The following is a 113,332-nucleotide window of genomic DNA, read 5'->3' as shown; positions in this document are numbered from 1 at the left end:
GCGCCGCAACGCCTTCGGCAACCAACGCTTCTCCGAGGAGCGCATCGTTCCCGTCGCGCTGCAAGGTCAGCGACCCGATGCAGAGACCTCAGAGGTTGGGGCGCGGCGCCGGGACGCCGAGGCTCATGACGACGCCGAGGCTCATGACACAGGGGCCCGAAGCATCACGCTCGACATTGAGGCGAGCTTCATTCGCGCGCCCATCGTTACCCGCGTGGGCGAAGGTGTCGAGGTCATTGCCACCGTGCCTGCCCCTGCACCCGACAGCGTAGCCAGTGGTGCGGCTGGCGAAGATAGCGCGGCGTGCAAAGATAGCGCCGAATATGACGGGAAGCTAACTCATCCCGCCGCGGGGCACGAAGCAATTGTGGGCGTGCGCCAGGGCCGGGTCACAGCGCTGAGCTTCCATCCGGAAGAAAACGGTGACTCGCGCCTCCACGCCGCGTGGCTCGCTTCTTTTGCTAAATAACTATCGCCCGATAGTGCTCTGGGATACATTGAGATGTGCTAGCTGAACACATCACTCCCAGAAAGGCTCCTCGCCGTGAGCACACCTGCCCCAGAACAAGTCCGCGAAGACATCCGTTTCCTCGGCCGGGTGCTCGGCCGGGTCATCGCGCAGCAGGAAGGCGAGGACGTTTTTGAGCTCGTCGAATCCACCCGCCGCATGGCCTTCGACATCGCCCACGGCGATGCCAAGCCGGAAGACCTCGTCGCTATCTTCCGCGACCTCGACATCACCAAAGTCAACCTCGTGGCGCGAGCGTTCAGCTATTTCGCGCTCATCGCGAATCTAGCGGAGGACTTGGATGACGAGTCCGTCGAGGCGCCGGTTTCCCTGCGCAAGACATTCGCCAAGCTCAAAGAAGAAGGCGTCGCGCCCGCCGACGCCGCCTCCGTCATCCGAGGCGCTCACGTCGCCCCCGTTCTCACCGCGCACCCCACCGAAACCCGCCGCCGTACCGTCTTCGACACCCAGACCCGCATCAAGACTCTCCTCAAGGAAGCTCACCGCGGCGGCGACATGGCGGCGATCGAGAAGGAAATGTACCTGCGCATGACTCTGTTGTGGCAGACCGCGCTGATTCGTATCGCCCGCCCCACCCTCGAAGACGAGATTGACGTCGGCCTGCGCTACTACAAGCTTTCGCTGCTCGACCAGGTTCCCGCCCTCAACCGCGCCATTCGCCACGCCATGCGTGAGACCTTTGGCCAGCAGCTTCCCGATTCCCCCGTCGTCCGCCCCGGCTCCTGGATTGGCGGCGACCATGACGGCAACCCCTTTGTTAACGAGCACACCCTGACCTACGCCACCCGCAAGGCCGCAGCGACGGTGCTGCAGTACTACGCCGACGAGCTCGGCGAGTTGGAGCGCGAGCTCTCCCTGTCGGATCGATATTCCTCCAGTTCCAAGGAACTGGGCGCGCTTGCCGACGCCGCCCACAACGACGAAAAATCCCGCGTCGACGAGCCCTACCGCCGGGCCATCTTCGGCATCCGGAAGAAGGTGCTGGCGAGGTTGGAGGGGGAGGCGTCGCCAAGCGCGTATGCGTCTCCGGAGGAACTCAAGCGGGACCTGGACGTGATCGACCGTTCGCTGCGCCAGTTCAACGATGACATCATCGCCGATGACCGCCTTGCCCGATTGCGCTCGGCGGTGACGACGTTCGGGTTCCACCTTTCGACGCTGGATATGCGCCAGAACTCCGAGTCCTTTGAGAACGTTCTCACCGAGATTTTCGCCGCGGCCACCATCACCCCGGACTACAGCGCGCTGGGGGAGGAGGAGAAGGTCACCCTGCTCGTGCGCGAGCTGCAGACCAACCGTCCGCTGCTCTTCCCCGGCTCCGAGCGGGAGTTCAGCGAGGATACCTCGAAGGAGCTGGGGATTTTCCGTGCGGCGGCGCGCGCCGTGCAGGACTTTGGGCCGAAGTCGGTGTCGCACTGCATTATCTCCATGACCGGCACCGTCTCCGATATCTTGGAGCCGATGGTGCTGCTCAAGGAGGTGGGACTGAGCGAGGTCGATGTGGTGCCGCTGTTTGAGACCATCGAGGACTTGAAGGCCGGCGCCGGCATTCTGGAGAAGCTGTGGCAGGTGCCCGTGTACCGTGAGCATCTGCGCTCGCGCGGGGATATCCAAGAAGTCATGTTGGGGTACTCGGATTCCAACAAGGATGGCGGCTACCTGCAGGCAAACTGGGCGCTGTACGACGCCGAACTGGCCCTGGTTGAGTTGTGTTCGCGTCATGGCGTAGAGCTGCGCTTGGCACATGGCCGCGGTGGCGCGGTGGGCCGCGGCGGTGGTCCGACCTATGACGCGATTTTGGCGCAGCCGAAGGGTGCGGTGTCGGGTTCGGTGCGCATTACCGAGCAGGGTGAGGTGATTTCTGCGAAGTATGGAGCTCCGGAGACCGCGCGCCGCCACTTGGAGGCGTTTGTTTCCGGAGCGCTGGAGGCATCGTTGTTGGATACCGAGCCCATTACGGATCCGGAGCGCGCCTACGAGATCATGCGCGAGCTGGCGGCGTTGAGTGGCGTGGCCTACCGCCAGCTTGTCGACGACCCCGGGTTCATCACCTACTTCACCCAGTCCACCCCGCTGCACGAGATTGGTGATCTCAACCTGGGTTCGCGCCCGACCTCGCGTAAGCAGACCACCGCGATTACGGATTTGCGAGCGATTCCCTGGGTGCTGTCGTGGTCGCAGTCCCGCACCAACATCCCGGGCTGGTTCGGCGTGGGCAGTGCGGTGACGGCGTGGGTGAAGCAAGCCTCCGGAGGATCGACAGCTGTCAACGGCGCAGTAAACACCGACGGAATAAACACTGCCCCAGCAGACGAAGAGAAGCGCTGGGAAGAGCTGCGCGAGCTGTACCGCACGTGGCCCTTCTTCCGTTCTGTGTTCGCGAACATGGCGCAGGTCATGGCTAAGGCGGAGATGCAGCTGGCGCGCCTGTATGCCAACTTGGTCGACGACAAAGAAATCGCGGACCGTATCTTCGGCCTGATTTCCGAGGAGTTTGAGCGCACCCGCGAGGTCTACCTTAAGGTCACCGGCAACGCGGAGTTGGTTAGTGAGAACCAACGCCAGGCGCGGTCGCTCAAGCGTCGCTACCCGTACCTGCTTCCGCTTAACGCCATCCAGTTAGAGTTGCTGCGTCGCTACCGTAAGGGCGACGACCAATTCCTGGTGTCCAAGACCATCCAGGTCACGATGAACGGGTTAGCCACCGCGCTGCGCAACGCCGGCTAATCCGCCCGCCCGTCAACCCCCACGTCCGTTCAACCCGCACGGCCCACATTCCTGCGGGACAGGCTTGAGCGCATGACCAGTTCCGTGAGTTAAGCCGGCACGCCGAATGCCCCGCGAGGAAGTGATTTCCTGCGGGGTACGACCAAACAGTGCTGGAAGAGTGCCCTGGCGGAGCGGGGCACACTGGTGCGCAAGATGACCTTGAGGTTTGTTGAAGCGTTAGTTGAAGGCGCTGGTGAAGACCGGCGCGGCGTCGTATGGCGGGATCCATGCCACCCGCCCGCCGATGCGATCCATGTGGCCGCGTGAGGGCGGGGCATCGGGGTCATCGTCGTTGACGCCATTATGGTAGGGGCACAGTGGCACCAGGTTGAGGATGTTGGTGGGCCCGCCGCGGGCCCAGGCCTTGATGTGGTGGATCTGGCACTTCTCAAAGGGAACCTTGCAGCCTTCCCAGGCGCAGCAAGGATTCTCTGCTGCCAAGGCGAGGCGCTGCTTGGCGGTGGCGAAGCGCTGGAAGCGGAACACATCGAGCGGGCCATGCTCGCGGCTGACCGCCACGATGACTCCCTTGTCTAGCAAAGCGCGCTCCACCAGCTGCGAGCCGGTCATGGTCGCGCCACTGGTGGTGCGGACGATGAACTCTTCGCCGTCCTTGTCGGTATTGCCCTTGAGCAGCTCGGCGTAGTCATCAAGCTGCAGGACCGCCATGGTGGCAACCTCAGTCTTGACACCGCCACCGTCTAGATTCTCCAGGAAGCTTTCACCGGGGCGTTCCTGGTCGATACCCTCAAATACGCCCGTCAGCTGGAGCGAGTCCGCCGTCACGGTGAGCGTGGCAAGGCCGTTGCCATGCTGGGTGAGCTTGGCGCGCTCGGCATACGTGCGGGGTTTGCGCATTTGACGCAGGCGCTTGCGCGCTACCTTTTCCACCAGCTCCGCGCTGGTCTGGCACAGCTCCACGCGCAAATCCCAGGCCTTGTTATGGTCCCGGACTTTGGCCACGAAGTGCTCGATGAGCTGCAAGGTCACCAGCCCGTGCCCGCGCTGGCGCGCGGCTGCAACCGCCGTGCGCTGTTTCTTCGAAGAAGAGGTGTGCCCGAAGTAGGTGTGGTGGAGGGAGAGGAACACGGTGGCGTCGGCAGGCGTGGCGCCGAGGGCCACCAAATCAGATTCAGACAGGCCCGCGCACTCGGCCACCAGGTCAATGGCGCGGCCGAGGGCGGCGAAGAACGTCTGTAATCTCATACCCCGCAGCCTAAAAGCACTCCCCCCCACCTCCAAGCCCCGAACTAGCCATCCGATGAAATCTGTGGATAACTAGTCGGCACTAGGCGCCGGCGAGGCCGCGGCGCTTAAGCAGCGGCGCGACGTCCTTGTCGCGGCCGCGGAACTCGCGGTAGGCCTCCGTGAAGTCGCGAGACGCGCCCTTGGACAGGATGACATCGCGGAACTTCTGACCGGCCTCGCGCAGGTCGGTTTGCTCTTTGAACCACTCGAAACCATCGGCGTCGAGCGCTTCGGCCCACAGGTAGGAGTAGTAGCCCGCCGAGTAGCCGCCGGCGAAGATGTGGTTGAAGTAGGTCGAGCGGTAGCGAGGCGCGATGAGCTCGTTATCCAGCCCGGCCGCGCGCAGGGCTTCGGCCTCAAATTCGGCGACGGCCTCCGGGGTAGCCTCCAACTTGGCGGCCTCGGCAGCACTTAGGGAATGCCACGCGAGGTCGATGATCGACGCTCCCAGATACTCCGAGGTAGCGAAACCCTGGCCGAACTCGGAGGCGGCGGAGATAGCGTCGAGAAGCTCGTCCGGAATAGGTTCGCCCGTCTCGACGTGGCGGGCGTACTCCTTGACCAAGTTCTTATCGAGCGCCCAGTTCTCGTTGATCTGCGAGGGGAACTCCACCCAGTCGCGCGGGACGTTGGTGCCGGCGAAGGTGGGGTAGCGGACGTCGGAAAGCAGGCCGTGCAGGGCGTGGCCGAATTCGTGGAAGACGGTGCGGACCTCGTCCATGCTCAGCAGCGGCTGGGAGCCGTCGGCGGGCTTGGTGATGCCCATAACGTTGACGATGACCGGCTTCCGCTCCAGCAGCCTAGACTGCCCCACGAACTCGCTCATCCATGCGCCGCCGCGCTTGGTGGGGCGCCCGAAGTAGTCGGTGAGCAGAAGGCCGATTCCTTTATCCTCGTGCGAGTCGATATCTACGTGCGGGTCCTTATTCACGTGATTGACGTCTCCGTCAATCCCCTCCCACACGCGAACCCCCTCCGCGTAGCCCTCGAGGTCATCGCGGGGGATAACGGTGATGCCGTAGAGGCGCTCGGCGGCGGCGAAGACGCCCTTCTCCAGGACCTGGTCCAGCGGGAAGTACTTGCGCAGCTCCTCCTCATCGAGAGAGAAGTCGCGGGCGCGGACCTTGGATTCCCAATAAGGCCAGTCCGCGGCGCTGAAACCCTGGCCGTTGAGCGTTGCTTCCTCCGTGAGGAGCTTCTGCTCGCCTTCGGCGTTGGCCGCGGCGGCGGGGGCGAGGTCGAAGAGCATGGTGCGGGCGGCGTCGGCAGTCGCGGCGGTTTCTTCGGCGATGACGTAGTCGGCATGCGTGGCAAAGCCCAGCAGCTCGGCTCGCTCGGCGCGCAGCTGCACGGCCTCGATGAGCCCCGGGATGTTGTTCTCGGAGCCCCTGCTTGTCGACGCCCCATACAGCCTCCCCCTCGCATCCTCCCGCGCCAGACGGCTCAGCTCGGACTGCACGGTCGGCAACTCCAGCGGGATGACGAAGCCCTCGCGGCCTAGTGCTTCGGCATCGGCCTTGGCGGAGGCGATGCGTTCGGCGGGCAGGCCCTCGAGTTCTTCCTCGGTGAAGGAGACCGCGCGCTCGCGGGTAGACGCCATGAGGTTGCGGCCAAATTCTTCAGAGAGCGCGGAGAGGCGCTGGTTGATCTCGGACAGGCGGGCCTTGCCGGCCGCGTCGAGGTCGGCACCCTTGCGGGCAAAGGTGCGCAGGAGGTGGTCGTGGAGGCGCTGGCCTTCTGCGTCATCGGCAGGCGGCGTGGCTTCCTTGATGCGCGCGTAGAGCACCTCGTTCTGATACATCGCGTCATAGTGCGCGGACAAGCGCGGGTAGATGTCGGCGGCGATCTCCTCCATCTCCTCGGTGACGTCGGTGCCGGAGAGGTTGCCAAAGACCGCCATGACGCGGTCGAGGTCCTGCCCGGAGCGCTCGAGCGCCTCCACGGTGTTTTCCCACGTGGGCGCGGCGGGGGTGTCGGTGATGGAGGCGATCTCGGCGTCGTGAAGCGAGAGTGCCTCGTCGAAGGCGGGGCGGTAGTGCTCGACCTTGATCTCCGCAAACGGTGGGAGCTGGTAGGGCAGCGTGGAAGGTGTCAGTAGTGGGTTAGTCATAAGAAACTACCGTACCTAATAAGCTCCGCCCTATGTGATGGCTTTCACTAAATTATCCGACCGGGATTGGCGTGCGTTCCCTGCGCGGGGCGGTGGCACGGTTCACAAGGATGACATCGAGAACCAAGAACGCCGCCAAGGTGATTCCTAAGAGCGGCAGGAAGACGCCGACGGTGGCCGCGAAAAGCGCGCCCAGTCCTGTGGTGGCCCAAGAGAAATGAGTGGTGGGGAGGAAGCGAGGGCGGCGTTTCCACCACATGTAGTAGCCCAGCACCACCAGCGCGGCGGTGGCGAGGCCCAGTGCGAGCAGCGCAATCTGCAGTGGAAGGCCGAACATGATGCCCATGTGCAGGTAGATGCCCCAACTGCTGAGCTTGCTAAACAGCGGCAGGCTGGAGAAAGGCTGGCGGTCGATGACCTCTCCGGTAGCGCCGTCGACGGAGACCGCGTCGGAGGTGGTGCGCCATTCCACCCACCGTTCGCTGACCTGCCAGGCGGAGTGGGCGTCCTCCGGCGGGTAGAGGCGCAGCGGTCCGGTCAGACCCTCGGCGCGGCCGGTGGCGAGGACGCGCTCGGCGTCGGCAGCCACGCTCGCGCTTGACGACGCCCCTCCAACCCCATGACCTTCATGTCCTTCATGGCCAGTGTGCTCATGTGTTTCGGCGGTGGTACCGGGGAGGGCAGTCTCGATCGGGGTGGCCTTCCAGTCCATGCGCTCGACGAGGGAATCGACGTTGTCGCCGGCCAGTCCCGACCACGTGATACCGGTGGCAGAGAGGCCAAGCAGGCCGATGAAGATCCAGGCGCCAACAGTGGAATGCAGGCGGGTGGCCTTCCAGCGGGCAGAGCGCTTGGGCTGCTGCTGCGCTGCGTTCGCGGTTGCCTTGTTCTTCGGGCGGCGGCGAATCCACCACATATAAAGACCGCCGCAGGCCATGACCCACAGCCAGGAGGCGGCTAGCTCCGAGTAGAGTTCGCCGACCTTGCCCAGGTGGAAGCTTTCGTGCAGGGAGGAAATCCAGCGGCGCAGCGGCATCTCACCTAGGCCGGAGTAGGTGGGGTAGTCCCCGATGACCTCGGCGTTGGCGGGGTCGATGAAGACGGTGCGCTGCAGGCTTTCGTCGATGCTGTCATCGGAGACCAGCACGCGCGTCGAATCCGTGGGGCTGGTTGCCGGCCAGACTTGGGACACGGGCATGTCGGGGTGCCCCTGCTGTGCGGCCTGGATTTGTTCTTCCAAGCTTACGGGGTGCTCGACCGCCGGAACGGTCATGACGTCGCGGTACACCACCTTCTCCAGGGTGGGCGCCATGGCATAGAGACAGCCAGTCAATGCCGCAACGAGGATGAAGGGGCCGACGAACATGCCGCCATAAAAGTGGATGCGTTGAATGAAGGATCGCAGAGCCGTCCGACTCATATGTAGTGCTCTTTTCAGTGTGTACAGGTAGGGCCCGTAGTGGGTGCCTGAGGGTGAATGCTTTCGGGCACTCAAGACGGGCGATGGACAGGCGCTGATATCAACTGCACTACTAGTCGGAGGCGGTGGTTGCTTGGTTCCCGTGGATTGAAAAACTCTCTCTTTTGCTGTGCGGTGTAGCTTTTACAACCTTTGATGAGGTTAGGGGTTTGCATAAGCCGTTGTCGGACTTCAATTGATGGTCGGCTACAGAGATCTGCCAATAGGGATAGCGAGGCTAATCTCATATTGATAGCCTGAGCACATGAGCATTATGAAGATCTGCCCCCCCCTGCACGACAACATAAGACTACCGCGGTAGTCATTGCTGGCGTAATGCTGGCAGGCTTTGTGAAGATTCCAACTGCGCATGCGCAAAACTACAACAATCCGTTTCCCACTGAACCCTCCGACTCTTACATCCAAGACTGTGCGAACAATCCGGCTACGTGCAAATTGCCAGAAGGAGTGGCAACTGGTGCATCTCCCGAGAAGCAGGAGGCATGGAACAGATGCTTAGTGGCGATGACCGTTGCTGGTGTTCCTGCGGGCCGGGCGGTGCAAGGAATGCTTAAGGCAATTGCGACCGGAGTTGTAGCGGGTGGCCTAAACGGTTACGCCAGTTGCGACTGGGATGCAATTCTCGCTAAGTAGAGGTGTTGAGAGCATGAAATCATTTTTGGCTGGTTGGATTTTGTCGATAGGCGCGGTACTTATGGTGGGGTATTCCTCTGCTGACTTGATGTGGGTAGTCCGGACGGCCCTACTTACGACGATTCTCTGGGTATCAGCCTATTTCATTTCTAAGAAGCGCCAGATTCAAAAAGTGGATGGCATCGACCGTAGCTGATGCTCCCATGGTTGTACGGGACGCTAGTCACCTGATTTTAGGCAGCGGAGAAATTGCCCAATGGCATCGGAGGAGGAGGGGGTGTTACACCGCCGGTAGAGCGTGAGGTGGGACCATGTCTCGCGTCACGCAGCGGCATCGAAGGTGACCTCATGGTTGAGTACATCCTCGTAGGAAAACGACGGCGCCGCGCGCTCCACTACTGAGAGGATACGCGCGGCGGTCGGAAACATGATGCTACGAAGAATTACTTCTTCAGGCCATCAATGATCTCGTTGAAGGCAGCGACCGGGCGCATGGTCTGGTTGAGCTTCTCCTCGTTCGGGGCGTAGTAGCCGCCGAGGTCGACGGGGGAGCCCTGGACGTCGAGAAGCGCCTGCTCAATCTCGCCTGCCTTGGCCTCGAGGGCCTCAGCAACCGGCTTGAAGGCCTCGGCCAGCTCGGCGTCGTCAGTCTGCGCAGCCAGCTCCTTGGCCCAGTTGAGGGTCAGGAAGAAGTGGGAGCCGCGGTTGTCGTTCTCGCCCACCTTGCGGGACGGGGACTTGCCCTCATCCAGCAGGGTCTCGGTGGCCTTGTCCAGTGCAGCGGCCAGCACGCCAGCCTTGGCGTTGCCGTTGGTGTTGTGCTCGTGGCGGAAGGACTCAGCCAGGGCCAGGAACTCACCGAGGGAATCCCAGCGCAGGTGGTTCTCCTCCTGGACCTGCTGGACGTGCTTCGGAGCGGAGCCGCCGGCACCGGTCTCGAACAGGCCGCCGCCAGCCATGAGCGGAACCACGGACAGCATCTTGGCGGAGGTGCCGAGCTCGAGGATGGGGAAGAGGTCGGTGTTGTAGTCACGCAGGACGTTACCGGTCACGGAGATGGTGTCCTCGCCCTTGCGGATGCGCTCGACGGAGATCTTGGTCGCGGTGACCGGATCCTCGATGGAGATGTCGAGGCCCTCGGTGTCGTGATCCTGCAGGTACTTCTTGACCAGCTCGATGAGGTTGGCGTCGTGGCCGCGCTCCGGGTCGAGCCAGAAGATAGCCTTCATGCCGGACAGGCGAGCACGGTTGACAGCCAGCTTGACCCAGTCCTGGATCGGGGCGTCCTTGGTCTGGCAGGCGCGCCAGATGTCGCCGGCCTCGACGTCGTGGGAGATGAGGGCCTCGCCCTTGGAGTTGCGGACCTCGACGGTGCCCGCAGCCGGGACCTTGAAGGTCTTGTTGTGGGAGCCGTACTCCTCAGCCTTCTGTGCCATGAGGCCGACGTTCGGGACGGTACCCATGGTGGTCGGGTCGTAAGCGCCGTTAGCCTTGCAGTCCTCGATCACGGCCTGGTAGACACCGGCGTAGGAGGAATCCGGGATGACGGCGAGGGTGTCCTGCTCCTCGTCGTTCTTGTTCCACATGTGGCCGGAGGTGCGGATCATGGCCGGCATGGAGGCGTCGATAATGACGTCGGACGGAACGTGCAGGTTGGTAATGCCCTTGTGGGAGTTGACCATGGCGAGGTCCGGACCCGCGGCCAGCGCGGCGTCGAAAGCGGCCTTGATCTCAGCGCCGTTCTCCAGCTTGTCCAGGCCCTCGTAGATAGCGCCCAGGCCGTTCTCGCCGTTGAGGCCAGCGGCCTCGAGCTCCTCGCCGTACTTCTCAAAGACGTCAGCGAAGAAAGCACGGACGACGTGGCCGAAGATGATCGGGTCAGAAACCTTCATCATGGTGGCCTTGAGGTGAGCGGAGAAGAGCACGCCCTCTTCCTTGGCGCGGGCAACCTGTGCCTTGAGGAACTCGTCGAGTGCCTTGGCGGACATGAAGGTGCCGTCGATGACCTCACCCTTGAGGACCGGCAGCTTCTCCAGCAGGGTCTGCTCGCCCTCGGCGGTCTTCAGAACGATGGAGAGGGTGTCCTCCTCCGGCATGATGACGGACTTCTCGTTGTGGCGGAAGTCGTTAGCGTCCATGGTGGCCACGTTGGTCTTGGAATCAGCGGACCACGCACCCATCTTGTGCGGGTTCTTCTTAGCGAAGTTCTTGACCGCAATCGGAGCACGGCGGTCGGAGTTGCCCTCACGCAGAACCGGGTTCACGGCGGAGCCCTTGACGGCGTCGTACTTCTCCTGAGCCTCTTCGTACTCCGGAAGGTCGTAGCCGTCTGCCTGCAGCTCAGCGATGGCCTTCTTCAGCTGCACCAGGGAAGCGGAGATGTTCGGCAGCTTAATGATGTTAGCTTCCGGGGTCTTGGCCAGCTCGCCGAGCTCAGCCAGGGCATCGGAGACCTTCTTGTCACCAAGGCGCTCCGGGAACTGGGCCAGGATGCGGCCGGCCAGGGAAATGTCGCGGGTTTCCACCTCGATGCCTGCGGTGGACGCGAAGGCCTCCACGACGGGCTTGAAGGAGTAGGTCGCCAGCAACGGCGCCTCGTCGGTACGGGTCCAGATAATCTTTGCCATGGTTCTCCTAAAGAAGTTGAAAACTGTTCAACCTCACAGGATACCTGTCTTATTTTCTCGCGGTGCCGGTCCCCCTGTGACTCGCACCACCAGCGGGGGAAGTCTGTGTACTTGGCACAACCTTTCCGGCTGGACTTACGAGCTCGGCAGGGAAAGTACTAAGGTCTGCCCACGTGAAACCGATGAATACCCGTATCCAACGCCGCCCCGTCCCACGCCAGACGGAAATCTCCGCGACGCGCCGCACCATCGTCATGATTGCCATGGCGCTGGGTGCTTTCGCCATCGGTACCACGGAGTTCACCTCCATGGGCCTGCTGCCGCTCATCGCGGATGATTTCGGCATTACGGAAGACACGGCGTCGGTAGTCATCTCCGTCTACGCACTCGGTGTCGTCGTGGGCGCCCCAGTCATCGCCGCACTTACAGGCAAGCTCCCACGCCGCCGCCTCATCATCCTGCTCATCGCCTTCTTGCTCGTGGGTAACCTGCTGACAGCCCTGGCCCCGAACTACGGCGTCCTGCTGGTGGCGCGCTTCATCGCGGGTCTGCCGCATGGCGCATACTTTTCCGTAGCTAATCTGGCTGCGGCATCGATGGCGCCACCGGGCAAGCAAGGGTTTGCCATGTCGATGGTGGGCATGGGTCTGTCCATCGCCACCGTGATCGGCGTGCCCGCGGCCCAGGCCCTAGGCCAAGGATTGGGCTGGCATGCGGCGTACTTTTTGGTCGTGGCCATTGCGGGGCTCACGATGGTCCTGCTCTTTTTCCTCTTCCCGCACATGACGCGCATGCCGGAAACGGATATGTTTACTGAGCTCGGCGCGCTGAAAAACAGCCAGGTTCTGCTCACCGTATTCCTCGGCACCGTCGGCTTCGGTGGCATGTTCGCCGTCTACACCTACATCACGTGGACCATGACGGAGGTCGCCGGCATGGACCCGAGCCACACGTGGATTGTGCTCATGGCCTATGGCATCGGTATGACTGTTGGCAATGTCGCCGGTGGTGCGCTGGCGGACCGAAACCTGGAATTCGGCATCATCTTTGCTCTCATCTGCATGGTCGGTGTGTCCGTGGCCTTCTACTTCCTGGCTCACAACGCATGGGCGGGCACGATTGCCTTTGGTGTCTTGGCCTTCTTCGGCTCCATTCTCGTGCCTTCCTTGCAGCTGCGCCTGGTCAACGTGGCGGGGGATGCGCAGAGCCTCGCGGCGGCCTTGAACCAGTCGGCCCTTAATATCGCCAATGCGGCGGGCGCGGCCATCGGCGGCGCAGTCGTGGGCGCGGGCTACTCCTATAATTCCACCGCGCTGGCAGGTGCAGGCCTGGCGGTGGCCGGCTGCATCACCTGGGTCGTCACCATGTGGGACAAGCGCCGCCGGGGCCCTTCCGTGAAGATTATTGAACAGAGTTAGACTGACCGGCATGAGTTTCACCATCGCCTCCGTCAACGTCAACGGCATCCGCGCGGCCTGCAAACAGCGCAATGAGAACAACCCGGGGATGAACGCGTGGTTGGATACCACGCCGGCCGATGTCGTCCTCATGCAGGAGGTGCGCGCCAATCCCGAGCAGACCCAGAAGGCCCTGGCCCCGGCTCTGGAGGCCGGATGGAACCTGGTGCAGGCCGAATCCGCCGCCAAGGGCCGCGCGGGCGTGGGCATCTTATCGAAGCATGCGCTTGGCGACGTCTCCGTGGGCTTCGGCTCCTTCGCCGAATCCGGCCGCTTCATTGCCGCCACCGTGGAAGGCGTGCGCGTGGCCTCTTTGTATCTGCCCTCCGGCGACGTGGATTCGCCGAAGCAGGATGAGAAGTACCTCTTCTTGGATGAATTCTCTGAAGTTTTAGATGAGATGGCTGCGTCCTACCCGGAGGCCGTTATCGGCGGCGACTGGAATATTTGCCACCGCGCCCAGGACTTGAAGAACAACAAGCCCAACGAGAAGAAGTCCGGCCACCTGCCGGAGGAGCGCGCTTTCATGGATCGCGTCTTTGGCTCCTTCCCGGATGCGCAGCCGCAGGAGAAGAAGGGGCTCGGGGATTGGCTCGGCGTGGTGGATTATGAGACCAAGACCGCCTGGGAGGCGGCCGCGGACCCGCAGTGGTTTGACGTCGCCAGGCGCCTGCACCCGGAGGCTGAGGGGCCCTATACCTGGTGGACCTACCGCGGCCAGGCTTTCAATAACGACGCTGGGTGGCGCATCGATTATCAAGCGGCCACGAAGTCTATGCTGGAGCGCGCGCAGCGCACGTGGGTGGAGAAGGCGCCGACGGTGGAGGAGCGCTGGTCCGATCACTCTCCTCTTCTGGTGGAGTACAAGTAGCCGAATCCAAGTAGTGGTACGATAATCCCGTCTTAACGTCCTTTTCTATTTCGCAGGAGATGCTCATGACCCGCGCAATCATCTACTTTGTCCTCGGCGCTATTCTGCTTGCCCTGGGTATCTGGTGGTGGACCATCGTCGGACCGTCCTTTGCCTTCCTTGGCCCGATCGTCCTCCAGGGTGTTGGCGGCGCGTTCATGGTGGCCGGTTTCGCCGTCATGATGGACGTTATTAGCCCGACCTCCCGCAAGATTTAACCGACGCAGCGCCGCCCCAGCGGAGGCGGCAGAGTAGAGTAGTCAACCATGACTGACTCCACTTCTGCATCGACCTCCGCTTCTCGAGTCCTCTCTGGTATTCAGCCCACGGCGGACTCCTACCACCTCGGTAACTACCTCGGTGCGCTCAAGCAGTGGATTGACCTGCAAGACTCGCACGAGGCCTTTTACTTCATCCCGGACCTGCACGCCATCACGGTGGAGCAGAACCCGGAGGAGCTGCGCCACCGCACCGTGGCGGGCGCCGCGCAGCTCATCGCATTGGGCATCGATCCGGCGAAATCGACCCTCTTCGTACAATCCCACGTCCCCGCGCACGCGGAGCTGACGTGGGTTTTGCAGTGCCTGACCGGCTTCGGTGAGGCCTCCCGCATGACCCAGTTCAAGGACAAGTCCCTCAAGCAAGGCCAGGACCGCACGTCCGTGGGACTGTTTACCTACCCCGTCCTGATGGCCGCGGACATCCTCCTGTATTCCCCGCACTATGTGCCGGTGGGGGAGGACCAGCGCCAGCACCTCGAGCTCACTCGCAACCTGGCGGAGCGCTTCAACAACAAATACGGCGAGGTCTTCCGCGTGCCAGAGGCCTTCATTCCGGAGGGCTCAGCCAAGATTTATGACCTGCAGGAGCCGACGTCCAAGATGTCGAAGTCGGGCGCTAACCCGAAGGGCATCGTGAACCTGCTCGATGCTCCTAAGACCTCCGCTAAGCGCATTAAGTCCGCGGTGACCGATGACCTCGGCGTGGTGGCCTTCGACCGCGAGAAGCAGCCCGGCGTGTCCAACCTGCTGGCTATCCAGTCTGCGCTGACCGGTGAGAGCATCCCGAACCTCGTGGACAAGTACGCGGGCCAGGGCTATGGCCACCTGAAGGTGGACACAGCAGAAGCGCTGGAGGCCTTCACCACTCCGCTGAAGGCACGCTACGACGAGCTCATGGAAGACCGCGGCGAGCTCGAGCGCATCTTGGCCCAGGGTGCCGAGCGCGCCACGGAAATCGCCTCCCCGCTCGTGGACAAGGTCTACGAGGCGGTGGGCTTCCTCCCCGCGCGCCGCGGCTGAGTTGGTTAGCATGATGAAGACTGTGTAGAGGACTCTGTAACTTATTTCTGTAATTCATAAAAAGGGGAAAGCCTGTGGCGCCAACGACTCAACCCGATGAGAAGAAGACCGATGACTACGGCATCGAGCGTGCTAATGCCGATGAGCCGGGCGCGGTAGATAAAGTCCGCGAGAAGTCCGGTTTTATCGACCACATCATGAAGATGCTGGACCGCTACGGCAGCCAGGGCGGAAACCAGTTCGCGGCCGGCATTACGTATTTCTCGGTTCTGGCTATCTTCCCCATCTTCATGCTCACGGTGGCAGCCATCGCCACCGTGTTGGCCAATCGCCCCGATCTCATGCAGCAACTGGAGGAGCAGATCGCGAACTCCGTGTCTGGCGATCTGGGGGATTCGATTACGCAGATTCTGCATACCGCGATTGAACAGCGTGGCGCGATGTACGGCATCGGTGGCCTGACTACCCTGTGGTCCGGGCTGGGCTGGATGAACAACCTGCGCATTGGTATTTCGGCGATGTGGATGCAGGATCCGACTGACGCCCCGGGCAACTTTGTGACCAAGAAGCTCAGCGACCTGCTGGGCCTTATTGGCCTGCTCGTGGCCATGGTTATCGCCTTCGGTGTGACGGCGGCGGGTTCCTCGGGCCTGACCCAGAAGATCTTCGAGTGGGTTGGCATCGAGTCCTTCCCCGGCATGGGCGCAGTGCTGGTTGTTGCCGGCATCGTGATCGGTCTTATCGCCAACTTCCTCGTCTTCTGGTGGATGGTGGCCTTCCTGCCGCGCACCAAGGTGCCCACCAAGTCGGGACTGATGGGCGCGGCCATTGGTGCGGTGCTCTTTGAGGTAATCAAGCAGCTGTCCACCGTCATCATGTCCTCCGCGGCGGGCAACCCGGCAGGCGCCGTGTTCGGCCCCGTCATTGTTCTCATGGTGGTCATGTACTTGGTCTGGCGCGTCGTGCTGTACGTCTCCGCATGGACGGCCACCACTGAAGAGTCCCTCGAGCTGCTGGTACCGCCCGTCCCAGACCAGGCTGTCATCCGCGTCCGCAACGAGATCCGCCAGGGCCCGAACCCGGGCGTGACCCTGGGCGCCGGTGCCGCCCTTGGTGCGGCCGCTGCGGGTGCGTGGGCCCTGCTGCGCCGAAAGTAGGCCGATGCTACCAGCGTCTTTTGCCCCGAACCTGTACGAGCACTTCAGACTCGATTCGCGCGCGACCTCACGAGAACTGGGCGTGCAGCTGGCGGCTGCCGACGCTCACCTCGAAGGCCTCGGCTACCTCCCCGAAGCCCCAGAGCGCGAGGAGCTTGCCGTTGCCTCCCGCATTCTGTGCGAGCCCGCTTCCCGCGCAAGCTATGACCAAAAGGTCGAGTCCGGCGCCCAGCTCACGTGGGCGCAGCTGGAGGATTACGCGACTACCGGCCGGTGGGGTGAGAGCGCGCACGCCCCAACGTCAACTCCGCCCCGCGATGATGCGCGGCGCGCCTCTCCCGGCAACCGCGTGCTCATGGCCATCATTGACTACTTCCTCGCGGCCCTCGTGGTGTCCTTCATCGTCGGCTTTGGCTTTACCAACCCGGATGATAATTCGGTGTGGATCGTCAGCATCTCCAGCATCTTCACGGTGGCCTATTACATTTGCTTCGAGGTCCTTGCTGGCGCAACACCCGCGAAGCTCATCGGCGGGTATACCGTGCGTGATGTCACGACGCACGAGAAGCTCACCTGGCAGCAGAGCATTAGGCGCAACTGGTGGCGCGTGGCCTCCCTCGTGCCGCTCATCGGGCCGCTGATCGCCTTTTTTGGTGCCCTCTACGTGGTGACCACGATTGGCTCGAAGAACAACCTACGCGGCCAGCACGACATCATGGCTAACGCCGAAGTAGTGAAAAAGTAGCAACTACTACCACGAGGAGCGCGACGAGCCCCGCCACCATCCAGCCAATCCAGCCCTGCGAGCCTTCGAAGGACGAAGACTCCGCAGCCGCCTCCGCGGTGGCGGGCGCAGCCGGGGTGGTGGGAGCCGGGCTCGTAACCGCAGACTCCGCGGGCTCTTCCTTTCCGGCTGCGAAGTCATCTAGGTGCCCGACGCCATCGCCGGCGCGGACGTCGGAGGCTTCGTCGAGAAGCATCTGCGCCTGCTCCCAGGCGCGGAACCCATGCTCGACGGTCGTATCGAGGAGAACCGCCTGGAGGCGGCGCCCATCGCGGTCGATAGCGCCGACGAAGGTATGGTGTGCGTCCTCGGTATAGCCCGTCTTGCCGCCGATGCCATCCGGGTCGTTGAGGAACAGCCCATTGTCGTTCCACAGCTCATAGCCGGGCATGTCACCCCAGCCGGGAAACTCCACGTGCTCGGTGTCGACGATGCGCGCGAAGGTGTCGTTGGCAAAAGCCGTGCGGTAAATCAGCGAGATATCCGCCGCGGACGTCGACATGCCTGCCGCGTCCAGCCCCGAGTAGCTCGCCGCTACCGTCGAGCGCGTGCCAATCTCCTGTGCCTTCGCATTGACCTTTGCCAATGCTTCATCGTCCCCGCCAACAGCCTGCGCGAGAGCGTGCGCGGCGTCGTTGCCGGAAGCCATGAGCAAACCCTGCAAAAGCTGCTCCACGGTGTAGACCCCATCGGGGCCGAGGCCGACAGCGGAGCCCTCGATGGAGGCGTCGTCAAGCGTGGCGGTGATGCGCTGGTCGAGGGGAAGCTCCTCGATGACCACGAGCGCTAACAGTGCTTTGATGATGGAGGCCGGGCGGTAGCGCCCATTGGGATCCTTCATGGCGATGATTTCGCCGGTGTCCAGGTCACTGACCATCCACGCCGACGCCACCACGTCCTTATTGACCCGAAAACCGCGCGGAGCGGTCACGCCGCACGCAGCACCCTCAACAGCGGGCAGGGGAGTGGGCGCGACTTGGCCGGGGGAGAGTCGCTCGGAGGTGGTGGTTGGTTCCTCGGGAACGAGGGAGTGCGGGCAAGAGTCGGTATCCGGCGCGGTGGTGCGCGTGGGCGACGTTGACTCTTCCTCCTCTGCAAACGCCGGTGGCGTCGCGGCTAAGGCGAGGGCAGTCAGGATCGCGGGGACATGTTTCATAGCGTGCTTAATCCTAGACCCCGTCCTAGGATGAACCTCATGCATGACGCACCTCTGATTAGCCCCGAAAACAAAGACTCCGGCGCCGAGATTTTCGCCGGCCTGCCCAAGGTGACGCTCTTCGCGCCGCTGCCCACGGATGCTTCGACCCCGGACGAGCTCCGCGCGGCCACGCACGCTGTTGTGCAGGCGCTTGCCGACGACCACGTGGTTTACGCCGAGCTCCGCCTGCGCCCCAGCGCCTTCCCCTTCGACGCGGCCGACGCCCTCGCCGCCGCGCAGGAAGGACTGGACGTTCCTGGAATCGATGCCCGGCTCATCGCTGAGGGTGATGCCAGCGAGGCCGCGGTGGGCGTGGCGCTGACCGAGCTGTCCGCGGCTGAGAAACTCCGCGCGGATTTCATCCCGTGGGAGCGCGATGTCGATTCTTATGAGGATGCCGTGGCCGCAGTGCAGGCGGGTGTGACGCGCCTTGTTCATGCCACTGATCTTGTCGATGACTTCAGCGCGGATCTCGACGGCGTTCGCCCAGGCAAGGCATCCGCGTGGGTGCGGGATCGCCGCATCGCGCTGACCTTCGCGCCGCTGGAGGAGCTGCCCGCAGAGGAGTTGGCTGATCACCCTCTGCCGCTGCTGCAGCAGCTCGGCTTTACCTGCACGGTGGCGGGGGAGAAGCTCAGCGACGTCTTCTTGGCCCTGAGCGAGACCTTTGGCTATGGGCTGGAGGAGTTCTTCGACCTCACCATCAAGGCGATTGAGAACTCTTTTGCCAGCGAAGAGGACCGCCAGCGCCTCATCGAGCAGAAGATTCTGCCCGCGTACGAGGAGCTGGCGGATCCGGAATTCGCGGAGGACGCTTCCGAGACAGAAGAAGAAACGGAAGAAGAGACTGAGTCCTCCGACTAGAAACTAAAAGCGGGAGAAGCGCTTCGTCAGCATCTCCTCTAGGCCCTTCCAGGACTCCGCGTGCTCGGTGTAGGGCTTGGAGGGAACGTAGCCTGCGTGCTCGGTGGAGCCGAGCATGTAGCCCAGGTAGTCCTGGAATCGCGGGTTCTGCAGCATGTAGGAGTTGATGGAGTCATCCCCGGACCAGTCGGCGGCATCAGCGCAGACCTCGTAGCAGCGACCCATCTGATCCGTATCGACCGCCTCCGGGCCCTTTTCAATGTCACGCACGATGCCGTTGAAGTTGTACTGGTTATCCGGGTGGACCGTGACCTCCAGCTCACCAGCGTTCGCTGCGGCAACGACCTCCTCCCAGGTGGAGACCTTGGCCAAGTCGTGGTCGTCATTTTCCATGATCCAGCGCACGAGCACCTTGGAGCTGGGGAAGGTAAAAATCTCGCCCCACTTGCCCAGGAACACCGGCTTGCCGTCGAGGTAGGTGCGCAGGGTGTAGACAGTCCTTTGGTCGGCGGTGATCTTTACCGGGTCGATGCCTGCGGCTGCCCACGGGGAGCTGTCATAAGGATCTGCCGATTGTGCGGCGGCCTTGCGCTCTTCTTCGGCCTTTTTGCGTGCTTCCTCCGCCGCTTCGGTGGCGGAGGAAATGCGGGTGGCGGCGCTCGTGGTTGCATCCTGGGTGAAATCAGAAGAAGGAACGACCTTGACCACCTTGTCGAGGTCTTCGATCACTGCGCGCCAGTTGCTGTGGATAACGCGGCCCACGCCGGACCACTCGCTCATGCCCTGGTCGCCGGCGTAGTGATCGGCACCGCGGGCAGGGTTGCGCAGGATGGAGTGCGAAGCGAAGAAGATGACGGTGTGCTCGGCGCCGCTGACCTCTGCCAGCGAGTGCGCAATCTCCAAGCAACGCGCGACCGTGGAGACGTTCTCGTGGCTCGGGCGGCCGGCGAGGTACTTCGGCATGCCGACGAGGTCGTACACGTGCTTCTTTTCAGGAACCACGCGGTCCGCCGCTTGGGAGTTGAACACTTCCCACTTGGGGTGATCGAGCAAGTCATGCTTCGTCCTCGACTCGAGGAAGCACAGCATCTCGGCTTCCGTTTTAAAGAGCAGGACAGACTCGTCATCACCAAGAAAGGCCTGCCACTCGGAGCCGTTCTGGCGCCACTTTGGCGCCCATAGGGTATAAAAATCGCCCTCGGAAAGGGAGAGTTGGATAGGGACAATAGCGCGGGTGTTCATGGGGAAACAGTCTACCCTGTGGGCCTCCAGAAGCCTTTGAAAGCCATCCCCATGTTGTTGGTGCGCAATGGATTGGTTTGTACGGGGCTTCCGGCCTCCACCATCTGCCCGTCGCCGGAGTACATAGCCACGTGCCCATCCCACACGATGAGGTCACCGGGTTGCAGCTCCTCCGCGCTGACCTGTCGGCCCACGGTCTGGCTTTCAGCGGTGCGTGGCAGTTCCACGCCGGCCTGTCTCCAGGCCCATTGGGTGAGTCCTGAGCAGTCGAAACTACCGTTGCCGGTTCCGCCCCAGCCATAAGGAGTCCCCACTTGGGATAGTGCTGCTTGTGCTGCGGCCTGTCCCTGCGTGGTTGCCCCGTTCTCCGCCGCCGGGGCGACGAGCGCGTGGCGCGCCGTGTTTTCTTCTTGGGGGCCGCGCACCGAAGGTTGGACCGCGCGCTGACCGATGGGAACGAGGGGAGCCGCCGCCTGCAGGAGCTCGCCGGCTAAGTGCTTCAAGCGCTGCAGTGCCTTGCCGACGTACTCCATAGCGAGAGCCTGCAAAGCTGAGCGCGCGGCGGCCTGTGCCGCCGGGTTCGGAATGAGCAGCCCCAGAGCTATAGGTAACCCGCGCTGGAGTAGCTCGAAGCCCAGTCCGATGAGTTCCCTGACGGCCGCTGAAATCAGCCCGCGCGCGGAATTCAGAGCGGAGCGGGCCGTGGAAAGATCCTCCGTGGCTTGGCGGGCGGTGTCCAACAGCGTTCGCGGATCACCGTGCGCTATCTCCGCGAGGGGTCCCGCGGCAGTGAGATCGGGCACAGTGGGCAGGGAGACGTCGGGAAGCTGCGCCGGCTGCATCCGCGCAATCTGAGCTATCGCTGATTCCAACATCACAGACCTCCACACGCGCTCGCGAGGGCACTATCGGTCTCCTCGGCTTCCCGCGCCATGCGGAAGCTGGACTCTGCCACCGCCCCGGCATCGGCCCTGACCTGGGCAAGGCGTGCTGTGAGATTCTCCATGGCGGCGTTGAACGCACTGCTAAAGCCGTCCACGACCGGCTCTATCGGTAGCTCGGGAGAAGGAGCGGGAGAGGCCTGAGAGACAGTGGCAAGTTCGTGGGCTAAGCGGCGAGTGTGTTCAGTATCAATGGTGAAAGTATCGAAGCTAGTCATGCCTTATTAGACTTCACCGCCCGCTGATCGGTTCCCGACCAATTCTTATACAGTGAAGGACATGGATATCCACGTAGTAGACCACCCCCTCGCCACATCCCGGCTGACCCTCATGCGCGATGCCCGCAGCGACAACGCCGCCTTCCGTGCTGCCTTGCGAGATCTGGGCACCATGCTTGTTTATGAGGCGGCGCGCGACCTGCCCGTTGAGCACTTTGAGTGCGTCACACCCGTCGCCACGGCCGACGGTACCCGCCTGCAGGACCCTCCGATCATCGTGCCCATTATCCGCGCTGGCCTGGGCATGATTGATCCGGCACTGTCCATGATCCCGGATGCCCAGGTGGGCTTCATTGGCATGGCGCGCGATGAAGAAACCCACGAGCCGGTGCCTTACCTGGAAGCCCTGCCGGAGGATCTCAGCGGTCGGAGTGTCTTCGTGGTTGATCCAATGCTGGCCACGGGTGGTTCCCTCCTGCACTCCCTGAAGCTCCTGGCAGATCGCGGCGCTACCGACATCACGGCAATCTGCATGGTCTCCGCGCAGCCGGGCGTTGATGCGCTGGCCAACTCGGGGCTGCCAGTCCGCTTGGTCACCGCAGCGATTGATCCCTCCCTCAACGAGGACGCCTACATCGTCCCGGGCCTTGGCGATGCCGGCGATCGCCTTTACGGTCCCCGCAATATCGACCTGTAGCGAAACCGTCGGACAGGGCAGACCGCTCAGTATATCTGGCGCGTGACCTGCCCGACTAACTGAACCGCATGGTCTAGTTGTAGACTCTTCCCAGTAGGAAACCACGGAGGAGGAAGCAGTGATCTCGGACTACGTCAGTGAGTGGTTCAGCAACCACCGCGCGGAGGTCATCGCGTGGCGCCGCCATATCCACCGCCACCCGGAGACCTCCAATAACGAGGTGGAAACCACCCGCTTCCTGTCCCGCACCCTGCGCGAGTACGGTTTGGAGCCGCAGCTTTTCCCCGAAACCGGCCTCATGGTGGACATCGGTCCCGATACGGAACTCGGGCGCCTGGCCTTCCGCGCCGACATCGACGCGCTTCCTGTCACCGAGGTCACCGGCCTCGAATACACCTCCGAGGTGCCCGGCGTCATGCATGCGTGTGGGCACGACATGCACACCACCATCGCCCTTGCTACGGCCTGCGCCTTGGCGGACCTCAACCGCGAGCACCCACTGGACTTCGGCGTCCGCGTCATCTTCCAGCCCGCTGAAGAGGTGTGGGTGGGCGGTGCCACCGACGTCATTGAATGGGGTGCGCTCGACGGGGTGAACTCTATCTTTGCCGTCCACGTGGAACCGAAGCTGCGCGTCGGGCGCATCGGCGTTCGCGCCGGGGCGATCACCTCGGCCACCGATGTCGTGGAAATCAACGTCTCCGGCCCGGGCGGGCACACGTCACGCCCGCACTTGTCGGCAGACGTCGTCTATGCCCTGGGCAAGCTGCTGACGGACCTGCCGGGCTTGCTCTCGCGCCGCGTCGATCCGCGCACCGGCACCGTTTTGGTGTTTGGCCAGGTGAATTCGGGTTATGCCCCGAACGCGATACCCGAGACCGGTTCTGTATCCGGCACGATGCGCACGGCGGACATTGGCATTTGGCGCGACATGCAGCAGCTCTTCTCCGAGCTCGTCGAGCAGGTGCTAGCGCCCTTGGGCGTGGAACATGAGTTGGTCTATCACCGTGGGGTTCCGCCCGTGCTTAACGACGACGTCTCTACCGCCCTCCTCGCCAGCGCTGCCCAGGCAATCGACCCGCAAGCCGTGGTCCAGGCGCCGCAGTCCTCGGGCGGCGAGGATTTCTCCTGGTACCTAGAGAAGGTTCCCGGCTCCATGGCCCGTTTGGGCTGCTGGTCTGGTGAAGGAGAGCAGCATGATCTCCACATGGGGGATTTGGCGCCTGATGAGCGGGCCATCGGCGTGGGAGTCAAACTCTTTGGTTCCGTAGCAGAACAGTTCGCCAACGTGGAGGATTAAGCGCCTAAGCACTACACTGTGACAAGGATTTCCCAGAGTTCTTATAGGCAGAATTTTAAAAAAGGAGCGACAGTGTCACAGGAAGCCCCCCGCATCGTAATTATCGGCGGTGGCCCCGCAGGCTACGAGGCTGCGACCGCCGGCGCCAAGTACGGCGCGCACATTACGTTGGTTGAGGAACAGGGCCCGGGTGGCTCCTCCGTTCTCTTGGACTGCGTGCCCTCGAAGTCTTTCATCGCTGGCGCCAACATTCGCACCGACTTCCGCCGCGCGGATGATATGGGCCTGAACCACCAGCTCGGCTCGCTGCAGCTGAGCCTGGAGGCCCTCAACGGCCGCGTGCAGGCGCTGGCTGCTAACCAGTCCCGTGACGTCCGTGCGGGCCTAGAGAAGATCGGCGTCAAGGTCATCGATGGGCGCGCTGCCTTCTCCGAGGATCAGCACGGTGTGAAGGGGGCAGCGCACAAGATCGACGTCACCCACAAAGATGGCACCACTGAGATCCTCGACGCGGACCTCGTCCTCGTTGCTACCGGTGCCACCCCGCGCATCCTGCCGGGCGCGCAGCCGGACGGCGAGCGCATCCTCACCTGGCAGCAGGTGTATGACCTCAAGGAGGAGCCGGAGCACCTCATCGTGGTGGGCTCCGGTGTGACCGGTGCGGAGTTCGTTTCTGCTTTCGCGGAGATGGGAGTGCGCGTGACCATGGTGGCGTCCCGCGACCGCATTCTGCCGCACGATGACGCCGACGCTGCCGACGTCCTCGAGACCGTCCTGGCTGAGCGCGGCGTGGAGCTGGAGAAGAACTGCCGCGTGGAGACCGTCTCCCGCACAGAAGATGGCAACGTCGTGGTCAAGACTCAGGATGGCCGCGAGATCCACGGTTCCCACGTCATCATGTCCATTGGTTCCATCCCGAACACCAAAAACCTCGGCTTGGAGCACGTTGGTGTGGCCACCACGCCGTCCGGCCACATTGAGGTTGACCGCGTCTCCCGCACCAACGTCGCCGGCATCTATGCCGCCGGTGATTGCTCCGATCTGTTCCCGCTGGCTTCCGTTGCGGCAATGCAGGGCCGCATCGCCATGTACCACTCCCTGGGTGAGGGTGTGTCCCCGCTGCGCTTGAAGACCGTGGCAACCGCCGTGTTTACCCGCCCAGAGATCGCTGCCGTGGGCTTCACCCAGGCAGAGATTGAGGCCGGTGAGGTCGCTGCCCGCACCGTCATGATGCCGCTGAACACCAACCCACGTGCCAAGATGCGCTCCCTGCAGCATGGCTTCGTCAAGCTCTTCTGCCGCGCTACCTCCGGCCGTGTCATCGGCGGCGTTATCGTCGCGCCGACCGCCTCCGAGCTCATCCTGCCCATCGCCGTGGCGGTGACCAACCAGCTCACGGTGAACCAGCTGGCGGATTCCTTCGCGGTCTACCCGTCGCTGTCCGGCACGATCACGGAGGCGGCCCGCCGCCTTGTCGCCCACGACGACCTTGAATAACGACCGCGAGTAAATCAGACCCGGGTCTGATTTAGCTTCGGCTCGGATTTATAAGCCCAGTGTGCTCACCGCATGCTGGGCTTCTTCCATGGTGAACTTCTCGCCGTACTCGCTGGTGAGCTGATCGAGCAGCGCCGGGCCGGACATCGGCATCATCTCCTGGTAGTTTTCCGCTGCCTCGACGGCTTCGGCCATCCAATCAGCATTCACCGTGTCGACGGCGTACTGCGCCTGTTCCGGTGTGAACTTCTCTCCGTACTCGGAGGTCAGCTGGTCATAGAGCTTGGCCTTGGAAAAAGCGGCGAAATCCACGTAGTGTTCGGCGGACTCGAGAGCCTCGGCATTCCAATCCACATCGAGCTGATCCATGGCGTACTGCGCCGCCTCCGGGGAGAATTGCGAGCCGTATTCGCTCGTGAGCTGGTCATAGAGCTTAGCCTCGGAGAAGGCAGAAAAGTCCACATAGCGCTTCGCCGCGCGCAGAGCATTCTTGTGTTCCGTGGGCACGGCGTTGTCATCGCTGCCAGTATCGCCTGCGGCGGACTCCACGTCAGCTGCGGCGTTGTTGATATCGACGGCCGTGATGCTTGTGCTTGGCTCCGATGCGGCGGTGTTGGCTGGGTCATCGCCGTCAGAACCCGCATTGAGTGCGGCGCTGCCGAGCACCAATACCGCGATTGCACCCGCGCCCCACTTGAGGCAGCCGCCTTTCTTCTTTTTCTTCGGCGCTGCCTGCTCTGGGGTTGGCTCCGGGGAGAACTGGGGAGCTGCATAAGGGTTGGACATGAGAGAGAACCTCCTGCGTAGGTGAGTGAAGAGAACTCGGCGTGGTGCCGAACACGTCCTATAGTGGCAAGCCCACCGGACATCGCCGCAAGAGATTCGAAAGCCTAGGCGAAAATGAGAGAACTACGAGGTGGCGTATGCCGTCACCGGCGTGGCATTGAGGTCGAGGCTGACGGGCCGGCCCGCCTGTGGGAAAGCACGCTGTGGGCACGCCGGGCGCGGGCACGCAGCGCAGCCGGGGCCGATGGGGGTCGCCTCGGAAGGGGAGAGGTTGAGCGCGTCCGCGTAGACCACGCGATCCGCTTGTGCGATATCGCAGCCTAGGCCCACGACGAATTCCTTGCGCGGCGTGCCCCAGGCCTGGGCCTGGCCTTGGACGAAGCGCGCGATCCATAAGTAGGTGTGGTCATCGGGCATCGAGGCCACCTGGCGCGTGATGCGGTTGGGCGTTTCAAACGCGCGGTGCACCACCCACAATGGGCAGGAGCCGCCGCTGCGGGCGAAGTGGAAAGCGGTGGAGGACTGGCGCTTGGAGATATTGCCCGCGCGGTCGGTGCGGATGAAGGAGAAGGGAACACCTTGGTGGCCGGGTCGCTGTAGCGTCGCCAAGCGCTGCGCGGTGGTTTCGAAACCAGTGCCAAAGGCCGTCGCGATGACGTCGATGTCATAGCGCGTTTCCTCCGCGGTGGCGAGGAACTGGGTATAAGGCATGGTCACGGCGGCGGCAAAGTACTGCGCGAGGCCCAGCGTGCCAATGGTCTGCGCTTCCTCGCCGGGTAATTCGGCGACGAGTTCCGCGCAGTGCTCCGGGTAGGCCAGCAGGCAGTACTGGAGCGCCATCTCAAAAACCAGCTGGGATTCCGTAAGGCCCGCGCGCAGGTGCAGCTCCCGGTTGTGGAAGGTGCGTCGGCGCGGGGACGAGGAGGAAAATCGCGTCGTAACGCCGAACTCATCTTGCAGGACGGAAGCCAAGCGCCCGCGGCGCAGAACTCGGTCCCCGAGCGAATCGGAAAGCTCCTCGGCAGCGATGTCGAGACTGTGGACGTAGTTGTGCGCGTCGTAAAAGAAGTCGCGGACCGCTTCGAAGGGGCCGGGTTCGGCGGGGGTGTGCGCGGCGGCGTCGACAAGCCGGGGCAGAAGTTCGGGGAAGCGCCCGCTGAGGTCGGTGAGGGTGGCTTCGGAGGCCTCAGGGAAGAGTTGGCGCAGCTCGGCGAGCGCACGCAGGTCACGGTCCCCGGCGAAGTAGGTGGCATCAACGCCGAAGCGTTGGGTCAGCTGCATGAGGACGGTGACGGTGAGCGGGCGCTGGTCATTTTCCAACTGATTGAGATAGCTGGTGGATAGCCCCAGCTGCTTCGCCATGGCGGCTTGCGTGAGGTGGCGTTCCTTGCGTAATGCGTGGATTCTCGCCCCCGCGTAGTGCTTGGTCACCGTCTGTTTCCTCCTAAAAAGCCGCCCTGCCTGGGGATTCCACAAGTTTTGCAAGTAACGCAAATCCCTGCAACAGATAGTCACAGTTTACACATGTGGCAGGGCGCACGGGCTGGGGTTAGTGTGATGCCTATCGCAATCGTTGTTCTTGTTCAGGAGGAGAACCCCTTTGATTAACCACGAAGTACGTACACACAAGTCCGCCGAGAACTTTCCCATCGAAGAGCACCTCGCCTACAAGATCGCCAAGGTAGCCGCCGATCCCGTCGAGGTTCCGGCCGAGACCACCGAGATGATCATCAACCGCATCATCGATAACGCTTCCGTGGCCGTCGCTTCCGCAACGCGCCGCCCGGTTACCTCCGCCCGCGTTATTGCGCAGGCCCACCCGGTGCAGGAAGGCGGCGCCACCATCTTCGGCGTGGACGGCGCATACTCCGCCGAGTGGGCAGCCCTAGCCAACGGCACTGCCGTGCGCGAGCTGGACTACCACGACACCTTCCTCGCCGCCGATTACTCCCACCCGGGCGATAACATCCCGCCGATTCTGGCCGTGGCACAGCACAAGGGCCTGACCGGCAAGGACCTCATCCGCGGCCTGGCTACCGGCTATGAAATCCAGGTCAACCTGGTTAAGGGCATCTGCCTCCACGAGTGGAAGATCGACCATGTGGCGCACCTCGGCCCCTCCGTCGCCGCGGGCCTCGGCACCATGCTGAAACTCGACGTCGAGACCATCTACCAGGCCATCGGCCAGGCGCTACACACCACCACCGCTACCCGCCAGTCCCGCAAGGGTCTCATTTCCTCTTGGAAGGCTTATGCACCGGCCTTTGCCGGCAAGATGGGCATCGAGGCAGTGGATCGCTCCATGCGTGGCGAGGGCGCCCCAGCCCCGATTTGGGAAGGTGAGGACGGCTTTATCGCCTGGATGCTCCACTCCCCGGAGCGCACCTACACCGTCCCCCTTCCGGGGGACGGGGAGCCCAAGCGCGCCATCCTGGACACCTACACCAAGGAGCACTCCGCGGAGTACCAGGCGCAGGCCCCGATCGATATGGCCTTTGCACTTAAGAAGACGCTCGCGGAGAAGGGACTGAAGACCGAGGACATCGAGTCCATCGTCCTGCACACCTCGCACCACACCCACTACGTCATCGGTACCGGCGCCAACGACCCACAGAAGATGGACCCGAACGCCTCCCGCGAGACCCTGGATCACTCCATCATGTACATCTTCGCCGTGGCCCTCCAAGACGGCGAGTGGGACTACGAGACCTCCTACGCCGACGAGCGCAAGCACCGCCAGGACACCATCGACCTGTGGCACAAGATCTCCACCGTCGAGGACCCGGAGTGGACTCGCCGCTACCACTCCAACGACCTGGATGAGAAGGCTTTCGGCGGCAAGGCCGTCATCACCTTCAAGGACGGCACCGTGATTGAGGATGAGCGCGCGGTGGCCGACGCCCACCCGCTCGGCGCCCGCCCCTTTGGCCGCGAGGAATACATCAACAAGTTCAAGAAGCTCGCCGCCGGCAAGGTCTCGGAGGAGGAGCAGGAGCGCTTCCTCGCTGCCGCCCAGAACCTGGAGAACCTCACCGACCTCAACGAGCTCAACGTTCGCCTCACCGACGAGGCCATCGCTACCGCACCCGAGACCCCGAAGGGACTGTTCTAAATGGCTGGCCTATTTGGCTCCACTATCAGCAATGCCGACAAGCGCAAGAGCTTCCGCGAGGCGCTGAACGCACCGGAAATCACCACGCTGCCGGGCGCTTTCAATCCTTTGACCGCGCGGCTCATCCAGGACATCGGCGGCTTCGGCGGCGTCTACGTCTCCGGCGCGGTGCTGGCCAATGACTTGGGCCTGCCGGATATTGGCCTGACCACGCTCACGGAGGTAGCGCAGCGCGCCGGGCACATCGCCCGCGCCACGGACCTGCCGGTGCTTGTCGACGCCGACACCGGCTTCGGCGAACCGATGTCCGCCGCCCGTACCGTCGCCGCGCTGGAGGACGCCGGCTTGGCTGGCTGCCACCTGGAAGACCAGGTCAACCCGAAGCGCTGCGGCCATCTCGATGGCAAGGAAGTGGTGCCGACGGATCTCATGGTTCGCCGCATCACCGCTGCCGTCAACGAGCGCCGCGATGAGAATTTCATCATCTGTGCGCGTACCGATGCCGCCGGCATCCACGGCATCGATGAGGCCATCGAGCGCGCCAAGGCCTACGCCGACGCCGGCGCGGACCTCATCTTCACCGAGGCCCTCTACTCGCCGGAGGACTTCGAAAAGTTCCGTGCCGCCGTGGACACCCCGCTGCTGGCCAACATGACGGAGTTCGGCAAGACCGAGCTGCTTTCCGCCAAGCGCATCGAAGACTTGGGTTATAACGCCGTCATCTGGCCGGTATCCACCCTGCGCGTGGCCATGGGTGCTACCGAAGAATTCCTCCGCGACATGCAGGAAACCGGCCTGCAATCCGAGGAATGGCTCGACCGCATGCAGCACCGCTCCCGCCTGTATGAGCTGGTGCGCTACGACGAGTACAACGCCTTCGACCAGAGCGTGTTCACGTACTCCAAGGACAGCTACAAGCCCACCTTCGACTAGGGCACACGGCCTGAAACTCACACTAGAACCCAATAAAAAGGAGAAAACACCATGTCTGAAACCCCAGAAATCCGCAAGGGCCTGTACGGCGTCGTCGTCGATGAGACCGCCGTGTCCAAGGTTGTCCCGGAGACCAACTCCCTGACCTACCGCGGCTACCCGGTCCAGGAGCTGGCACGCTACTGCTCCTTCGAGGAGGTTGCCTACCTGCTGTGGAACGGTGAGCTGCCGACCCAGGATGAGCTGGTCCGCTTCTCCGCTCGTGAGAAGGCGCTGCGCCACCTGGACCGCCACCTCATCGATCTGATCACCTCCATGCCGAAGTCCTGCCACCCGATGGACGTTCTGCGTACCGCGGTCTCCTTCATCGGTTCCCAGGACCCGGAGGAGTACACCAAGGATTCTGAGCACATCCGCCGCACCGCGCTGGAGCTCATGGCGAAGCTGCCGACCATCGTCGCGCTCGATATCCGCCGTCGCCGCGGTGAGGGCTACATTGAGCCTTCCCGCAAGAAGGGCTTTGCGGAGAACTTCCTGTGGATGGTCTTCGGTGAGGAGGAAGGCTCGCCGGCCCTCTCGCGCTCCGATATCGAGGCCTTTGATAAGTCCCTCATCCTCTACGCGGAGCACTCCTTCAACGCTTCCACCTTCGCGGCCCGCGTGGTGACCTCGACGATGTCCGATACCTACTCCGCTGTTACCGCCGCCATCGGCGCCCTGAAGGGCCCGCTGCACGGTGGCGCTAACGAGGCCGTGATGAAGAACTTCCTCGAGGTTGGTGACCCCGCCAAGGTAGAGGAGTGGACGCTGAACAAGCTCAAGAACAAGGAGCTCGTCATGGGCTTCGGCCACCGCGTGTACAAGAACGGTGACTCCCGTGTTCCGACCATGGAGGCCGCCTTCCGCGAGCTGGCCAAGGACCACGGCCAGGAGCAGTGGGTGGAGATGTACGAAAACATGGCGAAGACCATGTACGAGAACACCTCCATTAAGATTCAGCCGAACCTGGACTTCCCGGCTGGTCCCGCGTACCACATCCTGGGCTTCGACATCGAGTTCTTCACCCCGATCTTCGTGATGGCCCGCATCACCGGCTGGACCGCACACATCGTGGAGCAGAACGAGAGCAACTCCCTGATCCGCCCGCTGTCTGCCTACAACGGCAAGGAGCAGCGCTCCGTTCCGCCGAAGCAGATCTAAGAGAAGCGGAACTAATCAGAGCACAACCAGCGCACGAAACTTTCTTCCTGTGCGCTGGTTTCTTCTTTGTCCGACTTATGTGCAGCGTGTGGATTTCTGTTGACCTATATGTCGATTCTCGCCCGCGCTGTCGCCTCGGACACTATCCTTGTCTTCGTATTGTTCCTATCTGAAAGGACCACTCCTAGTGTCTGATACCGCCCACAAGTCCTTCTCCAAGATCTTGGTGGCCAACCGCGGTGAGATTGCCGTGCGTGCCTTCCGCGCCGCCTTTGAGGTCGGTTCCAAGACCGTTGCAATTTACCCCAAGGAAGACCGCAACTCCTTCCACCGCGCCTTCGCGGACGAGGCCGTGCGTATCGGTACTGAGGGCCAGCCGGTTAAGGCTTATCTCGATATCGACGAGGTTATTCGCGCCGCCAAGAAGTCCGGTGCGGATGCCATTTACCCGGGTTATGGCTTCCTTTCGGAGCGTGCTGATTTGGCCCGCGCGTGCCGCGACAACGGCATTAAATTCATCGGCCCCACCGCCGAGACCTTGGACCTGACCGGCGATAAGGCCGCTGCCGTCGCCGCTGCAGAGGAAGCAGGGCTACCTACTTTGAAGGACTCGAAGCCTTCGACGGACGTCGACAAGCTGGCGGAGTACGCCAAGGACTTTGAGTTCCCCGTCTTCGTGAAGGCGGTTGCCGGTGGTGGTGGCCGCGGCATGCGCTTCATTGAGAATGAAGCGGAGCTGAAGACCAAGTGCGCGGAGGCATCGCGCGAGGCAGAGGCCGCCTTCGGCGATGGCAACGTCTACCTCGAGACCGCGGTGATTCGCCCGCAGCACATTGAGGTGCAGATCCTGGCGGACTCGCAGGGCAACGTCATGCACCTGTATGAGCGCGATTGCTCCGTGCAGCGCCGCCACCAGAAGGTCGTGGAGATTGCCCCGGCGCCGACGCTGGATCCGCAGCTGCGTGACCGCATCTGCGCGGACGCCGTAAAGTTCTGCGAGCACATCAACTACGAAGGCGCCGGTACCGTTGAGTTCCTCGTTGATGAGAAGGGCAACCACGTCTTCATCGAGATGAACCCGCGCGTGCAGGTCGAGCACACCGTGACCGAGGAGGTCACGGGCGTGGACATCGTGAAGTCCCAGATGCAGATTGCCGCGGGCCTCTCCCTGGAGGAGCTGGGCCTCAAGCAGGAAGACATCCACATCAACGGCGCGGCCCTGCAGTGCCGTATCACTACTGAGGATCCTTCCAACGGTTTCCGTCCGGATACCGGTACGCTGACCCAGTACCGTTCGCCGGGCGGTGCGGGCGTGCGTCTCGACGGTGCAACGGCCGTCGGCGCGGAGATTTCCCCGAACTTCGACTCCCTGCTGGTGAAGATGACCTGCCGCGGTGTCAATTTTGAACAAGCCGTGGCACGTGCGCAGCGCGCGCTCAATGAGTTCACCGTGGCCGGCGTGGCCACCAACATCGGCTTCCTGCGCGCTCTTTTGCGCGAGCCGGACTTCGTCAACACCCGCGTGGACACCAGCTTCATTCCGGAGCACCCGGACCTGCTGAAGGCCCCGCCGGCCGTCGATGAGTCTGGTCGCATCATCGACTACATCGCTGACGTGACCGTCAACAAGCCGAATGGCGAGCGCCCGACCACCCTGCGTCCCTTCGATAAGCTGCCGGATCTGGACTTTAACTCCGAGCTGCCGCGCGGTTCCCGTGACGACTTGCTGGAGCTGGGCCCGAAGAAGTGGGCGGAGAAGATCCGCAAGCAGGACGCCTTGGCCGTCACCGATACCACCTTCCGCGATGCTCACCAGTCCCTGCTGGCCACCCGCGTACGCGGCACTGCTCTGGTCACCGCGGCGGAAGCCGTGGCCCGCATGACCCCGGAACTCTACTCCGTGGAGGCATGGGGTGGCGCCACCTACGACGTGGCCATGCGCTTCCTCAAGGAGGACCCGTGGGTCCGCCTGGACCTGCTGCGCGAGGCTATGCCAAACCAGAACATCCAGATGCTGCTGCGCGGCCGCAATACCGTGGGTTATTCGCCGTACTCCAACGATGTGTGCACCGGCTTCGTGCAGGAGGCTGCCAAGTCCGGCGTGGATGTCTTCCGCATCTTTGATGCGCTGAACGACGTCACCCAGATGCGCCCGGCTATCGACGCCGTCCTGGAGACCAACACCACCGTGGCCGAGGTTGCCATGGCCTACTCCGGTGACATGTGCTCCCCGGATGAGAAGCTCTACACGCTGGATTACTACCTCAAGCTGGCCGAAGAGATCGTCAACACCGGTGCCCACGTCCTGGCTATCAAGGACATGGCGGGCCTGCTGCGTCCGGAGTCCGCATCCAAGCTGGTTATGGCTCTGCGCAAGGAATTCGACCTGCCGGTTCACGTGCACACGCACGACACCGCCGGTGGCCAGTTGGCTACCTACTACGCGGCAGCGCTTTCTGGTGCCGACATCGTCGACGGCGCCTCCGCACCGCTGGCGGGAACCACCTCTCAGCCTTCGCTGTCCGCCATCATCGCGGCGTTCTCGAACTCTTCGCGTGACACCGGTATCTCCCTCAAGGCAGTCTCCGACTTGGAGCCCTACTGGGAGGCAGTGCGTCAGCTCTACCATCCGTTCGAGAAGGGAATTCCTGGCCCGACCGGCCGCGTGTACCGCCACGAGATTCCGGGTGGACAGCTGTCCAACCTGCGCGCACAGGCTACCGCGCTGGGCTTGGAGGACCGCTTCGAAATCATCGAGGACACCTACGCTGCGGTGAATGAGATGCTCGGCCGCCCGACCAAGGTGACCCCGTCCTCCAAGGTGGTTGGTGACCTCGCCCTGCACCTCGTGGGTGCTGGCGTGGACCCAGCTGACTTCGAGGCCAACCCCACCAAGTACGACATCCCGGATTCCGTCATCGCCTTCCTGCGCGGTGAGCTCGGTACGCCTCCGGGTGGCTGGCCGCCGCTGCGCGACAAGGTCCTGGAGGGCCGCGCGCCTGGCGACGTCACCGTCAAGCCCGTCCCTGAAGAGGAGAAGGCACACCTGACTTCGGATGATTCCACCGAGCGCCGTGCTTCCCTCAACCGCCTGCTCTTCCCGAAGCAGTTCGAAGAGTTCAACGAGTTCCGCCGCACCTACGGCAACACCGAGGCGCTGACGGACACCGTCTTCTTCTACGGTCTGGAAGAAGGTAAGGACTACATTGTTCACCACTTCCCGGAGGGCTCCAACGACCGTGCAGATCTCAAGCCCATTACCTTGCGTCTTGACGCGATGGGCGAGCCGGACGAGAAAGGCATCCGCAACGTCGTGCTCAACGTCAACGGCCAGATCCGCCCGCTCAAGGTGCGCGACAACAACGTCGAGTCTACCGTCGCCACCGTGGAGAAGGCTGACCCGTCTAACGAAGGCCACGTGGCCGCACCGTTTGCCGGCGTGGTGAACCCGACCGCCAAGCCTGGCGACGAGGTCAAGGCCGGCGACCAGATCGCCGTCATCGAGGCCATGAAGATGGAAGCCTCCATCTCCGCCACCAAGGATGGCACCATCGAGCGAGTCGCCATTGGCGCCGCCACCAAGGTGGAGGGCGGCGACCTCATCGCCGTTATCAACTAAAAGTCGACTTAGGTCGTGGATGGGTGAGCAGCGTCATTCTTGGCGCTGCTCACCGGTGGTTTCTGCGGTGGGGTGGGATTTTTCCGCACTGCATTGGCCTAAGTCAGGAGGGCGTCCCTCTTAAAAGGCATCTGGCAGAAGGCATCTTTGGGTCCAAAAACGCCATCTGCAATGAGTAAAAGGCGTTTTTAGCCGTGAAAACGCCTTTTGGCAGATGCCTTTTACCAGACGCCTTTTGGCAGATGTCTCCAGCACGTCGATGGAGGCATGCAGACGTTGTGCGTTGCGAGGGGTGCGAAGAAGGTAATCCGTTTGGCGAAGATACGTGCAGCGTTCTACGGAAACGGTCGTTGTGACCCGACCTAGGTTATAGGCGGGTGAGCAACGTCGCTCTTGGCGCTGCCGTCGGCGCGCCGACGAAGGTGTCGAGTATAGTTGACACCTTTTGTTGGCTTGCGGTGCTAGAAGCGCTTGAGCATCACGTGAGCATCCGGGCGGCCCGGGACGTCGATGTCGACAAAGCCCTCGGATTCATACAGCTTGCGGGCGCCGGTGTTCTCCGGCTCAATCCACAGCGAAATCGCCGGGGCTTGCTGCGCCTCGGCGAGGTCGCAGGCGTTGCGCAGGAGACGTCGCCCAGCGCCGAGGCCCCTGTAGCGGGACTCCACAGCAATGAAGAGCTCGGGGATATCCTCCGGGTCGAGGTCGGTGGCCCATTGGGACTCATCGAAAGGATCGGCCTCGGGGTTGCCGGTGTAGGCTGCGCCCTTCGCTTCGGTGGTGTAGTAGCGCAGCCACGCACCACCGACGGGAACGCGGTGGCTGGAGACTGCGATGACGCCGCCGTCGACGTGCGGGGACCATTCATCGACGTACATTCCCACGTCAGGTGTGTGGAAATCCCCGATATGGGCGTCCTCGTCACCGAGGACATCGGCGAGGAAAAGGAGACGGGAGAGGTAGGTACGGTCGTGCTCCTTGGCCAACCGTACGCCGAACTCGGAATCGTTAACGCTCATGCCTTTCGAGGCTACTTGATCTCTGAATTTAGCTACTCACAGAGTGAGCTCGAGGGGCGTTGGTGGATTCTCTATGGTCCAGAGAAGAGTACTCGTGGCGGTGGTGTGGCGTGTAACTCGCGGGTTCAGTAACTCCTCGACTTTCAAGATCGAGCGGAAGGCGTGAATAGCCTCCCTGCGACGTCGTGAGCTTATGAATGGCTCATTGTGGGCCGCGCGGTTTCTGACGCGATTGATTCGCGCTAGATGTTGTTCGACTTCCTTGCGGCGTGTGTGCGGCTCAAATGCCTTGTGCAGCGCAGGAATCCACAACAATTGCTCATGAGCTGCGTCTGTTAAGTGGCGCCAGAATCCAAAGGGGAGCTCGGCGACTAAAGCTCCTGGACTGACATGCTTCGTATGATTGCGTCGCAGAGCTTCCGCTATTGATTGCCGGTTCTTATCGTTCGAATCTATTTGTACTCCGTCGCGCATTCGGTGGAGAGGTGCATTCACTGGTGACTTGGGATCTATAAGCCAATGCTGGTCCCCCAGCCACCACCGTTCCAAAACAGTGTTATAAGAGTTTCTGAGCAGAACTTCGGCGTGTGAGGCGTCGTGGAGAAATGCCATCGCGACGCTGATGTTCCATTCATATAGTGCTAATGCGGCTTCGCCGTCTTGATGAGCAGCATGAAGAAATGGCTCCCAGCGCGGTGTTGAGAGCCATTGCGTAATCCACTGGCTATCCTGATGCGCCACTGCTGCATCCCCCCGGAGCGACAAGTCAGCACCCCGGTAAGTAGTACTCAGCAGGTCAGTGACCCAGAGCAGAGCTCCACCGGGGTATCACGTCATAGAGTAATTAACTGTGCTAATCGAGGCAAGGTTTCTAGCAGTTTTGTACTGCTCTCTGTCGGCAGGGAAGCGTTAGCGAACTACTTGATCTCCAGAATCGGCTCGCCCTTGTTGATCTGCGTGCCGGTGGATACCTTGAGGTCGGTCACGGTGCCGGACTTGTGGGCCTTGACGGGGTTTTCCATCTTCATGGCCTCGAGGACGACGACGACCTCGCCCTCTTCCACTTCCTGGCCTTCCTCGACGGCGACCTTGATGACGCTGCCCTGCATCGGTGCGGTCACGGTGTCACCGGACACGCTTGCCGACGCCCCCTTGCCACGACGCTTCTTCGACTTCTTGCGCTTGCTACCACCGCCCAAGAGCAGGTTGCCCGGCAGGGCCACCTCGATACGGCGGCCGCCCACCTCGACGACGAACTTCTGGGCCGCCTCCTGCTCTTCGTCCTCGGGCGCTTCGGCGGGGTCGACGTATGCGGGGAGCTCGTTAACCCACTCTTCCTCGATCCACTTGGTGTAGACCGTGAAGTTGCCGTCCTCGGCGGTGAAAGCGGGATCGGTGAGGATGGCCTGGTGGAAGGGGATAACTGTGGGCAGGCCCTCGATGCGGTACTCGGCCAGGGCGCGGCGTGCGCGCGCGATGGCGGTGGCACGATCCGGACCCCAGACGATGAGCTTGGCCAGCATAGAGTCGAACTGGCCGCCAATAACGGAACCTTCGCGCACGCCGGAATCCATGCGCACACCCGGACCGGAAGGCTCGGAGTAGGTGACAACCGTGCCGGGCGCCGGCATGAATCCTGCAGCGGCGTCCTCGCCGTTGATGCGGAACTCGATGGCGTGGCCGCGCGGGGCGGGATCCTCGGAGATAGAGAGCTCACGGCCCTCAGCAATGCGGAACTGCTCGCGCACTAGGTCGAAGCCGGTGGTCTCCTCGGTAACGGGGTGCTCCACCTGGAGGCGGGTGTTGACCTCGAGGAAGGAGATGAGGCCGTCCGAACCGACGAGGTATTCCACGGTGCCGGCACCGTAGTAGCCGGCCTCGCGGCAGATGCGCTTGGCCGACTCGTGGATGGAGGCGCGCTGCTCATCGGTAAGGAAGGGGGCAGGGGCCTCCTCGACGAGCTTCTGGAAGCGGCGCTGCAGGGAGCAGTCACGGGTGCCCATGACGACGACGTTGCCGTGCTGGTCGGCGAGGACCTGGGCCTCGACGTGGCGGGCCTTATCCAGGTAGCGCTCGACGAAGCACTCTCCGCGGCCGAAAGCGGTAACGGCCTCGCGGGTGGCGGATTCGAAGAGGTCCTTGATCTCCTCGCGGGTGTGCGCGACCTTCATGCCGCGGCCACCGCCGCCGAAGGCGGCTTTGATGGCAACGGGGAGGCCGTGCTCATCGGCGAAGGCTTCGACTTCTTCTGCACTGGCGACGGGATCCTTGGTGCCCGGTGCCATAGGAGCATCAGCGCGCTCTGCGATGTGGCGGGCGGTGACCTTGTCACCCAGCTCCGCGATGGATTCCGGGGATGGGCCGATCCAGATCAGCCCGGCGTCGATGACGGCCTGAGCAAACTCGGCGTTCTCGGAGAGGAAGCCGTAGCCGGGGTGGATGGCGTCGGCGCCGGATTTGGAGGCGGCGTCGAGAATCTTGCCGAAGTCGAGGTATGACTCCGCGGAAGTCTGGCCGCCGAGTGCAAAGGCTTCGTCGGCAAGCGTGACGAATGGGGCATCGGCATCGGGCTCGGCGTAGACCGCTACGGATGCAATGTTGGCGTCGCGAGCCGCGCGGATAACGCGGACCGCAATCTCACCGCGGTTGGCCACGAGGACCTTGGTGATGTTCTTGGTTTCAACTGCCACGGCAGGAACCCTCCTCCATGATTTGTGATAGGACTGCGTACTATTCTTGCACACCAAAACATGAGGATACCTTCACATCTTGGTTTCGTGTCAAAAAATAAACCCGCACCAGCGCGGATGCGGGCTTATATCGGCGTGTTGCTAGCGCTCAACGGGCATGCGAACCATGTTGCCCCATTCTGCCCACGAGCCGTCGTAGACACGGGGTGCCTCGAATCCGAGCAGGTACTTGAGGACGAACCATGTGTGCGCGGCCTGGGCTCCGACGTGGGAGTAGAGGACGGTCTCCGTTGCTGGCTCGAGCTCACCGTAGTTGACCTTCAACTCGCTCAGCGCGCGGAAGCAGCCGTTCGGGTAAATTGCGCGGTCCCACTCGAGGTTGATGGCGCCGGGAATGTGGCCGTGGGTCATTGTGGTGCCGTAGGCGGACTCACCGGCCCCGGTCTTGTGGGCGGCCTCGCCACAGAACTCCTCTGGGCTGCGGGTGTCAACCACCGTGGCGGAGGAGTCACGCAGCTCGTCGACGAAAATGCGCGAGGATTCCTCGCGGGAAACCTCCGGATAGGAGGAAGCAGAAGGCTCGGGGACCATGAAGGAGGTGTCGCGTTCTTCGGACATCCAGGCGTCCCGTCCACCGTCGAGAAGCCGCACGTCCTCGTGGCCGTAGAGCTCGAAGACCCACAGCGCGAAAGCGGCCCACCAGTTGGACTTGTCGCCGTAGAGGACGACGGTGTCGTCGCGCTCAATACCCTTGGAGCGGAGGAGTGCGGTGAAGTCCTCTGCGCTGATAATGTCCCTCGCTGTGCTGTCGAGCAGCTCAGTTTGGACGTTGATGCGGATCGCGGTGGGGATGTGGCCGATGTCGTAGAGGAGTGAGTCCTCATCAACCTCGATGACGTGGAGGCCGTTGATGCCCAGTCGCGCGGACAGCCACGGTGCGGACACGAGGCGCTCAGGGTGCGCGTATTCCTGGAAAGGGGGATTCGGGTCGAATTCGGCCACGGTCCACCTGCCTTTCTCGTTGAGGGGGAACGTTCGGTTCAACTCTAGCGTGCTGGGCGGACATGTGGTCACGGGGGAGGCGTATTTGTGGTGTTGGATACATTTCTTCTGCAGTTAGCGCTGCTGCACGTTCACTGGTTATAACAAGTGTGCAGGTCAGCGGCCAAAAAGTGCGGTACGCTTGCTTTTTATGCCTTTTCGGGGGTGCTTTTCTAGGTGAGCGCGAGGGTCCAACCTGGGTTATTTTAAGAAGTGACACTCACTAACCCCCTAGTGGAAGGGAATCACTGTGCACAAAGCAATCGTCGTCTTCGAGGTTGAGGGCGGATCCGATAAGCAGATCAACGGACACCGTAAAGACACCATGCCGATCGTCGACTGCATCAAGGATGCAGGCTGGCACGCAGAGGTCGTGTTCTACCGCCCTGAGTGGTCCGAGAAGCTCTTCGAGTACGTATCGGAGAACTTCGATGCCTACATCTCCCGTGTGAATCCGGGCAACATCCCGGGCGGTGAGAAGGGCTACTTCGATCTGCTCACCAAGCTGTCCGAGGCCGGACTGGTCGGCATGTCCACCCCGTACGAGATGATGGCCTATGGTGCCAAGGACGCCCTGGTCAAGCTCAATGACACGGACCTGGTTCCGGCTGACACCGCCGCTTACTACGACGTCGAGTCCTTCCACAAGACCTTCCCGACCTCGCTGTCCTACGGCGAGCGCGTGCTCAAGCAGAACCGTGGCTCCACCGGCTCCGGCATCTGGCGCGTGCGCCTTGCCGACGAGAAACTGGCCGAGTCCGTCGAGCCGGGCACCGCACTGCCGCTCGACACCAAGATCAAGTGCACCGAGGCTGTGGACAACCACACTGAGGAGCGCGAGCTCGGCGAGTTCATGGACTTCTGCGACCAGTACATCGTGGGTGACAACGGCATGCTCGTGGACATGCGCTTCATGCCGCGCATTGTTGAGGGCGAGATCCGCATTCTTCTGGTGGGCCCGGACCCGGTCTTCGTGGTGCACAAGAAGCCGGCTGAGGGCGGCGACGCCTTCTCCGCCACCCTGTTCTCCGGTGCCAAGTACACCTACCAGAAGCCGGAGGAGTGGCAGGAGCTCGTCGACATGTTCGCTGAGGTCCGCCCGGTCATCGCTGAGAAGCTCGGTGGCGACAACATCCCGCTGATCTGGACCGCGGACTTCATGCTGGCTGACGGCGAGAACGGCGAGGACACCTACGTCCTTGGTGAAATCAACTGCTCCTGCGTGGGCTTCACCTCTGAGCTGGACATGGGCATCCAGGAGAAGGTGGCTGCTGAGGCGATCAAGCGCGTGGAGGCCAAGCACGCCTAAGCGCGTTGCTGTGCACTAGCCTTTGAGCACAAGCTTGTGATTGTTCCCCCGCCTGCGGCGGGGGAACTGTCGTTTTCTGGGGCGTGTTCCCCAAGCCGCGCTGCCGGTGAGCGAGATCTCAGGTACGTTCGGAGGGGTAAAAATTACGCCAGTGTAGTGCTGTAGCGCGCTGCGAATTTCGATGATTCTCCGAAAGGTCTAACGAAAAATGACGAACCCCAACCAGTTTGGTGAGAACGGCGACAACAGCGATAACCACGTCAACGGTTCCAACGGTGAGAACGCCGGGAACAACGGTTACGGCAGCTTCGGCGGTTACGATAACTCCCAGTCAGGCAACGATGACGCTGCGTCCGCGTGGGGTAGCCAGGCATCGAACTCCGGTTTCGGCTGGGGTGGCCAGGCAGGATACGGCGACTACTCCGAGGGCTCCGCCGACTCGTCTGGATTCGGTTATTCCGCTCCCCAGGGTGCGCAGCCGGATGCTGAGAATCGCGGCTTTGACGCGTCCGGTTCGGGCTTTAATGCGTCCTCCGATTCCGCCGCGGACTCGGCCTATGATTCGGCGAAGAACAGCACGGAGTCGGGCACCGAGCACACTTCCAGCTCCTCTGCCCCTGCTTCCGAAACCTTCGGCGGGCAGGATTCCCAAGCCTCTCACGGTACCTTTGGCGCTTCCTACGGCTCGTACAATGCCGACAGCGACGCGGGTGCGGCGCAGAACTCCAGCGCCGAGCACAACGCTGGCACCGATCACAATGCTGGCGCTCACAATGCTGGCGCTGATCACGCTGCGGACTCCGTGAACTCGAACCAAAGCTATGGCGGCCAGAACTACGGTAATCAGGGCTACGACAACCAGGGTTATGGCAGCCAGGGATTTTCTAACCAGAGCTATGGATACGGCACCCCGTCGGAGTCGCACCAAGACCATGGCTTTGGTCAGCAGTCGGGAGAGGGCTTTGGAACCCCGGTTTCCCACTCCAACTCCGGCTTTGGTGGCTACCCCCAACAGAACCAAGGATTTGGGGCACAAGGCCAGCAAGGTTTCGGCGCCCAAGAGCAGCAGGCTTTCGGCACGCAGGATCAGCAGGGCTTTGGTCAGCAAAACAACTCGCCCTTTGCCGCCTCCCCGCAGCAGGACTACCCACAGCAGAATTCACAGGGCGGCAGCCCCTCCAAGGGCGCTGGCTTCTTCAAGGCGTTGTTTGACTTCTCCTTCAATGACTTCGTCACCCTGAAGTTCTCCTCCTTCATCTACCTGCTGCTCGTCATCGTGGCAGGGGCAGCATGGGCGGGAATGATCCTCTTCTCCTTCTTTGCTTTCGCTGACAGCTTTCTCATCGGATTCTTGACGTTCCTTGGCGCTGTCATCGGTGGCGGAATCGCGTTCCTTTTCTACGTCATTCAGTTCCGCTTGATCTTGGAGTTCTTCGTGGCGAACATCCGCACCGCGCAGAACACCGGAGACCTTGTCTCTCAGGCGGATAGCGATAGCGATAAGGAATAGGTAGTCTCACGAGCTGCGCTTTTCGCAGACACGCTAATCCCGCGGCCTCAAATGTGAGGTCCGCGGGATTTTTACATGGAGGAGGGGCTGCCTGTCTGAGAATTCCGGTAGCCACCACAGTTGGTTTCAGTCATATGGTTCAGGTCAGATGGTTCATGTGCCCCCAAACAAACCATCTGTGGCCTCCTAGATGGTTTACTTGCCCCCAACTAAACCTTTTGAGTAGAACCAGGTGACTAGAACCATGTGCTTAATCCAGTAGCGTAGCGACGCACTCGGGGTCGGCATCGGAGAGCATCTGGCGGATGCGGTCATATTCTGCGTCCTCACCGATGGCCTTCGCAGCATGGCCCAGTGCGGCAATCGCGCGCAGTACGCCTTGGTTGGGCTCATGGGAGAAGGGGACTGGGCCCCAGCCCTTCCACCCATTGCCGCGCAGGCGGTCGAGGCTGCGGTGGTAGCCGGTGCGCGCATAGGCGTAGGCGGTGATGAATGCGGTGGGCTCAGCGCCCTTGTTCTTGTCTAGTTCTTGCTCCGCCAGCAGCGCCCAGAGCAGCGGGGAATCTGGGTGGGCGACAATTCCCGCGGTGAGATCAGCGGTGCTGTCAGCACCCGGATCGGCGGGCAGATTGATGGGTGGGGGAGCGAGCATGTCTTTCATTTCCATGCCGCCCCACTCTAGCCATGTGGCAGTGAGGCCACCAGAGGGGGCGAGCTTGGATACGACTAGTCGAGGCTAAGGCTGAGGTCCGACTGGCGCCGCGAAGGCTTTGAAGCGTTCGTATACGTCATAAGGGTTACTCGAGAACTGGGAGGGAATTGAACTCGGCTGCTTTAGGTAGTGCGCGTAAGACTGAACCCGCCACTATCAAGCAAGAGATAACCGAGCACATAACACATAGTGCCATGCTTGCCTGAAAACCAATTGCAGAAAGAAGAACGCCTGCGCTGGCGGAGGCGATAATTGGTAGTAATCCCATCATCAGGCGTGCTCCCGCCGAGCACTTACCTATCTTTTCAGGGGGTGCAGATAACGCAAGTAGTCCACCAGAGTACGAGTTACATGCGATCGAGGGAATGACGATGAAAAATGCTGCGATTGCGATCAGCAGCCAATAATGGGAAAACACGAGAAGAAATATGTACCACATTAATTCCCAGAGCATGGTTGCTCGGATTATGTTTCTTCCAGGTAATCGCTTGATGAGGTGGTCCTGAAAAAATCCTCCAACAATCATGCCTAGGGTAAACATGATTGAAGTTAAGCCGATTATCCAGCTATCAACTTTAAGATAGGCCAACCATAGATCTATGGACGCGATGAGGAAAAAATTGGCAAAATTCGAGCATAAATCGATGCTGAAAATTGCCCGGAGCACCGGATATTTCCAAATCCAAGCCAAAGAATATTTGCTATCGGACCAGAACTCTGTAAATGAATACTTCTGGTCACTGATTGTTTCACCTAGGTTTGCATTGATGCTCCTTGAAGCATATACGGGACCAAGCCCTGACAGGGCTTGCGTTATAAAAGGAATAACCGGCGCCAGTCCGTAAAGGAGGCCTCCCAAGGGTAATCCCACCATCCAGATAATGTTGTCTCGAGTTTGGTTACGGCCTTGTGCTTGGACAAGTAGATTCTCTGGGATGATGAATCTCAGAATGGCATTGGTTAGCCCTCCGAAGGTGCCTGTAATCATCCCAGCAAATAAGCTGAAGAAGAATAAGGAGATGAAGGTGAATTTACCCAGGCAGAGGAGGAGGGAAAAGGAAGACCAGATAGCAATCTGACTCAGGCCGTAAAGGAGAAGCAGATTCTTCTTATCGAAGCGATCAATGATCATTCCGGCTGGGATGGTCATGATCAAGGAGCCAGCTGAGCTTGCTGCTCCGATGAGACCTGCTTGGCTTAGACTTCCAGTGAGGTGGAAGCTCGCAAGTGAAACAGGGATGGCAATGAGGGATGAACCCAAAGCGCTTGTTGTGTCGGCGAAGAACCACCGTAAGTAATCGGGATGACTCTTGCGTACAATAGTCCAAAAATTTCCACCAGTAGTATTGTGATCTTGCATCGGTTCTCTCTATGTTTTGACAACCGCGACTGGAAACTCATGCGCGCAGCATGAACCCAGCGTCGGATTTTCGAGGTAGACAATTCTCTCGGCGGTGAAATATTGACCCGTCGAAAGCAGCGGTGTGTCAAATAGAAATTACTGATGCAGCAATGAGGACATGGTGTACTCCAAATTCCTTACTTAAGCTCTGTGCGAGTTCCTGAAGCGATTTAAAACCTGTAGATTGCAGGATATAATTCCGCTCTCTCGCATGCAGTGAAATGTGAATCACATAATATCGGTGATTAAAAATCCAGTCAATAGGTTTGATTAAACCCAGAAGCCGGAAACGTTGAGCCCAAAGGAATACAGCGCGCGGCGCAGCACCGGCAGTGAAAGCCCGATGACGGAGGAAGGATCGCCCTCAATGCGGTCGATGAACCAGCCGCCGAGGGCCTCCAAGGTAAAGGCGCCGGCGCATTCCAGCGGCTCGCCCGTGCGGGCGTAGGCCTCGATATCGGCGTCCGAGGCCTGGGCAAAGTGCACCGTGGTGCGTGAGGCTTCAACGAAGCGCTCCTCGCCGTAGAGCACGCAATGTCCGGTGATGAGCTCCGCGGCACGGCCGGCCTGCGCGTGCCAGCGCTCCACGGTGGCCTCGGGGGTGTGGGGTTTGCCTTGGAGGGAGCCGTCGAGAAGCAGCATGGAATCCCCACCCGCCACGACGTCCTCGGGATAGTCGGGGGCGATGGCCTCGGCCTTAGCCGTGGCGAGGGCACAGACGATCTCGGCGGGCTCAGCACCCGCCAGGCGCTCCTCGATGGCGCGCTCGTCCACGTGGGCCGGGGCGATGATGGGCTCCACGCCCGCGCCCCGCAGGATGGACAGGCGGGACGGGGATTGGGATGCCAGAACCAGGCGCATGCGCTTAGTAGTAGCGGACGTTGCGGAAGGCGGACGGGTTGAACACATCGCCCGGCTGACCCCACAGGTCGCGCTCGGAGCGGATATCGGCGGCCTTGGCGCGCGCCTCAGAGTCGAGCTGGCTGAGCACCGTGGACAGGGCCGCCACCTCAGCGTCGGTGGGGTTGCCGCGCAGAACGGTAAACAGGGAAGCGGTCATTGGACACCTCTACAAAACGATATTGCCGTGCTTCTTCGGCAGGGTCGGAATAATCTTGCGATCCAGCAGACGCAGGCCCTCGATGAGGGAGCCGCGCGTGGCTGCCGGGGTAATAACGGAATCGACGAGACCGCGCTCAGCGGCCTGGTACGGGGTCAGGTAGGTGGCGGCCTCCTCCTCGCTCAGCTCTAGCTCGGAGGCCAGTGCGGGGGCATCGGCCACGGCGATCTCGGCCGTCGGCCACGCATAGGACAGGTCCGCGCCGAGCTCCTTGGAGCCGAAGGCGATGTATCCGGTACCGTGCGCGCGGCGGACGATGACGCTGATCTTGCCCACGCTCGCCGCGGAGTAGGCGTGCACCAGCTTGGCCAGCGCTGCCTTCTCCACGTCCAGTGCCGGAGTATCGACGAACTCGATGATGGGAGTATTGAAGGCATCGCAGAGGCGGATGAAACGCGCGGCCTTGGCGGCAGCTTCCGCGTCGAGGGTGTCGCGGTTGGCGATGAAGCCCACCGTGCGGCCCTCCACGCGGCCGAAGCCGGTGAAGACACCGCGCACCTGGGCGCCGAGCTCGAAAACATCCTCACAGGTGGCGGTGACCACGTCGGCGAGATCGACGGCGCCGTCATCGCCCACGAGGGTATCGAGGGCGTGGTCGGCGTCGGTGATGTTCTCCTCCACCGAACCCGACACGATGGTGGCCTCGGTGCGGGGAGCGGCGGCACGGTTATTGGAAGGCAGGTAGGAGAGCACGCGCTTGGCGACGCTCACCTCGTGCTCCCCGTCCGCCTGCAGGTCACCGTCCGGAGCGATGACTACATCGGACAACGCGGCTACGAGCGAGGCCTCCTTCGAGTCTGCGTAGACCGCCGTGACCTGCGGGATGAGGCCGGAAGCGGTGGTAGCGCGGGCCAGGATGCGGGCCTGCATGGCGGAGGAGACGATGCCTTCCTGGGCGCGGGGCTTGTCGCTGGCGACGAGCGCGACGATGGGCACGCCGGTCTTAATGGCGAGGTCGTAGAGCTTGGTGACCTTTTCACCGTAGACCTCGCCCATGGTGCCGTCGAACAGCGAGGCATCCTGCGCATAAGCGCAGACCTTGCGGCCGTCCACGGTGCCGAAACCGGTGACGACACCGTCGGTGTAGGGACGGACGTGCTCGCGGCCGAACTCGGTGGAGCGGTGGCGAGCAAGCGCGTCGGTCTCTACGAAGGATCCGGCATCGAAGAGCGCCTCGATGGCGCTGCGAGCCGCAGGGACCTCTCCCTGCGGCGCACGGGACTCGGTGAGCTTGGCGCTGAGGTCCTCGATCTTGCCAGCGGTCGTCTTCAAGTCAGTCATGGGACACTAGTGTAATACAGTGCGTCTTCTGTACTAATCTGTGCCGATCCGAGTGCGCGTTAGAGCGGGATGTTGCCGTGCTTACGCGCCGGGCGCGCGACGTTCTTGTCGGCGAAGAAGCGCAAGTTTTTGGCAATTGCACTGCGGGTTTCGGAGGGGAGAATGACGGCGTCGATAAGCCCGCGCTCCGCTGCCTTATACGGGTTGAGCATGTGGTCTTCATACTCGCGCTCGAAGGACTTGGTCAGCTCAGCCACGTCGAGGCCCTTTTCGTGGGCAGCCTTGATCTCCTTGCGGTAGATAAAACCGACGGCGCCGGCAGCGCCCATGACCGCGATCTGGGCCGTGGGCCACGCCAGGTTGACGTCCGCGCCGAGACCCTTGGAACCCATCACGCAGTAGGCACCACCGTAGGCCTTGCGCAGGGTGACGGTGATCTTCGGAACCGTGGCCTCAGCGTAGGCGTAGAGAAGCTTGGCGCCGCGGCGCAGGATGCCATCGTGTTCCTGATCGGCGCCGGGGAGGAAGCCGGGAACGTCGACCAGCATGATGATCGGGATGTTAAAGGCATCGCAGGTGCGCACGAAGCGTGCGGCCTTTTCGGAGGAATCAATGTCGAGGCAGCCGGCGAAAACCTGCGGTTGGTTGGCCACAAAGCCTACGGTCTGGCCCTCGATGCGGCCGAAGGCGGTCACCACGTTATCGGCGCGGTCGGCCTGGATCTCTAGGTAATCGCCGTCATCGGTGAGGGTTTCGATGACTTCCTTGACGTCATAGGGCTGGTTCGGGGAGTCCGGGATGATTTCATCCAGCAGCAGGTCATTGGCAGTCTCTTCGCCCAGCTCCTCGTAGGGCTCAGCCGGGGTCAGCTGGCGGTTATTGGAAGGCAGGTAGGTCAGCAGGTCGTGGACCCAATCCAGTGCTTCCTCGTCGCTAGAAGCGGTGTAGTGCGAGGTGCCCGACTTGTGCATGTGGACTCCGGCGCCGCCGAGTTCCTCTTGGGAGATCTCCTCGCCGGTGACGGTCTTGATGACGTCGGGCCCGGTGACGAACATCTTGGACTTCTCATCCACCATCACGACGAAGTCGGTCAGCGCAGGGGAGTAGGCGTTGCCGCCGGCGCAGGCGCCCATGATGACGGAGATCTGCGGGACGACGCCGGAGGCCTTGACGTTTTGGTAGAAGGTCTTGGCAATCCAGTCCAGGGAGACGGCACCGTCCTGGATTCGGGCGCCGGCACCTTCGTACAGGCCGATGAGTGGACGACCGGTAGTGATGGACAGCTCCATGATCTTGATCATCTTCTCGCCGTAGACCTCGCCGAGGGCGCCTCCGAAGACGGTTCCGTCCTGGGAGAAGATGCAGACCTCGCGGCCGTCGATGGTGCCCCAGCCGGTGACGATGCCGTCAGTGACCGGGCGCTTCTTGCCCATACCGAAGTCCGTGGTGCGGTGCACGGCGAGCATGTCAGTCTCGACGAAGGAACCTTCATCGAGGAGGTAGTCCAAGCGATCCCGGGCGGTGAGGCGGCCCTGGGCGCGGACCTTTTCGTGGGCCTGTTCGCCCATGGGCTGCGCCGCTGCTTCGCGACGCCTCTTCAGTTCAGCGATCTTGCCTGCGGTGGTGTCGGCGCTCAGGGAGTCAAGCTCCGACAAATGTGAGGAAATAGTCATGTTTCGACAGTGTAGAGAAGTTTTGTATAGGAATGTATAGCGGCACGCGGGTGATTTCTCTCACAGTTCACGTTTGTGCAGGTGAATGGTGGTGTAAAAGGTGAGGGAATCCTCGCATACGGCGCGTCGGGTGCATGTGGGTCAGTGTAGTGGGTGTGTAGTGAGGGGCGTCGAAAGGTGACTCAATGAAAAAGCCTCGCCCCGTAAAAGGGGGCGAGGCTTAGGTTATGTGGTTTTATTCGGGGGTGTCTGCCAGCCAACCGAGGCTGTAGAGGAAGAGTTCGGCATCTACGAGATCCTCTTCCTTGGGGAAGGTGCCCGTAAGTGTGGCGTAGGACTCTTCGATGTCCGTGTGGGTGGCTGGGATGAGACCGTGCTTGAGCAGATCTTCAGCGATGTGCGACACCAGTGGCGCCGGGTGCACCGTGTCAAGGTTGATTCCGGTGGCACTCTTGAATTCGTTAGTGATGGCGGAAAGGAATCCGGTCAGGGTATTCATTTGGCTCACCTCTCTATTTCTTGTCGTAATGATGCGGCTGTCCGCATCATGGGGTTGAACCAACTATATAGGTAAAATCCTCCAAAAGCTAGCTTTCGTTCACGGCGGGTTAACTTTTAGTTAACCTAGCGGGAAATGTGAGGTGAGTTACGAAGTGTCTTTTAGGCCTCTACAGGCAGCCAAGCGTAGCCATAGGGGCCCAGCTCCACAGGGCCTAAGTCGACGGTCTGATCCGTGAAGTTGTGCAGGCACAACAACTCACCGCGCTGGAATCCCAGCACGCCCGCATAGCCGGTCTCTACGGCCTCAAAGGGCGCGGTACCGAGCTCCGGATGTGCCTTACGCTGCTGGATCAGCCCGCGCAGGCGGTGGAGGAGCGAGTCATCGTCGGCAAGCTGCTCCTCTACCGAAACCCCTACGCCGCCGACGATGGGCCGGCGCGGGTGGGCGGACGTAGTGAAGCCTGCACCCTCGCCCGGCTCCCACTGCATGGGCGTGCGCACAGCATCGCGGTCAGGCAGCTCGGGGGCATCGTTCATCCCAATCTCATCGCCGTAGTACAGAAAGGGAGCGCCCGGCAGGGTCATGAGTAGTGAATAAAAAAGCTCAATCTTGCGGTAATCATTGCCCAGCAGCGGGGCAAGGCGCCGCGCGATGCCCACGTGGGCGCGCATCTGATCATCGGGCAGGTAGTGCTCGTACATGATCGCGCGCTGGTCCGCGTTGACCATCTCTAGGGTCAGCTCGTCGTGGTTGCGCAGGAAGGTTCCCCACTGGCAGCCTTCGGGCAGTTCCGGAAGCTCCGCCATGATGTCGTAGACCGGTGTGGCATCACCCAGCGCCAGCGCCTGGTAAAGCCGCGGCATCACTGGGAAGTTGAAGACCATGTGGAAGCGGTTGCCCGTGCCGTAGAACTCCATGGTTTCCACCGGTGGCTGGTTGGCCTCCGCGATCATGATGGCCTCGGGGTAGTTCTCGTTGATGAAGGCGCGGACCTTCTCCACAAATTCGACCGTCTCCGGCAGAGACTCGCCGCCCAGTCCATCGCGTTCGTAGAGGTAGGCGATGGCATCGAGGCGGAAGCCATCCACCCCCTTGTCCAACCAGAAGGAGAGGATCTTGAAAATTTCCTCGTGGACTTTCGGGTTGTCGTAGTTCAGGTCCGGCTGGTGGGAGTAGAAGCGGTGGAAGTAAAACTGCTTGCGCTCTGGGTCCCAGGCCCAATTCGAGGTCTCCGTATCGGTGAAGATGATGCGGATCTCGGGGTAGCGCAGGGGATCATCGCCCCACACATAATAGTCCCCATAGGGCCCTTCCGGATCGGTTCGGGAGGCTTGGAACCACGGGTGATCGGTAGAGGTGTGGTTAAACGCGAGATCCGTCATGAGGCGCATGCCGCGCGCGTGGAGCTCGGCGACGAGCTCGTCAAAGTCCTCCATCGTGCCGTAGTCAGGGTGGATGGAGTAGTAATCGGCGATGTCATAGCCGTCATCGCGCAGCGGGGAAGCATAGAACGGGGAAAGCCACAGGCAGTCGACGCCGAGCCACTTGAGGTAGTCGAGCTTCTCAATAACCCCGCGCAGCGTGCCCACGCCTTCGCCGGTGGTGTCCTTGTACGAGCCCACGAGGGCCTGGTAGAAAATGGCGTTGTCGTGCCAGCTCATCGGAGATCCTTCCGTTTAGCCCGCCACAGCAGATACTCCGTCAGGCATAGTGCGCCCGCGAGGAGCCCCGGCCAGATGGCGGGGGAGGGGTGAAAAAGATTCAGAACTGCCTGCACCAGCGCCAGGAAGGCGAAGAAGCCAACGAATCCCAGCGCGGTGTCCCACAGCAGTGCGCGGCGCATTAGGCCTTAACACCTCCGGCGGTGAGGCCGGCGACGATGCGGTGCTGGAAGATGAGCACCATGATGATCAGCGGAACCGTCACCAGCGCGCCCGCAGCCATGGTGGCGGCGTAGGGGTACTCGAAGGCTGAGGGGCCGGAGAAGCGCGCGATGGCCACGGTCACCGGCTCGGTAGCGGTGGTGGAGAGCTGCTTAGCCAGCATGAACTCGTTCCACGTCGTGATGAAGGCGATGATGGCCGTGGTAAACAGTGCCGGTGCAGCCAAGGGCAAAAGTACGAGGCGGAAGGCCTGACCGCGGGAGGCACCGTCCACGCGAGCGGCCTCCTCCAATTCCCAGGGCAGCTGGCGGAAGAAGCTCAGCAGCGTGTAGACCGTCAGGGGCAGCGCGAAGGAGATATTCGGGATGATCATCGCGCGGTAGGTACCGATCCATTCGAGGTTGCCGAATAGCTGGAATAGCGGGGTTACCAGCGCGATGGCCGGGAACATCGAGGCGGCCAGAATGATGCCGGTGACAATGCCCTTGCCCGGGAAGTCATAGCGCGCCAAGGCATAGGCGGTAAACACGCCGATGAGGACCGCCACCGCGGTCGTGACCAAGGAAATGATCAAAGAGTTCCCCAGCGCATTGAGGAAGTCATTGCCCTTGTCCGTGGCTAGGGCGTCCCGGAAGTTATCCAGGGTTACGTGCGTGGGCCACGGGGTGGTGTCGAAGGTATGGGACTTGTGCCGCAGGGCGGTGACGACCATCCAATAGAAGGGTGCGAGCCCCCAGAACATGATGAAGAGGATGCCTAGGTAATGGCCGATCTTTTTCATGACTTCTTCTCCTTCTTCTGGCGGGCAGTACCGGAGACATCAGCGCCGAGGAAGCGCACCAAGATGAACGCGACGGTGAAGATAAGCAGGAAGATGAGCGTGGACAGTGCGGAGGCCGAGTTGAAATGCCCCTGGCGCATGTCCTCCACGACGAGCTGGGAAATGGTTGCCGTCGGGGAGTTAGAGGAAGCAGAGATCATGATGACCGGCAGGTCGTACATGCGTAGTGCATCCAGCGTGCGGAAGAGGATCGCCACCATGAGCGCCGGGCGTACCAGCGGCAGGGTGATGGTGAAGAAGGTTTGGATGCGCGATGCGCCGTCGACGCGGGCGGCGTCGTAGACATCGCGCGGAATCATCTGCAAACCAGCCAAAACGAGCAACGCCATGAAGGGGGCGGTCTTCCACACATCGGCGATAATCACCGCGAGACGGGCATAAAACGGGTCTGTGGTCCACGCGATGCGCGTGCCGACGAGCGCGTTGACGATGCCATCCGGGGCGAACATGAACTGCCACAGCTTCGCAGTGACTGCGGTGGGAATGGCCCAGGGGACAAGCACCGCCGCGCGCACGAGGCCGCGACCGCGGTACTCGCCGTTCATCACCAGCGCCATGAACATGCCCAGGATGGTCTCCAGGGCAACCGTGACCACGGTGAAAAAGAGAGTGATCTTCACAGCCGGCCAGAAATCGGTGGCAATGACACCATCAGGGCACGCGGTGGCCTGGCCAGTGGCAGACATGCAGCGATTGGTAATCCAGTACAGGTAGTTTTCAAGACCGGCGAAGGAGCCTTCCTCGAACACTCCCGTGGTGGGGTTAAGCCGTTTGTTGCCCTGGAAGGACAACATCACAGCGCGCACAATGGGGTAGCCGATGACCACAGCCAGCGCTATCAGTGCCGGTGCGATGAGTGCGGCCACACGCAGGTACTGTCTGCGGGGCTGCACGGTAGGCGGTGCTCCAGCCATGCGGTGCCTGCCTTTCTAACTCATAGGGGGAGAAGGGGTTTAACGGGGGTTGGGGAAATCATAGCGGGTAGCCCGGACTTCCTCTGGGCGAAAAGAGCCCGGATCGCAGAAGGAGGCGCGGGCAAGTCACGTGGACTTACTCGCGCCCCCATGCACGCTGGGAAATTAACCCTGCGAAGCGGCTTCGATGGCTGCCTTCATATCCTTCGTGGCGTCATCGACGGACTTGCCTGCGGTGAGCGCCGCGTAGGCGTTATCCTGAACCGCCTTGGAGATGGCGGTGTAGAACGGGGAGACCGGACGCGGTGCGGCGTTCTCTAGGGATTCCTTCAGAGCCGGCAGGTACGGGAACTCTTCGACGAGGGAGTCATCGTCGTAGATGGAAGCCAGCACCGGCGGGAAGGAAGCCTCGGCGAAGGACTTCTGGTTCTCCTCGTTGATGATGAACTTCATGAAGTCCAGGGCCGTAGCCTTGTGCTCGGAGTTGATATTGATGCCGTTGTTGTAGCCACCGAGGGTAGACACACCGACGCCGTCCTTGCCCACCAGCGGCTGGACCTCAAACCTCACGCCAGCCTCTTCGGCGTTGGTGTACATGTACGGCCAGTTGATGGCAAAAGCGGTCTTGCCCTCAGTGAAAGCAAGGTTGGTCTCCTCCTCCGTTGTGGCGGTGGAGTCCTTGGAGATGGTGCCGTCCTCGTAGGCGTCGACAAGCGCCTGCAGGCCTTCCTTCGCCTCGTCCGAGTCAACGGCGACGTTGCCCTCGTCATCCAGGATGGAGCCGCCCCAGCCCTCGATGAAGCCGGCGGTGTTCACAGTGAGACCCTCGTACTGCTTGAGCTGGGTGGTCAGGCAGGAAGCATCATCCTTGATGGCCTCACAAGCAGAAGCGATGTCGTCGAACTTCTCCGGAGCCTTGTCCGCCAACTCGGTGTTGCGGAAGAGCAGCTGGCCGTTGGTGTTCTGCGGCAGCGCGTAGAGAGTGTCGTTGTAGGTGGCGGATTCCACGGTGGGCTCCAGCAGTCCGGAGGTATCCACCTCGAGGTCACCGGTCAACGGTGCCAGCCACTGGTTAGCGGCGAAGTCCGCGGTCCAGACCACGTCCAGCGCCATGACATCGTAGTCAGAGTTGCCCGCCTGCAGGGACTGCACGAGGGTCTCGCGCTGAGCGTCGGCCTCGCCGGCGAGCTCCTTGAGCTCGACCTTCTCATCTGGGTGCTCGGCGTTCCATGCCTCGATGATGGGCGTGATCTTGTCGGTATCGTTCTTGCCCATGGCAAAGGTGATGGGGCCGCGGCCGTCACCATCGGTCGAGGAGGCATCGGAGCCAGCGCTTGACGACGATCCCTCGTCGCTCGACGAGCAACCCGCCAAGGTCAGAGCAAGGGCAGCGGTGGTAACGACTACGCCGCGGCGGACAGAGCGCAGCGAGCTAGGGAGGAACGGCTTCTTCATGGAGTATTCACCTTTCGGAAAACTTCTGGTGACTTCAAAATAGGGGATCACCCCCACAGTGCACGTGGTTTTGACGTTTAATTCACTCAAAATGGGGGTAAAACTACCCCTGATTCTTCTTAAACCTCGATGCGCTGTCCGGTTTCAGGATCGAAGCGGTGCGCCTCCCGGGGGTTGAAGGTGAGGACGACGTTGTCCCCGCGCTGTGGAACGTTATCGCTCGCGCGGGCAACGAAGCGCTGCTCACCCACCATGACGTAGACGAAGGACTCGGAGCCTAGCTCTTCTACGAATTCCACGGTGCCTTGGAAGCCCACCGGTCCCTTGTTGATGAACATCTTCTCTGGGCGAACGCCGACGCGGCCGCCGTTGTAGTCGAAGATGTTCATCGCGGGGGAGCCAATGAAGCCTGCGACGAATTCGTTAGCGGGGGCGTCGTACAGCTCGCGCGGCGGTGCAACCTGCTGCAGGACACCGTCCTTGAGCACGGCGACGCGGTCCCCCATGGTCATGGCCTCCACTTGGTCGTGGGTGACGTAGACGGTGGTGGTGCCGAGGCGCTGCTGGAGGCTGGCCAGCTCCGCACGGGTTTGCACACGCAGCTTGGCATCCAGGTTAGACAGCGGCTCATCCATGAGGAAGGCCTTGGGCTCGCGCACGATGGCGCGGCCCATGGCGACGCGCTGGCGCTGGCCACCGGATAGATCCTTCGGCTTACGCTCCAGGTACTCCGTTAACCCTAGGGTCTTCGCGGCTTCCTCTACCTTGGCTTTGATTTCAGCCTTGGGCATCTTGGCCAGCTTGAGGGCGAAGCCCATGTTCTGGGCCACGGTGAGGTGCGGGTAGAGGGCGTAGTTCTGGAAGACCATGGCGATATCGCGCTCGCCGGGCTCGAGCCCCGTGACGTCTTTACCATCGATGAGGATGCGGCCGCTGGAGACCGGTTCAAGCCCTGCGAGGGCGCGCAGGGTGGTGGACTTACCGCAGCCGGACGGGCCGACGAGGACTAGAAACTCGCCATCCGCGATCTCGAGATTGAGGTCTTTGACCGTGGGGTTCTCGGCGCGGGGATAGGTGATGCCGACGTTCTCAAAAGTGACCTTTGCCATGCACATACACTAGCACCCGCTGCGGACACAGTGCGCGTGGTCGAGTACTAACGGCGGGTAGGGTTGGCAGTATGACAGCTCTAAATCTTGACCGCATCCGCGAAGCTCTCGACGGTGATTATTCCGTCATCGACTACACCGAGTCCACCGGCTCGACCAATACCGATCTCATGGAGGCGGAGAAGGTTGCCGATGGCACCGTGCTGCTCGCCAACGAGCAGGTGTCCGGCAAAGGCCGCTTGGGCCGTCAGTGGGTGAGCCCGGCTGGTTCCCAGCTCATTTTCTCCGTGCTCATCCTTCCGGATTCGCTCGATCACTTGGGCACCCTGCCTCTAGCCGCAGGTTTGGCCGTGACGGATACCGTCGAGGGAGCGGTACTCAAGTGGCCGAATGACGTGCAGATCGACGGCAAGAAGCTCTGCGGCATCCTCGCGGAGGCCGGTCCGGTGGGTGAGGCCTTCAAGTCTGCACCTAAGACGGAGGTCTCCAAGGCAGAAGTCAACAAGGCAGAGATCAATAAGGCTGAAATAAACAAAGCTGAAGTGAATAAGGCCGAAATCGCCCCGAAGACCGAGGCCGCTAATTCGCCTTCAGCCCGCGTGGTCGTGGGCATGGGCATCAACGTGACGTTGACGAGGGAGGAACTGCCCATCGAGGCCGCAACCTCCCTCTCACTCGAGGGGCTTGATACCGACCGCACCGAGCTGGCCATCACCGTGCTGAAGAACCTGCGCCACCGCATCACCCAGTGGGAGCAGCAGGATCCGCAGCTCATGGCTGATTACCGCAAGGTTTGTTCTTCGATTGGTCAGGAAGTCCGCCTCGAAGCCCCGACGGGCGATGTGACCGGCACTGTTGAGGGCGTGGCGGACGACGGCCGCATCAACGTCGGCGGTGAGTACTACTCCGCGGGTGATGTCATCCACCTGCGCCCAGCTGGTCAGTAGCGAGTTGGGAGTGCGTGCTTTTTGGAAGGATCGAAAGGTGTTTTAAAAGGGCACGCCGGAGCGAAAGATCACATTGGAAAACGGCGTCGTTGACCCAGTACGCACCACGAAAGAGGCGTCGGCGACTTGACGTTTGAGCTCCTCGTGCGCGACTTCCGTAAGTGGGATGCTGGGAAGCAGCGTCCGAACCTCTGGCGGAGTGGCATCCGCAATCGTGGCTGCCTCTACTACCACTTCGGCGAGTAACGCGGAAAGCGTATCGCCGAAGGAAGGGATGCCAAAGGTTAACGTCAAATCAATAACTGTCACATCCTGCGGTATGGGAAGCCCGCAATCCGCGATAACAAAAGTATCGGTGTGCCCAAGGCGCGCAACGGCGCTGGCGAGTGCAGGGTTGAGGATTCCAGATTTACGCATTGTCCACCTCCGGTAAGCGTGAAGAAGTAGTTGGGTAAGAAGGCTGTGCTCCATTGCCGGTTGTAGCGAATGCTCCGACGCGGGCAGCGAATGAGGCCGCATCGATGAGTGAGTCGCCCTGCAAGAGTCGGGAGCACAACGCGCCGGCGAAGGCGTCGCCAGCACCGGTGGTATCTATGGTGGTCACGCGTGGGGTAGGTATATCCGTGCCGCCTTCTGGGGTGGCTACGTACGCTCCACGCGCGCCAAGGGTTAAGACTACGGAGCGGAAGCCAGCCTCAATAAGTCGGTGAGCAAGCTCGTGAGGGGTGCCATCGGAGGGAAGGCCGAGCTGCTCCAAAATGAGACCAGCCTCGTGCTCATTGGCAAGAAGCGGATTGGCTTGCAGCAGGCTTTCACGGTCGACTTGGACAACAGGGGCGAGGTTAACCACAACGCGTCCATTGCTGTGTTCTACTGCGGCTTGAAAACCGGAAGCAGGGATTTCACCTTGTAGGAGAACAATGTCGGCATCGGCGATGGTGGAGGCGCGAGCGGCGACAAAATCTGAGTCGACTTGAGCGTTAGCGCCGGGGGAAATGACGATGGTGTTCTCGCCGTCGGCGGAAACAGTGATGACAGCGAGGCCAGTATTGGTGTCTACCTGCTCTACTGCACTGAGATCGATACCCGAGGTCCGCATGTAATGCATAGCGGGTTCCGCATAGGGATCAGACCCTACGGCGCCAACGAAAGCGACATGCGCACCAAGTTGGGCCGCGGCCACTGCCTGGTTTGCGCCCTTGCCCCCGGCTAGGATTTCACCGCCAGAACCCAGCAGGGTCTCACCGGGCTGAGGGTGGCGCTCGGCGTGGACGATGAGATCGGCATTGATAGAACCGACGACAGTTAACTTGCTCATTGGAATTCCTCTACGTTGTCGCGGGTAACGGTGATGACTTCTACGGGGACAGATTTCTGTGCCTTTTCACCATGCAGGAGTTGTGCGGCTTGCTCGATGGCGCGGGCACCGAGCTCGGCTGGTTGCTGAGCGATAGTAGCTTCCAGCTTGCCGTCCTTGACAGCCTTAAGTCCGTCGAAAGTACCGTCAAAGGCCACGATCTTGACCTCGGAACCAGCGCGCGATCCCAGGGCTTCGACGGCGCCAAGGGCCATTTCATCGTTCTCCGCAAAGATGGCCTTGATGTTCGGGTTGGCTTGCAAAAGGTTGGTGGCTACATTGAGCCCCTCTGTACGATCAAAATTTGCCGACTGTTTAGCAACCACCTTGATGCCCGGGTACTTGGCAATCTGTGACTCGAAGCCCTTGCCACGTTCGCGCGAGGCCGACGTACCTGCGGTGCCCTGCAGGATGAGGATGTCACCTTCCTCGCCGATGGATTTGGCCAGTTGATCTGCTGCTTGGGCACCGCCGGCGACATTGTCGGAGGCAACCATGGAATCCAAATCTACGCCGTTAACGTCGCGGTCTACACCGACCACAGGGACACCATTGTTCTTGATTCCGCGTACTGCTGGAGCTACAGCATCGGAGTCTGTGGGGTTAACAACCACCACTTTCGCGCCCATCGACGTAGCGTTGCCGAGTTGATTGACTTGCTGAGCAGGATCATCCGAGGCGTCTTGGATATCGAGGGGGACTCCGAGTTCTTTGGCCTTGTCCTGTGCGCCATGGCGTAGCTCAACGAAGAAGGGGTTTGTCTGGGTTGATAGCGCAAGAGTTATGCGCTGACGGTCTTCCTCCGAGCGGTTGCATGAGACCAAACCCAAAGCAAGAACGGCAACGAGAACTGCAGAAATGATCTTTTTCATGAGGCGCTCCTTAGTTGGCCGTCTTATTGCGGAAGACGTCGAAGCCCACGGCCAACGCGATGACTAAACCGATGACGATTTGCTGCCAGAAGGAGGAAACATTGAGGAGGTTGAGGCCGTTTCGGATGACAGCCAGCAAAATAGCGCCAACCAGAGTCCCCGTTGCTTTGCCTTGTCCACCAGACAGCGAGGCACCACCGATGACGACTGCGGCGATGGCATCCAGCTCATAACCGGTGCCTGCTTGCGGTTGCGCAGATTCGAGTCGGCCCGCCATAACCATGCCTGCCCACGCTGCGAAGAACCCAGAAAGCGCGAAAACTGCGATCTGGATGCGCTTGACTGGGAGACCGGAGAGGCGAGCTGCTTCGAGATTTCCTCCGATCGCGTACATGGAACGACCGAGCACAGTGCGCTCGAGGATGAACCAACAGAGGAGCCCAGCGATCACCATCATGATGATGGGCACGGGGAGGCCGGCGACGTCGCTGCCAAAGAAGTTGACCGAAGGCGCGGTCTCAATGGGAGAGCCTTGCGAGATGACGAGGGTTAGGCCACGCGCAATAGACATCATTGCCAGTGTTGCAATGAAGGAGGGAATCTTTCCCCACGCAGTGGCCATTCCACAGATAGCGCCCGCCAAGGCACCCACACCGAGACCAATGAGGAGAGTCAGCCAGCCCGGAAGCCCAGCAGTGGAGAACATATAGGCCGACACCATAGCGCCAAGAGCGGCTACAGAACCGACAGAAAGGTCGATTCCCGCGGTAACAATAACGAAGGTCATGCCGAAAGCTAGGATGGCCACGGTAGCTGCCTGGATGCCTACGTTAAGTAGATTCGTTACGGTTAAAAAATACGGGGTGGCGATGAAAAGCGCTATGCACAGCGCGATGAGGCCGACGAGAGCGCCATTGTTCAGAGCCCAGTTGGTTACACGATTCTTGGTCATAATTAATCCTTGGGGTCGTGGCTAGCGGAGTTAGTAGCGGCAGCGGAGGTTGCTGAAGTTACGTTGGCTACGGCGAGGGTCATGACCTCGTCTTGAGTGGAGTCTTTTGGCAGTTGCCCGGCAAGTTGGCCCCCTGACATGACGAGGATCCGGTCAGACATTCCAAGTACCTCTGGTAGATCAGAGGAAGCCATGAGGACCGCGCCACCGGCTGCCGTAACCTCGTTAATGATGTTGTAGATTTCGACCTTGGCGCCTACGTCGACGCCGCGGGTTGGCTCATCGAGTAAGAGAACTTTTGAGTTGGCGAGGACCCACCGGCCGAAGACTGCCTTTTGCTGGTTTCCGCCGGAGAGATTGCGGATAGCCTGGTCAAGCCCGGACATGCGTATACGAAGTTTTTCTGCCACTTCTCCCGCACGCCGATGTTGGCCAGAACGGTCCGCAATCCCAGCTCTAGCGGTGGGGTAGAGCGTCGCGAAACCGAGATTGTCTGCTACCGAAGCATCCAGGACTAGCGCCTGTGCTTTCCGGTCCTCGGGGATATGTCCCACCCCGGCGCGAATTGCGGCGCCGATGTCGCCGCCTCGAAGTTCTTGGCCATTCACACGAATGGATCCTGAATCGTAGGTGTCTGCGCCAGCAATGGCACGAATGATCTCCGTGCGGCCAGCGCCGACAAGTCCGGCGAGACCGACAACTTCGCCGGAGTGGACCTCGAAGGAGATGTCCTGAAACGAACCTTGTGTAGTCAGGCCTGCAACTTCAAGCAAGACATCGCCGCGCTCGGGCGGAGTGTCGCGCGGGTACTGGTTTTCGATACTGCGACCGACCATCAGCCGGACCAGTTCATCCTCATCTGTATCGGAAGGGACCTCGGCGATGAAGGCACCATCGCGCAGTACGCAAATGGTCTCCGCGATCCGTGCCAGTTCATCCAGGTGGTGGCTGATAAACACCATCGCCACGCCTTTTGCTTTGAGTCCTTCGAGAACTGTAAAGAGCGCATCGACTTCTTTGCCGGTCAACGCGGCTGTGGGTTCATCCAAGATAAGGATGCGCGCATTCATGGAAAGGGCTTTGGCGATCTCAACCAGCTGCTGCTTGGCGACGCCCAACTCACCCACCGGAGTATCCAAGTCAACATCAAGTCCGATGAGGTGTAGGGCTGCTTGTGCTTGAGCCTTGAGATGCTTGCGGTTGACAAGTCCGTAGCGTTGCGGAGTGCGACCGAGCACAATGTTTTCAGCCACTGACATGGTCGGCACCAAGTTGAGTTCTTGGTGAATAGTGGCGATACCGAGGGCCTCGGAGGCCTTAGTATCGGGGATTCTAACTTCTTTGCCATCTACTAGTATGCGGCCAGAGTCCGGTTCGTGTACGCCCGCAATCATTTTGATGAGCGTGGACTTACCGGCGCCGTTTTCGCCCAAAAGGGCTTGAACTTGGCCTCGCCGAACGTTGAGGTCGACCCCTTTAATGACATCAACGGGGCCGAAGGACTTGGTTACGCCTTCAAGTTTTAGGACGGTTTCACTCATGTGAGTTCTCCAGGGAATCGGTAGGCGGTGGACATTCGTGGGATATAGCGGGTATCGATGACCGTCGATTCGGGCTGCCGCTTGTTATCAATTGCGTCAACCAAGCGAGCGGTAGCTTCTTCTCCCATGCGCGTAACGTTCTGGTCTATGACAGAGATTGGCGCTGGTTGGAAACGTAAAAAGATGAAGTCATCGAAGCCAACTAGTGCGATTTCTTCACCAATTCTTTTGCCAGCGTTATGGCAAGCTTCTAGCGCGCCTGCGGTCATCATGGAATCGCCTGCGACTATGGCTGTGACGCCTTCGTGAAGAAGCGCGATGGCGCCCTTGTATCCAGATCGGTGGCGGAAGCTGCCGTGATGGATGTGGATATCCATTCCGGTTGTTGCGTCCTTGAATGCGTTGAGGCGCTCGCGTCCGGTGGACGTTTCTTGGGGGCCAGAGAGATACCCAATTGACGTGTGTCCCTTGCTCTTGAGCTGGGCCACGGCCGCATGTATCCCGGTAATTGGGTTTGAGACCACGGCTGGGAGGTTTTTAAGAGAACGATCGATGAGTATCAGTGGGCGAGATTCCGCCGCGCGCTGCAGTGCATCTTCTGCACCTTCGAGCGGGACACTGATGATTCCGTCTACCTGGCGTTGGGAGAGGGTGTCGAGGGCCTTGGTTAGGCGCTCTGGGTCTTCTCCGCAACTGGTAATTATGGTCGAGAGTTTGCGCTTATTCGCTTCTTCTTCCACTGCAGCGGCCATGGCAGCAAAATAGGCATTGTCCAAGTTGGGGATGATAAGCCCTATGGCGTCGGACCGAGAGTTTCTCAAGGCTCGTGCCTGAGCGTTGGGCAAATAATTGAGCTGTTGCGCAATGCTCATTACCTTTGCCCGTGTTTTCTCGGAGATAGCAGGATTTCCGGCAAGGGAACGCGAGGCGGTGGAAACTGAAACCCCGGCCGCAGCGGCAATATCTTTTAATGTGGCTCCAGTCATGAAATCCTCCTTCCTGTGGCCTCTAGTGCAATCGATTGCATAGGTGTTTCTCAACCTACTGCCGGCCTTTCCCGCTGTCAAGGGTTTTGTGTCGTGCGCTAGTCGTCGTGCGCTAGTCGTGAGGTCTAGAAATTTCCGTGCACTGGCCCTTTCTGGGAGGAGAGGTAACTCCGGCGGAACGCGCTAGATTGCCGCATATCCCGCATGGCGCTTTTCGCAAGGCGTCTGTCAGAAGGCATTAGTCAAAAGGCGTCTTTACTCCCAAAGACGCCTTTTGCAGGCCGACAGATGGTGTTTTCAGGGGCAAGGACGCCTTTCGACTGATGCCTTTTAGGAAATGCCATGTGCGATGCCGCGCCGGGCCGCCGGATTGCCGAGGCTAGGAGGCGGTCACCCCTCACGCTCGGGTAGCGGGGGAGGACCGTGGAACGAGTGGGAAGGTAGGTACCATGTGCCCCATGAACCTCATGCAGATGGGCCGCGGCGAGGTTGTGCGCGCGGACATGACCGCCCCGTTTCGGACGCTGCTCTTTCCTTTTTTAGAGCTCGTCGTCGTCACGGGTGTGTGCTGGATTGCCATCGGCTGGTGGGACTATAACGGCATTGACCTGTCGATTCGCAATGGTTTAGTAGCTATATGGGCCCTGCTTGCTGCCTGGCGCTTCATCTTTCCCTTGGTGAAAGCCCGCCGCAAGCGCTTCATTGTGACCAACCTGCGTGTCATCGCCCGCGAGGGCAAGCGCGTTGATTCGATCCCGCTCACCGATATTCGTGGTGCGCGTCGCCGCCGCGGCGGGATTTCGCTGGCACTCCACGGCTATGAGAAGCCGATGTATTTTCCGTCCATCCCTAAAGCCAAGTACGTCGAGGACATCCTCAACGAGCAACCGGTCTGGGGTTAGTCCTTAATCTCCGTCGTGTGTAGCTGCTGGTCTAGGTCATCGGGGGCCAGGTTGGCGGAGCGGAACTCGTGGGTCAGTGGCAGGTGCAGGTCGAGGTCCGTTCCGGGGCAGAGCTCAATGGTGGCCTCATCGACCGTGTAGTCCAGCACGTGTCCGCCGGAGGTGCGCTCGGCGTCGATAAAGTGTACGTGGCATCCGGGGACTGAAATACCCTTCTCAAAGACCGGGGTGCGGAAACCGCCGATGACGCCTTCAACGTCGTTAAAGCGCAGCTCCTTATCGCCGCCCACTGCCTGCGCCATCGGCGGATAAGGCTTGCTCTGCTTGACCACCGTGCGGGTGACCACATTGCTGAAACGCCCAGAGATACGCACCGCGTACATGTAGTTGGCGGAAGGCTCCACCTCATCGATGAAGGCCGATAGCTCCTCGCGCTTTAATCCCTTGGGCGCGGCCACCTTAATACGGGGGACAAAGTTCGTGGCTACCGCGAAGGGGGTTCCCTGGTCCAAGTCAGCCACCGTCGCGGTTCCATCACCGCGCAGCTGGTAGCACACGCCGTCGAGGATAATCATCTCTCCGTCCAGCGCATCGAAGGTGCCGATGCCGAAATTGCCCTTGCCCAAGAGCTCGCCGATGGTCATTTCGCCGTCGTAAATGCCATCCAACAGCGCGGTCATGAGGGAGTTCTGAAAGATGGTATGCCGGACGATCATGGCCCCAAGGCTAGTATTGAAAGAGTGAGTGAACAACACAAACCCCTCGTTACTGTTTATGGAGACGGCCAGCTTGCACGCATGATGCAGCCGGCCGCCGCGGAGCTCGACATCCACCTGCGCGTGCTGGCCTCCGCGCCAGACAAGTCCGCCGCCCAGGTGATCCCGGACGTCGTTCTCGGTGACTACCACGATCTCAACGTGCTCACCGCCGCTGCGGAAGGCGCGGACGCGATTACTTTTGAGCACGAGCACGTCCCCACGGAGCACGTCCAGGCGCTCATCGCCGACGGTCTCAACGTCCAGCCCCAGCCTTCCGCCCTCCTCAACGCGCAGGACAAGCTGCTCATGCGCCAGAAGCTGGCCGAGCTGGGCGCCCCGGTGCCACGCTTTGCTGCTATCGACTCGGTGGAGGATGCGCGGGATTTTGCCGCGCTTGTCGACGATCACGTGTGCCTCAAAGCCCGCCGCGGCGGCTACGACGGCCATGGCGTGTGGTTCCCCTCTGCGGAGGAGCTGGAGCCGCTGGTAGAAGAACTTCTCGCGGCAGGCACCCCGCTGATGGCTGAGGAAAAAGTGGCCCTTACCCGCGAGCTGTCCGTGCTCGTCGCCCGCCGCCCCTCCGGCGAAGTGAAGGCTTGGCCGGTCACCGAGTCCGTGCAGCGCGATGGCATTTGCGCCGAAGCGTTCGCACCCGCCCCGAACCTGTCCCCGGAGTTGGCAGAGCGCGCCATTCAGGTAGGCATCAAGGTAGCTACCGAGCTCGGCGTGACTGGCGTGCTTGCAGTGGAGCTCTTCGCCTTTGCAACGAAGCAAGACGCCGGCGCCATCATTGCGTCCGCCTCGGGTGCCCCGGGAGTATGCGTGGCGGAAGACATCGCCGTCAACGAGCTGGCGATGCGCCCGCACAACACCGGCCACTGGACCCAGGATGGTTGCGTGACCTCCCAGTTCGAGCAGCACTTGCGCGCCGTGCTGGACCTGCCGCTCGGCTCCACCGCAGCCCTAGCGCCGGTCACCGTCATGACCAATGTGCTGGGTGCCGAAGAAGATCCGCAGATGCCCATGCCGCAGCGCGTCCGTGAAGTGATGGAGCGCTACCCAGAGGCGAAGGTCCACCTTTATGGCAAGGACCACCAGCCGGGCCGCAAGATCGGCCACGTCAATGTCGTCGGCGATGACGTCGAGGAGACCCGCCACATCGCTCACGATGCTGCCCACTTCCTCGTCCACGCCCAGTGGGCTTAATCCCGCAGCGAGCTTAAGCCTTAGTAAAGAAGGAGATTTTTCATGGAACCTCTCGTCGGCCTGATCATGGGATCCGATTCCGACTGGCCCACCGTCAAGCCCGCCGCCGAGGTGCTCGCCGAGTTCGGCGTGCCCTTTGAAGTGGGCGTCGTCAGCGCGCACCGCACCCCAGAAAAGATGTTGGCTTATGCCAAGTCTGCCCACGAGCGCGGGCTCAAAGCCATCATCGCTTGTGCCGGTGGTGCGGCCCACCTACCGGGCATGGTTGCCGCGGCCACGCCGCTTCCGGTGATTGGCATCCCGCGCGCGCTGAAGGATCTCGATGGTCTCGACTCACTGTTGTCCATCGTGCAGATGCCGGGCGGCGTTCCGGTGGCCACCGTATCCATCGGTGGTGCCAAGAACGCCGGCTTGCTCGCCGTGCGCATCCTCTCCGCGGGCGACCCAGCCCTCGTGGAGAAGATGGCGGCCTACCAGGAGAACATGGCCGCCGAGGTAGAGAAGAAGGACGAGAACCTGCGTTCCCAGCTCCTCGGCGAATAAAGCGGGAAGTCGACCGGGGAGATTGATCTTAAGAGCCGACTACGCACATACTCATGCTGACCAGTATGCACGCTAAGCTAGCGGGCATGCAGTTTCCGCTTCTGGTGTTGGGCGCGCGCGTGGAGGGCGGCGAGCCTGGCTCGCTGCTGCGCAGCCGCTTGGACCGCGCGGTGGTGATGGCTCGCATGCTGCCGGAGGAGCCGATCATCGTATCCGGTTACGGGGAAGCGGAGCCGATGGCGCGCTACCTCATCGAGCGGGGCGTTAATCCGGAGCGGATTCGCCTCGAACCACTCGCTACGAGCACCAACGAGAATCTTGAGCGCGCACATGCGCTGTGCCCGGACTATAGCTACTTCCGCGTTGTGACCAATGACTTCCACGTGCTGCGCACCCGCATGTGGGCCTGGCACCTAGGGATTCGGGTCCGCACGCATGGTGTTGGCACCCCGCGAAGAGACCGCCCGTGGAACTACCTGCGCGAGGTAGTGGCGACCCCGCATTCGCTGCTGCGCATCGTGTGGCGGCGGCTTGTGGCCTAGGCACCGAAGAACATGAGCACGATGGCGATGAGCCAAATGACAAACCAGTGGCGCTTCTGCGGCGTGGTCGGGTTGGCTTTCTGCTGCAGCGTCTTGATGAAGTACCACGCGCCGGGCAAAGCGAAGCCGAGGCCGAAGGCTACGTCGCCATCGGTAATCGCGGTGAAGCCGACCAAGAATGAGAACAGGCTGAGCAGGCCCTTGAAGACGGAAAAGCGGTGAACCTTGCCGCCCGTTGAGTGCTGCTCGAGGGAATAGTCCTGCAGCGGGGCCGGGGCGTATGCGTGCTCAGACTCGGCAAAAGGCTCAGCAAAAGGATCCGCGAAAGGCGTCACAGGCGGAGTCGCAGAAGGCGCCGCATACGCCTCACGCGCGGGCTCCGCGAAGGGGTTCGCTCCACGGCCGCTGAAAGGCTTGGCCGGCTCCTCGAAAGGATTGGAGTCAAAGGGATTGCTCATGCGATTTACCCTAGGCCACCAGTGCGCCGAACCCCGAATTAGAGCTTAGCCAGCGTCTTCGCGATGCCCTCTTTCAGCGTCGCCCGCGATTGCTTCATCGGATGCGCAATTGCGCGCAGGCCCATGTACGCAATCTGGTCCGCCGCCCGGTTCAGCGGGTCACCCGCATGCCCCATCACCCGACGGATGGTTACCTCGCAGATCCCCTCCACGTCGTGCCATGCCTGCTGGAAGCGCGAGCGCGAGCCCGAGGATAGCCCCCGCCACATGCCGCGGGAGCGCACCGCCTTTGAGCCCTTCGTCCGAATCTGCTCCACCGCCTCCAAGGCGGCGACGGAGTCCGACTCGATGATCGCCTTGGTTGCGCCAACCTTGAGCAGGTACTTCAGTGCGAGCGTCAAGGATTCGAGCTCAAGCTCATCGGTGCTCGCCGTCGTCTTGCGCGTGCGCAACCGGTAGTCGCCATTGCTGGCCACGAAGCACATGGAGCCCTTGAATACCGTGTCCGAGGAGGCATCCGTGGCGATGCGCACGGTGGCGCCCTCCGGCCAGGAGGAGGCCGTCGAGAAGTTCGGCCACCAGTGCGCCTTCGGCGTTTCTACCTTTACGACCTGCTTCTTGCGTGGCGCCTCGCCCTCCTTCTTCGCGCGGCGCGCGGTGATGCCGGCCTGCTTGCGCCGCACGGAGCTGGCGCTTTTCGACGCCCTATTCTCCTCCGCAAAACTCCCCGTCACGGTGTAACCGCGCTCCTCCAACGCAGCCCGCAGCGCTGCCTGCCGGCGGCCGGTGACGATCCACTTGCGCCCCCGGATATTCTTCGTGGCCTTCTCCAACTCTCGGACGGCCACCTCAACGATGTCGCCCTTCATGATCTGGCCCTTGCGCACAAAGCGCGTCTTCGTGGTGTTGACGGCAATGACCCAGCCGTCGATAGTCCCGTCCTCCGCAGAATCCCAGCGCTCGTCCCACAGCGCAATGGCCACGTGCACAGGTGCTGAGAGCATGTGTTTAGTGATCTTGCGCGTGCCGTAGGTGCGCGACTGCGTGCCCGTCAGGGCGGAGAGCTCGAGTGGTTCCATCCCCCTTAGTAAACCATTTGATCAGTCCGCTGTAACGCTTGGGCGTCTGGTGCAACATACTCAGTGAGCCCAATAGGAATCTGGAGTTAATTAGTGTCTGTCCTTACCTTGCCTGGTTCGCGCAAGCGGGAGTTCTCCCGCCTGTTCCGCGAGCATTATCCGGCGGTGCTGGCCTACCTGCGCCGCCGCGTCCCACCGAGCCATGCCGAAGAGTTGGCGGCCGACGTTTTCGAGCGGGCGTGGGCCGGCTTCGACTCGTTGCGCGGCACGCCGCTGCCGTGGCTGTATGGCATCGCCCGCAACGTGATGCGCGAGTTCTACCGCACCCGCCGGGAGACGGAGAACCTCGATGATCACGAGCTGGAGTCCTACGCCGGCTATGACGCTGTCGATGCCAACCTCGACATCACGCGCGCGCTGATGCAGCTCTCGCACGCCGAGCGCGAAATTCTCACTCTCCATGCCTGGGAGGGGCTCGACCATCCCGATATCGCCGAGGTCCTCGGCATTTCCCGCAACAACGTGCGCGTTCGCCTGCACCGCGCACGCACCCACCTTTCCGAACTCACAGGAGAAACCGATGTCTAACTCTCTCGACAAACTCCGCGCCGCCAACCCCGTTCCCGACACTGCGCTTGACGACGCCTCCCTCACCCGCTCCGAAGACACCCTCGCAAAGATCACGAAGGGCCGCCCCACGTGGACCATTGCGGCGGCGTCCGTCGCGGTGCTCGCGCTCATCGGCGGTGCCTTCCCGCTGCTCAATAATTCGGAGCCGGTGGCCTCGGCGGCAGAGATTCTGACCCAGGCCGGCGAGGCAGCCGCAACCCAGCCCGATGCCGTGGATAAGGGCGTGACCGCGAAGGAATACATGAAGCGTGTCGATACCCTCGGCGATGCCACGGCAATCACCGAATATGCGGTGGATGCTGGCGGTGCCGTGGAGGTTTCCTCACAGGGCGAGGTGCCAGGCTTCGATCCGCAGCCCTCCATCAACCCAGAAGACCTCGTCGTTGCGACCGATCGCGCCGGGTTGGAGAAGCTGGCGGATTCCGCCCCGAATCGCGCGCTAGGCGCGCTGGAGCTGCTGCTCCAGCCGGGCCTGAGTAGCGAGCAGCAGAAGATCGCCTATGACATGCTGGCGGATGCGGAAGGCAATGAGGTCGGCACTGTTGAGGGCGAAGGCGAGGACCAGCTGGTCACCGTGATTCGCGATTCTGACCGCGTCTCCTTCTCCGTCTTGCCTGCGACCGGCCAACTGGTGCGCGTGGTCGGCCTCGTAGGCCCGGACGTGGAAACCACCATCGATGCCACCGCGATCTTGGACTGCGTCTCCGTCACAGGCCTGGAGGGCCCGGACCGCATCTCGCTAGCGTGCGCTGACAATAATTACCTGGTCAACGAATTGGACTGGCAGCGCTGGGGGGCCGACTCCGCAGAGGCAGAGGGCGTGGCGATTGAGAACGACTGCGACCCCAATTGCGCGGAAGGCACATTCAATGAGGATCGCGTCAAGGTGGTCGTCGACAAGCGCGTGGCGTGCGGCTATCATGCCGAGGTCTACTCTCGCGTGCGCGTGCAGTACCCGGATGGGCGCGAGGAAGAGCAGCAGATTGGCTGCGCGCCCTAGGTAAGTTGGCGCAGGGCGAACTGGCCGTACATGTCACCTAAAGCCTCGGCGGTGTAATCACCGTCGGGGCTGAACCATTGGGCCACGCCGATGCCCATATCGATGAGCGCCCAGCAGGCGATTTTGAGGTTCTCCGCGTGGAAGTCGCCCTCGTTGACCACGGCCATCCAGCGGGCGACATAATCGCGGCGCAGCTGCAGGACGACGGACTTGTGGGGCTCTTCGAGGTTGGTGAGCTCGTTGTTGACCACGCGGACGCGCCGGGCGTGGGTGGCGTGGTAGATGACGTGGGCTTTCATGGTGGCGACGAGCTTGTCGCGGGGATCGCTCAGCCCGGCGAGGCAGGCGGCGTTGGCGCGCAGGAGGTCCTCCATGGCGGTGATGGTGACTTCGGCGAGAAGCTCTTGTTTGGAGGAGTAGTGGTTGTACAGGCTGGAGGCGCGCATGCCGACGGCTTTGGCGATGTCCTCCATGCCGGTGGCGTGATAGCCGCGTTGGTCAAAGAGGTCGAGTGCGGCGGCGGCGATTTGGTCGCGGCGTCTCTGGTTGGCCATGGTGGGCGTCCTCCTCAATGAGCTAATGGTGGTTAGTGTACCTGCGATGTGGGGTGTGGGGGACGGTTGGGGGCTGGTTTGTCTGGTGACTGTCCTTGCGTGGTCGTGCCGCGTTGTGCGTGGTCGTGCCGCGTTGTGTGTGGTCGTGCCGCGTTGTGTGTGGTCGTGTCACGTTATGTGTGAGGCACTTGACAGCCAATGGAGGGTCAGGTCACAATTAGGGCTAATAGCCATTCGTATTGCCTGTTTATTGGAGAACTCACCATGTCTCACAACCTCTTTGAGTCCACCACTGATTTCTTGGGTGTTTTTGACAGCCTCTCTGAGTCCGATGCTGCGGGGTGGAAGCGTGCAGCGCAGTTTCGTGAGTACTCCGCCCCGGTGATCAACCAGCACTGGCAGGCTGCGGAGTACCCACTGGACTTGGTTCAGCGCTTGGGCGACTTGGACGTGATGACGGATGGCCTGGCGGTGGAAGGCCATGAACAGATGTCCACGCTTGGTGCTGGCCTGGCACTCATGGAGGTCACGCGCGCGGATGCCTCGATGGGCACGGTGATTGCGGTGCAGGCTGGGCTGGCCATGCGCTCAATTGCCATGCTGGGCTCTCCGGAACAGCAGGCTGAGTACCTGCCGCAGATGGCTTCGTGTTCGCTGCTCGGCGCTTTCGGGCTGACGGAGCCAGCTCACGGTTCGGACTCGATTGCTTTGGAGACGACCGCGGTGCGCGATGGCGATGAGTGGGTGCTCAACGGTGAGAAGAAGTGGATCGGCAACGGCGCTTCCGGTGGCATCACGATGATCTATGCGCGCATGGAGGATGGCAATGTTGGCGGTTTCATCGTGCCGCAGGAGGCTCCTGGTTATTCGGCTTCCGTTATTGAGGGCAAGCTTTCTCTTCGCGCTATCCACCAGGCGCACATCACGTTGACTGATTGCCGAATCCCCGCCGCCAACCAGCTACCGGGCTGCCGCAGCTTCAAGGATGTGTCTCGCGTGCTGACTGCTACACGCATTGGTGTGTCCTGGATGGCGCTGGGGTCGGCGGTGGCCTGCTATGAGATTGCCCGCTCCTATGTGCTCGAGCGCGTGCAGTTTGGTCGCGAGCTGGCGAAGGCACAGATCATTCAGCAACGCTTGGCCAACATGGTGCTTGACTTGAGCCAGATGATGCTGACCTGCCGTGAGGTCTCATTACGCGAAACCGCAGGGACTTTGGCTCCGGAGCAAGCCTCGGCGGCGAAGCTCCACAACACCCGCGCTGCTCGTCGAATTGCCGCTGATGCCCGCGACATGCTCGGCGGAGTCGGCATCCTGCTAGAAAACGACATCGCGCGCCACTTCGCCGACATCGAGGCCATGCACACCTACGAAGGAACCGATACCGTGCAATCCCTGATTATGGGCAAGAAGATTACCGGTTTCTCGGCCTACAAGTAGCGTTTCGAAGTGGCCCCATATTCCACCGTGCCCATCTTTTCCCACTATCGCGGTCATTCTAGGTTCGAGTCCTGGTGGGGAGGCCTCTGTTGGAACCGTCGTGAGCGGTCGAAGATGGTTCTGCTCAGAAGGCATTAGTGAGAAGGTTTGTTTGGGGGCAAACGAACCTTCTTTGTGCTGTTAGAAGGTTTACTTGGGTGCAAACGGGCCTTTTGACTAGAGACTTCTGAGTGAAGCCTTGTGAGTGGAACCTTGTGGATTACTTTGTTGAAGGATCAGCCAATTCGATGGATGAGTTGTAGTTATCCACAGACGGGGAATCGACCGTAGCTTTTGAGGGCTGGAAGCCATGATGATGGAAGCATGATTGACGATTCACACCTCATTTACCTACGACCCCTTTCGAACAACCACCCTGTGTGGAAACAACTTGCTTCAGGTGAACTTATTCGCCTCACCTCGCGTTACGCGATAAACAGCGAGTACTATTCAGCTCTTCCTTACTACCAACGCCATCTCTTTGACATCGTTGCCTTCGGGCGTAGCGCTCATCGGTCAGTTCTCGTGGAAAGATCTGCGGCCAAACTGTTGGGCTTGTGGACGCTGTCGTCTCGGGACGCACAGGTTGTTCTAGCACGGCAATCCAAAACAGTCCCGCCGCGACGGCAATGGGATAGCAAGGTGATGTACCGAAAAATGTGGCTGCCAACCTCAGACATTATGGAGCGCTTCGGGCTTCGGTGCACGTCGGTTGCGCGCACCTGCATCGACGTCGCACGGCTTGCGACGTTTGAGGAAGGGCTGATGGCTGTCGACTCCGCTTTGCGCAAACGACTCGTTAGCATTGACGATTTACGGTCAATGATCACGGCAATGGGCCGTGTAAAAGGTGCTGCTCAGGCTAGGAAAGTGGTTATGCATGCTACCGCCCTCGCCGAATCTCCCTATGAGTCCTATGCGCGCGGCATGTTAATTGTGGAAGGTCTGGGAAAGAATCTCGTGGTTCAGCCAGAGCTTCAGGGTGGGTATCGGCCGGACTTGCTTCTCAACGGCAAAGTCATCATGGAAATAGACGGCGCTGTGAAGTACGACGGAGCGACCTACGGAAAATCTACCGAAGCGGTGATACGGGCTGAGCGGCAAAGAGAGAAATACCTTCAGAATCTCGGATACATCGTGCTGCGCTATTCACCACGGGATCTTCTCCAGAACCGAGAACAGGTTCTTAACGAGGTGCGCGGTGCGTTAAACACCGTGCAACCTCGTTCAGCCTAGCGAGCCTCCTTGTCAGCACGAGGGCGCTGCCAGATGGTTTCATTCAGAAGGCATTAGTGAAAAGGTTTGTTTGGGGGCAAACGAACCGTTTGTAAACGCCTAGATGGTTTACTTGGGGGGTGTCCCTATGTTTTTGTCAAGTGCCAGACCGATGTTGACGAGCACAGTCTTGGGAGTAGTTTCTTAGGCGTGCCTAGGAGCCGGCCAGCGTGTGCTGGTCGGCTTCGTCTTTGGGGCTTTATGCGGCGACGGGGCGTGGCGGGATTTCGCGGAAGAACTCCTTGTTTTTCAGCATCGCGTAGATGACATTGCATCGGCGTCGTGCCAGGCAGATGACTGCTGCGTTGTGGCGTTTTCCTTCAGCGCGTTTGCGTTCGTAATACCGCCGTGACGGTTCGTGGCTGCGGATAACTGCGAATGCGGAGTAGAACAAGGCGTTTTTCAGTCGTTTATTGCCTGACCGTGCCGGGAATTCACCTCTGATCGACGAACCGGATCGTCTAGTCACGGGTGCTATTCCAGCATAAGCAGCTAAGTGGCCAGCACTAGCGAAGTCGGAGCCATCACCGATCGCAAGAAGGATCTGCGCTGCGGTCTTGATGCCGACTCCGGGCATACTCATCAAGACCTCACAAAGAGGGAAATCAGCGAGCATCTCTTCAACCTGCTCAGCAATGGTGTTTCGTTGCTCTTTGAGGGCCTGGATGTTTGCAGCCAGTTGAGGAATTACTAACTCGGCGGCATCGCTTCCAGGCACGGTGACTGTTTGAGCTTTCAGCGCTGTAAAAATGTCGTCTACCAGCGGGGTGGGGTCTTTACGTGTGCGCTTGATCATCCAGTTCAACACTCGTTGGTATCCGGCTCTTTTTAGCCCCTGCGGTCCCTTGTAATGGATCAATAATTCCAGGATCGGCGTGCGAGTCAGGGTGCTACCAGCAAAAACTCGTTCCAGGCTGGGGTAGATCTGGGTGAGGACACTGCGAAGCCGATTGACAGTGCGAGTGCAATCGCGGGCGATGTCATCATCGAAGCCGGACAGCATCTTTAGGGCGGAGAGTACCTCATCATTGCGGTCGACGGCACGTAGCGTGTGGGGCATTGTGCGGGCGGTGTCGGCGATGATGAATGCGTCGCGTTTGTCTGTTTTTGCACGTCCCGGATAGAGATCTGCAGCTTTGCGCATCGCAAGACCTGGCAGGTATCCGACTTCGCAACCGCAGTCCCGGGCTACAGCAATCGGTAGTGCGCCGATGGTGTTGGGTTGGTCGACGATCACGAGCACGGTGCCAAGCTTCTGAAGCTGGTGAAAAACGCCTGCTAGTTCGGATTCGAGTTGAGGCAACGGTTTGTCGAAGACCTTGTTGCCATCACGGTCTAAGGCGCAGGCGTGGTGTTCAGATTTGCCGACGTCTAACCCAAGGAATATGTCGATGGAATGCTCCGGAGACATGATGAGCTCCTAGAAAACGAGATGGGTATGGCGTTGTTCCAGTCGCTGGTGTCATGACCTTCGTTGCAAGCACCCACGTTACAAAGAGACCTAGTTTAAAACTGGCCGTGTCCCTATCAGCTGTCATCGAAAGTCCTGGCACCCGGCGGCAACACCCCCGGATTATGGAAACTGCAGGGCAGGTAAGCCATACCGGGACCAGCGACTATCCCCATTATCGGGGACACTCACAAGGTAACGGGAATGCGACCGGGGAAGCCCAACGCATGTGGGCCTCGAGCATTCGCGTTTTAGCGCTTCAGCCCCGCGATCATGGTCTTCAAGTTGCTGCGCAGGAAATCCTCGTAGGTTCCCGCGACCGTGCCCGGCTTGCCGAGCTCATCGGAGTGCAGTGGCTCGTCGAAGATCGGAATCCCGGCCTCCTTCGAGACGGTCTTCATGGGGCGCGTATCCACGTTCGACTCCACGAACAGGTGCTTCGGGCGCTTGTCCTTCAGCTGGCGCACGAGGTGTCCGATCTGCGCGGGGGAGCCGTTTTCATCCGTGTCGATCTGCCAGATATACAGCTGCTCCATGCCGTAGGTGTCGACCATGTATTGGAAGGCATGTTCACTGGCCACGAGCACACGATCCTCCTTCGGCAGCGCACCGATCTGCTCGCGGTAGTCGGCGTCGATGCTCTCCAGCATGGCCTTGTACTCCGCCCCCTTCTCCTCGATGTGCTCGGCACGCTCGGGCAGGGCCTCGGCCAGCGCCGCGGTCACGTTCTCGGCCATCGCGATGCCGACGGTCGGGTCCAGGAAGGCGTGCGGGTTGATCTCCTGATTGCCCTTTTCGTCCTTGAGGTACTTCGGTTCCACGCCCTTGGTGGCCTCGACCATCTGGGAATCGTCCAGGCCCGCGGTGTTTTTCAGTTTCGCGAGCCAGCCGTGCTCACCGCCCTCGAGGTTCAGCCCGTTGTAGAACAGCAGGTCGGCGTCGCTCGTCGCATCCAGGTCCGCGGGCAGGGGGTCGTAGTCGTGCGGGTCCGTGCCGGTCGGCACGAGGTTATGGACGTCCACCGCCTCGCCGCCGATCTCCTCCACCAGGTCCGCCAGCAGCGTGAAGGTGGTGACGACGTTCAGCTGCTCACCGTCTGCCTTCTCCTCCGTCGAGAAGGTCACGGCCCCGAACACGAGGGCACCGCCCACCAGGAGGGCCAACAGCGCGGCCAGTGGCTTATTGCCCAGCGAGCGAGCAATCAGTCCCTTGCCTGGCGCGAAGAGGAAAGCCAGCAGGAACAGCGCGCTGGCGGTCAGCACGATCGTCACGCCGGAGGACACGTTGTAGCTATAGCTCAGGAACAGCCCCACTACGGAGCTGAGCGCCGAGATCGCCACTGAAAGCCCGATCATCACTCCCAGCCGGTTCGTCAGCAGGTACGCCGCCGACGCCGGAGTAATCAGCAGGGAGACCACCAGGATCACGCCCACCGTCTGCAGGGAAATGACCGTCACCAGCGTGAGCACCACCATCAGCCCGTAGTGGATTGCCCGCACGGGCACGCCAGCCGACTGCGCCATGACGGGGTCGAAGGTGCTGAGCTTGAGCTCCTTGTAAAAGACCAGCGTGAGAATCAGCACGGCAGCGGCAATACCGATCGAGAGGTTGCGGTCGGCGTCCTGAACGGTCAGGACGTTGCCGAAGAGGATCTCCGTCAGATCCGTCGCCGTCTGCGCTTTCGCCATGAGCAGCACGCCGATCGCGAAGAAGGTGGAAAAGACGATGCCGATCGCCGAATCGTTCTTCACAGTGGAGCGTTCGCTGATCAGCCCGATCGCCAGTGTGGCGAGTAGACCCGCGACCACCGCCCCGAGGAAGAGGTTCGTGCCGAGCAGGTAGGAGGCCGCGACCCCCGGCAGTACGGCGTGCGAGATGGCGTCGCCGATCAGGGCCATGCCGCGCAGCACGATGAAGCTGCCGACGATGCCGCAGGCCACGCCCACGATCACCGAGGTGATCAGCGCGTTTTGCAGGTAGCCGTGGCTGAGTAGTGAGTCGAGGAACTCCGCGATCATGCTGTCTCCTCCTGGAGGGCTGCCTGCCGTGGCGTGGGGTGGGCTGGTGCTGACGGCTCGCGGATGACGAGCGCGCCGAAGGCCTTCTGCAGCACGTCGGGGACGAAGACCTCCTCGGTGGGACCCGCCGCGACGAGCTCGCCGTTGAGGACGATGAGGTCGTTGTAGTAGCCGCGCACCGTGTTCATGTCGTGGTGCACGACGACGACGTGCTTGCCCGCGTCCGCCATCTGCCGCAGCAGGGTCACGATCGTCTTCTCGCTGGGGACGTCGATGCCGACGAAGGGCTCGTCCAGGAAGATGTACTCCGCGTCCTGGACGATGGCGCGGGCAAAGAGGACGCGCTGGAACTGTCCGCCCGAGAGTTCGCTGATGTGGCGGTGGCGAAAGTCCCACATGTCGACGTCCTTGAGAGCCTGGGTGGCTGCTTCGCGTTCGGCCTTGCCGGGGCGGTGGAAAAGACCCAGGCGCGGGTAAGTGCCCATCAGGACGGTGTCGAAGACGCTGGTGGGGAAGTTGCGGTCGAGGTCAGAGCGCTGCTCGATATAAGCGATTGCGCGGCGCTGCTCGGCGGGGGCCTTGCCGTCGAGGGTGACGGGGTAGCCGGCAGGGGCGCCGGTGGGGCCTGTGCCGTGGACGTTGTGTTTGTCCAGGATCTGGAGCATCGCCTTCATGAGGGTGGATTTGCCTGAGCCGTTGGGGCCGATGATGCCGTGCATGCCGGGGGAGTCGAGGGTGAAGCTGATGTTCCGAATCGCGGTGTTCGCGCCGTAGCTCACGCTCAAGTTCTGGACGCTAATACTCATGGCAGCCAAGAATAGTGTTCAGTTCAATGAATCACCAAATTCAATGTATTGAACTTTGGGGTGGGGTGGTGTTGGGGGTAACGGGCAAGTAAACCATGTGACTAATGCCTTTTAAGTGGAACCATGTGCAAGTTTGAGCTGTACACAGAATGACCAGCTCAAACTTGCAAGTGACCAGCTTAAACCTGCCTGTCAATTGCCGGTCCAGGTCGCAACGAACAAGGAGAAACCCCACTCCGAAAAGGGAGCGGGGTTGGGAAATAGAAGCGGCCGGGGCTAGTTGTTGAGGGGCTTGCGGGTCGCAGCCATGTGCTTGGCGCGCTCCACGTTGGCTGGGAGGAGGACCAGCGGCACGTCGAACTCCACCTCGCGCTCGCAGAACTCGGTGAAGCTCAGCGAAGCCGGGGCGGAGCTGGAGTCAGGAGCAGCGGCGGATGAGGAGGAAGCGGGAGCGGTGTACATCTCGGCGAGCTTGGCCACGATAACGTGGTCGTTCTCGGTGGTGCCCTCGATGGGCCAGTCACGGTCCAAGGCGGGGGAGCCAGAGTACATCTCGATAGAAGCGTCTGCAGGCGGGGTGTAGGAGGCAGCCAGGTCCGTGGCCTCGAGCAAAGCGTGAGCGAGGACGTGGTCGAAAGACATGAGCACGACGTCATCCGAGGATAAGAAGCCAGTCTTCTGTGCCTCGAAAGCAGAGGAGAAGTTGCGTGCCGAGGCGATGAAATCAAAGGCCTTCTGGTGATAGTCTTCGACACCGGCTGCCTTGAGGCGCTCCAGCGAGGAGATGGTTCCCGTCCACCCGGGGTAGAGGCCCACGGTGCGCTCCGGGAAGCCGAGGCGGGTATCGGCGTGAGCAACAACGCGGTCGCAGGCCAGCGCGGTTTCGAAGCCGCCGCCTAAGGCCACGCCGCGCACAGCCGCTACGACCGGCACCGGGGCGAACTTGAGGGCGCGCAGGGTGGTGGAGCCGTCCGAGAGGAGGGATTCGACGAGCGAGACGTCGCCGGATTCGCCTGCGGAGGCGATGGAAGCGAGGTCTGCGCCCGCGCAGAAGACCGGCTTGTCATTACCGATGACCAGCGCGACGAGGTTCTCTGAGGTCACGGCGCCAAGAGCAGCCCGAATGACCTCGAGAGCTGGGGTCGGCAGGGAGTTCATCGGCGTGTGCAGGTCGATGATGCCAATGCGGCCAGCCGGGGTGGAGACCGTGTGGACCGCGCCCGCCTCCAGAGAAACGATGGTCTCAGTATCAAGAGAGGCCAGCGTTACGACGCCCTCGCGCGGCGCGAGCTCCTGACGAGAACCCGTCGAGGACAGCACTGAGCCCTCGCCATAAAAGCCACCCGCCTGAGCAGCGGCCGAGACCAATGCAGGAACATCGGAGCCGTAGGCGGAGGCGACGTGGTCGATACCGATGGCGTCGGCAAGCGCGAAGATGCCCTTCTTCCAACCGAAGCCCAAGGTGAGGCCCTCATCGATGAGGCCCACGTGGTCCGCGATGGAGGGCGCGACCTCGCAGCAGTAGGCCAGCGTGTCGAGGAAGACCGCGCGGGCGAAGCGGCCGCCGGGGGAGTCGGTGTCCATGACCTCGCGGGGATCCTTGAGGCCCACGACGGGATCAGACAACGTCGAGCGGGGTACGTACTCGTAGGACTCAGAAATGACCTCGTTTCGGCCGCGGTAAAAGCCGCCCTCACCCGTGCGGCCGGTCAGCCCCCGAGAAACGAGCCCTGCGATGAAGGGATCATCACCGAGGGGGACGTTAAGCAGTGGATCGCCCGCCGGCAGGGCCGTCTCCAACGACGTCCAAATAGGCTTGACCAGCTGCAATCCGATGTAATCGAGCAGCCCGAAAATGCCGGTACGGGGAATGCCGAAGGCGCGGCCGAAGGAAGCGTCGGCAAGCTCGTAGCTCACGTCGAACTCGCGGGCGCGGGCCACGCCGGCAGCCATCCAGTAGCAGCCCACGCGGTTGGCAATAAACCCTGGGGTATCGCGGCATTCGAGCGCAATCTTGCCCAGCGTCTGCTCGATGGTCGTACGCAGAGCAGCCTCCGTCGGGCCAGACGCAATGAGCTCTACCAGGCGCATGATCTTCGGCGGATTGAAGAAGTGCGTGATGGCGAACTTATCGCGGCGGGCCTCCGGCACGCCCTCAAGAAGAGAGGCTAGCGGCAGGGTTGAGGTATTCGAGCTCAACAGAGCGTCCGCGGGCAAATGAGGCTCGATGGCCTGGTAGAGCGAATGCTTGGCGCCCAAGTCCTCGAAGATGGCCTCGATGACCCACTCGCGGTCCTTCAGCAGGGCGTAGTCATCGCTGGCGCGAACGCGCTCGGCAAATTCCGGCAGGTGGAAGCCCTTGCGCTTGAGCTGGATCTCGACACCTCTCTGGGCACCCTCCGCGTTCTGGTCCAGCAGCACGACGTCCATGCCTGCGGAGGCGCAGAGCGCGGCGATGCCAGAACCCATAGACCCTGCGCCGATGACGGCTACCTTGGTGATGCTCATTTACTTCGCTCCATTCTCAATAATCAAGGCGATTCCTTGACCGCCGCCGATGCACATGGTGACCAGGCCATAGCGCTTACCCTGACGGCGCAGCGCATAAGCCAGCTTGGTCAGCAGGATGATGCCCGTGGCGCCAACCGGGTGGCCGTGCGCGACGGCACCGCCATAGATATTCGTCTTCGCCGGGTCGAAACCCAGATGATCCTGCACGGCGATGGCCTGGGCGGCGAAGGCCTCGTTGGATTCGATGAGGTCGATATCGTCTAGGCTCAGGCCGGCCTTCTCTAAAGCCTTCGGCACGGCGGCGACCGGGCCAATGCCCATGCGCGTCGGGTCCACGCCCGCGACGGACCAGGACACAATCTTTGCCAGCGGGTCCAGGCCACGCTTGGTCACCTCCTCCGCGGTGGCCAGCACGGCGGCCGCGGCACCATCGTTGATGCCGGAGGCGTTGCCGGCGGTGACGGTTCCATCTTTAACGAAGACGGGCTTGAGCTTTGCCAGCTTCTCGACGTCCGTCTCCCGCACCCCCTCATCAAAATCCAGCTCGCCGACGGGGACGATTTCCTCGGCATGCATACCTTCCGTGCGGGCCTTCGCGGCGCGCGCCTGGGATTCGGCGGCGAACTCGTCCTGGCGCTCGCGGGTGATGTTGTTATCGGCGGCGACGTTCTCCGCGGTTACGCCCATATGCCCGGTGCCGAAGGGACAGGAGAGTGCGCCGGTGAGCCAGTCGTAGAGTTTGCCGTCACCCATGCGCTTGCCAAAGCGCGCGCCTTCGACGGAATAGGGCGCGTTGCTCATGGATTCCGCGCCGACGGCCAGCGCCAGGGAGCCGTCGCCAGTCTGCAGGAGCTGGGCCGCGCTGATGACGGCCTGGACACCGGAGCCGCAGAGGCGGTTGACTCCCATGGCGGTGGAGGAGTCTGGCATGCCCACGTTCTTGGCAATCGCCCGGGAGAGGTAGAGGTCCTTCGGAACCACTGGCATGACGTTGGAGGCTACGGCGGTATCGAGGTCTGCTCCGGTAAGCCCCGAACGCTCAATAGCTGCTTCGGCGGCAAGCGAACCGAGCTCGGTGAGGGAGAGGCGCGCGAGGCTGCCGCCAAATTTGCCGATGGGCAGGCGTGCAGCCCCGGCGATGTAGATGTCCTGGGGCATGGGTTCCTCCGTTGATGAATACGAATGATGATTAGTTAACTTAGTATCCTAGGTCACCTTTTGGAGGCGCGCAACGGTGTGCGGTCAGGGTGTGTGGGTCGCTGCAGTTTTGGCAAGGGTGTAACGTGCGCCACCCCCGCGCTGTTTACAGATTGTTGAACAACCCCTATGCTTTCACCAACGTTTAATGCGACCTTCGTCACGAAAGGTGCCCAACAATGAGTTCGGAACCCACCAACCCCTCCGCTTCCCGGGAAGCCGCCCACAACGCGCCGACAGAGGTGCAGCCTCCCAAGGGCATCGGCGCCATGGCCGGCGCCATGTTCCTCATGGCTACCTCCGCCATCGGCCCCGGCTTTTTGACCCAAACTTCCGTCTTCACCGTCCAGATGGGTGCGGCCTTCGCCTTCGCCATTGCGCTGTCGATCATCGTCGACATTGCTATTCAGCTGAACGTGTGGCGCGTGCTTGCCATCTCCGGTATGCGTGCCAACGAGCTGGGCAACACCGTTCTGCCTGGCCTCGGTTGGTTCCTCGCCATCCTGGTCTTCATTGGCGGCATGGTCTTTAATATCGGCAACATCGCCGGCTCCGGCTTGGGCCTGAACGCCATGCTCGGCATCGATGCCCGCATCGGCGGCCTCATCGCTTCCGCCATCGCCATCTTCATCTTCCTGTCCAAGCGCGCAGGCATAGCATTGGACCGCATCGTCGCCGCGCTCGGCGCCATCATGATTCTGCTCATGCTCTACGTGGCGATTGTCTCCCAGCCGCCGGTAGGGGAGGCCCTGAAGAACACCGTCATGCCGGAGAGCGTCGATTTCTTCGTCATCACCACCCTCATCGGCGGTACGGTGGGCGGCTACATCACCTTCGCCGGTGCACACCGCCTCATCGACTCCGGCCTCTCGGGCCCGGAGAACGTCAACGCGATTACCAAGACCTCCGTTCTCGGCATCATCATCACCGGCATTATGCGCGTGCTGCTCTTCCTCGCGGTCCTCGGCGTTGTGTCTACTGGTGTTGCGCTCTCTGAGGACAACACGGCCGCCGATGCCTTCCGCCACGCCGCCGGCGAGTTCGGCCTCCGCGCCTTCGGCGTCGTCCTCTTCGCCGCAGGTCTGTCCTCCGTTATCGGTGCCTCCTACACCTCCATCACCTTCGTGACCACCCAGAAGGTCAGCCCGCGCACCCGCAACTTCCTGACCGTCGGGTTCATCGTGGTCTGCGCCATCCTCTACGGCATTCTCAACTCTGCGCCGCAGAAACTCCTCATCTTCGCGGGCGCCTTCAACGGCATCATCCTGCCTATCGCCTTCGCCATGATCATGTGGGTCGCGTTCAAGCGCCACGACCTCACCCACGGTGTCAAGCAGCCGATGTGGCTCCTCATCGCTGGCGTGCTAGCGCTCGTGCTGGAAATCTTCATCGGCATCAAATCCATCTCCGGAATCGTTAACCTATGGGCATGATGCAGACTCCGTCAGAGGTGCGCGCCTTTGCTCGCACGCACGACATGATCACCACTGCCGGCCACGCCCGCGGCTTCATGCAGGCCAACCTCATCGCGCTGCCGAGCAAGTACGCTTTCGACTTCCTCCTCTTCGCTCAGCGCAATCCCAAGCCGTGCCCCATCGTCGGCGTGCTGGAGGCGGGGCAGTACACCTCTGAGCTCATCCCGGGCGGCGACATCCGCACCGATATCCCCGCCTACAACATCTATGAGGACGGCCAGCTCACGCAGACGCTTGGCGACGCTTCCCCCTTCTACTCCGAAGACATCGTCTCCTTCCTCATTGGTTGTTCCTTCACCTTTGAGAATGCACTTGTGGAAGATGGTATTTCCATCGCTCATATCGAGCAGGGCCGCAACGTACCGATGTATCGCACGACGATTCCCTGCACCCCGGCGGGGGCCTTCTCGGGGCCGATGGTGGTCTCCATGCGCCCCATTCCTGCGAGCCAGGTGTCCGATGCCGTCCGCATCACCTCCCGCTATCCAGGCGTCCATGGCGCCCCGGTTCACGTGGGTGACCCAGCGGCCATCGGCATCGAGGACTTGTCGCAGCCCGATTTCGGCGAAGCCGTCGACATTCCCGAGGGCACCATCCCGGTCTTTTGGGCGTGCGGCGTGACCCCGCAGGCTATCGTGATGAACTCGCGGCCCAGCCTGGCTATCACGCACGCCCCAGGCAAGATGCTCGTCACTGACATCCCAGACCGCGATTTCCTCATCCCTTAGTTACTGCCCTTAGTTACTGCCGCAGCGGCTGGAGTGCTTTCCGGTCTCGTCATTCTGCTCCACGCCGCGGCACTACCTTCCGTGACTAGACGCCTCACACTAATCGCGGCGCACCGCCGAGTACGCTGCCGCGTGGCTCGTCACCAGATGGCATCTCACAAAAGGCATCCCGCAGATGGCATCCGCCAAAAGGTGTCTTTGGGGCTAAAAACGCCATGTGTGCAACCCAAAAGGCGTTTTTAGGCGTGAAAACGCCTTTTGACTGACGCCTTTTAGAAGATGCCATTTGCGAACTGCCCCCATGGCCGCTCATTAGCTGTTTGCGCAAGCGAAAACGGTCCCGCGGGCGAAAAAGGCCCGTAAACGCAGGGTAGGCCCGCGGGCGAAGCTGGATCCGCGGGCGAAGAAGTACCTGCAAACGCTGGCGGTCCTGTGTCGCGGAGGCGCAGTTAGAGGACTCGGAGAATCGATTCCATCGCGCGCATCAAGTCCGCTCGGCAGGCATCGGCGGCGGCCTCACGCTCGCCTTGCGCGATGAGGTGGGCCAAGTCGATGTTGGCTTGGACGTGATTATCGTGAATCTGCGGGTAGCGCTCCAGCGTCAACAAGAAGGTCAAGCGCATCCGCGCCAGCAGGTGCGACATGGAGCGGTCCAGCGTCGGCGAGCCCAAGCCAGCGACCAACTGCCGGTGGAAGCGCTGGTTGATGAGGGGGCGGGGTGCGTCGGAAAGCACGGCGGATTCGGTCAGCCGCACCAGCTCGCCTGGGTCTTCGAAGGTGGCATAGCGCGCCGCGGCCGGCTCGATGGCAGCGCGCGCAAAGTACAGATCGCGCACGAAATCGGCATCCGGGGTGGCAATGAACACGCCCCTGTGCGGGATGCGCTCCACGATGCGCTCGGAAGCGAGCATGGCGAAAGACTCCCGCAAGGTGTTGCGGGAGCATTCGAAGCGCTCGGCGGCGCGGACCTCGCTGAGCTGATGTCCGGGCATGTACTCGCCCTCGGAGATGGCGGCGCGAAGCGCGGAGGCGACGGAATCTGCAAGCATGCGACTTACAGTAGCCCGCCGGCTAGGAAATCGTGGCGATCACCGCGCCCGGTTCCAGCCTCGAGCCTTCCTTTGCCACACGGCTTAGCTTGCCCACGGACGGGGCCTTGACCGCGGATTCCATCTTCATTGCCTCGATCGTGGCGATGGCCTGGCCTTCTTCGACGGTCTCGCCGTCTTCTACGTTCCATGCCACGAGGTTGGCCTCGTAGGGGCAGGTCACCTCGTTGCCGCTGCCGCTGGCCCCAGACGCCGCGCTTGCCGACGCCCCCTTCGCCGGCCCCTGCGACAACATCTCCGTGGGGAAGCCCACGCTGACCAGCTTGCCGTCGATTTCCAGCGCAACGCGGGTGCGCTGCGCGTAGATTGCCTCGACAGGGACGGTAGTGCTCGTAGCTTCCGCGGAGGGGCGGTAGTTGTGGTCGAGCCAGTCGGTGTAGATGCCGGCCGCGGCATCGGCGTCGCCGTGGTCCACGAGCACCTGGGAAGAGACCATATCGCGGTGGAAGGGCAGGACGGTGCGAACACCTTCGATATCGAATTCCTGGAGGGCCTGCTGCGCGCGCTTCAGCGCGATCTCACGGGTCGGCCCCCACACCAGGAGCTTGGCCACGAGCGAGTCATAGTAGGGCGGGACGATGGAGCCGGAGCGCACGCCGGAATCCACGCGGATGCCAGGACCCGTCGGCGGCTCGAAGCGCACGATGGTGCCGGGGCACGGCGCGAAGCCGTTGAGGATGTCCTCGGCGTTGATGCGGAACTCGAAGGCGTGGCCGTCGGACACGGGGTCTGACGCGGGAGCGTCAGATAGGAAAGACAACGGTTCGCCGGAGGCGATGTGGAACTGCTCCGCAATGATGTCCACGCCCGTGACCATCTCGGTCACCGGGTGCTCCACCTGCACGCGGGTATTGACCTCGAGGAAGGAAATCGTGCCATCCTCGGAGACGATGTACTCGACGGTGCCTGCACCGGTGTAGCCGACCTTCGCGCAGATGGCGCGGGCGCCTTCGTGGATGCCGGTGCGCTGCTCGTCGCTAAGCGCGGGTGCCGGGGCCTCCTCGATGAGCTTCTGGAAGCGGCGCTGCGTGGAGCAATCGCGGGTGCCCAGCACGGCGACGTTGCCGTGCGTATCGGCCAGAATCTGCGCCTCCACGTGGCGCGGGTGGGTCAGGAACTTCTCCACGTAACATTCCGCACGCCCGAAAGCCTCCTTGGCCTCGCGGCCGGCGGAGTTGAAGGCGGCCTCGATGTCCTCGAGGTTTTCCACCACCTTGAGGCCGCGTCCGCCGCCGCCATAAGCCGCCTTGATGGCGATGGGCAGGCCGTGCTCCTCAGCGAAGGCTCGGGCCTCCTGCCAGTCATCGATGGGATCGGAGGTACCCGGTGCCAGCGGGGCGCCGACCTCCTCGGCCACGCGGCGCGCAGCAATCTTGTCACCGAGCAGCTCGATGGACTCCGGTGAGGGGCCAATCCACGTCAGGCCGGCCTCCGCTACGGTGCGGGCAAAGTCGGCGTTCTCCGAGAGGAAGCCATAACCGGGGTGGATGGCGTCAGCGCCGGCGCGCACGGCGATATCGAGGAGCGCCGGGATGTTCATGTAGGTATCCGCCGCGGAGTTGCCGGGAAGCGCATAAGCTTCGTCAGCCACCTGGGTGTGCAGGGCGCCGGCATCGGCTTCGGAGTAAATGGCGATGGAGCGGATGCCCAGGTCACGCGCGGTGCGGGCAATACGGACGGCGATCTCGCCGCGGTTAGCAATAAGGACTGCAGAGATCATGAGTGGGTGTTCCTTTACTAGTGTTTAAGCGAGTTCAAAGCGGACCGTCGCTCCCGGCGGGAGCTGCGCGGCAATATCAATATCTTCTTCAAGGACAGTGGCGATGACCGGGTAGCCACCGGTCACGGCGTGATCGCGGAGGAAAATCACGGGCTCACCACTCGGCGGGACCTGGACCGAACCGGCAACCATGCCCTCCGAGGGCAGCTCGCCCTCGCGGGCGCGGCTCAACGCTGCGGAACCCTCCGGGCCGACCAGGCGAACGCCCACGCGGTTGGATTGCGCGGTAACAGTCCACTCGGTGGCCAGGAAGGCCTCCAGGCTCTCGGGAGTAAACCAGTCATCGCGCGGGCCGAGCACGCAGCGCAGCACGCCCTCGGTCTGGCCATTCGCGCCTTCACGAACGCGCATCGGGTTACTTAGCTGGGCATCGGTCATTGCGGTGGAGCGGGGGAGGACGCCGATGACGTCGCCCAGCCGCACTGGCGCAGGGCCCAGCCCAGAGAGCACATCGGTGGAGGCCGAGCCCAGCTCCGCATCCGCCACGATGCCGCCGCGGATAGCGATGTAGTTGCGCAGACCCACCGTCGCGGGATCCACGGTCACCGTTGAGCCAGCGGTGACGAGCACCGGGCGCGCGAGGTGCACCGGCATATCGTCCAGCAGGACGCGGGATTGGGCGCCGGTGACGCACACGACGGCGTCGGTCAGCGCGCGCAGGCGAATGCCGCCGATATTCTCTAGCACGGTGGCTCCGCGCGGATTACCCACCGCGACATTGGCCGTGGCGGCCGCTGCCAGGTCGGCAGCGCCCGAGGGCGTGACACCCAAGTTGCCGCGGCCCGGGCGGCCCTGATCCTGGAAGAGGGTGAGCAGGCCCGCATCGAGGACCTCCAAGCGCGGCAGGCGTGCCGGTGTGCGGCGGCCGAAAGGAGTGGTGGACACCACCTCTGGCAGTGAGCTCACCGCACGGTAGCGTACGCGGTCACCGGGCTGAACCAGCGCTGGCGGGTGGGCATCGGATTCCCACATCGGGGTCGAGGTAGTACCCAGCAGCTGCCAGCCGCCGGGGGAGACGCGCGGGTAGACAGCGGAGAAACCGCCAGCAATTCCGACAGCACCCGCCGGCACCGCGGTGCGCGGGGTGGCGCGGCGCTCGATGTTAAAGTTCTGCGCCGGGTCCGCCGGTGTGCAATAGGTAAAGCCGGGCGCGAATCCGCCGAAGGCGGCGAGCCACTCGGTAGACGTGTGCCAGTCAATGAGGCCTTCGCGCGACATCCCCATCAACTCGGCGGCCTCATCGAGGTCCTCGCCGTCATAGAGAACGTCGATTTCCACAAAGCGCGGATCTTCGCCCGCCTGCGCGGTGGGGTGGAAGTCCTGGAGCTTCTCAGCAGCAGCTGCGGCGGAGTTCGGCGTGGCAAAGGTCAACAGCAGGGTGGTGGCAGCAGCAATCGCGTCGACTTGGTCCTTGAGCGGATTAGCGTCGAGGGCCGCATGCCACGCCATGACCTGGGACAAGTCCTCCAGCTCCACGAGCAGCGCGCGCGTTCCTACGGGGTGAATATGCATCAGATAGCGCTCCGAATCTCAATCCCGCGCGCCTGCAGCTCCTTGACTACACCGCGCAACAGCTTCACCGCGCCGGGCGAATCACCGTGCGTGCACACCGACTGGGCATCCACGTTGAGCACGGAGCCGTCGATGGCAGTGATGGATCCGGTTTCAGCGACTTCGAGCACGCGCTTGACGACGTCCCCCTCATCACCCATCACCGCATTCGCCTCGCGCCGCGAGACGAGCGTGCCATCGGGGTTGTAGTTGCGGTCGGCGAAGGCCTCGCGGATGACGGTCAGTCCCTTCTTCTCCGCAATGTCGACGGCGATGCCGCCAGGAAGCAGCATGACGGGCAGATCGCCGAAGGCCTTGATGCCGTCGATAACGGCGTGGGCCTGGGCCTCGTGGTGGACGATGGTGTTGTACATCGCGCCGTGCGGCTTGACGTAGGCCACGCGGGTTCCGTTGGCCTGGGCCAGGGCTTGGAGGGCGCCGATTTGGTAAGTGACTTCGTCGGCAAGCTCGGCGGGAGCGTAATCGATGAAGCGGCGGCCGAATGCTGCTGGGTCGTTGTAGCCCACGTGCGCGCCGACGGTGACGCCTGCTTCTGCGGCCGCCTTGAGGGTGCCCGCGATGGAGTGCGGGTCGCCGGCGTGGAAGCCAGTGGCGACGTTGGCGGAGGAGACGAGCTGGAGCATCGCGGCGTCATCGGCCACGGGGTTGCCGGCGGTGGTTTCGCCGAGGTCAGCGTTGAGGTCTATGTGCAGCGTGCTCATGACAGGAGGACACCTCTTCTATAGTTCTCGAATTGTTGAACAATCTATGGGTGTCTAGTGTAGTCCGCATCACGTCAGTTTGTGAAGTGTGTCCCGCAACTGCGTTGTGGGGGTAAGTGAAAGCGCCCCCGTGCCACGGGTGCTGTGGCGCGGAGGCGCTGGTATTAGGTGCCTGTGCAACAGGCGTTAAAGACTTAGAGCTTCAGGGCGTTCTTGACGAACGGGAAGGCAGCTGCGATGACGGCGAGAACGCCGGCAACGATAGCAGCGATGCCGAGCGGGGTCGGCTTGTTGTCCTCGGAGGAGAGCTCATCCTTAACGGAGCTCTTCTTGTCCTTATTGTCCTTATCCTTGTTGTCCTTATCCTTGTCCTGCTCGTTCTTGTCCTTGTCCTTGTCTTCGTCCTCGACAGGTGCAGGATCCTGGCGCTCGCCGTCGACGATATCGAAGTCGACCTTGCCCGGGCCGCCCTGGGAAGCGCCCCAATCGCCGAGGTCGATCGATTCAGATTCACAAACTGCTGCGCCTTCCTTGGCCATTTGGAAGACATCGAAGCGGCTCAACGTGAGCTCTGCATTGTCGGTGGCCTGCCAGGCGAACTCGCTCACCTTCTTGAAGGTGTGGTCCTTGCCGTCAATTTTGACGGTGAACTCAGCCTTCGGGGTGCCGCAGTTGGTAGTGGTGGCAGCTTCCTCAGCAGAAGCGACGGTGGTGCCAGCGAATACGAGAGAGCCAGTCAGGGTTGCGGCGAGCAGGCCGCGGGAGAAGTTATTCATGTTGTCTCCAGTAGAGATGAAATAGAAGTGAAAAATAGTGAATCGGAAAGGTTTTAGAACCAATCAGATAACCGGTATCGGCTGAGGTAAGAGTGTAGGTCGCTCGTGCAGCGGATGTCGCAGCTTTGAATATAAATTTGACTATTTTTAATCTGCCCCTTAGCTAACGGGTGTTTTCCGGACATTGAAAACACCCCCAATCACTTGAACGAAGTGATTGGGGGTGACTAGTCAACGCCGAAGAAATGGCGTTTTAGTGCTTCAGGTTAGAACGGAAGCTTGATGCCCAGTGCGCGTGCAGCATTCGGGACGATTGCAGCCAGTGCGCCAAGGACGCCAATGACGATTGCTGCGATGCCCAGGTCGGTCGGCTTGCCGTCCTCGGAGGATAGTGCATCCTTGATGCCATCAAAGGAGCTCTTGTCCTTGTTTTTATCCTTGTCGCCCTCGGACTCGTCACCGTCGCCGTTTTCGGAGTCTTCGTCGTCGCCGTTGTCAGCGTCGTCGCCGCCGTCGCCGCCCTCAGACTCGTCGTCGTTGTCAGCGTCATCGTCGCCGCCCTCGGACTCGTCGTCGTTGTCGGCGTCATCGTCGCCACCGGTGTTGCCGTCTGACTCATCGTCGCCGTCGGTCTCGTCATTGTCGGAACCGCCGCCATCGTTGCCGGTGCCCCAGTCGTCGATATCGATAGATTCAGCATCGCATACGTCTTCGCCATCCTTAGCCAGGTCGAAGATATCGGCGCGGCTTAGCTCAACCTTTTCATCGTCGGTGGCCTGCCACAGGAATTCGCTGACCTTCTTGAAGGTGTGCTCCTTGCCATCAACGGTGGCAGTGAACTCGGCCTTCGGGGAGCCGCAGTTGGTGGTGGCAGCTTCCTCAGCAGAGGCGGCGGTGGCCCCAGCGAATGCGAGTGAACTGGTCAGGGTTGCGGCAAGCAGGCCGCGAGAGAAGTTAGACATAAGTACTCCGAGAATAGGTAGAAGGTGAAAGGGTGATGGAAAGTGGAATGAATCATTCCGTTAACCGGTATCGGTTGGGTTCGGAGTGTAACTCAGATCCCACGCGTGCGGCTGATGTAAGACGAAAAACCTTCGATTTTCGGGAGTACTCCCCATGAACACACAAAGGCACCCCCAATCCACGCGATGGTGGTGGGGGTGCCTGTGTGCTTAACGACGTCCCTTAGGACGTTCAAGCTTCAGTGATTAGAACGGAAGCTTGATGTTCAGAGCCTGAGCAGCGGCCGGAACGGCAGCAGCGATTGCGCCAAGGACGCCGAGGACGATGGCGGCGATGCCCAGATCGGTCGGCTTGCCTTCCTCGGAAGACAGCTTGGCCTTAATGTCGTCGAAGGAGCTCTTCTCCTTGTTCTCCTCCGGCTTCTTGCCGTCGTCCGGGTTCTTGCCGTCACCAGGGTTCGTGCCGTCGTCCGGCTTCTTGCCGTCACCAGGGTTCGTGCCCTCCTCCGGCTTCTTGCCGTCGCCAGGGGTGTTCTCGCCCTCGCCCGGGTTCGTGGTGGTCTCGTCGTCGCCGTTTTCGCCCTCGCCCGGGACCGGATTCTCCTCGTTGTCCTTGCCCGGGTTGGCCTCGTCGTCACCGCCGGTCTCGCCTACGCCGGCCTCGCCGCCACCTTCGGTGCCACCGTTCTCGGTGTCAGTGTTGCCGGCCTCGCCGCCACCGTTCTCGGTGTCAGTGGTGGTGATGCCGTCGGGGTTCACGGTGGTGTTCTCTTCCGCGTTGGCGGCGGTGGCGCCAGCCAGTGCGAGGGAGCTCGCCAGAGCGGCAGCGGTGAGGTTGCGGGAAATGCGCTTCATATTATTTCTCCTGGGAATAGATCGGGGACGTCTTATGAAAGTGAAAAGCCGTCATCAGGCGATGTTCGTTATCGCTTACTGAATTCGACCTCCCACATGCTAACGAAGGCCGGAAAAGGATTGGTCAAACTGTGAAAGGTTATATGGGTATTCCATGACAGCTGCCAAGGGCTTATCAGCGCGCAATAATGTTTGCTGGCGCGGTTATGGCGCTACAAAAACGCGAAAAAGACTGTATGGCGGTGGTGCGGTCGGAGAGAAGGCGTGGGGTAGGTGCTGAGGATGTTGACAGGCGTTACACAGGGGATCTGTGAAAGTCTCCGGCGGCGGAGAGTGCATTTATTGAGTGAAGCGCAACATATCGCCGTATTGTTATGAGAGAATTCACACACGTGATATCCCTAAGGAGAACTCATGCAATGGACAAAAGTCGGCGCGAGCCTCGCCGCTGTTGTCGCAGCAGCTGGCCTGACCGCATGCGGAGGAGATGGATCCGGTGATGCGGCGGATGTTGATTTCATCAGTACCAACTCCACCGAACCCCAAAAGCCGCTCATTCCTGCAGATACCAGCGATGTGCCGGGTGCAACGCTCATCGACCTCATCTACTCGGGACTCGTGTACTTCGATGAGAACGGTGAGGTGCACAACGACCAAGCAGAGAGCATCGAGAAGACCGATGACGTGACGTACAAGGTCACGCTCAAGGAGGATGCGGTGTTCTCCGATGGCTCCCCGGTGCGTGCCCAGGACTACGTCGATACGTGGAACAACGCTGTAAAGAACAGCATGCTCTCTGCCTATTTCTTCGAGCCCATCAAGGGCTACGAGGAAGGAGCAGGGAGTATGGAAGGGCTCAAGGTTGTCGATGAGAAGACGTTCACCATTGAACTTGATGAGCCCACAGCGGATTTCGAGACTCGTTTGGGCTATTCCGTCTTTTTCCCCATGCACGAATCAGCCTTCGATGACATCGACGCCTATGGCCAAAACCCAGTGGGAAGTGGACCTTATAAGCTGCAGGAATGGAACCATAACCAGAATGCGATCCTCGTTCCCAACGAGAAGTATGAAGGTGACCGCAAGGCGCAGAACGATGGTCTGAACTTCGTTTTCTATGCCGACGCCAGTGCGGCCTATGCTGACTTGCTTTCGGGGAACCTGGATGTTTTGGACTCGGTTCCGTCCTCGGCCATGGCCAACTTTGAAACTGATCTCGGCGAGCGCGCAGTGAACGAGCCTGCTGCAATTTTCCAGTCCATTACTATCCCCGCCGGGGATGAGAACTTTAGTGGGGAGGCGGGGGCGTTGCGTCGACAAGCACTGTCCATGGCCATTGACCGCGAGGAGATTACCCAGACCATTTTCCAAGGGACGAACACTCCGGCGGTGGATTTCACATCGCCTGTGCTTAACGACGGTGCCACAGACATCCCTGGCAACGAGGTCCTGACCTATAACCCGGACAAGGCGCGCGAGCTGTGGGCCAAGGCGGAGGAGATGAAGCCATTCAAGGGGCCGTTCACCGTGGCGTACAATTCCGACGGTAGTCACAAGGAGTGGGTCGATGCTGTCGTGAACTTCATTCGAAACACCCTTGACATTGATGCGCAGCCAGCGCCGTATCCGGATTTCAAATCGCTGCGCGATGAGGTCACGAACAAGACGATCGAGGGTGCGTTCCGCACCGGCTGGCAGTCGGTATACCCGTCGCCGTCGAGCTTCTTGGAGCCGCTGTATGCCACAGGTGCTGCGACTAACGACGCCGACTATTCCAACCCCGAGTTTGATTCGCTTCTGCAGAAAGCGGCGGCGGCAGCCAACGAAGAGGAGAGCGTTGAGCGGGTCAACGATGCCCAAGCGGTACTCATGAAGGACCTTCCAGCAATCCCGCTGTGGTACACCAACTCCACTGGTGGCTACTCCGAGCGTGTCGATGATGTGATCTTTACGTGGAAGTCGAAGCCGCTGTATTACAAGGTGACTCTGAAGTAGATCGATACACGTCCTGCTACGTGAAAAGCGCTCCTCAACGATTGGTGGTGAGGAGCGCTTTGTCGTGAGCTTTTGGAGCTATTAGAAGGGCAGCTTGATGCCCAGGGGCTTTGCCACGCTCGGAGCGACAGCAGCGATGGCGCCGATGACGCCCAAGACAGCAGCGACGATGGCAGCGATGCCAAGATCGGTCGGCTCGCCGTCCTTGGAGCTGAGGGCTTCATCAAAGGAGCTGGACTCATTGGTGCCGGTCGGCGCCTGCGAAGGCTCATCCGCTGGCTCTGCGGGCTTCTCCGTCGGGGTGGTCGGCGTTGTCGTCGTCGACGTCGTCGAGCTCGGCGGGTTCTTGGCCAGAGACTCCTTGATTTCAGCGGCTGCGGTGTCCTGCTTGCCACAGGCAGCGGCGTTGTCCTTGGCAATCGCCATGACCTCGGCGCGGTCGAGGGTCAATTCTTCATTGTCAGTGGCGCGCCAGAGTCCGAATTCCTCCTGCTTGAAGGTGTGCTCGGTGTCCTCGATGGTGGTGGTGAACTCTTCGGCTGGAGCCCAGCAGAAATTGATCTCGGTAGCCGAGGTGTTGGTGGCGTTTGTTGTGGACTCGTCGGCGGTGGCGATGGTCGAGCCAATAACACACAGAGAGCCTGCCAGGGCGGTGGTGGCGAGAGCGAGTGAAGCCTTCTTCATGGGATTCTCCTAGAAATAGAGCGAAGGAAAGTGAAAGATAGAAAACCCTTGGTGTGCAGGGGCTATTCAACTATATTAACGCTACCTCAAGCGCTAAGCACAAAACCGCGAGAACCGCGTTCCTCCAGGCTCTTCAAGGTAAGGCCTGGAGGCACGCGGGGAACGCGGCGCAGGGACTCTTAGATAAAGAACTTGCGGCGGGCGGCGAAAGCACCAGCTGCAATCATGGCTGCGATGGCCAGTGCGGCGAGGCCACGAGCAACGGTGTTGGAACCGGTCTCAGCGGAGATACCGCGCGACTGTACCTGGGACTTCTCGGCGGTGCTTTCGGCAACCTGACCACCCTGGGCGATGACCTCGTCCTTGTTCTCCTTGAGCATCTGCTCGGAAGCGGCCTTCTCCTCGGCACTCGGGGCGTCGTTCTGGGCTGCCTCCTGGGACTTCACGTAGGTCTTGCCGTCCTTGGCCAGGTACCAGGTCACGCCACCGATAACGAGGGCGGCCGGCAGAGCCAGCCATGCCAGCTGCTTGGCGTCGAAATCGGAATCCTCGGCGGAACCGGCCGGGGGCTGGGAGCCGCCCGTCGGATCGGTCTCTCCAGAAGGAGGAGTAACAGGCTTGTCCTTGTCCTCACCGGCCCCCGGATTCTCGTTGCCGGTCTCGGGCTTCTCGCCGCCAGCCTCCGGCTTCTCCGGGTCATTCTTAGGAGCATCGCTGCCGTTGTCGATCGGGTAGTCAACCTGGGACGGGCCGGCCGGCGCCGGGTCTGGGTTGGCCGGTGCAGGGGCGTTGTCCTGAGAGTCCTCATCAACCGGGGCTGCTGGATCCTCGGCGGGGTTGTCGGCGGGGGCTTGCTTTTCCTGCAGGCGCTCCCATGCAGCTTGTGCCTGTTCTGCGGTGAGGGAGACGGAGCCCAGTGGATTGGTGCTCTTGTAGGTGCCGTCAGCCTGGCGCTGGTAGGTAGTGCCATCGAGTTCGAACTCAGCCGGCGCCGGAATCTGTGCAGAGGCAACGGCGGTGCCGCCCAGTGCGAGGGAGCCAGCCAGTGCGGCTGCGGTCAGAGTGCGGTGGATGCGCTTCATGTGTGTCTCCTAGTGGGTTTGTGAGAGGTAGTTCATCAGACCAGAACCACAATAGTCACAATTCTCACATCAGTCACAGGGGTTACAATGTGGTAATCCGCAACTTTCGGGATGGAAGTCCCGCCACGCATGCCGAGTGTTCGATCGCTACGGGGTATCGTGCTGGGGGTTAAAGCGGCTGGTCATTGCCTAAGAGTCGTGGCTAATGTGGTCCTGCTGGTTGTGCGAATGTTCGACAATGACCTGCGTAAACAGGCATCCCCCCGTTATTGGGTAAAAACAGGCGGAGCCTAGTTCTGGGGCGCAGTCTCAGGTGCGGTTGTTACGCCCTCAAACTGCCAGCCCACCACCGCGTTGCGCACTGCAGAAGCCAGTGGGTTGGCCGGCTGAATGCAGCTGATGGTGAGCAAGCGGCCGGGTTTGGCATCGGTGCCCCAGATGCTCTCGTCCTGCTCAAGGCCCTCCTTGGAGGGATCGTGCAGATCTGTTGCGGTATACACCAGCCACTGCTCGCCGGAATTCTGCGTGCGCAGATACAGCTTGTCGCCCACCGCAGCCTTGTGCTCATCGGCGCGGCCGTCGTAGAGGTTATTGAATACCGCCGGCACACCCGCGCCCGTGTGACCAGCAATGACCACGATGTCCGGCGAGTCCGTTCCGGGCAGCGAATAGGGCTTGTCCTCTGCGGTATAGGTACAGGCCTTATTCATGGAGTCCGGGTTGATCTTATTGTCCTTGACCCGGCAGGAACCTTCCTCGAATTTTGCGCGCACATCAATCGCTGGGATGTACATCTCCACCGCGGGGGAGGGCTCGATGACGGTAGCAGGCTCCGTTGCTACTTCTGTGGGCTGCGGTGCGGGTGTGTCTGGTTCCTGATTGAGCTTGAGCGCGGCGATAATGCCGACCAGCACCACCGCCACAATGGCTACGAGGTGGAGGCCACGGCTGTCGCTGGGCTTGCGATGGCGCGCTGTGACCTGGTTTGACCGGCGTCGTGGGCGGTGGGGCTGCTGCTTGGCGACGGCCCCCGCGCGGCCGTACGAGGAGCGGCTTCGGCGGCGGGCGCGTTCTGCGCGGAGATCGATGCGGATTCCCTCTTCCGGCAGACGGTAGTTATCGCGCCGCGCCGAGTAGCGAGAATCCATGGTGTGCTCCTGAGGGATAGATGATTAGAAAAATACAGTACTACCCGACGGCAAGCTGATAGCGCAGCGCATAGGTGATAAGCCAGTGGGTGGACATGAAGTGGCCGTCGACAAGCTGCGGCCGCGCGCTGGCCACCAAGGCTTCGGCGCGCGGCAGGGCCGAGGCGTCGAAATGCTCGGCGAGCTCAACAATCATCCACGCCCTTGTGAGTGCCAGGCCGTAGAGATGGGCTAAGCGGCCATCGGTCGGGTCGAGTACTTCTGGGATATCGGTAAGGAAATCCAGTGCTTCGGCGCGGTGGGGGAGGAAACCGTCGAACCACTGCGGGAAGTCCGGGAGAACGCGCGACATGAGCAGAGCCTCAGATAATCCGTTAGAGAGGAAATCGTGCCCGGACAGCTCCCACTCGAGTGGGTAGGCGCGGTCATCGCCGAAAAGGCGAACCGCAGCCTTGCGCACCGAATCCGCCAGCGAATCCTGCCCGATCTTCTCCGCGGCCTCGAGGATGAGGAAAAGGTTGAAGGCGGTATTGGAGTGCATGCCGTGGAGTACTGGTTGGTTGAGTGAACCGAGCCAGTCGTGGCAGTGCTGCGCGGTGAGCTCGACGAGCTTGTCCATCGATTCGCTGGGACGGATGGAGGCTAGTTGCAACAGCCAAGCGCGCCCGTAGGGCATCTCATACCCGGGGTGTTCGACAAGGTAGTTGTATTCGATGGTGAGGGCTTGGGGGCTGAGGCGATCGTCGAGGAGCGTGGCAAGACTGGTGGGAGACTTGGGCCCGAGCATGGTATCCAACAGCGCCCCGGAATACTGCATGTGGACGCTGGAATGCCAGTCGAAACAGCCGTAGAAACTGGGGTGCAGCTCGCGTGGGCGCACGGTGCAATCATCAGCTGAGCTGCTCGTGTGGTGCATTGCGGCGGGAAATTCGCGCTCGAGGGCGTCCACAATTGTCTCCGCCCAGGTTTTGGCCCAATTCTCTAGCGTGGTCATGCGTCAAGTATGACAGAGACCCCGGACATCTATCACGACCTGCAGTTTCGTGGTTGTGTGCTACAGGGAAAGTGCAGCCTTCAACTGCGGGAGGAAAAACTCTGCTGCTTTAGCAAGCCCAGCCACCGCCGCGGTGACGAGAGCAACGACGCCACCGGCTGCGAGCAGGGAGAGGCGCTTTTCTTTCGCGTCAATCTGTTCAAGTTCGTGCTCATGCTCGTCGCGCAGCGCGTCTTTGACGTTGATATCCATGTTGAACTCGCCCCATGCCTGGGAGGCGGACCGATATTCCTCTTCGGCTGCTTTTATCTCTTCCGCTGAAGCGCCGGAGTTCTTTAGCTCTTCCAGCTTGAGGCGGGCGTCTTCAGCGTTCTGCCACATCTCTTTAGCCCGGGCTTCATCTTCTTCAGATGGCTTGTACTCTTCGGCCCCGTCTGCCTTGCTGCTAAATGCGCTGAAGCAGTCTTCGCGCAAGCACCGAGAGGATTCCACGTTGAGCTCCTGTGCCGTCGCAGTAGGAACCGCTACGAGGCCTGCGGCGATGACTGTTGCCATTCCAAGGCCGGACCGGCGATGCCACGAATTCATAGAAGTCTCCTTCAATAGGGAAAGTAGGGAAGCGGCTTTACTGTATCGCGGGACGCGTCCGAGCGCTGAAAAATGGGAGGGTTCTGTTGGTCAACAAACCATTCTTTCCTGACTGTATAGCCAGAATTCGGCTGGTAATTTTCGAGGCAGTCGAACAAAGGAGCGATTGTGTGAGTTATTGTCTTAGCTTCTTTCTAATGTGTAAAGCAGACATTTGAAGCGTTGGGGAATCGGTTCATTGTGGGGCGCAAGGGTGTCCACAGCATAGGATGCAGTTCACAGAAGAGGACTGCTGCACAACTCACGAGGGGGAGCCATGAGGTTCTTAGAACAAAAGCCGACAACTTTTAGTAAAGGGCAGATACATCGAATAGGCAGTGCGCTGCGCGCTGGGAAAGAGATCGATGAGGGGCTATACCGGCTCATATTGGTTCAACAGTCTGCCTTATGCGACCATCTTGAGTCCTTGGCCGTATCAGCATTGAGTAAATCGGGTGTGCCACTGGAGCGTTCGACAAATGCCGTTGTGGAGCCGGATTCGAATCGTTTCTTCGTAGGATCGAGGGTTAAGACCCGGCCAGTGCTTGTTGAGAAACTAAGGAGAATGCCGAGCTTTCCGCTGGAGAGCATCCACGATTTTTCGGGAGTGCGAATGGACTTTGATGTCTCGCTTTCGGAGCAAACAAGAGTCGCTGAAATACTTGCCCAAGACCTTGAAGAGCAAGGCGCTGCTCGCGTCAAAATTCAGGATATGAGAGAAAAGCCGCACTCTGGGTATCGGGCGATCCATCTGCACATTTATTCTCCGGCAGGCCGTGCCGAGTTCCAACTACGCACAGCACTCCAATCACGATGGGCCAACCTCTACGAACTGGCTGGTGACTTATACGGTCGGGGCATTCGATACTTGGAGTTTGGTGAGCAAGTACCGCGGCAATTCAATACCCAGGTCCGCTCACTCCATGAGCTTTCAGACGTTGTGTACAAAGTGGAGAGGTATTTCGATGCGCTTTCCCCTCCGTTTGCCGAGCATATCCTCGAAACAGTAGGGCTGCGTGAAGCCCGTTTATTGCGGCAAAAGACTTCTACGATGTTGGATAGATTCATTAGTCGGCTCGACAAGAGATGGGCAGACAATGGGTCGGAAAGGAGCGAATAGCATGCCGGCTTTTCTCATCAAGTATCACCGCCCGACGGGTGCATTGAATGTTACCGAGTTTGGAACCTTGACTGAGGCAACTCTTGCCCGTCATGACCTTGATCAAATCAACGATGACCCCGATGTTGAACTCGTTGCTATTGGTGCTACGAACTTGGAATCCGTCCGGCACACGCATGCGCGTTACTTCTTCCGTGAGAAAACCGCGCCGCCGTACCCTTTTGTGGCTTAAGTCCGGCGGCTCTGAATAGCGCTGCGAGAAGAGATTAGCTGCGCAGGATCTTCTCCATGGCCTTGCCTTTGGCGAGCTCGTCAACGAGCTTGTCCATGTATCGAATGTTTTGTATCAGCGGGTCCTCGATGTCCTGCACCTTGTATCCGCAAACGCTCCCGGTGATAAGTGAGCGGGACGGGTTGAGATGTGGTGCCTGTTCGAAGAATTCCTCGAGGGTGACCTTCTCCTCTCGCGCCCGCTCTAAGCCCTCAACTGAATAGCCAGTGAGCCAGGAGATAACTTCGTGGAGCTCGTTGACAGTCCTGCCTTTGCGCTCTACTTTGTTGACGTAGTGCGGGTAGATGTCGGCGAAGGGCACGGAAAAGATGCGGTGGGACATAGGGGCGCAGTATATCCATTGTTGCTGGTTTAGCCGTGCCACAGCGTGGAAATGGGCATTGCCCATAGGTTCTTGCCCATTGGTAGGACGTCTTTGCCCGTATACAGGACGATTCCTGCGCGGAAGGAAGCGCCTGCAACCTGCTGAAGATAGCGCAGGCCGGCAAAGTCTTTCGGCTGGATCGACATCGCAGCTTTGACTTCGATGCCAACGATGTCCCGGGATCGCGATTCCAATACGAGGTCCACTTCTTTGCCAGTGGACGTACGAAAGTGGAAGAGGCGATAGTCAATCGAAGACCAGGCCTTCTGCTTCAAGAGCTCGTTGGCGACGAAAGCTTCACAGATACCTCCAGTGATCGTGCTGGAGATATTCATCTCCAAAGCCTCTGGATCGAGTCCTGCAAGGCTTGTAGCAAGTGCGGTATCCGAAAGAAAGACCTTGGGCTTAGAAATTGCCCGCTTCTCTAGATTGGTTCCCCAAGACGGCAACTGGTTGAGCAAGAATACGTCACTCAATGCAGTCACATAGGTAGGGACCGAGCGTTGAGGAATATCGAGCGCGCGCCCAATGTGTGCAGCTACAAGCTCCGCAGTTCCTTGTGCCGCCAACTTGTTGAGAAGATTGCTCAAGCGGTCGGGGAATTGAATGCCGTAGAGCTCGGCAGCATCCTTCGACAGTACTCGTTCAATGTAGGCGTCGAACCAGCGGTGCTGTCGCCGCCGGCTAGCATCTCTAAGCCCTGGGAAACTCGGTGTGCAGAAGAGCTGAAAGTAGTCACTCCGGGAAGGAGTAAACGTGGGATTCAGCCCTGAATCCCCTAATGACCACACCCGTCCGGCAAAGTCATCGTAGATGCCCAAGCGTTCACCCACGCTAAGGCCGTGAAGGCGGATTGTTTCTGCACGGCCAGCGAGCGACTCTTCAGCTCCTGTGAGACTGAGGAGATTCGACGACCCGGTGAGGATAAAGCGTCCTGGTCGTCGATCTTCTTCGAGTGCGCCTTTGACTGCGCGAAAGAGCTCGGGCGCGCGTTGAATTTCATCAATTGCTAGTGTCCCCTCGGGGATCTGCCTGACAAACCCGTCTGGGTCCTCTTGTGCAGATGCCAGCGAAGCGCTCTCATCAAGATTAAAGAACCTATGCTCTTTATCTTCGAGCAATTGATGAACGAGGGTGCTCTTTCCTACCTGGCGTGCGCCAGAAATGGTCAGCACAGGCGTATCCGACAGGATTTCCTCCGCCAGATCTTGTGCGTTTCTATGTAGAAAAGAATCAGTCATGACAGTCAATCTACCTGCGATGTTGCGGTTCTGCAAGGCTCTCGTTGCCGTTTTGCAAAGAACTCATTGCCATTCTGCAATTCCCGCGTTGCCGTTCTGCAAGGGGGCCGTTGCCGTTCTGCAATGCTTGCGTTGCCGTTCGATCACGCTATGAAACGCTGAAAAGAGGGCACCCCTCAGCCGTCGTAAAGCAGCGCGAGGGGTGCCCTCTGTGGCGGGGCCTGGGGGAGGTGAGCTAGTTCAGTTAGTTCCAGACGGGGGCGTCGCCAAGCTGCAGCTCGGAGTAGCGCGCCTCCGGAACGGTGGCGGAGTAGGGCTTGCCCACAGCCTCCCATTCCTGATCAGCGTTGCAACGTACGTCCTGGCCGTCAGTGTCGAGCATGGTAAAGCCCCACACCAGCTTGCCCTGGGAGTTCGCCGGCAGCGTGTACGGGCCGACCTTTTGGTCAAGCTTCCAGTGCTGCTCGTGAACGTAGGTGAAACCGTAGGTCTGGGTGAGCACCTTGGCCAGCTCGTCTTCGCCCTTGATGGAGCCGGAGATCTCGATCGTCTGCGTGCGCGCTTGGGTCACGGTGTGGCTGACCGGAACGGGCTCATCGTTGCGGTTGGCCACGCTGGTGGCATCCGTCTGCTTGAACCAGCGGCGGGTGGCGGTGACATAGGTGCCGTTCTCACCGGGTGTTGCGCAGTGAGTGCCCGGCTTGTGGTCCTCATTCCAGCGCTGGGGCAGCTCGAAGTCCCCGCCGAAGTCCGCGGCGTGGGCAACGGGAGCGGCCGCCAGCAGGCTCAGCGCAGCGAAAGCGCTCGCGGCAGTGCGCGCGATGGACTTCTTCAGCACGACTTAGCCCCAATCGTTGTTGTCGCGGGTGGAGACCTCCACGTGGCGCTCCTTCGGCAAGGTAGCGGTGAAGGTCTCACCGTTGGCCTGCCAAGTGTTATCGGAACCGCAGATGGTCTTCTGGCCCTCAAAGTCGGAGACAACCCAGCCAGCGCGCATGACGGCGGTCTTGCCCGGGGCGATGTTGTACGGGCCGACCTGCTCGCCGACCTCGTAGGACTGGGAGTCGGTGTAGCTGGAGGAGAAGGTGAAGTTGATCAGATCCAGCAGCTTGAAGTCCACGCCGGCGGAAACGTTCCAGGTCTTGGTCTTGGTTTCCTTGATGGAGCGGGTCACCGGCAGCGGCTCATCGTTGTAGTTGGAGATGGTCCAGGAGCCAGCGGAGCCGTCGAAGTAGGTGCGCTTGATCTCTACTGTCTGGCCGGTATCACCCGGGTTGGTGCAGTGCTCACCAATGGTGGTCGGGTTAGCCGGGCCCAGGTCACGTGCCGGAAGAGCGTTGGCGGCTGGGGTAGCGATCAGGCCGCAGGCGATGGCCACGGCGGCGGTGGTGGAAGCAATCTTGGTCTTGAACATGTGGGTGTACTCCTTGGATGAAAAGTAGGGAAGTGCTTAGTAGATGGTTTGGGTCGGAACAGGAAGGTTGCGGTACTCCTCCGGGGTGACGTCCTCGGTGCGAGTGGAGCCGTCCTTGCCCGTGATGGTGGCCTCCGCCCAGAAGCCGCTGGGAGCGGTGGTTTGCTTGTAGTTGGAGGTCAGGCTGTATTTTCCGTCCTTGCCGCAGTGGATTTCGCGGTAGTTGATGCGGGTCATGGTGGTGCCGTACTCCACGCGCACGCGCTCACCAGGGGCCAGGTCGATGTGCTGCAGCTCGGTTCCCACCGGCATGTAGGCGCGCTTGACCGCGCCGACGGATTCCAGCCAGCCCTTCGGAATATCGCCGCGGTTGCCCTGCCAGTTGGTGTAGGGGGCGTGCTCCGCGCCGACGACGAAGTCAGTAACCGGTGCATACTCATAGTCACCCTTGGACCAGTTGAGGAAGTCCGTGGAGTAGCCCGGCTTGCGGAAGGTCGGCGCCACCGCGGTGATATCCAGCGGGTACCAGGAGCTATCGCGGCCCTCGCAGGTCTCGCCCTCCTTGGGCCAGGAGGGATCGCGCTGCAGTTCCTCGGAAGGCTGCATGATTTCATCCTTCTTCGGATCCGCAATCTTTTCCAGACTGGGGCCAGATACGGAGGTGTAGTTGCCCTCGATGGGCTTGGAGTTCGCGCCCGGGGAGCGGGAAGGGATCTCCATGGCCAGGTCCGAAACGGAGCCGTCCGCCTTGATGATGTAGGCAAAGGCATAGCGCTCGGCCGGGCCCTTGCCGCGGATGACGTTGGCACCCGGCATGTTCTCTAGGCGGTCGTCGTTACAACCGACGAACATAGAGATGAAGTCCTTTTCCATCACGCCGTATTCCACGCGGAAGGACTCGCCCGGCTTGAGCGTGATAGGGCCGAAGGTTTCCTTCTCCTGCCAGCCGTTGCTTAGCTTCAATCCGATATCGGACTTGGCCGTGGTGTCCCACCCGGAAGGCATCGTGGCCTTGGAGTTGGCTTCAATCTTGTGGTTGGTGCCCGTTTCTACCGAAGCGGTATAGGGCACTTCTTGGTCAGTGGTGTTCTTGAACTGCAGGGTACCGTCGCTCAAGTAACGGCGGCCGGTTTCGGCAAAGTGCCACTCGGGTGTGGCGTTGTCTTCGCCTGCTGCGCTGCAGCTCTTGTAGAGGTTAGTAATGGGGTAGGCCTGTGGCATGGGCGGAATGTCGGCCGCCTGTGCCGCAGGGGTAATGCAGGCCGCGGCTGCCGCCAGCGGTGCAAGCGCACGCAGTCCCTTAATAAGCACCTGTGTACCGTCCTTATATTTTGTTAAAGAGTAAGGAAAGATTCATAAAATCTGGGTACATCTTAGGAGGCGCTGGGTAGTCCGGCAATAGGTTTGTGCGGGCCTTCAAGGAAAAGTTAGGGGTGTAAAGTAACTTCCTTCCAGCCTTTTGACCTTTCGTTCACAAACTTGTGATTACCCAATATGGAGGGTAGTCGCACGCCGGGGAGGCGGCTTTTGTTCTTAGAACAGGTCCCAGATGGTAATGCCCAAAATGACTGAACCCAGGGCAAAGACAAAGTAATTCCATGGGTCATTCCGGAATTTCTTGTACTCCTTGACCTTGTGAAACATGTACACCGGCAGCAAGAAGATGAGAATTGCATCAAACACGCCGCCCACCAGGTAGATGAGATTGAGAATCGGCGGATTAAACACGGAGACCGCAGTGCCGGTGATGAAAATGAAGACGTAGACAATGGTTAGCAATGTACGTCGGTTGACCCGGTTTGCTGTACGCGGAGCCAGCAGGCCAACCATGTAGGCGGTACCTTCTTCTGCGCCGAGCATTGTTCCAAAGTAGGAGGTCACGATGGCGAAGATGACAATTAATGGGGCCAACACGGCCAGCGCGTGAACTCCGGTGACATTGGCAAAGTAGGACAACACCGGAATGTTTTGCTCGGAAGCCTCCCGCATACCGTCAGCTCCCAGCGCCAAAACGCATGACCAGACAAAGAACATGGTGAAGATGACCAGCAGCGCGGCCGTGTAGAGCTCAATGCGCGAGACTTGCTTTTCGGTGTTCTTGCCGTAAGTGGATTGCATATCCACTGACATTTGCGATAGCGCCGCCATGTGGGAGAAGGAGAAAGCCAGTACGGGGAGAATAAGAACGGCGCCGAGCAAGATATATGACCAGCTTCCGTCTTTGTAGTCCACGTCCAGGAAGGAATGAAAATCCCACTGGGGGATGAGGTAGATCGACGTTGCCGCAAGCGAAATGATGAGCGGATAAACCAGAATTTGTGCCAACCAGAGCATAGGTTTGCGCCCGATAGCGAAAATGCCGGTGAGAGTGCCCACGCACAGCACTGAAAGAACCCAGCGGTTGATGGAAGGTCCATGGAGCTGGTTAACAATGAAGCTGTCGATGGCATTTGTTACGGAGATGGCATAGATGAATACCGTGGGGATGTTGGCCAGGGAGTACATCAACGCCACGAACAAACCTGTGTTGCGTCCAAGGTACTTGCGCACCAGTTCCAAGATGTCCAGCCCGTAGTCCTGGGTGGGTGCACCGGCGACAATGCGGGCATAAGTGCGGTGGGAGAAATACACCAAAGGGAAAATGATCACCGTGGCGAAGGCGAGCGGCCAGAAGCCAAAGGCTCCTGCCTGTAGCGGCAGGAAGAGGATTCCGGCACCCATCGCGGTGCCAAAAAGCGCAAGAACCCAACTCAGCGCCGTGCCTTCGGACTTCGGTGGTGTGCTCGCAGACTGTGTGGAATCCCCCGGGTCGGTGGTCTGTGCAGTGGTGTCGGCTTTGGACGAAGTCATAAAATACTTTCTAGTAATCGACGGCCTCGCGGACAATTGGGCAGGTCATACAGTGCCCGCCTCCTCGGCCGCGCCCCAGCTCTGCCGAGCCGATCTCCACTACCTCAATGCCGGCAGCCCGCAGCTTCTTGTTGGTGTGCTTGTTGCGGTCATAGGCCACCACCACGCCAGGTTCAATGGCCACGACGTTGTTGGCATCATCCCACTGCTCACGCGCAGCGGTATAAACGTCCCCGCCGGTTTCAATGACCTCGAAGCGTCCAATACCGAGTGCCTGGGCAACGACATCGAGGAAGGAGTCGGTGGGCAGTTCGACGTCGAAAGGCGCCGTGCTTGTGGAGGGATGCAACACGATGGGCCGGATGGTGTCCACAACCTTGGGGTAGGCAGTGACCTTATCGGCATCCAGGAAGGTGAGCACGGTGTCCAAGTGCATCGAGGCGCGGTCAGCGGCCATGGCGGCGATGATGATCTTCTCCGCCGCACCTTCCTCGAAGAGCCGCATGGCCAGCTGGCTCACGCCCTGCCACGTGGTGCGCTCGCCCATGCCGACCAGCACGATGCCCTTACCAATCGGCATGATGTCTCCGCCCTCCAGAGCCGCCAGCCCCGGCTCTTCATCGGTATTGCCGTACCAGAATTGGAAATCTGCCTGCGCAAACCGCGGGTGATAGTTGTAGATAGCCCGGGTCAGCAGCGTTTCCTGGTGGCGTGCCGGCATGCGCATGGGGTTGAGGGAGACCCCACCATAAATCCACGCCGAGTTATCGCGCGCGTACTGTGTGTTGGGCAGAGGGCGCAGCGCAAAAGCGGACGGCCCGTAGACCTCACGCATGGCGTCGATGGTTCCGTGGCCTAAGCCCTTCGGGATTTCGGCGAAGGGCAGCCCGCCGATGAGAAGTTCGGCCAGGCGTGCCGTGGGCATCTCATTGAACCAGTGGCGCAGCTCGCCACCGATGCCCGCGCCGACGTTCTTATCCAGCAGCTTGTAGTCGAGGATGAAATCCCGCCCGCCTGGGGTATCCAGGGTCTCTTCTAAAAGCTTGTGCATCTCCAGCACTTCGACGCCGTAGCTGCGCAGCTGGGCGACGAACTCCGCGTGATGCTTCTTGGCTTCGTCGACCCAGAGGACATCGTCGAAAAGCAGCTCGGCGCAATTGTTGGGAGTAAGCCTTTCGTGCGCGAGCCCCGGCGCACACACCATTACTTGGTGAAGCTTGCCGACCTCGGACCAGACGCCCAATGGGGGAGTTGCCATCTGAGTGAACCTTTCTTTGCGTGCGGTGCACCGTGTTAGTCACGTGGTAGTGAGAGGTGGCACCGCAAGAGGTGATTGTGAACTAGGTGACAATTCTAAGATAAGTTTGAACTTTTTCAAGCTCCCGCCAGTGAGGAAAAGACCACGTAGACGCAGGTTTTGCGGCTGTGTGCATACTATTATCCGCGTTTATTCACACGGTCCTGGCGTGCGCATGGTGCGGTTTCACGCCACGCTTGCCGACGCCCCATCCCTCCACCACTGCGACAACACCCGCGCTGGCAGGGGCGGCATTGCCTGGTGAGCTAGATGAATAATTTTGAAAGGAATGGAAACTCTGCCCGAATAGTAGAGAAGTAAACGCTTGGGGGTAGTTGTGGCGTGCAGTCTCCGGGGCGAGCGTGTGCTCACTATTGGGAGTCGAAGTCTTCGGCTATGAGACTCGCTGCGTGCTCGCGGAGGTAGTCGCGTAAGTACGGCAAGGCGAAGTCGACTTCGCCGTGGCCCGTGGTGGTGATCATTTCGGCGTCGAGAAGCCGGCGGCGATAGTTGCCTACATAAGAATCAGTCTTATTGAAGCGTGCCTTGATATCCGCCATCTTGGAAGGGCCATCGCTTTGGGTCATGTAAACCAAAAAGCTTCGGTCGACGGGGGAGAGATCCGAGAGTGCGGGCTCATGAACAAGTTGGCCGAGCTTGCGCTGTGCAGTTGCGACTCCGCGCCGGGCAGCGTCGACGGAGATTTCGGCGCCTCCATCCGACGTGCGTTCCTTTTCCCTGAATGAGCACTGGCCGACTAGCTGAATCATGAATGGATATCCATGGCACGCTTCAACCGCGGTATCCAATGCATCCTGTGACCATGAGGTGGCGGCGCTGTGAAGGGGCTCGGCAAGTGCTTCACGAACATCCGAATCGGAGACCCTGCCTAGCTCAATGCGGTTGGCGCGGCGAAGAAAGGTTACTGGATTGGCATCGCCGCGACTGTTCAGCTTTCCGGATAGCAACGGTCTAATTGAAGATGGGATGCCCGCCATGACAACGGAGATGTCTTCACCTTCGCGAACCAGATGCTGAATTGTGCTGCCGAACTCTATGAGCTCCTGGCTGCGTTGGTGGTGCATCTCATCTAATGTCACGAGCACACCACCGGGTTCTTGGCGGGATTTTCGGTCGAGTTCGCGCTTATAAGCCAGTAAATCCTTTAGTGCATTGCGCAGTGAATAAGTGGACTCTGCAATAGCTCGAGTATCCCAATTGAGCCCGCCTCCAATGCCGAGGATGGAGACGTTGAGGCCTTTGAGCTGCTTCCTCTCCTTAGCCAAGAGCTGAATGATACTGCTGCGCAAGCGCTCTACAAAGCCGGCCGTTGCAGTGTCACTGAGCGTGAGCCAACCGCGCTCGAGCGCTTCGTCTTCGAAGGCGTTAAGAAGGACTGTCTTTCCGATGCCGCGAGGGCCGATGATGAGCGAGATCCTCTCATGGGCGCCGGGGCCCTCATCGAGCGCGAAACCGAAATCACGAATGGCATCACTGCGGCCAACCAGCAATGGGGGAGTGGCGCCGAGGGTAGCCGTAAAAGGGTTGGTGTGTTTCGGATTCATGGCACTCACTCTAGACCACAAAGCTTTTGAAGTCTTGTGAAGTTTATGAAGTTTTTGAATTTTTTGAAGTTTATGAAGAGCTGTGAAGTTTGAAAGAGGGGCCGCACCGATAAGCAATGGGAAGTGGCGGCGCGGCCCCGGAGTGATAGGGAAGAAGGGCGGATTCCCAGCCTTCCGTGTAGGGGCATCGTTGACATTAGGGCTGGGGCTGGACATCGTTGCGAAGAATTCGAACGCGCGGGTCGAACGTCCAGTCGGGCGAAACGGCAAGCTAGCACGTGCTTGGTTAACAGCATTCATGAGCCACGTACTGTAAACGTATGACTCAGGATGCTTTGAAACCTATATCGGAACTGCCCCGTGGCGAGTTTGCCTTCCCCGGCCCGCTTCGCGACGCCCTCGTTACCGCCATCCTGAACGGCACGAAAACCACCACGTCATCCTTGCTGGTTGAGCACCCGCGCGGCCGCGACCCGCGCGAGGATGTGGGCACCCTAGAGGCCGTCCTCGACTCACACGACAACGTGGTGTGCGTCATCCGTACCACCGAGGTCGAGGTCCGCCGGCTTGCCGACGTCAGCGACGAGCACGCCATCGCCGAGGGTGAGGGCTACGCCGACGCCAGCGACTGGCGCGCCGGGCACGAGCAGTTCTGGCGTTCACCCGAGTTCGTTGAGTACATCGGAGAGCTAGATATCAACGATGACACTCAGGTGGTGTGTCAGCGTTTCACCGTTGATGGGCGGTACCCGGTTAGGGCATTGGAGCCGTGGGATTCCTGAAGGGACATGCCCGTGGTCTAGGCGTTTTCGTAGCTCGTGCCCAGCGGTAAGCATCTGGACTATGAATGTTCATCTAGATTTTGCCTCAAGGTCGGGGAACCTCTAGCCGCGTTAGGCAGAATGCCTCTATGCGCAATCGTCACACCATTCTTGCTTTGACTGCTCTTCTTTCTCTCAACGCATCTAACGCTATCGCTGCTGAATCGGACCCAGGTCAGGCGGCAGTAGCGACCGGAGACGTTGTCTACTTCCAGGACATGAAGGAGTTTGAGCCCCGAGCCTGGGATGACGGGAGCCACCAAGGCGGCATCGCCTACCTAGCAACTGCCCTTGAGAATATCCGCCAAGAAGAAGGCGACCCTATCGTCGCCTTTGGTGGAGAACTTGCTGCCGGCAGCCTATTCGGCTCAGTCTTTCGCGGTGAGCCATTTGTCGAGGCTTTTAACGAACTCGGCGTGGACGTCGGCAACTTTGGCAACCACGACTTTGATTACGGCGTGGACCATACTCGTAGCCTTATCGAAAAGGCCGAGTTTCCGTGGATTTCCAGCAACCTGACTACCCAGAATGGCGAGCCGATCAGCGATGACGGGACCACCTTCACTGCTAAATCCGGTGAACTCACCGTCGGGTTTGTTTCTCTTACTGCCGACCTTGATCGAACCGTAGCTGCCAAGGATGTCGTGACGGGGGACTTCGCTGAATCCGCACGCGCCGGGGTTAACAAGCTCCAAGAAGAAGGCGTTGATGCGATCGTTTTGCTGAGCCAGATCTCAAAAGAAGACACCACTCGGGTAATGGAAGAGATTCCCGAGCTTGCAGCAGCGCTGCGTGAAGAAAACGAGGCGCAATCACCGGAAGAAGTAACCTACACCGCAGATGATCGGCCGATTATCGCACCGCGTGCTGATTATGGAACGTTGGTTCACCTCGACGTCACCGTTGACCGTTCCACGCAGAAGACCACGGTGAAGGTAGTGAACCATCCGGTCAATCCATCGCTTCCTGCTAACGAAGAGTGGAAGGCACGCAGCGAGAAACTCTACGGTGAATTAGACCGTCAACTGGGCGAGCAACTTGGTACTGCGACGCAGGCTTTATCAAAAGCAGAACTAGGCCCGTTGGTAGCGGATGCATACCGCGAACATTTCGATACTCAGCTCGGATGGCAGAACGGTGGCGGCCAGCGTGCTGACATGAAAGAAGGGACCTTGACCCGTCGCGATGCGCAATCGGTGCTTCCTTTCGGTAACTCACCAATCGCGATTCAAGCAACGGGCGCACAGATTAAAGATGCACTGGAAAAGGGTATTGAATCTAATCCGGATGGTGGGAATGGCTTCCCACGGACTGCCGGATTCACGTTTGATTACGACATGAATGCGCCATTCGGTGAGCGCGTCAGGGCGATAAAGCTCGATGATGGCACGTCAATGGACATGAATTCCACGTACTCACTGGCCATTAGCAATTACGTGGTGAATGGTGGCGACAAGATCGATTCATTCAGCGATGCGCGTGTTACTTCTACTGGCACGGCAATCGACGTCGATGTCTTCTCCGAGTACATCAAGCGGCATGGTGAGCTCTCACCTTTGAAGACTCCTGATGAGCCAAACGATCCAGCAGACGGTGGGAAGACAGAAGAATCATCGATTGGTTCTTCGCGTGGAGCAGCCGTTGCTATCGGGGTGATCGCTGCACTGGCGGGTGCTTTCATTGCGTTCACTCCCAAGTCTGTACTGGATGGGATTGTTCGCTATCTGAAGACCTTCTTGCCGGGCTCGTGGCAACTAAATCTTCCTTCGGATCACTTCCCCTTGCAGGGACTGCATCAATAACCAGGGTATTTCAGTTCTACGGAGTCATTCCCACGTACCAAAAGAGTGGCTGAGCTGCGAGTGATAAGTTGAGCTTCTTCGTCAATGTGGCATAGACCTTGATGAGGTAATTCTTTTTATCAGCCCAGTCGATACACCTCGTAGTCGCCCGGCACTCCTGCGCCGGGGACGTGCTGAAGTCCGAGCTTCAATGCTAGGGCAATCGACGCTTCATTAGTGGGGTCGATTATCGCAACGACTGGGAGCTGCGGGAAACGCTCGCGCGCATTGGCAACCGCAGCGGCTGCGGCCTCCTTGGCATAGCCCTGGCCTTGCGATTCGGGTGCGAAGCGGTAGTAGAGGTTGAGCACTTCCTCACCGGCTTCTTCGCTATGACGCACGCCGGTAAAGCCAATGGTCGTTCCATCGTGAGTGGACACCACGTAGTAGCCCAGCTGTTTTTCACTCCAATTCTGTTGCCACGAGCGTGCCAGCTCCGCGGCTTCCTCCCTAGTCTTCATAGCCAATTCAGGGCGGTGCTCGTAGGTGCGGGCGTCCGAATGAATGGCAAAGATGGCGTCAATATCGGCATCTGTAGGCACCGACAATGCGAGCCGTGGGGTCTGGAGGGCGAAATCCTGATTCATAGGGGTTCCTTTCATTGAAATTTACAGGACTCCCAGGTTATCCAATCACGCGGTGAAACCCCTTCAATTCCCATCAAACTCATCTGCTTAGTGTCCACTAAACGAGGGTTCCTCACGATCAGCACGCATGTAATACATGTGCATGCAGTGAAGGACTATCGGTCCAGGGGACGTGGCCGATTTTCCGCCCCTCTTCGTCAAGGAGAACTCCCGCCCTCTTGTGGTGTTGCAGGAGGATGCTGCGGCTGACTACGCGAGTCGGTAAGCCGCGGACTACGTCAGATTCCACTTCGTTGGCTTGGCTGAAGGACCTTAGCCATAAGATGACGTAGAGGTTTGCTTCCCCACCTACCAGTGTTGTACACAAGCGCGCGTCTGGAAAGGTCTTGATCTTCGTGACTACCTCGTCGAGCTTAGCCGGCGGGACCAGCAGCCATAGGGCCAGCACCCCAGGCCATTCGTCGTGGAGCGGTGCAGCCTCCACTCGCTGGATAAGGACCCGCCGTGAGAGGAACTGTTTAACAATCCGTCGGGCCTGTGGGTTACCGAGACCCAAAGATGAAGCAATACGCGAGGCGCCGGCTCGTCCATCGCATTCCAACACACGAAGCGTCTTTTCCACGCGTTCGTCGAACTCTACTTCCGGGAACTTGTATTGGTTGGGCGATTTTTCGATTCGGCCAAGGGTGCCGCTGTTCCACTGAGCACCTTCAATCTGGACATCCGACATTAGTGAAATGATTAGTTCGGATATGCCCTCGACCTGTCCTATGGACACATTGAGTACTGGGCGCACGCGGCTCTTGTCAGGAACAAAGACTATGAGCTGAATCTGGTACGCGCCGGTCATCTCACTTACCGACATCACTTCTGGGACCTGACAAAGTTGCTTGGCGACCGCTTCGACGAACCCTGGCTGGCATTTGACCCGCACGCTGAAGCACATCAACCCACGGACCCTATTTGGGTAGGTAGCGATCCAACCGGCTCCCGACTCCACCAGAGCGTGCCAATGTCGCCTCACCGTGGGGCCACTTACCCCAATTGTCCGCGCAATTTCCGCCCAGGGCGCGCGGGGATTGCGTTGAAGGGCATCAAATACCGCGAAGTCCAATTCCGACATCATGGTCTTTCCAGGATCTATCCCAGAGTCCATACCGAACATATTCTCCTGTTTTTAGACGTCATTCAAACAAATAGAGCTTTCAGAAAGTTTATTTAAATAACATACCTCGACAATGTGATCCATGGCATTAACTTGCGCGGATTGCATCTATGTCTCATTTCCGTTTGTCAAGGAGTTCCATGTTTGAGCAAGAGCCGTCTTCGACCAACATCAAGGACTTAGTAGATTCGCTGCAAAGCTACGCCAACCAATTTGCCGACAACCTCGCCGACGTTGCCAAGGATCTGTGGGATCACCCTGAAATCCGTTTCACCGAGTACCACGCCGCTAAGCGCCTTACCGCTGAGTTAGAGGACGCCGGGTTCGAGGTCACCCGCGGTTTCGGAGGCCTTGAAACGGCCTTTGTCGGCAAATGGTCTTCGGCCAGTGCAACCGCCGACTCGCCAACACTGGCAGTCTTTTGTGAGTACGACGCCTTGGAAGAGGTAGGCCACGCCTGCGGCCACAACATCATCGCAGCAAGCGGCTTGGGCGCAGCGAAAATCGCTAAGGCAGATTTGGAAGCCGATGGGAAGACGGGCGCTCACTTGGTGGTTATCGGCAGCCCCGGTGAAGAGGGCGGGGCAGGTAAGGTCCCGTTGATCGAGAATGGGGTGCTCGAGGGGGTTGACTACGCCGTAATGATCCACCCGAGCAACGAGGAGAAGGTCGGGGGAGGGAGCCTTGCTCGCGTCGCTCTCGATGTTGAGTTCAAGGGCAAGGCCAGCCATGCCGCGGCTGCGCCGGAAGACGGGCGTAACGCACTCGACGCAGCAACTCTCTCGCTAAATGCGATCGGCCTTCTCCGCCAGCAGATCAAGGATGATATTAGAATCCACTCGATCATCACTAACGGTGGGCAAGCACCAAATGTAATTCCTGAGCTAACTGGAATTCGGACTTTCGTGCGTGGATCGGACTCCGATTATCTTCTCGAGAGCGTTGTTCCGCGCGTTAAGAATTGCTTCGAAGCTGGCGCTCTTGCCACCGACTGCACTGTGAGCATCACCTCGACTACTCCGCCCTATCTTTCGCTGAAGTCGAACCCGACTCTGGTCACCATCGCTGAAGCAGCGTTTTCGGCTGTTGGGCGCCAGACTACTCCGAACGAACTGTTCTCTGGGTCTACAGACATGGGCAACGTTAGCCAAGTAGTCCCTGCTATCCACCCAATGATCCGCCTGACCCAGGATGCCCCGCCTCATACCCGTGAGTTCGCAGCAGCTGCCGATGGTCCTGATGCAAAGAAAACGATCATCGACGGCGCTTTGATTCTCGCCGCCACCTTGCTAGCCGGTTTCCGCGACCCCGAAGTCGTGGAAGAAGCGAAGCGAACTTTCAACGAATAACACCCCAGCAAACTAAGTAAGGAGTGGCTATGTCTAGCGCTAGCTCCCACTCATCGCCGGTCACCCAAGAAAGTGCGGAAAAGTCATCCACACGCTCGACTCGTCAGTTCGGTCGAGATGTTCTCCGTACGATCGAGAAGGTCGGCAATGCCTTGCCAGATCCCTTCCTGCTTTTTGTAATTCTGGCGTTAGCAGTCATGGTAATGTCTGCGATAGGCCATGCTTTCGGAGGTTCGGTCACCCACCCAGGAACCGGGGAAGACGTCCATATTCGTAGCCTTCTGTCGGGTGAAGGCATCGAGTACATCCTGACTTCGATGCTGGAGAACTTCACCGGTTTTGCGCCCCTGGGACTAGTCCTAGCCGTGATGCTCGGCATTGGCTTGACCGAGCAGGTCGGCTACATTCAGCACGCCGTGCAAAAGACCGTTCGTCGAGTGCCCTTCGCGGCCCTCCCTTACGCGGCGGTTTTCATTGGAGTGATCGGCAACCTCGCTTCCGACGCTGCGATGGTTGTCATCCCGCCCTTGATCGGGATCGTCTTTCACCACGCGGGAAGAAATCCCATTGCCGGTGTCGCTGCAGGCTTCGCCGGTGCGGGCATTGGTTTCACCGCAAACCTCTTTGTTGCCGGTACTGATGCACTGCTGGCGGGAATTACCACCGAAGCCGCGAGAATTGTCGACCCAGAGGCGCATGTAACAGCCGTTGCAAACTGGTACTTCAACGTTGTGTGCGTCTTCGCCCTTACGCTCGTTGGAGGACTCGTCACTGGACCTGACCCCTGTTTGGTAGACACCTG

The 113,332-nt window shown here is 60.7% G+C and carries 101 protein-coding genes (1 of these 101 cut by a window edge); 37 read left to right on the top strand and 64 right to left on the bottom strand.

Annotation, left to right across the window (positions count from 1 at the left end):
* Both pdxT and ppc read left to right on the top strand, forming a co-directional pair.
* A protein-coding gene (gene pdxT / locus HMPREF3009_RS05115; protein WP_070680478.1) for a pyridoxal 5'-phosphate synthase glutaminase subunit PdxT crosses the window boundary here: on the top strand, positions 1-469 show its 3' portion. It extends 320 nt beyond the left edge of the window; only the last 469 of its 789 coding nucleotides appear in the window; its start codon lies beyond the left edge, outside the window; it ends in the stop codon at positions 467-469.
* 75 nt (positions 470-544) lie between these two features.
* Positions 545-3,256: a phosphoenolpyruvate carboxylase gene (gene ppc / locus HMPREF3009_RS05110; protein ID WP_070680475.1), complete on the top strand. Its 2,712-nt coding sequence runs from the start codon at positions 545-547 to the stop codon at positions 3,254-3,256.
* A gap of 219 nt (positions 3,257-3,475) precedes the next feature.
* Here ppc and HMPREF3009_RS05105 read toward each other — a convergent pair whose 3' ends face one another.
* The 3 genes from HMPREF3009_RS05105 to HMPREF3009_RS05095 all read right to left on the bottom strand — a co-directional run bounded on the left by HMPREF3009_RS05105 (position 3,476) and on the right by HMPREF3009_RS05095 (position 8,076).
* The gene (locus HMPREF3009_RS05105; RefSeq protein WP_070680469.1) at positions 3,476-4,504 is read right to left on the bottom strand and encodes an HNH endonuclease signature motif containing protein; all 1,029 of its coding nucleotides are present in this window, start codon (positions 4,502-4,504) and stop codon (positions 3,476-3,478) included.
* A gap of 82 nt (positions 4,505-4,586) precedes the next feature.
* Complete coding sequence (locus tag HMPREF3009_RS05100; RefSeq protein WP_070680466.1) at positions 4,587-6,656, bottom strand: M3 family metallopeptidase; 2,070 nt, start codon at positions 6,654-6,656, stop codon at positions 4,587-4,589.
* A 52-nt stretch (positions 6,657-6,708) separates the two neighbouring features.
* Positions 6,709-8,076, bottom strand: coding sequence for a PepSY-associated TM helix domain-containing protein (locus HMPREF3009_RS05095; protein ID WP_070680464.1), 1,368 nt, complete (start codon positions 8,074-8,076; stop codon positions 6,709-6,711).
* Positions 8,077-8,782: 706 nt separating this feature from the next.
* Here HMPREF3009_RS05095 and HMPREF3009_RS05090 point away from each other — a divergent pair.
* Positions 8,783-8,965, top strand: coding sequence for a hypothetical protein (locus tag HMPREF3009_RS05090; protein ID WP_046648373.1), 183 nt, complete (start codon positions 8,783-8,785; stop codon positions 8,963-8,965).
* A gap of 247 nt (positions 8,966-9,212) precedes the next feature.
* On the opposite strand, the gene HMPREF3009_RS05085 is transcribed toward HMPREF3009_RS05090, so the two are convergent.
* Positions 9,213-11,396: an NADP-dependent isocitrate dehydrogenase gene (locus HMPREF3009_RS05085; RefSeq protein ID WP_070680460.1), complete on the bottom strand. Its 2,184-nt coding sequence runs from the start codon at positions 11,394-11,396 to the stop codon at positions 9,213-9,215.
* Positions 11,397-11,578: 182 nt separating this feature from the next.
* Here HMPREF3009_RS05085 and HMPREF3009_RS05080 point away from each other — a divergent pair, with 182 nt between their 5' ends.
* The 6 genes from HMPREF3009_RS05080 to HMPREF3009_RS05055 all read left to right on the top strand — a co-directional run bounded on the left by HMPREF3009_RS05080 (position 11,579) and on the right by HMPREF3009_RS05055 (position 16,966).
* A complete protein-coding gene (locus HMPREF3009_RS05080; RefSeq protein ID WP_198531118.1) occupies positions 11,579-12,814 on the top strand; it encodes an MFS transporter in 1,236 nt (411 codons plus the stop codon).
* Positions 12,815-12,824: 10 nt separating this feature from the next.
* Positions 12,825-13,724, top strand: a complete 900-nt coding sequence (locus tag HMPREF3009_RS05075; RefSeq protein ID WP_070516027.1) for an exodeoxyribonuclease III — start codon at positions 12,825-12,827, stop codon at positions 13,722-13,724.
* 65 nt (positions 13,725-13,789) lie between these two features.
* A complete protein-coding gene (locus tag HMPREF3009_RS05070; RefSeq protein ID WP_049157254.1) occupies positions 13,790-13,981 on the top strand; it encodes a hypothetical protein in 192 nt (63 codons plus the stop codon).
* 48 nt (positions 13,982-14,029) lie between these two features.
* Positions 14,030-15,064, top strand: a complete 1,035-nt coding sequence (gene trpS, locus HMPREF3009_RS05065; RefSeq protein ID WP_070511442.1) for a tryptophan--tRNA ligase — start codon at positions 14,030-14,032, stop codon at positions 15,062-15,064.
* 74 nt (positions 15,065-15,138) lie between these two features.
* A complete protein-coding gene (locus HMPREF3009_RS05060) occupies positions 15,139-16,221 on the top strand; it encodes a YhjD/YihY/BrkB family envelope integrity protein (protein WP_049157256.1) in 1,083 nt (360 codons plus the stop codon).
* Between the two features lie 4 nt (positions 16,222-16,225).
* Positions 16,226-16,966 (top strand): RDD family protein, encoded by a 741-nt coding sequence (locus HMPREF3009_RS05055; RefSeq protein WP_070680455.1) that lies wholly within the window; start codon positions 16,226-16,228, stop codon positions 16,964-16,966.
* Here HMPREF3009_RS05055 and HMPREF3009_RS05050 read toward each other — a convergent pair.
* Entirely contained in the window at positions 16,941-18,161 is a 1,221-nt protein-coding gene (locus tag HMPREF3009_RS05050) for a D-alanyl-D-alanine carboxypeptidase family protein (RefSeq protein WP_070680450.1), read from the bottom strand. The two genes, HMPREF3009_RS05055 and HMPREF3009_RS05050, sit on opposite strands and share 26 nt — an antisense overlap.
* 39 nt (positions 18,162-18,200) lie before the next feature.
* On the opposite strand from HMPREF3009_RS05050, the gene HMPREF3009_RS05045 reads away from it, so the two are divergent.
* Positions 18,201-19,067 carry an amidohydrolase family protein gene (locus HMPREF3009_RS05045; protein ID WP_198531116.1) on the top strand — a complete coding sequence of 289 codons (867 nt, stop codon included), beginning with the start codon at positions 18,201-18,203 and terminating at the stop codon, positions 19,065-19,067.
* A 3-nt stretch (positions 19,068-19,070) separates the two neighbouring features.
* Here HMPREF3009_RS05045 and HMPREF3009_RS05040 read toward each other — a convergent pair whose 3' ends face one another.
* Genes HMPREF3009_RS05040 through HMPREF3009_RS05030 form a run of 3 tightly spaced genes read right to left on the bottom strand, consistent with a single transcriptional unit; the run spans position 19,071 to position 21,468 of the window.
* On the bottom strand, positions 19,071-20,309 hold the full coding sequence (locus HMPREF3009_RS05040) for a hypothetical protein (protein WP_070680443.1): 1,239 nt from the start codon (positions 20,307-20,309) through the stop codon (positions 19,071-19,073).
* Between the two features lie 11 nt (positions 20,310-20,320).
* Complete coding sequence (locus tag HMPREF3009_RS05035; protein ID WP_070680439.1) at positions 20,321-21,184, bottom strand: C40 family peptidase; 864 nt, start codon at positions 21,182-21,184, stop codon at positions 20,321-20,323.
* Positions 21,184-21,468: a hypothetical protein gene (locus tag HMPREF3009_RS05030; protein WP_070680438.1), complete on the bottom strand. Its 285-nt coding sequence runs from the start codon at positions 21,466-21,468 to the stop codon at positions 21,184-21,186. The genes HMPREF3009_RS05035 and HMPREF3009_RS05030 overlap by 1 nt, the downstream gene beginning before the upstream one ends.
* Before the next feature lie 61 nt (positions 21,469-21,529).
* Between HMPREF3009_RS05030 and upp the strand changes: the two genes are divergently transcribed.
* From upp to HMPREF3009_RS05015, 3 genes are all read left to right on the top strand, one after another.
* Positions 21,530-22,165 carry a uracil phosphoribosyltransferase gene (upp, locus tag HMPREF3009_RS05025; RefSeq protein ID WP_046648363.1) on the top strand — a complete coding sequence of 212 codons (636 nt, stop codon included), beginning with the start codon at positions 21,530-21,532 and terminating at the stop codon, positions 22,163-22,165.
* A 118-nt stretch (positions 22,166-22,283) separates the two neighbouring features.
* A complete protein-coding gene (locus HMPREF3009_RS05020) occupies positions 22,284-23,465 on the top strand; it encodes a M20 family metallopeptidase (protein ID WP_070546010.1) in 1,182 nt (393 codons plus the stop codon).
* A 72-nt stretch (positions 23,466-23,537) separates the two neighbouring features.
* Complete coding sequence (locus HMPREF3009_RS05015) at positions 23,538-24,962, top strand: NAD(P)H-quinone dehydrogenase (RefSeq protein ID WP_049157263.1); 1,425 nt, start codon at positions 23,538-23,540, stop codon at positions 24,960-24,962.
* A 48-nt stretch (positions 24,963-25,010) separates the two neighbouring features.
* Here the strand turns inward: HMPREF3009_RS05015 and HMPREF3009_RS05010 are convergent, their stop codons facing one another.
* Both HMPREF3009_RS05010 and HMPREF3009_RS05005 read right to left on the bottom strand, forming a co-directional pair.
* Positions 25,011-25,748: an Ltp family lipoprotein gene (locus HMPREF3009_RS05010; RefSeq protein ID WP_070680435.1), complete on the bottom strand. Its 738-nt coding sequence runs from the start codon at positions 25,746-25,748 to the stop codon at positions 25,011-25,013.
* Positions 25,749-25,871: 123 nt separating this feature from the next.
* Positions 25,872-27,179, bottom strand: a complete 1,308-nt coding sequence (locus tag HMPREF3009_RS05005) for a short-chain fatty acyl-CoA regulator family protein (protein WP_070511454.1) — start codon at positions 27,177-27,179, stop codon at positions 25,872-25,874.
* Between the two features lie 169 nt (positions 27,180-27,348).
* Between HMPREF3009_RS05005 and prpD the strand changes: the two genes are divergently transcribed.
* The 4 genes from prpD to HMPREF3009_RS04985 all read left to right on the top strand — a co-directional run bounded on the left by prpD (position 27,349) and on the right by HMPREF3009_RS04985 (position 34,612).
* Positions 27,349-28,860 carry a 2-methylcitrate dehydratase PrpD gene (gene prpD, locus HMPREF3009_RS05000; RefSeq protein WP_049154344.1) on the top strand — a complete coding sequence of 504 codons (1,512 nt, stop codon included), beginning with the start codon at positions 27,349-27,351 and terminating at the stop codon, positions 28,858-28,860.
* Positions 28,861-29,793, top strand: a complete 933-nt coding sequence (prpB, locus tag HMPREF3009_RS04995) for a methylisocitrate lyase (protein WP_049154346.1) — start codon at positions 28,861-28,863, stop codon at positions 29,791-29,793.
* A gap of 51 nt (positions 29,794-29,844) precedes the next feature.
* Entirely contained in the window at positions 29,845-30,993 is a 1,149-nt protein-coding gene (locus HMPREF3009_RS04990) for a bifunctional 2-methylcitrate synthase/citrate synthase (protein WP_070680433.1), read from the top strand.
* A 187-nt stretch (positions 30,994-31,180) separates the two neighbouring features.
* A complete protein-coding gene (locus HMPREF3009_RS04985; protein ID WP_070680430.1) occupies positions 31,181-34,612 on the top strand; it encodes a pyruvate carboxylase in 3,432 nt (1,143 codons plus the stop codon).
* Between the two features lie 461 nt (positions 34,613-35,073).
* Here the strand turns inward: HMPREF3009_RS04985 and HMPREF3009_RS04980 are convergent, their stop codons facing one another.
* The 4 genes from HMPREF3009_RS04980 to HMPREF3009_RS04970 all read right to left on the bottom strand — a co-directional run bounded on the left by HMPREF3009_RS04980 (position 35,074) and on the right by HMPREF3009_RS04970 (position 39,323).
* On the bottom strand, positions 35,074-35,631 hold the full coding sequence (locus HMPREF3009_RS04980; RefSeq protein ID WP_046648354.1) for a GNAT family N-acetyltransferase: 558 nt from the start codon (positions 35,629-35,631) through the stop codon (positions 35,074-35,076).
* A gap of 36 nt (positions 35,632-35,667) precedes the next feature.
* Positions 35,668-36,372 (bottom strand): Abi family protein, encoded by a 705-nt coding sequence (locus HMPREF3009_RS13035; RefSeq protein WP_255366820.1) that lies wholly within the window; start codon positions 36,370-36,372, stop codon positions 35,668-35,670.
* Between the two features lie 176 nt (positions 36,373-36,548).
* A complete protein-coding gene (locus HMPREF3009_RS04975) occupies positions 36,549-38,321 on the bottom strand; it encodes an ATP-binding protein (RefSeq protein WP_046648353.1) in 1,773 nt (590 codons plus the stop codon).
* Positions 38,322-38,462: 141 nt separating this feature from the next.
* Positions 38,463-39,323 (bottom strand): sulfurtransferase, encoded by an 861-nt coding sequence (locus HMPREF3009_RS04970; protein ID WP_070680428.1) that lies wholly within the window; start codon positions 39,321-39,323, stop codon positions 38,463-38,465.
* A 289-nt stretch (positions 39,324-39,612) separates the two neighbouring features.
* Here HMPREF3009_RS04970 and HMPREF3009_RS04965 point away from each other — a divergent pair, with 289 nt between their 5' ends.
* Both HMPREF3009_RS04965 and HMPREF3009_RS04960 read left to right on the top strand, forming a co-directional pair.
* Positions 39,613-40,671, top strand: a complete 1,059-nt coding sequence (locus tag HMPREF3009_RS04965) for a Cj0069 family protein (protein WP_049154356.1) — start codon at positions 39,613-39,615, stop codon at positions 40,669-40,671.
* Positions 40,672-40,879: 208 nt separating this feature from the next.
* Positions 40,880-42,181, top strand: coding sequence for a DUF4282 domain-containing protein (locus HMPREF3009_RS04960; protein ID WP_070680425.1), 1,302 nt, complete (start codon positions 40,880-40,882; stop codon positions 42,179-42,181).
* Between the two features lie 250 nt (positions 42,182-42,431).
* Here the strand turns inward: HMPREF3009_RS04960 and HMPREF3009_RS04955 are convergent, their stop codons facing one another.
* The 13 genes from HMPREF3009_RS04955 to HMPREF3009_RS04895 all read right to left on the bottom strand — a co-directional run bounded on the left by HMPREF3009_RS04955 (position 42,432) and on the right by HMPREF3009_RS04895 (position 55,073).
* Positions 42,432-42,848 (bottom strand): DUF3151 domain-containing protein, encoded by a 417-nt coding sequence (locus tag HMPREF3009_RS04955; RefSeq protein WP_070511468.1) that lies wholly within the window; start codon positions 42,846-42,848, stop codon positions 42,432-42,434.
* A gap of 130 nt (positions 42,849-42,978) precedes the next feature.
* A complete protein-coding gene (locus HMPREF3009_RS04950; RefSeq protein WP_070680422.1) occupies positions 42,979-44,253 on the bottom strand; it encodes an MFS transporter in 1,275 nt (424 codons plus the stop codon).
* Positions 44,254-44,565: 312 nt separating this feature from the next.
* Positions 44,566-45,156 (bottom strand): Maf family protein, encoded by a 591-nt coding sequence (locus HMPREF3009_RS04945; protein ID WP_070680419.1) that lies wholly within the window; start codon positions 45,154-45,156, stop codon positions 44,566-44,568.
* A 4-nt stretch (positions 45,157-45,160) separates the two neighbouring features.
* Complete coding sequence (locus HMPREF3009_RS04940) at positions 45,161-45,355, bottom strand: acyl-CoA carboxylase subunit epsilon (RefSeq protein ID WP_070644361.1); 195 nt, start codon at positions 45,353-45,355, stop codon at positions 45,161-45,163.
* 9 nt (positions 45,356-45,364) lie between these two features.
* Positions 45,365-46,696 (bottom strand): carboxyl transferase domain-containing protein, encoded by a 1,332-nt coding sequence (locus tag HMPREF3009_RS04935; protein WP_070680417.1) that lies wholly within the window; start codon positions 46,694-46,696, stop codon positions 45,365-45,367.
* 59 nt (positions 46,697-46,755) lie between these two features.
* A complete protein-coding gene (locus HMPREF3009_RS04930) occupies positions 46,756-48,369 on the bottom strand; it encodes an acyl-CoA carboxylase subunit beta (RefSeq protein WP_046647022.1) in 1,614 nt (537 codons plus the stop codon).
* A 235-nt stretch (positions 48,370-48,604) separates the two neighbouring features.
* Positions 48,605-48,868, bottom strand: a complete 264-nt coding sequence (locus HMPREF3009_RS04925; RefSeq protein ID WP_046647021.1) for a hypothetical protein — start codon at positions 48,866-48,868, stop codon at positions 48,605-48,607.
* 161 nt (positions 48,869-49,029) lie between these two features.
* Positions 49,030-50,532, bottom strand: a complete 1,503-nt coding sequence (locus HMPREF3009_RS04920; RefSeq protein WP_070515996.1) for an alpha-amylase family protein — start codon at positions 50,530-50,532, stop codon at positions 49,030-49,032.
* Complete coding sequence (locus tag HMPREF3009_RS04915) at positions 50,529-50,714, bottom strand: hypothetical protein (protein WP_046647019.1); 186 nt, start codon at positions 50,712-50,714, stop codon at positions 50,529-50,531. Before HMPREF3009_RS04915 ends, HMPREF3009_RS04920 begins: the two co-directional genes overlap by 4 nt.
* A complete protein-coding gene (locus HMPREF3009_RS04910) occupies positions 50,714-51,535 on the bottom strand; it encodes a carbohydrate ABC transporter permease (protein WP_046647018.1) in 822 nt (273 codons plus the stop codon). Before HMPREF3009_RS04910 ends, HMPREF3009_RS04915 begins: the two co-directional genes overlap by 1 nt.
* Positions 51,532-52,509 (bottom strand): carbohydrate ABC transporter permease, encoded by a 978-nt coding sequence (locus tag HMPREF3009_RS04905; protein WP_046647017.1) that lies wholly within the window; start codon positions 52,507-52,509, stop codon positions 51,532-51,534. The genes HMPREF3009_RS04910 and HMPREF3009_RS04905 overlap by 4 nt, the downstream gene beginning before the upstream one ends.
* Positions 52,510-52,674: 165 nt before the next feature.
* A complete protein-coding gene (locus tag HMPREF3009_RS04900; protein ID WP_070680414.1) occupies positions 52,675-53,964 on the bottom strand; it encodes an ABC transporter substrate-binding protein in 1,290 nt (429 codons plus the stop codon).
* A gap of 119 nt (positions 53,965-54,083) precedes the next feature.
* Entirely contained in the window at positions 54,084-55,073 is a 990-nt protein-coding gene (locus HMPREF3009_RS04895; RefSeq protein WP_049156360.1) for an ABC transporter ATP-binding protein, read from the bottom strand.
* Between the two features lie 71 nt (positions 55,074-55,144).
* Between HMPREF3009_RS04895 and HMPREF3009_RS04890 the strand changes: the two genes are divergently transcribed.
* Positions 55,145-56,020: a biotin--[acetyl-CoA-carboxylase] ligase gene (locus HMPREF3009_RS04890; protein WP_070680412.1), complete on the top strand. Its 876-nt coding sequence runs from the start codon at positions 55,145-55,147 to the stop codon at positions 56,018-56,020.
* A gap of 42 nt (positions 56,021-56,062) precedes the next feature.
* Here HMPREF3009_RS04890 and rbsD read toward each other — a convergent pair whose 3' ends face one another.
* Genes rbsD through HMPREF3009_RS04860 form a run of 6 tightly spaced genes read right to left on the bottom strand, consistent with a single transcriptional unit; the run spans position 56,063 to position 61,728 of the window.
* Positions 56,063-56,437 carry a D-ribose pyranase gene (gene rbsD / locus HMPREF3009_RS04885; RefSeq protein ID WP_070680409.1) on the bottom strand — a complete coding sequence of 125 codons (375 nt, stop codon included), beginning with the start codon at positions 56,435-56,437 and terminating at the stop codon, positions 56,063-56,065.
* On the bottom strand, positions 56,430-57,338 hold the full coding sequence (locus tag HMPREF3009_RS04880) for a ribokinase (protein ID WP_049156354.1): 909 nt from the start codon (positions 57,336-57,338) through the stop codon (positions 56,430-56,432). The genes rbsD and HMPREF3009_RS04880 overlap by 8 nt, the downstream gene beginning before the upstream one ends.
* Positions 57,335-58,249 (bottom strand): D-ribose ABC transporter substrate-binding protein, encoded by a 915-nt coding sequence (locus tag HMPREF3009_RS04875; protein ID WP_046647013.1) that lies wholly within the window; start codon positions 58,247-58,249, stop codon positions 57,335-57,337. The genes HMPREF3009_RS04880 and HMPREF3009_RS04875 overlap by 4 nt, the downstream gene beginning before the upstream one ends.
* Positions 58,250-58,259: 10 nt before the next feature.
* Complete coding sequence (locus HMPREF3009_RS04870; protein WP_046647012.1) at positions 58,260-59,201, bottom strand: ABC transporter permease; 942 nt, start codon at positions 59,199-59,201, stop codon at positions 58,260-58,262.
* Positions 59,202-59,203: 2 nt separating this feature from the next.
* Positions 59,204-60,742: a sugar ABC transporter ATP-binding protein gene (locus HMPREF3009_RS04865; protein WP_049156342.1), complete on the bottom strand. Its 1,539-nt coding sequence runs from the start codon at positions 60,740-60,742 to the stop codon at positions 59,204-59,206.
* A complete protein-coding gene (locus HMPREF3009_RS04860; protein WP_070680406.1) occupies positions 60,739-61,728 on the bottom strand; it encodes a LacI family DNA-binding transcriptional regulator in 990 nt (329 codons plus the stop codon). The genes HMPREF3009_RS04865 and HMPREF3009_RS04860 overlap by 4 nt, the downstream gene beginning before the upstream one ends.
* A gap of 458 nt (positions 61,729-62,186) precedes the next feature.
* On the opposite strand from HMPREF3009_RS04860, the gene HMPREF3009_RS04855 reads away from it, so the two are divergent.
* The gene (locus tag HMPREF3009_RS04855; protein ID WP_070680613.1) at positions 62,187-62,630 is read left to right on the top strand and encodes a hypothetical protein; all 444 of its coding nucleotides are present in this window, start codon (positions 62,187-62,189) and stop codon (positions 62,628-62,630) included.
* Here HMPREF3009_RS04855 and budA read toward each other — a convergent pair.
* Positions 62,627-63,346: an acetolactate decarboxylase gene (budA, locus tag HMPREF3009_RS04850; RefSeq protein ID WP_070680403.1), complete on the bottom strand. Its 720-nt coding sequence runs from the start codon at positions 63,344-63,346 to the stop codon at positions 62,627-62,629. The two genes, HMPREF3009_RS04855 and budA, sit on opposite strands and share 4 nt — an antisense overlap.
* On the opposite strand from budA, the gene HMPREF3009_RS04845 reads away from it, so the two are divergent.
* The 3 genes from HMPREF3009_RS04845 (at position 63,332) to HMPREF3009_RS04835 (ending at position 65,679) form a co-directional block, all read left to right on the top strand.
* A complete protein-coding gene (locus tag HMPREF3009_RS04845; protein WP_070680398.1) occupies positions 63,332-64,594 on the top strand; it encodes a 5-(carboxyamino)imidazole ribonucleotide synthase in 1,263 nt (420 codons plus the stop codon). The two genes, budA and HMPREF3009_RS04845, sit on opposite strands and share 15 nt — an antisense overlap.
* Positions 64,595-64,636: 42 nt before the next feature.
* Positions 64,637-65,137, top strand: coding sequence for a 5-(carboxyamino)imidazole ribonucleotide mutase (gene purE / locus HMPREF3009_RS04840; RefSeq protein WP_046647007.1), 501 nt, complete (start codon positions 64,637-64,639; stop codon positions 65,135-65,137).
* Positions 65,138-65,223: 86 nt separating this feature from the next.
* Complete coding sequence (locus HMPREF3009_RS04835) at positions 65,224-65,679, top strand: YdcF family protein (RefSeq protein WP_070516035.1); 456 nt, start codon at positions 65,224-65,226, stop codon at positions 65,677-65,679.
* On the opposite strand, the gene HMPREF3009_RS04830 is transcribed toward HMPREF3009_RS04835, so the two are convergent.
* Positions 65,676-66,137, bottom strand: a complete 462-nt coding sequence (locus HMPREF3009_RS04830) for a hypothetical protein (protein ID WP_049156335.1) — start codon at positions 66,135-66,137, stop codon at positions 65,676-65,678. The genes HMPREF3009_RS04835 and HMPREF3009_RS04830 overlap by 4 nt on opposite strands.
* Positions 66,138-66,175: 38 nt before the next feature.
* Positions 66,176-67,216, bottom strand: a complete 1,041-nt coding sequence (locus HMPREF3009_RS04825) for a ribonuclease HI (RefSeq protein WP_070680393.1) — start codon at positions 67,214-67,216, stop codon at positions 66,176-66,178.
* A gap of 93 nt (positions 67,217-67,309) precedes the next feature.
* On the opposite strand from HMPREF3009_RS04825, the gene HMPREF3009_RS04820 reads away from it, so the two are divergent.
* Both HMPREF3009_RS04820 and HMPREF3009_RS04815 read left to right on the top strand, forming a co-directional pair.
* Complete coding sequence (locus tag HMPREF3009_RS04820) at positions 67,310-67,804, top strand: RNA polymerase sigma factor (RefSeq protein WP_046647003.1); 495 nt, start codon at positions 67,310-67,312, stop codon at positions 67,802-67,804.
* On the top strand, positions 67,797-68,846 hold the full coding sequence (locus HMPREF3009_RS04815; protein ID WP_070680391.1) for a hypothetical protein: 1,050 nt from the start codon (positions 67,797-67,799) through the stop codon (positions 68,844-68,846). Before HMPREF3009_RS04820 ends, HMPREF3009_RS04815 begins: the two co-directional genes overlap by 8 nt.
* Here the strand turns inward: HMPREF3009_RS04815 and HMPREF3009_RS04810 are convergent.
* A complete protein-coding gene (locus HMPREF3009_RS04810) occupies positions 68,843-69,400 on the bottom strand; it encodes a TetR/AcrR family transcriptional regulator (RefSeq protein ID WP_046647001.1) in 558 nt (185 codons plus the stop codon). The genes HMPREF3009_RS04815 and HMPREF3009_RS04810 overlap by 4 nt on opposite strands.
* A gap of 264 nt (positions 69,401-69,664) precedes the next feature.
* On the opposite strand from HMPREF3009_RS04810, the gene HMPREF3009_RS04805 reads away from it, so the two are divergent.
* Both HMPREF3009_RS04805 and HMPREF3009_RS13030 read left to right on the top strand, forming a co-directional pair.
* Positions 69,665-70,840 carry an acyl-CoA dehydrogenase family protein gene (locus HMPREF3009_RS04805; protein ID WP_070680388.1) on the top strand — a complete coding sequence of 392 codons (1,176 nt, stop codon included), beginning with the start codon at positions 69,665-69,667 and terminating at the stop codon, positions 70,838-70,840.
* Positions 70,841-71,203: 363 nt separating this feature from the next.
* Positions 71,204-72,115: a DUF559 domain-containing protein gene (locus tag HMPREF3009_RS13030; protein WP_083312710.1), complete on the top strand. Its 912-nt coding sequence runs from the start codon at positions 71,204-71,206 to the stop codon at positions 72,113-72,115.
* A gap of 238 nt (positions 72,116-72,353) precedes the next feature.
* On the opposite strand, the gene HMPREF3009_RS04795 is transcribed toward HMPREF3009_RS13030, so the two are convergent.
* The 5 genes from HMPREF3009_RS04795 to HMPREF3009_RS04775 form a co-directional block, all read right to left on the bottom strand.
* Positions 72,354-73,565: an IS110 family RNA-guided transposase gene (locus HMPREF3009_RS04795; protein WP_011273191.1), complete on the bottom strand. Its 1,212-nt coding sequence runs from the start codon at positions 73,563-73,565 to the stop codon at positions 72,354-72,356.
* 290 nt (positions 73,566-73,855) lie between these two features.
* Positions 73,856-75,622, bottom strand: a complete 1,767-nt coding sequence (locus HMPREF3009_RS04790) for a metal ABC transporter solute-binding protein, Zn/Mn family (protein WP_232760940.1) — start codon at positions 75,620-75,622, stop codon at positions 73,856-73,858.
* Positions 75,619-76,428, bottom strand: a complete 810-nt coding sequence (locus HMPREF3009_RS04785; protein WP_035006260.1) for a metal ABC transporter ATP-binding protein — start codon at positions 76,426-76,428, stop codon at positions 75,619-75,621. The genes HMPREF3009_RS04790 and HMPREF3009_RS04785 overlap by 4 nt, the downstream gene beginning before the upstream one ends.
* Before the next feature lie 276 nt (positions 76,429-76,704).
* On the bottom strand, positions 76,705-78,936 hold the full coding sequence (locus HMPREF3009_RS04780; protein WP_070680381.1) for a 3-hydroxyacyl-CoA dehydrogenase/enoyl-CoA hydratase family protein: 2,232 nt from the start codon (positions 78,934-78,936) through the stop codon (positions 76,705-76,707).
* A complete protein-coding gene (locus HMPREF3009_RS04775; protein WP_070680377.1) occupies positions 78,937-80,097 on the bottom strand; it encodes an acetyl-CoA C-acyltransferase in 1,161 nt (386 codons plus the stop codon). It abuts the gene before it with no gap.
* 308 nt (positions 80,098-80,405) lie between these two features.
* Here HMPREF3009_RS04775 and HMPREF3009_RS04770 point away from each other — a divergent pair, with 308 nt between their 5' ends.
* Positions 80,406-81,569 (top strand): NRAMP family divalent metal transporter, encoded by a 1,164-nt coding sequence (locus HMPREF3009_RS04770; RefSeq protein ID WP_175974499.1) that lies wholly within the window; start codon positions 80,406-80,408, stop codon positions 81,567-81,569.
* Complete coding sequence (locus tag HMPREF3009_RS04765) at positions 81,560-82,339, top strand: putative hydro-lyase (protein ID WP_232760937.1); 780 nt, start codon at positions 81,560-81,562, stop codon at positions 82,337-82,339. The genes HMPREF3009_RS04770 and HMPREF3009_RS04765 overlap by 10 nt, the downstream gene beginning before the upstream one ends.
* Positions 82,340-82,788: 449 nt before the next feature.
* Here the strand turns inward: HMPREF3009_RS04765 and HMPREF3009_RS04760 are convergent, their stop codons facing one another.
* From HMPREF3009_RS04760 to HMPREF3009_RS13710, 7 genes are all read right to left on the bottom strand, one after another.
* Entirely contained in the window at positions 82,789-83,388 is a 600-nt protein-coding gene (locus HMPREF3009_RS04760) for a GntR family transcriptional regulator (protein WP_046649182.1), read from the bottom strand.
* Between the two features lie 22 nt (positions 83,389-83,410).
* Complete coding sequence (locus HMPREF3009_RS04755) at positions 83,411-85,168, bottom strand: acetyl/propionyl/methylcrotonyl-CoA carboxylase subunit alpha (RefSeq protein ID WP_070680371.1); 1,758 nt, start codon at positions 85,166-85,168, stop codon at positions 83,411-83,413.
* Between the two features lie 24 nt (positions 85,169-85,192).
* The gene (locus HMPREF3009_RS04750) at positions 85,193-86,740 is read right to left on the bottom strand and encodes a 5-oxoprolinase subunit B/C family protein (RefSeq protein WP_070680369.1); all 1,548 of its coding nucleotides are present in this window, start codon (positions 86,738-86,740) and stop codon (positions 85,193-85,195) included.
* Positions 86,740-87,501, bottom strand: a complete 762-nt coding sequence (locus HMPREF3009_RS04745; protein ID WP_070680367.1) for a 5-oxoprolinase subunit PxpA — start codon at positions 87,499-87,501, stop codon at positions 86,740-86,742. The genes HMPREF3009_RS04750 and HMPREF3009_RS04745 overlap by 1 nt, the downstream gene beginning before the upstream one ends.
* Positions 87,502-87,695: 194 nt before the next feature.
* A complete protein-coding gene (locus HMPREF3009_RS04740; protein ID WP_070680364.1) occupies positions 87,696-88,277 on the bottom strand; it encodes a hypothetical protein in 582 nt (193 codons plus the stop codon).
* A gap of 266 nt (positions 88,278-88,543) precedes the next feature.
* Positions 88,544-89,239, bottom strand: a complete 696-nt coding sequence (locus HMPREF3009_RS13715; RefSeq protein ID WP_070680362.1) for a hypothetical protein — start codon at positions 89,237-89,239, stop codon at positions 88,544-88,546.
* Positions 89,240-89,485: 246 nt separating this feature from the next.
* A complete protein-coding gene (locus HMPREF3009_RS13710; RefSeq protein WP_232760986.1) occupies positions 89,486-90,094 on the bottom strand; it encodes a hypothetical protein in 609 nt (202 codons plus the stop codon).
* A 414-nt stretch (positions 90,095-90,508) separates the two neighbouring features.
* On the opposite strand from HMPREF3009_RS13710, the gene HMPREF3009_RS04725 reads away from it, so the two are divergent.
* Positions 90,509-92,089, top strand: coding sequence for a peptide ABC transporter substrate-binding protein (locus tag HMPREF3009_RS04725; RefSeq protein WP_049155877.1), 1,581 nt, complete (start codon positions 90,509-90,511; stop codon positions 92,087-92,089).
* 81 nt (positions 92,090-92,170) lie between these two features.
* Here HMPREF3009_RS04725 and HMPREF3009_RS04720 read toward each other — a convergent pair whose 3' ends face one another.
* From HMPREF3009_RS04720 to HMPREF3009_RS04700, 5 genes are all read right to left on the bottom strand, one after another.
* Entirely contained in the window at positions 92,171-92,773 is a 603-nt protein-coding gene (locus HMPREF3009_RS04720) for a hypothetical protein (protein ID WP_070680360.1), read from the bottom strand.
* 179 nt (positions 92,774-92,952) lie between these two features.
* Positions 92,953-93,855, bottom strand: coding sequence for a hypothetical protein (locus tag HMPREF3009_RS04715; RefSeq protein WP_070680358.1), 903 nt, complete (start codon positions 93,853-93,855; stop codon positions 92,953-92,955).
* A gap of 290 nt (positions 93,856-94,145) precedes the next feature.
* The gene (locus tag HMPREF3009_RS04710) at positions 94,146-95,003 is read right to left on the bottom strand and encodes a sortase family protein (protein WP_070680355.1); all 858 of its coding nucleotides are present in this window, start codon (positions 95,001-95,003) and stop codon (positions 94,146-94,148) included.
* Between the two features lie 40 nt (positions 95,004-95,043).
* The gene (locus HMPREF3009_RS04705; RefSeq protein ID WP_070517193.1) at positions 95,044-95,997 is read right to left on the bottom strand and encodes a DUF2891 family protein; all 954 of its coding nucleotides are present in this window, start codon (positions 95,995-95,997) and stop codon (positions 95,044-95,046) included.
* 60 nt (positions 95,998-96,057) lie between these two features.
* Entirely contained in the window at positions 96,058-96,585 is a 528-nt protein-coding gene (locus HMPREF3009_RS04700) for a hypothetical protein (protein ID WP_070517195.1), read from the bottom strand.
* 316 nt (positions 96,586-96,901) lie between these two features.
* Here HMPREF3009_RS04700 and HMPREF3009_RS04695 point away from each other — a divergent pair, with 316 nt between their 5' ends.
* Both HMPREF3009_RS04695 and HMPREF3009_RS04690 read left to right on the top strand, forming a co-directional pair.
* The gene (locus HMPREF3009_RS04695) at positions 96,902-97,744 is read left to right on the top strand and encodes a RelA/SpoT domain-containing protein (RefSeq protein WP_070517197.1); all 843 of its coding nucleotides are present in this window, start codon (positions 96,902-96,904) and stop codon (positions 97,742-97,744) included.
* Position 97,745: 1 nt separating this feature from the next.
* Positions 97,746-97,976: a hypothetical protein gene (locus HMPREF3009_RS04690; RefSeq protein ID WP_070517199.1), complete on the top strand. Its 231-nt coding sequence runs from the start codon at positions 97,746-97,748 to the stop codon at positions 97,974-97,976.
* A 34-nt stretch (positions 97,977-98,010) separates the two neighbouring features.
* Here the strand turns inward: HMPREF3009_RS04690 and HMPREF3009_RS04685 are convergent, their stop codons facing one another.
* From HMPREF3009_RS04685 to HMPREF3009_RS04650, 8 genes are all read right to left on the bottom strand, one after another.
* On the bottom strand, positions 98,011-98,358 hold the full coding sequence (locus HMPREF3009_RS04685) for a DUF2200 domain-containing protein (protein WP_070517200.1): 348 nt from the start codon (positions 98,356-98,358) through the stop codon (positions 98,011-98,013).
* A gap of 29 nt (positions 98,359-98,387) precedes the next feature.
* Positions 98,388-99,641: an ATP-binding protein gene (locus tag HMPREF3009_RS04680; RefSeq protein ID WP_070517202.1), complete on the bottom strand. Its 1,254-nt coding sequence runs from the start codon at positions 99,639-99,641 to the stop codon at positions 98,388-98,390.
* 244 nt (positions 99,642-99,885) lie between these two features.
* Positions 99,886-100,479: a hypothetical protein gene (locus tag HMPREF3009_RS04675; protein ID WP_070517205.1), complete on the bottom strand. Its 594-nt coding sequence runs from the start codon at positions 100,477-100,479 to the stop codon at positions 99,886-99,888.
* A 3-nt stretch (positions 100,480-100,482) separates the two neighbouring features.
* Positions 100,483-101,055, bottom strand: coding sequence for a hypothetical protein (locus HMPREF3009_RS04670; protein WP_070517209.1), 573 nt, complete (start codon positions 101,053-101,055; stop codon positions 100,483-100,485).
* 36 nt (positions 101,056-101,091) lie between these two features.
* Positions 101,092-102,366, bottom strand: coding sequence for a hypothetical protein (locus HMPREF3009_RS04665; RefSeq protein ID WP_070517212.1), 1,275 nt, complete (start codon positions 102,364-102,366; stop codon positions 101,092-101,094).
* Positions 102,367-102,588: 222 nt separating this feature from the next.
* Positions 102,589-103,905, bottom strand: coding sequence for an amino acid permease (locus tag HMPREF3009_RS04660; protein ID WP_070680348.1), 1,317 nt, complete (start codon positions 103,903-103,905; stop codon positions 102,589-102,591).
* A 10-nt stretch (positions 103,906-103,915) separates the two neighbouring features.
* Positions 103,916-105,163 (bottom strand): arginine deiminase, encoded by a 1,248-nt coding sequence (locus HMPREF3009_RS04655; RefSeq protein WP_070680345.1) that lies wholly within the window; start codon positions 105,161-105,163, stop codon positions 103,916-103,918.
* A gap of 410 nt (positions 105,164-105,573) precedes the next feature.
* Positions 105,574-106,767, bottom strand: coding sequence for an ATP-binding protein (locus tag HMPREF3009_RS04650; RefSeq protein WP_083312709.1), 1,194 nt, complete (start codon positions 106,765-106,767; stop codon positions 105,574-105,576).
* Positions 106,768-107,087: 320 nt separating this feature from the next.
* On the opposite strand from HMPREF3009_RS04650, the gene HMPREF3009_RS04645 reads away from it, so the two are divergent.
* Together HMPREF3009_RS04645 and HMPREF3009_RS04640 are read left to right on the top strand one after the other, a co-directional pair.
* Entirely contained in the window at positions 107,088-107,549 is a 462-nt protein-coding gene (locus HMPREF3009_RS04645; RefSeq protein ID WP_046649199.1) for an ASCH domain-containing protein, read from the top strand.
* A 128-nt stretch (positions 107,550-107,677) separates the two neighbouring features.
* A complete protein-coding gene (locus tag HMPREF3009_RS04640) occupies positions 107,678-109,390 on the top strand; it encodes a bifunctional metallophosphatase/5'-nucleotidase (protein WP_046649200.1) in 1,713 nt (570 codons plus the stop codon).
* 119 nt (positions 109,391-109,509) lie between these two features.
* On the opposite strand, the gene HMPREF3009_RS04635 is transcribed toward HMPREF3009_RS04640, so the two are convergent.
* Together HMPREF3009_RS04635 and HMPREF3009_RS04630 are read right to left on the bottom strand one after the other, a co-directional pair.
* Positions 109,510-110,016: a GNAT family N-acetyltransferase gene (locus HMPREF3009_RS04635; protein ID WP_046649201.1), complete on the bottom strand. Its 507-nt coding sequence runs from the start codon at positions 110,014-110,016 to the stop codon at positions 109,510-109,512.
* Positions 110,017-110,134: 118 nt separating this feature from the next.
* Positions 110,135-111,181: an Lrp/AsnC family transcriptional regulator gene (locus HMPREF3009_RS04630; protein WP_070680343.1), complete on the bottom strand. Its 1,047-nt coding sequence runs from the start codon at positions 111,179-111,181 to the stop codon at positions 110,135-110,137.
* A 140-nt stretch (positions 111,182-111,321) separates the two neighbouring features.
* Between HMPREF3009_RS04630 and HMPREF3009_RS04625 the strand changes: the two genes are divergently transcribed.
* Complete coding sequence (locus tag HMPREF3009_RS04625; RefSeq protein ID WP_046649203.1) at positions 111,322-112,530, top strand: M20 family metallopeptidase; 1,209 nt, start codon at positions 111,322-111,324, stop codon at positions 112,528-112,530.
* Between the two features lie 29 nt (positions 112,531-112,559).
* The coding region (locus HMPREF3009_RS04620; protein WP_198531115.1) for an AbgT family transporter at positions 112,560-113,332 on the top strand (773 nt) is incomplete at its 3' end.

This window comes from Corynebacterium sp. HMSC034H07, assembly GCF_001815175.1.
Taxonomy (GTDB): Bacteria; Actinomycetota; Actinomycetes; order Mycobacteriales; family Mycobacteriaceae; genus Corynebacterium; species Corynebacterium hiratae.
This window is presented reverse-complemented; position numbering and strand designations above follow the sequence as displayed.

What these genes read in the sequence shown, in the direction of transcription:
- HMPREF3009_RS04900 (WP_070680414.1), bottom strand. Translation starts at nt 53,964, where the DNA reads ATGAAGAAGCCGTTCCTCCCTAGCTCGCTGCGCTCTGTCCGCCGCGGC.
- HMPREF3009_RS04650 (WP_083312709.1), bottom strand. Translation starts at nt 106,767, where the DNA reads ATGAATCCGAAACACACCAACCCTTTTACGGCTACCCTCGGCGCCACT.
- HMPREF3009_RS04810 (WP_046647001.1), bottom strand. Translation starts at nt 69,400, where the DNA reads ATGGCCAACCAGAGACGCCGCGACCAAATCGCCGCCGCCGCACTCGAC.
- HMPREF3009_RS04760 (WP_046649182.1), bottom strand. Translation starts at nt 83,388, where the DNA reads ATGCTTGCAGATTCCGTCGCCTCCGCGCTTCGCGCCGCCATCTCCGAG.
- HMPREF3009_RS04660 (WP_070680348.1), bottom strand. Translation starts at nt 103,905, where the DNA reads ATGACTTCGTCCAAAGCCGACACCACTGCACAGACCACCGACCCGGGG.
- HMPREF3009_RS04895 (WP_049156360.1), bottom strand. Translation starts at nt 55,073, where the DNA reads ATGGCAAAGGTCACTTTTGAGAACGTCGGCATCACCTATCCCCGCGCC.
- HMPREF3009_RS04920 (WP_070515996.1), bottom strand. Translation starts at nt 50,532, where the DNA reads ATGAGCTGGCACGACAACGCCATTTTCTACCAGGCCCTCGTGGGCTCG.
- HMPREF3009_RS04955 (WP_070511468.1), bottom strand. Translation starts at nt 42,848, where the DNA reads ATGGAAATGAAAGACATGCTCGCTCCCCCACCCATCAATCTGCCCGCC.
- HMPREF3009_RS04770 (WP_175974499.1), top strand. Translation starts at nt 80,406, where the DNA reads ATGGCCGGCGCCATGTTCCTCATGGCTACCTCCGCCATCGGCCCCGGC.
- HMPREF3009_RS04835 (WP_070516035.1), top strand. Translation starts at nt 65,224, where the DNA reads ATGCAGTTTCCGCTTCTGGTGTTGGGCGCGCGCGTGGAGGGCGGCGAG.
- HMPREF3009_RS04715 (WP_070680358.1), bottom strand. Translation starts at nt 93,855, where the DNA reads ATGAAGCGCATCCACCGCACTCTGACCGCAGCCGCACTGGCTGGCTCC.
- HMPREF3009_RS04755 (WP_070680371.1), bottom strand. Translation starts at nt 85,168, where the DNA reads ATGATCTCTGCAGTCCTTATTGCTAACCGCGGCGAGATCGCCGTCCGT.
- HMPREF3009_RS04910 (WP_046647018.1), bottom strand. Translation starts at nt 51,535, where the DNA reads ATGAAAAAGATCGGCCATTACCTAGGCATCCTCTTCATCATGTTCTGG.
- HMPREF3009_RS05085 (WP_070680460.1), bottom strand. Translation starts at nt 11,396, where the DNA reads ATGGCAAAGATTATCTGGACCCGTACCGACGAGGCGCCGTTGCTGGCG.
- HMPREF3009_RS05105 (WP_070680469.1), bottom strand. Translation starts at nt 4,504, where the DNA reads ATGAGATTACAGACGTTCTTCGCCGCCCTCGGCCGCGCCATTGACCTG.
- HMPREF3009_RS04805 (WP_070680388.1), top strand. Translation starts at nt 69,665, where the DNA reads ATGTCTCACAACCTCTTTGAGTCCACCACTGATTTCTTGGGTGTTTTT.
- HMPREF3009_RS04875 (WP_046647013.1), bottom strand. Translation starts at nt 58,249, where the DNA reads ATGAAAAAGATCATTTCTGCAGTTCTCGTTGCCGTTCTTGCTTTGGGT.
- HMPREF3009_RS05075 (WP_070516027.1), top strand. Translation starts at nt 12,825, where the DNA reads ATGAGTTTCACCATCGCCTCCGTCAACGTCAACGGCATCCGCGCGGCC.
- HMPREF3009_RS04680 (WP_070517202.1), bottom strand. Translation starts at nt 99,641, where the DNA reads ATGACTGATTCTTTTCTACATAGAAACGCACAAGATCTGGCGGAGGAA.
- HMPREF3009_RS05095 (WP_070680464.1), bottom strand. Translation starts at nt 8,076, where the DNA reads ATGAGTCGGACGGCTCTGCGATCCTTCATTCAACGCATCCACTTTTAT.
- HMPREF3009_RS04825 (WP_070680393.1), bottom strand. Translation starts at nt 67,216, where the DNA reads ATGGAACCACTCGAGCTCTCCGCCCTGACGGGCACGCAGTCGCGCACC.
- HMPREF3009_RS05080 (WP_198531118.1), top strand. Translation starts at nt 11,579, where the DNA reads ATGAATACCCGTATCCAACGCCGCCCCGTCCCACGCCAGACGGAAATC.
- HMPREF3009_RS05045 (WP_198531116.1), top strand. Translation starts at nt 18,201, where the DNA reads ATGCATGACGCACCTCTGATTAGCCCCGAAAACAAAGACTCCGGCGCC.
- HMPREF3009_RS04625 (WP_046649203.1), top strand. Translation starts at nt 111,322, where the DNA reads ATGTTTGAGCAAGAGCCGTCTTCGACCAACATCAAGGACTTAGTAGAT.
- HMPREF3009_RS04700 (WP_070517195.1), bottom strand. Translation starts at nt 96,585, where the DNA reads ATGAATTCGTGGCATCGCCGGTCCGGCCTTGGAATGGCAACAGTCATC.
- HMPREF3009_RS04670 (WP_070517209.1), bottom strand. Translation starts at nt 101,055, where the DNA reads ATGTTCAAGACCAAGATTGCTTCCACCACCGCCGCCGTGGCCATCGCC.
- HMPREF3009_RS04990 (WP_070680433.1), top strand. Translation starts at nt 29,845, where the DNA reads ATGTCTGAAACCCCAGAAATCCGCAAGGGCCTGTACGGCGTCGTCGTC.
- HMPREF3009_RS04750 (WP_070680369.1), bottom strand. Translation starts at nt 86,740, where the DNA reads ATGCATATTCACCCCGTAGGAACGCGCGCGCTGCTCGTGGAGCTGGAG.
- rbsD (WP_070680409.1), bottom strand. Translation starts at nt 56,437, where the DNA reads ATGCGTAAATCTGGAATCCTCAACCCTGCACTCGCCAGCGCCGTTGCG.
- HMPREF3009_RS04695 (WP_070517197.1), top strand. Translation starts at nt 96,902, where the DNA reads ATGAGGTTCTTAGAACAAAAGCCGACAACTTTTAGTAAAGGGCAGATA.
- HMPREF3009_RS04960 (WP_070680425.1), top strand. Translation starts at nt 40,880, where the DNA reads ATGACGAACCCCAACCAGTTTGGTGAGAACGGCGACAACAGCGATAAC.
- HMPREF3009_RS05055 (WP_070680455.1), top strand. Translation starts at nt 16,226, where the DNA reads ATGCTACCAGCGTCTTTTGCCCCGAACCTGTACGAGCACTTCAGACTC.
- purE (WP_046647007.1), top strand. Translation starts at nt 64,637, where the DNA reads ATGGAACCTCTCGTCGGCCTGATCATGGGATCCGATTCCGACTGGCCC.
- HMPREF3009_RS05040 (WP_070680443.1), bottom strand. Translation starts at nt 20,309, where the DNA reads ATGAACACCCGCGCTATTGTCCCTATCCAACTCTCCCTTTCCGAGGGC.
- HMPREF3009_RS04845 (WP_070680398.1), top strand. Translation starts at nt 63,332, where the DNA reads ATGCCGGACGATCATGGCCCCAAGGCTAGTATTGAAAGAGTGAGTGAA.
- HMPREF3009_RS04685 (WP_070517200.1), bottom strand. Translation starts at nt 98,358, where the DNA reads ATGTCCCACCGCATCTTTTCCGTGCCCTTCGCCGACATCTACCCGCAC.
- budA (WP_070680403.1), bottom strand. Translation starts at nt 63,346, where the DNA reads ATGATCGTCCGGCATACCATCTTTCAGAACTCCCTCATGACCGCGCTG.
- HMPREF3009_RS13715 (WP_070680362.1), bottom strand. Translation starts at nt 89,239, where the DNA reads ATGTCTAACTTCTCTCGCGGCCTGCTTGCCGCAACCCTGACCAGTTCA.
- HMPREF3009_RS04870 (WP_046647012.1), bottom strand. Translation starts at nt 59,201, where the DNA reads ATGACCAAGAATCGTGTAACCAACTGGGCTCTGAACAATGGCGCTCTC.
- HMPREF3009_RS04945 (WP_070680419.1), bottom strand. Translation starts at nt 45,156, where the DNA reads ATGCGCCTGGTTCTGGCATCCCAATCCCCGTCCCGCCTGTCCATCCTG.
- HMPREF3009_RS05090 (WP_046648373.1), top strand. Translation starts at nt 8,783, where the DNA reads ATGAAATCATTTTTGGCTGGTTGGATTTTGTCGATAGGCGCGGTACTT.
- HMPREF3009_RS04865 (WP_049156342.1), bottom strand. Translation starts at nt 60,742, where the DNA reads ATGAGTGAAACCGTCCTAAAACTTGAAGGCGTAACCAAGTCCTTCGGC.
- HMPREF3009_RS04860 (WP_070680406.1), bottom strand. Translation starts at nt 61,728, where the DNA reads ATGACTGGAGCCACATTAAAAGATATTGCCGCTGCGGCCGGGGTTTCA.
- HMPREF3009_RS04795 (WP_011273191.1), bottom strand. Translation starts at nt 73,565, where the DNA reads ATGTCTCCGGAGCATTCCATCGACATATTCCTTGGGTTAGACGTCGGC.
- HMPREF3009_RS04915 (WP_046647019.1), bottom strand. Translation starts at nt 50,714, where the DNA reads ATGCGCCGCGCACTGCTGTGGGACACCGCGCTGGGATTCGTTGGCTTC.
- HMPREF3009_RS04630 (WP_070680343.1), bottom strand. Translation starts at nt 111,181, where the DNA reads ATGTTCGGTATGGACTCTGGGATAGATCCTGGAAAGACCATGATGTCG.
- HMPREF3009_RS04710 (WP_070680355.1), bottom strand. Translation starts at nt 95,003, where the DNA reads ATGGATTCTCGCTACTCGGCGCGGCGCGATAACTACCGTCTGCCGGAA.
- HMPREF3009_RS04635 (WP_046649201.1), bottom strand. Translation starts at nt 110,016, where the DNA reads ATGAATCAGGATTTCGCCCTCCAGACCCCACGGCTCGCATTGTCGGTG.
- HMPREF3009_RS04950 (WP_070680422.1), bottom strand. Translation starts at nt 44,253, where the DNA reads ATGCAAGATCACAATACTACTGGTGGAAATTTTTGGACTATTGTACGC.
- HMPREF3009_RS04785 (WP_035006260.1), bottom strand. Translation starts at nt 76,428, where the DNA reads ATGAGTATTAGCGTCCAGAACTTGAGCGTGAGCTACGGCGCGAACACC.
- HMPREF3009_RS04925 (WP_046647021.1), bottom strand. Translation starts at nt 48,868, where the DNA reads ATGAATACCCTGACCGGATTCCTTTCCGCCATCACTAACGAATTCAAG.
- HMPREF3009_RS04645 (WP_046649199.1), top strand. Translation starts at nt 107,088, where the DNA reads ATGACTCAGGATGCTTTGAAACCTATATCGGAACTGCCCCGTGGCGAG.
- HMPREF3009_RS04880 (WP_049156354.1), bottom strand. Translation starts at nt 57,338, where the DNA reads ATGAGCAAGTTAACTGTCGTCGGTTCTATCAATGCCGATCTCATCGTC.
- HMPREF3009_RS04935 (WP_070680417.1), bottom strand. Translation starts at nt 46,696, where the DNA reads ATGACTGACTTGAAGACGACCGCTGGCAAGATCGAGGACCTCAGCGCC.
- HMPREF3009_RS04830 (WP_049156335.1), bottom strand. Translation starts at nt 66,137, where the DNA reads ATGAGCAATCCCTTTGACTCCAATCCTTTCGAGGAGCCGGCCAAGCCT.
- HMPREF3009_RS05035 (WP_070680439.1), bottom strand. Translation starts at nt 21,184, where the DNA reads ATGTTGGAATCAGCGATAGCTCAGATTGCGCGGATGCAGCCGGCGCAG.
- HMPREF3009_RS04855 (WP_070680613.1), top strand. Translation starts at nt 62,187, where the DNA reads ATGAACCTCATGCAGATGGGCCGCGGCGAGGTTGTGCGCGCGGACATG.
- HMPREF3009_RS05050 (WP_070680450.1), bottom strand. Translation starts at nt 18,161, where the DNA reads ATGAAACATGTCCCCGCGATCCTGACTGCCCTCGCCTTAGCCGCGACG.
- HMPREF3009_RS04775 (WP_070680377.1), bottom strand. Translation starts at nt 80,097, where the DNA reads ATGCCCCAGGACATCTACATCGCCGGGGCTGCACGCCTGCCCATCGGC.
- upp (WP_046648363.1), top strand. Translation starts at nt 21,530, where the DNA reads ATGGATATCCACGTAGTAGACCACCCCCTCGCCACATCCCGGCTGACC.
- HMPREF3009_RS04905 (WP_046647017.1), bottom strand. Translation starts at nt 52,509, where the DNA reads ATGGCTGGAGCACCGCCTACCGTGCAGCCCCGCAGACAGTACCTGCGT.
- HMPREF3009_RS04705 (WP_070517193.1), bottom strand. Translation starts at nt 95,997, where the DNA reads ATGACCACGCTAGAGAATTGGGCCAAAACCTGGGCGGAGACAATTGTG.
- HMPREF3009_RS04815 (WP_070680391.1), top strand. Translation starts at nt 67,797, where the DNA reads ATGTCTAACTCTCTCGACAAACTCCGCGCCGCCAACCCCGTTCCCGAC.
- HMPREF3009_RS04640 (WP_046649200.1), top strand. Translation starts at nt 107,678, where the DNA reads ATGCGCAATCGTCACACCATTCTTGCTTTGACTGCTCTTCTTTCTCTC.
- HMPREF3009_RS13030 (WP_083312710.1), top strand. Translation starts at nt 71,204, where the DNA reads ATGATTGACGATTCACACCTCATTTACCTACGACCCCTTTCGAACAAC.
- trpS (WP_070511442.1), top strand. Translation starts at nt 14,030, where the DNA reads ATGACTGACTCCACTTCTGCATCGACCTCCGCTTCTCGAGTCCTCTCT.
- HMPREF3009_RS13710 (WP_232760986.1), bottom strand. Translation starts at nt 90,094, where the DNA reads ATGAAGCGCATTTCCCGCAACCTCACCGCTGCCGCTCTGGCGAGCTCC.
- HMPREF3009_RS04940 (WP_070644361.1), bottom strand. Translation starts at nt 45,355, where the DNA reads ATGACCGCTTCCCTGTTTACCGTTCTGCGCGGCAACCCCACCGACGCT.
- HMPREF3009_RS05030 (WP_070680438.1), bottom strand. Translation starts at nt 21,468, where the DNA reads ATGACTAGCTTCGATACTTTCACCATTGATACTGAACACACTCGCCGC.
- HMPREF3009_RS04780 (WP_070680381.1), bottom strand. Translation starts at nt 78,936, where the DNA reads ATGAGCATCACCAAGGTAGCCGTCATCGGCGCAGGGTCTATGGGTTCT.
- HMPREF3009_RS04765 (WP_232760937.1), top strand. Translation starts at nt 81,560, where the DNA reads ATGGGCATGATGCAGACTCCGTCAGAGGTGCGCGCCTTTGCTCGCACG.
- HMPREF3009_RS04720 (WP_070680360.1), bottom strand. Translation starts at nt 92,773, where the DNA reads ATGAAGAAGGCTTCACTCGCTCTCGCCACCACCGCCCTGGCAGGCTCT.
- HMPREF3009_RS04745 (WP_070680367.1), bottom strand. Translation starts at nt 87,501, where the DNA reads ATGAGCACGCTGCACATAGACCTCAACGCTGACCTCGGCGAAACCACC.
- HMPREF3009_RS04690 (WP_070517199.1), top strand. Translation starts at nt 97,746, where the DNA reads ATGCCGGCTTTTCTCATCAAGTATCACCGCCCGACGGGTGCATTGAAT.
- HMPREF3009_RS04725 (WP_049155877.1), top strand. Translation starts at nt 90,509, where the DNA reads ATGCAATGGACAAAAGTCGGCGCGAGCCTCGCCGCTGTTGTCGCAGCA.
- HMPREF3009_RS04980 (WP_046648354.1), bottom strand. Translation starts at nt 35,631, where the DNA reads ATGAGCGTTAACGATTCCGAGTTCGGCGTACGGTTGGCCAAGGAGCAC.
- HMPREF3009_RS04740 (WP_070680364.1), bottom strand. Translation starts at nt 88,277, where the DNA reads ATGAATAACTTCTCCCGCGGCCTGCTCGCCGCAACCCTGACTGGCTCT.
- HMPREF3009_RS04890 (WP_070680412.1), top strand. Translation starts at nt 55,145, where the DNA reads ATGACAGCTCTAAATCTTGACCGCATCCGCGAAGCTCTCGACGGTGAT.
- HMPREF3009_RS05070 (WP_049157254.1), top strand. Translation starts at nt 13,790, where the DNA reads ATGACCCGCGCAATCATCTACTTTGTCCTCGGCGCTATTCTGCTTGCC.
- HMPREF3009_RS04790 (WP_232760940.1), bottom strand. Translation starts at nt 75,622, where the DNA reads ATGATCGCGGAGTTCCTCGACTCACTACTCAGCCACGGCTACCTGCAA.
- HMPREF3009_RS04655 (WP_070680345.1), bottom strand. Translation starts at nt 105,163, where the DNA reads ATGGCAACTCCCCCATTGGGCGTCTGGTCCGAGGTCGGCAAGCTTCAC.
- prpB (WP_049154346.1), top strand. Translation starts at nt 28,861, where the DNA reads ATGGCTGGCCTATTTGGCTCCACTATCAGCAATGCCGACAAGCGCAAG.
- HMPREF3009_RS05100 (WP_070680466.1), bottom strand. Translation starts at nt 6,656, where the DNA reads ATGACTAACCCACTACTGACACCTTCCACGCTGCCCTACCAGCTCCCA.
- HMPREF3009_RS05010 (WP_070680435.1), bottom strand. Translation starts at nt 25,748, where the DNA reads ATGTCCAACCCTTATGCAGCTCCCCAGTTCTCCCCGGAGCCAACCCCA.
- HMPREF3009_RS04930 (WP_046647022.1), bottom strand. Translation starts at nt 48,369, where the DNA reads ATGACTATTTCCTCACATTTGTCGGAGCTTGACTCCCTGAGCGCCGAC.